The sequence below is a fragment of the Aequorivita marina genome, from assembly GCF_031631895.2.
Classification (GTDB): domain Bacteria; phylum Bacteroidota; class Bacteroidia; order Flavobacteriales; family Flavobacteriaceae; genus Aequorivita; species Aequorivita marina.
In genome coordinates, this window is record NZ_JAVMBW020000003.1 from 1 (window position 1) to 115,343 (window position 115,343).

The 115,343-nt window shown below is 37.5% G+C and carries 98 protein-coding genes and 2 tRNA genes (1 of these 100 running past the window's edge); 40 read left to right on the forward strand and 60 right to left on the reverse strand.

What is annotated here, in order from left to right; all coding sequences use genetic code 11:
- The first annotated feature begins 276 nt into the window (after window positions 1-276).
- The 5 genes from QPK98_RS05790 to QPK98_RS05810 all read left to right on the forward strand — a co-directional run bounded on the left by QPK98_RS05790 (window position 277) and on the right by QPK98_RS05810 (window position 10,177).
- On the forward strand, window positions 277-2,295 hold the full coding sequence (locus tag QPK98_RS05790; protein ID WP_310992435.1) for a collagen-like domain-containing protein: 2,019 nt from the start codon (window positions 277-279) through the stop codon (window positions 2,293-2,295).
- A gap of 279 nt (window positions 2,296-2,574) precedes the next feature.
- Window positions 2,575-6,000 carry a hypothetical protein gene (locus tag QPK98_RS05795; protein ID WP_310992124.1) on the forward strand — a complete coding sequence of 1,142 codons (3,426 nt, stop codon included), beginning with the start codon at window positions 2,575-2,577 and terminating at the stop codon, window positions 5,998-6,000.
- 10 nt (window positions 6,001-6,010) lie between these two features.
- A complete protein-coding gene (locus QPK98_RS05800) occupies window positions 6,011-7,252 on the forward strand; it encodes a T9SS type B sorting domain-containing protein (protein WP_310992125.1) in 1,242 nt (413 codons plus the stop codon).
- Between the two features lie 14 nt (window positions 7,253-7,266).
- Window positions 7,267-8,196, forward strand: a complete 930-nt coding sequence (locus QPK98_RS05805) for a PorP/SprF family type IX secretion system membrane protein (RefSeq protein WP_310992127.1) — start codon at window positions 7,267-7,269, stop codon at window positions 8,194-8,196.
- A gap of 46 nt (window positions 8,197-8,242) precedes the next feature.
- Window positions 8,243-10,177: an OmpA family protein gene (locus QPK98_RS05810; protein ID WP_310992128.1), complete on the forward strand. Its 1,935-nt coding sequence runs from the start codon at window positions 8,243-8,245 to the stop codon at window positions 10,175-10,177.
- Window positions 10,178-10,781: 604 nt separating this feature from the next.
- Here QPK98_RS05810 and lepB read toward each other — a convergent pair.
- The 6 genes from lepB to QPK98_RS05840 all read right to left on the reverse strand — a co-directional run bounded on the left by lepB (window position 10,782) and on the right by QPK98_RS05840 (window position 16,613).
- Window positions 10,782-12,341, reverse strand: a complete 1,560-nt coding sequence (gene lepB / locus QPK98_RS05815; protein WP_310992129.1) for a signal peptidase I — start codon at window positions 12,339-12,341, stop codon at window positions 10,782-10,784.
- Window positions 12,342-12,412: 71 nt separating this feature from the next.
- A complete protein-coding gene (dapB, locus tag QPK98_RS05820; protein WP_310992131.1) occupies window positions 12,413-13,135 on the reverse strand; it encodes a 4-hydroxy-tetrahydrodipicolinate reductase in 723 nt (240 codons plus the stop codon).
- A 149-nt stretch (window positions 13,136-13,284) separates the two neighbouring features.
- On the reverse strand, window positions 13,285-13,866 hold the full coding sequence (locus QPK98_RS05825; protein WP_310992132.1) for a DUF5683 domain-containing protein: 582 nt from the start codon (window positions 13,864-13,866) through the stop codon (window positions 13,285-13,287).
- Window positions 13,856-14,755, reverse strand: coding sequence for a ParB/RepB/Spo0J family partition protein (locus tag QPK98_RS05830; RefSeq protein WP_310992133.1), 900 nt, complete (start codon window positions 14,753-14,755; stop codon window positions 13,856-13,858). The genes QPK98_RS05825 and QPK98_RS05830 overlap by 11 nt, the downstream gene beginning before the upstream one ends.
- Window positions 14,756-15,526: a ParA family protein gene (locus QPK98_RS05835; protein ID WP_310992135.1), complete on the reverse strand. Its 771-nt coding sequence runs from the start codon at window positions 15,524-15,526 to the stop codon at window positions 14,756-14,758.
- 205 nt (window positions 15,527-15,731) lie between these two features.
- Window positions 15,732-16,613, reverse strand: a complete 882-nt coding sequence (locus QPK98_RS05840; protein WP_310992136.1) for an SDR family oxidoreductase — start codon at window positions 16,611-16,613, stop codon at window positions 15,732-15,734.
- Between the two features lie 206 nt (window positions 16,614-16,819).
- Here QPK98_RS05840 and QPK98_RS05845 point away from each other — a divergent pair, with 206 nt between their 5' ends.
- From QPK98_RS05845 to QPK98_RS05860, 4 genes are all read left to right on the forward strand, one after another.
- The gene (locus QPK98_RS05845; protein WP_310992138.1) at window positions 16,820-18,658 is read left to right on the forward strand and encodes a peptidase MATCAP family protein; all 1,839 of its coding nucleotides are present in this window, start codon (window positions 16,820-16,822) and stop codon (window positions 18,656-18,658) included.
- Window positions 18,659-18,738: 80 nt separating this feature from the next.
- Window positions 18,739-19,791: a glutathione synthetase gene (locus tag QPK98_RS05850; RefSeq protein WP_310992140.1), complete on the forward strand. Its 1,053-nt coding sequence runs from the start codon at window positions 18,739-18,741 to the stop codon at window positions 19,789-19,791.
- Window positions 19,792-19,851: 60 nt separating this feature from the next.
- Window positions 19,852-20,757, forward strand: coding sequence for a succinylglutamate desuccinylase/aspartoacylase domain-containing protein (locus QPK98_RS05855; RefSeq protein ID WP_310992141.1), 906 nt, complete (start codon window positions 19,852-19,854; stop codon window positions 20,755-20,757).
- Window positions 20,758-20,855: 98 nt separating this feature from the next.
- Window positions 20,856-21,485, forward strand: a complete 630-nt coding sequence (locus QPK98_RS05860; RefSeq protein WP_310992143.1) for an SDR family oxidoreductase — start codon at window positions 20,856-20,858, stop codon at window positions 21,483-21,485.
- 72 nt (window positions 21,486-21,557) lie between these two features.
- Here the strand turns inward: QPK98_RS05860 and QPK98_RS05865 are convergent, their stop codons facing one another.
- The 8 genes from QPK98_RS05865 to QPK98_RS05900 form a co-directional block, all read right to left on the reverse strand.
- Window positions 21,558-22,241: a hypothetical protein gene (locus tag QPK98_RS05865; protein WP_310992144.1), complete on the reverse strand. Its 684-nt coding sequence runs from the start codon at window positions 22,239-22,241 to the stop codon at window positions 21,558-21,560.
- A 96-nt stretch (window positions 22,242-22,337) separates the two neighbouring features.
- Complete coding sequence (locus QPK98_RS05870) at window positions 22,338-23,699, reverse strand: aldehyde dehydrogenase (RefSeq protein WP_310992145.1); 1,362 nt, start codon at window positions 23,697-23,699, stop codon at window positions 22,338-22,340.
- A gap of 103 nt (window positions 23,700-23,802) precedes the next feature.
- Window positions 23,803-24,567 carry a carboxypeptidase-like regulatory domain-containing protein gene (locus QPK98_RS05875; RefSeq protein WP_310992146.1) on the reverse strand — a complete coding sequence of 255 codons (765 nt, stop codon included), beginning with the start codon at window positions 24,565-24,567 and terminating at the stop codon, window positions 23,803-23,805.
- Window positions 24,568-24,984: 417 nt separating this feature from the next.
- Window positions 24,985-25,590: a GNAT family N-acetyltransferase gene (locus QPK98_RS05880; RefSeq protein ID WP_310992147.1), complete on the reverse strand. Its 606-nt coding sequence runs from the start codon at window positions 25,588-25,590 to the stop codon at window positions 24,985-24,987.
- Between the two features lie 189 nt (window positions 25,591-25,779).
- Window positions 25,780-27,558 carry a DEAD/DEAH box helicase gene (locus QPK98_RS05885; RefSeq protein ID WP_310992148.1) on the reverse strand — a complete coding sequence of 593 codons (1,779 nt, stop codon included), beginning with the start codon at window positions 27,556-27,558 and terminating at the stop codon, window positions 25,780-25,782.
- 281 nt (window positions 27,559-27,839) lie between these two features.
- Window positions 27,840-29,141, reverse strand: coding sequence for a T9SS type A sorting domain-containing protein (locus QPK98_RS05890; protein WP_310992436.1), 1,302 nt, complete (start codon window positions 29,139-29,141; stop codon window positions 27,840-27,842).
- A gap of 151 nt (window positions 29,142-29,292) precedes the next feature.
- Window positions 29,293-29,865 (reverse strand): non-canonical purine NTP diphosphatase, encoded by a 573-nt coding sequence (locus QPK98_RS05895; protein ID WP_310992149.1) that lies wholly within the window; start codon window positions 29,863-29,865, stop codon window positions 29,293-29,295.
- Between the two features lie 55 nt (window positions 29,866-29,920).
- Entirely contained in the window at window positions 29,921-30,580 is a 660-nt protein-coding gene (locus QPK98_RS05900) for a TrmH family RNA methyltransferase (protein WP_310992150.1), read from the reverse strand.
- A 143-nt stretch (window positions 30,581-30,723) separates the two neighbouring features.
- Here QPK98_RS05900 and QPK98_RS05905 point away from each other — a divergent pair, with 143 nt between their 5' ends.
- Both QPK98_RS05905 and QPK98_RS05910 read left to right on the forward strand, forming a co-directional pair.
- Window positions 30,724-31,398: an SIR2 family NAD-dependent protein deacylase gene (locus tag QPK98_RS05905; protein WP_310992437.1), complete on the forward strand. Its 675-nt coding sequence runs from the start codon at window positions 30,724-30,726 to the stop codon at window positions 31,396-31,398.
- A gap of 178 nt (window positions 31,399-31,576) precedes the next feature.
- On the forward strand, window positions 31,577-33,646 hold the full coding sequence (locus QPK98_RS05910) for a tetratricopeptide repeat-containing sensor histidine kinase (RefSeq protein ID WP_310992151.1): 2,070 nt from the start codon (window positions 31,577-31,579) through the stop codon (window positions 33,644-33,646).
- A gap of 252 nt (window positions 33,647-33,898) precedes the next feature.
- On the opposite strand, the gene QPK98_RS05915 is transcribed toward QPK98_RS05910, so the two are convergent.
- Window positions 33,899-35,281 carry an MBL fold metallo-hydrolase gene (locus QPK98_RS05915; protein WP_310992152.1) on the reverse strand — a complete coding sequence of 461 codons (1,383 nt, stop codon included), beginning with the start codon at window positions 35,279-35,281 and terminating at the stop codon, window positions 33,899-33,901.
- 139 nt (window positions 35,282-35,420) lie between these two features.
- On the opposite strand from QPK98_RS05915, the gene QPK98_RS05920 reads away from it, so the two are divergent.
- Window positions 35,421-35,753: a hypothetical protein gene (locus tag QPK98_RS05920; protein WP_310992153.1), complete on the forward strand. Its 333-nt coding sequence runs from the start codon at window positions 35,421-35,423 to the stop codon at window positions 35,751-35,753.
- Between the two features lie 28 nt (window positions 35,754-35,781).
- Window positions 35,782-36,792: a M28 family metallopeptidase gene (locus QPK98_RS05925; RefSeq protein ID WP_310992155.1), complete on the forward strand. Its 1,011-nt coding sequence runs from the start codon at window positions 35,782-35,784 to the stop codon at window positions 36,790-36,792.
- A 1,030-nt stretch (window positions 36,793-37,822) separates the two neighbouring features.
- Here the strand turns inward: QPK98_RS05925 and QPK98_RS05930 are convergent.
- From QPK98_RS05930 to QPK98_RS05940, 3 genes are all read right to left on the reverse strand, one after another.
- Window positions 37,823-37,898 (reverse strand) — tRNA-His (locus QPK98_RS05930).
- A gap of 125 nt (window positions 37,899-38,023) precedes the next feature.
- A complete protein-coding gene (gene bshB1 / locus QPK98_RS05935; protein ID WP_310992157.1) occupies window positions 38,024-38,740 on the reverse strand; it encodes a bacillithiol biosynthesis deacetylase BshB1 in 717 nt (238 codons plus the stop codon).
- Between the two features lie 62 nt (window positions 38,741-38,802).
- Entirely contained in the window at window positions 38,803-39,978 is a 1,176-nt protein-coding gene (locus tag QPK98_RS05940; protein WP_310992158.1) for a trans-sulfuration enzyme family protein, read from the reverse strand.
- Between the two features lie 267 nt (window positions 39,979-40,245).
- On the opposite strand from QPK98_RS05940, the gene QPK98_RS05945 reads away from it, so the two are divergent.
- From QPK98_RS05945 to QPK98_RS05955, 3 genes are all read left to right on the forward strand, one after another.
- Window positions 40,246-40,848 carry a hypothetical protein gene (locus QPK98_RS05945; protein WP_310992159.1) on the forward strand — a complete coding sequence of 201 codons (603 nt, stop codon included), beginning with the start codon at window positions 40,246-40,248 and terminating at the stop codon, window positions 40,846-40,848.
- Window positions 40,848-42,089, forward strand: coding sequence for an imidazolonepropionase (gene hutI / locus QPK98_RS05950; protein WP_310992160.1), 1,242 nt, complete (start codon window positions 40,848-40,850; stop codon window positions 42,087-42,089). The genes QPK98_RS05945 and hutI overlap by 1 nt, the downstream gene beginning before the upstream one ends.
- 86 nt (window positions 42,090-42,175) lie before the next feature.
- On the forward strand, window positions 42,176-43,186 hold the full coding sequence (locus QPK98_RS05955; protein WP_310992161.1) for a formimidoylglutamase: 1,011 nt from the start codon (window positions 42,176-42,178) through the stop codon (window positions 43,184-43,186).
- Window positions 43,187-43,323: 137 nt separating this feature from the next.
- On the opposite strand, the gene QPK98_RS05960 is transcribed toward QPK98_RS05955, so the two are convergent.
- From QPK98_RS05960 to QPK98_RS05995, 8 genes are all read right to left on the reverse strand, one after another.
- Window positions 43,324-43,791, reverse strand: coding sequence for a hypothetical protein (locus tag QPK98_RS05960; protein ID WP_310992162.1), 468 nt, complete (start codon window positions 43,789-43,791; stop codon window positions 43,324-43,326).
- A 3-nt stretch (window positions 43,792-43,794) separates the two neighbouring features.
- Window positions 43,795-45,486: an energy-dependent translational throttle protein EttA gene (ettA, locus tag QPK98_RS05965; protein ID WP_310992164.1), complete on the reverse strand. Its 1,692-nt coding sequence runs from the start codon at window positions 45,484-45,486 to the stop codon at window positions 43,795-43,797.
- Between the two features lie 512 nt (window positions 45,487-45,998).
- Entirely contained in the window at window positions 45,999-46,475 is a 477-nt protein-coding gene (locus QPK98_RS05970) for a DinB family protein (protein ID WP_310992165.1), read from the reverse strand.
- A 47-nt stretch (window positions 46,476-46,522) separates the two neighbouring features.
- A complete protein-coding gene (locus tag QPK98_RS05975; protein WP_310992166.1) occupies window positions 46,523-46,705 on the reverse strand; it encodes a CAL67264 family membrane protein in 183 nt (60 codons plus the stop codon).
- A gap of 248 nt (window positions 46,706-46,953) precedes the next feature.
- Window positions 46,954-47,805: a universal stress protein gene (locus tag QPK98_RS05980; protein ID WP_310992168.1), complete on the reverse strand. Its 852-nt coding sequence runs from the start codon at window positions 47,803-47,805 to the stop codon at window positions 46,954-46,956.
- A 53-nt stretch (window positions 47,806-47,858) separates the two neighbouring features.
- Entirely contained in the window at window positions 47,859-48,710 is an 852-nt protein-coding gene (locus tag QPK98_RS05985; RefSeq protein ID WP_310992169.1) for a universal stress protein, read from the reverse strand.
- A gap of 44 nt (window positions 48,711-48,754) precedes the next feature.
- Complete coding sequence (locus QPK98_RS05990) at window positions 48,755-49,603, reverse strand: universal stress protein (protein ID WP_310992170.1); 849 nt, start codon at window positions 49,601-49,603, stop codon at window positions 48,755-48,757.
- A gap of 140 nt (window positions 49,604-49,743) precedes the next feature.
- A complete protein-coding gene (locus QPK98_RS05995; RefSeq protein WP_310992171.1) occupies window positions 49,744-50,589 on the reverse strand; it encodes a universal stress protein in 846 nt (281 codons plus the stop codon).
- 142 nt (window positions 50,590-50,731) lie between these two features.
- Here QPK98_RS05995 and QPK98_RS06000 point away from each other — a divergent pair, with 142 nt between their 5' ends.
- Window positions 50,732-50,956, forward strand: a complete 225-nt coding sequence (locus QPK98_RS06000; protein WP_310992172.1) for a hypothetical protein — start codon at window positions 50,732-50,734, stop codon at window positions 50,954-50,956.
- 62 nt (window positions 50,957-51,018) lie between these two features.
- Here the strand turns inward: QPK98_RS06000 and QPK98_RS06005 are convergent, their stop codons facing one another.
- The 3 genes from QPK98_RS06005 to QPK98_RS06015 form a co-directional block, all read right to left on the reverse strand.
- Window positions 51,019-51,852, reverse strand: coding sequence for a universal stress protein (locus tag QPK98_RS06005; protein ID WP_310992173.1), 834 nt, complete (start codon window positions 51,850-51,852; stop codon window positions 51,019-51,021).
- Window positions 51,853-51,996: 144 nt separating this feature from the next.
- Window positions 51,997-53,049, reverse strand: a complete 1,053-nt coding sequence (locus QPK98_RS06010; protein ID WP_310992174.1) for a response regulator — start codon at window positions 53,047-53,049, stop codon at window positions 51,997-51,999.
- Window position 53,050: 1 nt separating this feature from the next.
- Window positions 53,051-54,286, reverse strand: a complete 1,236-nt coding sequence (locus QPK98_RS06015; RefSeq protein ID WP_310992175.1) for a sensor histidine kinase — start codon at window positions 54,284-54,286, stop codon at window positions 53,051-53,053.
- 118 nt (window positions 54,287-54,404) lie between these two features.
- Between QPK98_RS06015 and QPK98_RS06020 the strand changes: the two genes are divergently transcribed.
- From QPK98_RS06020 to deoD, 5 genes are all read left to right on the forward strand, one after another.
- Entirely contained in the window at window positions 54,405-54,809 is a 405-nt protein-coding gene (locus QPK98_RS06020; protein ID WP_310992176.1) for a hypothetical protein, read from the forward strand.
- Between the two features lie 73 nt (window positions 54,810-54,882).
- The gene (locus QPK98_RS06025) at window positions 54,883-55,746 is read left to right on the forward strand and encodes a DUF3298 and DUF4163 domain-containing protein (protein ID WP_310992178.1); all 864 of its coding nucleotides are present in this window, start codon (window positions 54,883-54,885) and stop codon (window positions 55,744-55,746) included.
- Window positions 55,747-55,755: 9 nt separating this feature from the next.
- Window positions 55,756-56,061, forward strand: coding sequence for a thioredoxin (gene trxA / locus QPK98_RS06030; protein ID WP_310992179.1), 306 nt, complete (start codon window positions 55,756-55,758; stop codon window positions 56,059-56,061).
- Window positions 56,058-56,714, forward strand: a complete 657-nt coding sequence (gene deoC / locus QPK98_RS06035; RefSeq protein WP_310992180.1) for a deoxyribose-phosphate aldolase — start codon at window positions 56,058-56,060, stop codon at window positions 56,712-56,714. The genes trxA and deoC overlap by 4 nt, the downstream gene beginning before the upstream one ends.
- Entirely contained in the window at window positions 56,714-57,415 is a 702-nt protein-coding gene (gene deoD / locus QPK98_RS06040; RefSeq protein WP_310992181.1) for a purine-nucleoside phosphorylase, read from the forward strand. The genes deoC and deoD overlap by 1 nt, the downstream gene beginning before the upstream one ends.
- A 432-nt stretch (window positions 57,416-57,847) precedes the next feature.
- On the opposite strand, the gene QPK98_RS06045 is transcribed toward deoD, so the two are convergent.
- The 7 genes from QPK98_RS06045 to QPK98_RS06075 form a co-directional block, all read right to left on the reverse strand.
- On the reverse strand, window positions 57,848-58,684 hold the full coding sequence (locus tag QPK98_RS06045; RefSeq protein WP_310992182.1) for a universal stress protein: 837 nt from the start codon (window positions 58,682-58,684) through the stop codon (window positions 57,848-57,850).
- A gap of 10 nt (window positions 58,685-58,694) precedes the next feature.
- Window positions 58,695-58,994: a ribosome hibernation-promoting factor, HPF/YfiA family gene (gene hpf, locus QPK98_RS06050; protein WP_310992183.1), complete on the reverse strand. Its 300-nt coding sequence runs from the start codon at window positions 58,992-58,994 to the stop codon at window positions 58,695-58,697.
- A gap of 275 nt (window positions 58,995-59,269) precedes the next feature.
- Window positions 59,270-59,476, reverse strand: coding sequence for a YgaP family membrane protein (locus QPK98_RS06055; protein ID WP_310992184.1), 207 nt, complete (start codon window positions 59,474-59,476; stop codon window positions 59,270-59,272).
- Between the two features lie 59 nt (window positions 59,477-59,535).
- Window positions 59,536-59,844, reverse strand: a complete 309-nt coding sequence (locus QPK98_RS06060; RefSeq protein WP_310992185.1) for a hypothetical protein — start codon at window positions 59,842-59,844, stop codon at window positions 59,536-59,538.
- Window positions 59,845-59,928: 84 nt separating this feature from the next.
- Window positions 59,929-63,123, reverse strand: coding sequence for an efflux RND transporter permease subunit (locus QPK98_RS06065; RefSeq protein ID WP_310992186.1), 3,195 nt, complete (start codon window positions 63,121-63,123; stop codon window positions 59,929-59,931).
- A 2-nt stretch (window positions 63,124-63,125) separates the two neighbouring features.
- Entirely contained in the window at window positions 63,126-64,205 is a 1,080-nt protein-coding gene (locus QPK98_RS06070; protein WP_310992187.1) for an efflux RND transporter periplasmic adaptor subunit, read from the reverse strand.
- A 111-nt stretch (window positions 64,206-64,316) separates the two neighbouring features.
- Window positions 64,317-65,621: a TolC family protein gene (locus QPK98_RS06075; RefSeq protein WP_310992189.1), complete on the reverse strand. Its 1,305-nt coding sequence runs from the start codon at window positions 65,619-65,621 to the stop codon at window positions 64,317-64,319.
- Between the two features lie 830 nt (window positions 65,622-66,451).
- Here QPK98_RS06075 and QPK98_RS06080 point away from each other — a divergent pair.
- Window positions 66,452-66,673: a hypothetical protein gene (locus tag QPK98_RS06080; RefSeq protein WP_310992190.1), complete on the forward strand. Its 222-nt coding sequence runs from the start codon at window positions 66,452-66,454 to the stop codon at window positions 66,671-66,673.
- On the opposite strand, the gene QPK98_RS06085 is transcribed toward QPK98_RS06080, so the two are convergent.
- Together QPK98_RS06085 and QPK98_RS06090 are read right to left on the reverse strand one after the other, a co-directional pair.
- A complete protein-coding gene (locus QPK98_RS06085) occupies window positions 66,619-67,773 on the reverse strand; it encodes a porin (RefSeq protein ID WP_310992191.1) in 1,155 nt (384 codons plus the stop codon). The two genes, QPK98_RS06080 and QPK98_RS06085, sit on opposite strands and share 55 nt — an antisense overlap.
- Window positions 67,774-68,237: 464 nt before the next feature.
- A complete protein-coding gene (locus QPK98_RS06090; RefSeq protein ID WP_310992192.1) occupies window positions 68,238-70,118 on the reverse strand; it encodes a TonB-dependent receptor plug domain-containing protein in 1,881 nt (626 codons plus the stop codon).
- Window positions 70,119-70,199: 81 nt separating this feature from the next.
- On the opposite strand from QPK98_RS06090, the gene QPK98_RS06095 reads away from it, so the two are divergent.
- On the forward strand, window positions 70,200-71,675 hold the full coding sequence (locus tag QPK98_RS06095) for an aminotransferase-like domain-containing protein (RefSeq protein ID WP_310992193.1): 1,476 nt from the start codon (window positions 70,200-70,202) through the stop codon (window positions 71,673-71,675).
- Between the two features lie 473 nt (window positions 71,676-72,148).
- Here QPK98_RS06095 and QPK98_RS06100 read toward each other — a convergent pair whose 3' ends face one another.
- From QPK98_RS06100 to QPK98_RS06125, 6 genes are all read right to left on the reverse strand, one after another.
- A complete protein-coding gene (locus tag QPK98_RS06100; protein ID WP_310992194.1) occupies window positions 72,149-73,663 on the reverse strand; it encodes a T9SS type A sorting domain-containing protein in 1,515 nt (504 codons plus the stop codon).
- A 48-nt stretch (window positions 73,664-73,711) separates the two neighbouring features.
- Complete coding sequence (locus QPK98_RS06105; RefSeq protein ID WP_310992195.1) at window positions 73,712-76,039, reverse strand: VPS10 domain-containing protein; 2,328 nt, start codon at window positions 76,037-76,039, stop codon at window positions 73,712-73,714.
- Between the two features lie 108 nt (window positions 76,040-76,147).
- Window positions 76,148-77,782 (reverse strand): tetratricopeptide repeat protein, encoded by a 1,635-nt coding sequence (locus QPK98_RS06110; RefSeq protein WP_310992196.1) that lies wholly within the window; start codon window positions 77,780-77,782, stop codon window positions 76,148-76,150.
- A 186-nt stretch (window positions 77,783-77,968) separates the two neighbouring features.
- Window positions 77,969-80,275 (reverse strand): T9SS type A sorting domain-containing protein, encoded by a 2,307-nt coding sequence (locus QPK98_RS06115; protein ID WP_310992198.1) that lies wholly within the window; start codon window positions 80,273-80,275, stop codon window positions 77,969-77,971.
- A gap of 107 nt (window positions 80,276-80,382) precedes the next feature.
- Complete coding sequence (locus QPK98_RS06120) at window positions 80,383-82,041, reverse strand: tetratricopeptide repeat protein (protein WP_310992199.1); 1,659 nt, start codon at window positions 82,039-82,041, stop codon at window positions 80,383-80,385.
- Window positions 82,042-82,559: 518 nt separating this feature from the next.
- The gene (locus QPK98_RS06125) at window positions 82,560-82,949 is read right to left on the reverse strand and encodes a DUF302 domain-containing protein (protein WP_310992201.1); all 390 of its coding nucleotides are present in this window, start codon (window positions 82,947-82,949) and stop codon (window positions 82,560-82,562) included.
- Window positions 82,950-83,191: 242 nt separating this feature from the next.
- Here QPK98_RS06125 and QPK98_RS06130 point away from each other — a divergent pair, with 242 nt between their 5' ends.
- The 6 genes from QPK98_RS06130 (at window position 83,192) to QPK98_RS06155 (ending at window position 87,370) form a co-directional block, all read left to right on the forward strand.
- Entirely contained in the window at window positions 83,192-83,494 is a 303-nt protein-coding gene (locus QPK98_RS06130; RefSeq protein ID WP_310992203.1) for a hypothetical protein, read from the forward strand.
- 110 nt (window positions 83,495-83,604) lie between these two features.
- Window positions 83,605-84,003: a DoxX family protein gene (locus tag QPK98_RS06135; RefSeq protein ID WP_310992205.1), complete on the forward strand. Its 399-nt coding sequence runs from the start codon at window positions 83,605-83,607 to the stop codon at window positions 84,001-84,003.
- Between the two features lie 5 nt (window positions 84,004-84,008).
- Window positions 84,009-84,428, forward strand: coding sequence for a DsrE family protein (locus QPK98_RS06140; protein WP_310992206.1), 420 nt, complete (start codon window positions 84,009-84,011; stop codon window positions 84,426-84,428).
- Window positions 84,429-84,440: 12 nt separating this feature from the next.
- Window positions 84,441-84,827, forward strand: coding sequence for a hypothetical protein (locus QPK98_RS06145; protein ID WP_310992207.1), 387 nt, complete (start codon window positions 84,441-84,443; stop codon window positions 84,825-84,827).
- Window positions 84,828-84,838: 11 nt separating this feature from the next.
- Window positions 84,839-86,488, forward strand: a complete 1,650-nt coding sequence (locus tag QPK98_RS06150) for a bifunctional metallophosphatase/5'-nucleotidase (protein WP_310992208.1) — start codon at window positions 84,839-84,841, stop codon at window positions 86,486-86,488.
- Window positions 86,489-86,773: 285 nt separating this feature from the next.
- The gene (locus QPK98_RS06155) at window positions 86,774-87,370 is read left to right on the forward strand and encodes a TlpA family protein disulfide reductase (protein ID WP_310992209.1); all 597 of its coding nucleotides are present in this window, start codon (window positions 86,774-86,776) and stop codon (window positions 87,368-87,370) included.
- A gap of 128 nt (window positions 87,371-87,498) precedes the next feature.
- On the opposite strand, the gene QPK98_RS06160 is transcribed toward QPK98_RS06155, so the two are convergent.
- The 6 genes from QPK98_RS06160 to QPK98_RS06185 all read right to left on the reverse strand — a co-directional run bounded on the left by QPK98_RS06160 (window position 87,499) and on the right by QPK98_RS06185 (window position 92,860).
- Complete coding sequence (locus tag QPK98_RS06160) at window positions 87,499-88,083, reverse strand: hypothetical protein (RefSeq protein ID WP_310992211.1); 585 nt, start codon at window positions 88,081-88,083, stop codon at window positions 87,499-87,501.
- A 133-nt stretch (window positions 88,084-88,216) separates the two neighbouring features.
- Window positions 88,217-88,852 carry an SDR family oxidoreductase gene (locus QPK98_RS06165; RefSeq protein ID WP_310992212.1) on the reverse strand — a complete coding sequence of 212 codons (636 nt, stop codon included), beginning with the start codon at window positions 88,850-88,852 and terminating at the stop codon, window positions 88,217-88,219.
- Window positions 88,853-89,077: 225 nt separating this feature from the next.
- Window positions 89,078-89,782 (reverse strand): type 1 glutamine amidotransferase domain-containing protein, encoded by a 705-nt coding sequence (locus QPK98_RS06170; protein ID WP_310992213.1) that lies wholly within the window; start codon window positions 89,780-89,782, stop codon window positions 89,078-89,080.
- An 18-nt stretch (window positions 89,783-89,800) separates the two neighbouring features.
- Window positions 89,801-90,961 (reverse strand): iron-containing alcohol dehydrogenase, encoded by a 1,161-nt coding sequence (locus QPK98_RS06175; protein ID WP_310992214.1) that lies wholly within the window; start codon window positions 90,959-90,961, stop codon window positions 89,801-89,803.
- 18 nt (window positions 90,962-90,979) lie between these two features.
- The gene (locus QPK98_RS06180) at window positions 90,980-91,975 is read right to left on the reverse strand and encodes an NADP-dependent oxidoreductase (protein WP_310992216.1); all 996 of its coding nucleotides are present in this window, start codon (window positions 91,973-91,975) and stop codon (window positions 90,980-90,982) included.
- A gap of 306 nt (window positions 91,976-92,281) precedes the next feature.
- Window positions 92,282-92,860: a TetR/AcrR family transcriptional regulator gene (locus tag QPK98_RS06185; RefSeq protein ID WP_310992217.1), complete on the reverse strand. Its 579-nt coding sequence runs from the start codon at window positions 92,858-92,860 to the stop codon at window positions 92,282-92,284.
- Window positions 92,861-93,153: 293 nt separating this feature from the next.
- On the opposite strand from QPK98_RS06185, the gene QPK98_RS06190 reads away from it, so the two are divergent.
- The 8 genes from QPK98_RS06190 (at window position 93,154) to QPK98_RS06225 (ending at window position 100,823) form a co-directional block, all read left to right on the forward strand.
- On the forward strand, window positions 93,154-94,128 hold the full coding sequence (locus tag QPK98_RS06190) for an RHS repeat domain-containing protein (RefSeq protein WP_310992218.1): 975 nt from the start codon (window positions 93,154-93,156) through the stop codon (window positions 94,126-94,128).
- 425 nt (window positions 94,129-94,553) lie between these two features.
- Window positions 94,554-95,093, forward strand: coding sequence for a YcxB family protein (locus QPK98_RS06195; RefSeq protein WP_310992219.1), 540 nt, complete (start codon window positions 94,554-94,556; stop codon window positions 95,091-95,093).
- Between the two features lie 914 nt (window positions 95,094-96,007).
- Window positions 96,008-96,325 (forward strand): potassium channel family protein, encoded by a 318-nt coding sequence (locus tag QPK98_RS06200; protein WP_310992221.1) that lies wholly within the window; start codon window positions 96,008-96,010, stop codon window positions 96,323-96,325.
- A gap of 275 nt (window positions 96,326-96,600) precedes the next feature.
- Window positions 96,601-96,683 (forward strand) — tRNA-Leu (locus QPK98_RS06205).
- A gap of 140 nt (window positions 96,684-96,823) precedes the next feature.
- Window positions 96,824-97,726, forward strand: coding sequence for a MerR family transcriptional regulator (locus QPK98_RS06210; RefSeq protein WP_310992223.1), 903 nt, complete (start codon window positions 96,824-96,826; stop codon window positions 97,724-97,726).
- A 139-nt stretch (window positions 97,727-97,865) separates the two neighbouring features.
- Complete coding sequence (gene crtID / locus QPK98_RS06215; protein ID WP_310992224.1) at window positions 97,866-99,332, forward strand: bifunctional phytoene desaturase/3,4-desaturase; 1,467 nt, start codon at window positions 97,866-97,868, stop codon at window positions 99,330-99,332.
- A complete protein-coding gene (locus QPK98_RS06220; protein ID WP_310992225.1) occupies window positions 99,329-100,171 on the forward strand; it encodes a phytoene/squalene synthase family protein in 843 nt (280 codons plus the stop codon). The genes crtID and QPK98_RS06220 overlap by 4 nt, the downstream gene beginning before the upstream one ends.
- 202 nt (window positions 100,172-100,373) lie before the next feature.
- Window positions 100,374-100,823 carry a sterol desaturase family protein gene (locus tag QPK98_RS06225; protein ID WP_310992226.1) on the forward strand — a complete coding sequence of 150 codons (450 nt, stop codon included), beginning with the start codon at window positions 100,374-100,376 and terminating at the stop codon, window positions 100,821-100,823.
- Between the two features lie 463 nt (window positions 100,824-101,286).
- Here QPK98_RS06225 and QPK98_RS06230 read toward each other — a convergent pair whose 3' ends face one another.
- From QPK98_RS06230 to QPK98_RS06255, 6 genes are all read right to left on the reverse strand, one after another.
- Window positions 101,287-101,850, reverse strand: a complete 564-nt coding sequence (locus tag QPK98_RS06230; RefSeq protein ID WP_310992227.1) for a TlpA family protein disulfide reductase — start codon at window positions 101,848-101,850, stop codon at window positions 101,287-101,289.
- Window positions 101,851-101,917: 67 nt separating this feature from the next.
- Complete coding sequence (locus tag QPK98_RS06235; protein ID WP_310992228.1) at window positions 101,918-104,182, reverse strand: aconitate hydratase; 2,265 nt, start codon at window positions 104,180-104,182, stop codon at window positions 101,918-101,920.
- 228 nt (window positions 104,183-104,410) lie between these two features.
- Complete coding sequence (locus QPK98_RS06240) at window positions 104,411-105,364, reverse strand: AAA family ATPase (RefSeq protein WP_310992229.1); 954 nt, start codon at window positions 105,362-105,364, stop codon at window positions 104,411-104,413.
- Window positions 105,365-105,381: 17 nt separating this feature from the next.
- Window positions 105,382-106,851, reverse strand: a complete 1,470-nt coding sequence (locus tag QPK98_RS06245) for a peptidylprolyl isomerase (RefSeq protein ID WP_435373090.1) — start codon at window positions 106,849-106,851, stop codon at window positions 105,382-105,384.
- Window positions 106,808-107,665, reverse strand: a complete 858-nt coding sequence (locus QPK98_RS06250) for a peptidylprolyl isomerase (RefSeq protein WP_310992231.1) — start codon at window positions 107,663-107,665, stop codon at window positions 106,808-106,810. The genes QPK98_RS06245 and QPK98_RS06250 overlap by 44 nt, the downstream gene beginning before the upstream one ends.
- Window positions 107,662-109,617: a peptidylprolyl isomerase gene (locus QPK98_RS06255; RefSeq protein WP_310992232.1), complete on the reverse strand. Its 1,956-nt coding sequence runs from the start codon at window positions 109,615-109,617 to the stop codon at window positions 107,662-107,664. Before QPK98_RS06255 ends, QPK98_RS06250 begins: the two co-directional genes overlap by 4 nt.
- Window positions 109,618-110,021: 404 nt before the next feature.
- Here QPK98_RS06255 and QPK98_RS06260 point away from each other — a divergent pair, with 404 nt between their 5' ends.
- Both QPK98_RS06260 and QPK98_RS06265 read left to right on the forward strand, forming a co-directional pair.
- Window positions 110,022-110,528, forward strand: a complete 507-nt coding sequence (locus tag QPK98_RS06260; RefSeq protein ID WP_310992233.1) for an OmpH/Skp family outer membrane protein — start codon at window positions 110,022-110,024, stop codon at window positions 110,526-110,528.
- Between the two features lie 207 nt (window positions 110,529-110,735).
- A complete protein-coding gene (locus QPK98_RS06265; RefSeq protein ID WP_310992234.1) occupies window positions 110,736-111,269 on the forward strand; it encodes a hypothetical protein in 534 nt (177 codons plus the stop codon).
- 118 nt (window positions 111,270-111,387) lie between these two features.
- Here the strand turns inward: QPK98_RS06265 and guaB are convergent, their stop codons facing one another.
- The 4 genes from guaB to QPK98_RS06285 form a co-directional block, all read right to left on the reverse strand.
- A complete protein-coding gene (gene guaB, locus QPK98_RS06270) occupies window positions 111,388-112,860 on the reverse strand; it encodes an IMP dehydrogenase (RefSeq protein ID WP_310992235.1) in 1,473 nt (490 codons plus the stop codon).
- Window positions 112,861-113,143: 283 nt separating this feature from the next.
- Window positions 113,144-113,608: a VOC family protein gene (locus tag QPK98_RS06275; RefSeq protein WP_310992236.1), complete on the reverse strand. Its 465-nt coding sequence runs from the start codon at window positions 113,606-113,608 to the stop codon at window positions 113,144-113,146.
- 854 nt (window positions 113,609-114,462) lie between these two features.
- Window positions 114,463-115,017 carry a type 1 periplasmic binding fold superfamily protein gene (locus QPK98_RS06280; RefSeq protein ID WP_310992237.1) on the reverse strand — a complete coding sequence of 185 codons (555 nt, stop codon included), beginning with the start codon at window positions 115,015-115,017 and terminating at the stop codon, window positions 114,463-114,465.
- A gap of 12 nt (window positions 115,018-115,029) precedes the next feature.
- On the reverse strand, window positions 115,030-115,343 hold the final stretch of the coding sequence (locus QPK98_RS06285) for a TonB-dependent receptor (RefSeq protein WP_310992238.1). Its footprint extends 2,086 nt past the window's final position; 314 of the gene's 2,400 nt are visible here — the last part of the coding sequence; its start codon lies beyond the right edge, outside the window; the stop codon is at window positions 115,030-115,032.

A 115,343-nucleotide genomic window follows, 5' to 3' on the forward strand; every position in this document is an offset into this window, starting at 1 on the left:
GATGGTGTTGACACTGGCGTAAAAGCGCAAGGTGAAGACGGAAAATCTGCATTCGATATTGCTGTAGATAATGGATTTGTAGGAACAGAAACAGAATGGCTAGCCTCTTTACAAGGTGCTGATGGAGCTGCCGGACAAGATGGTGCTGATGGCTCTGTTATAACAATCGAAAACGGAAACTGGTATATTGATGGCATTGACACAGGCGTACAAGCAGGAGGACAAAACGGTGAAGACGGAGCAACCCCTGAAATTGGAACCAACGGAAACTGGTGGATAGATGGTGTTGACACTGGCGTAAAAGCGCAAGGTCAAGACGGAAAATCTGCATTCGATGTTGCTGTAGATAATGGATTTGTAGGAACAGAAACAGAATGGCTAGCCTCTTTACAAGGTGCTGATGGTGCTGCCGGACAAGATGGTGCTGATGGTACTGATGGGAAGTCTGCTTACCAGGAATGGTTAGATGCTGGAAACACAGGAACGGAACAAGATTTCTTAAATTCATTAATTGGAGCTGATGGTGCTGATGGGAAGTCTGCTTACCAGGAATGGTTAGATGCTGGAAACACAGGATCAGAACAAGACTTCCTAGATTCATTAATCGGTGCTGACGGAGCGTCTGCTTATGAAGAGTGGATTGCTGCTGGAAACACAGGAACGGAACAAGATTTCTTAAATTCATTAATTGGAGCTGATGGTGCTGCCGGACAAGATGGTTCTGATGGCGCTGATGGAAAATCTGCTTACCAGGAATGGTTAGATGCAGGAAACACAGGATCAGAACAAGACTTCCTAGATTCATTAATCGGTGCTGATGGTCAAGATGGAGCAACAGGTCCTCAAGGTGAGCAAGGAGTAGCTGGACCAGTAGGGCCACAAGGAGAAACAGGGCCACAAGGTGAAACTGGGGTAGCTGGACCAACAGGACCAGAAGGACCAGCAGGACCAATAGGACCACAAGGAATACAAGGTGAGCAAGGGCCAGCAGGACAAGATGGCGTTGTAGATCCTAAAGATTTAACAGCTGGAGACACTTCTATTACCGTAAATAATGGTGTGGGAACAACTTTACTAGATACTAATATTGAAGTAACTGATGGTGGCATCACTACTGTTAAAATTGAAGATGGCGCAGTAACCGCTCCAAAACTAGATGCAGGTACTGGCGATGACGGACGTATTGGCGTAGCAGATGACCAAGGAAACATAACTTACCAAAACATTGATGACCTAGTTAAAGAACCTTGGAAAATTCAAAATACAACAGACGACGCAACAGACAATACCCAAGACATTTACCAAGAAGGTAAAGTAGCTATTGGGTTTGATGATACGGATGCAATTTCTGATAAGCAACTGGAAGTGAAAGGAGATGTTTTTGCGGAAAATGTGAATAGTCAAGGTGTTTACAATGGATTTAGAACCAATGTCGATTTTGGATCAGATGGACAAGGAGGAAATATTTATGGTAATATCCTGTTTTCTTCCGATGCAACGTTTAAAGATGGTTATGTAGATGGTGTTACTAATATGACAACGGGCTCCTACTTCTTAAACCACCAATATGGTTTAGGAGGCCAAGTAAAATCTCCATCAGCAGGCGCTGCAATGGAGGTTACTGCTCCACAAGATAGTAACGGTTCACCTTATCTGGCACTTGCATCTATATATGGAGGTGGTCTTGCTAAAAACGAATTATCTATTCAGGGACTTGGTAAAACCATAGATATATTAGCTAAAACTGCAGGAAAACAATCAGTTTTTACTAGAATTGATGCTGATCGTGGAATGTCTTTTCATCACCCAAATAATGAGTCTTATCGTTTCCCAGATGTACGAGGAAGTGAGGACCAGGTGTTAACAACAAATGGCGCAACTGGTAGTAACGTAGCCCAACTTTCTTGGAAAAACGTAAGTGATCTCGTAAATCCAAATACACCAAAATTCTTTTATATGCCTGCGGTGATCTTTGAAACCATCCAGACTGGAACAGGATTACAGAGAAACTTACACGACGATTACCAAAAGCAATTTACTGGCCAAGAGTTTGATGTTGCTCATGGTGCTGCTGGGTCGTCACGAACTTACACTGGTGGATTGGTAGGAAGCACAGGTGCCCCAGCAGCAATTCAAGTATTTGATGCTGCAGACTTACACTATTATGTAACCTACTATGATCAAGATGTGTTTGCGAATCTATCTATAGATGCTAATGGCGTGCTAACGTATGATATCATTAGCAATGCGTCTCCAACATCATATATGAATATAGTGTTTGTAATTAAAGATTAATAATATTTTCCGGACACTTGAGCAATTAAGTGTCCGGATTAATCACACCTTGATCTTTTAATACATTATACCAGTATAATTAGTATTTAAACAGAATAAAACAAACCGATGCCCAAAAAATACATCTTAAAAATAGTCGGCACATTTCTTCCCTCCTATTTTAAAATCCTTTTTGAAAGCTTCGGAAACTCGATGCTTAACAAGCAATTGTCAGGTTTAAATTTTATTCCTATAACAAAACACCAAGTTTCATACCCCATTAACTTATAACAAAACAGCATGAAATTTAACCATACTATATTTAAAAATTCAGGATTCTTAACCAAGCTCATGCTATTCCTTGGGGTATTCGTCCTATCCTCTCAATCAGAAACTTGGGCGCAAACGAAAGAGTACGCAAGCAGTCAAGAAAATGGGAGGAATAGAGCGACTATTGTTTTAGGTGGCATAAGTGGAGGTTACAATCCTACAAATGGAACCTCAGTTGCAAATGTTGAAAATCCGGATAATGCTGTGGATGGCAATGAATCTACGCATGCTACAATGATTGCAAAAAATATCAGCATTCTTCTTGTTGATTTTTCTGGTGAAGCTTGGCTACAAATGAATTATGCCAATCAGCTAAACGCAAACACAACAACTTATATAAAGATAGATGAGCCAACTGCTACAGGATTTAATCTTGACCTATTAGAAACAGTTGGAGGGTTATTAGGCTTATTGGATGAAAATATAATAATTTCTGAAGTGTATGATGGAAATACTATGGTGTCTCCTTCAAATGTACATAGTACGATGGCAAGAGATGAAGATGGTCAACTATATTTAGCTGTAACTTCAAGTGAAGCTTACACAGGCGTGCGTCTAAAGCTTCGTTCACAAAGTAATCTTTTAGGAATTTCACTTGGTGGTGGATTAGAGCTCAATGTTTATGATGCTTTTCATATCAATAACGCTCCTTCTTGCGGAGCACCACTTTATACGTATTATGAAGATTCAGGACTTAATGTTGAATTGCTTGACTTTAACAATCAAAATTTAGAAAATGCTATCGATAATGACACAGACACTTATTCTCTAGTAAAGTCAGGTGCTTTATTAGGTATCGAAGTAACAGGCTCTATGGCTCAAAACTTCAATTTTGAGTCAGAATCTACAGAAACAAGCACTTTAAATATTAAACTCGCCTTAGGCTCTGGTGGGGTTATCAATACAGATTTATTAGGGTCTATACAAGTTATACTTTATGATGCTAACGGTCAAGAAGTTTACAATCAAGCCTTACAAAGTAGTTTACTAAATAACACCGATGTTTTAAATTTACTAGGAACAGGTGCTCCCGCAACATTAACTTTTGCTCCTGGAAAAGCATTTTCTCGTGCAGAAGTGAAACTGAATTCAGTAATAGGCGTAAATCTTTTAGGTAATGGTGTTAGAATCTACGACGTCCAACGCTTTGATGGAATTGGAACCTGTATTAATCCTGAAATCGCAGAAGCTCCTACCCCCACACAAGACCCCTTTGAAGCTTCGTCTTGTGCTACTGATTTGGTCGATTTTGAAAATGTAGATTTTCCACACAATGCAGTCGATGGCAATAATGAAACTTATACAACCTTACACGCCGATTCAGGAAACTTATTAGTTAGCGGCCCCTCTGCCGGATTTGTAAAAATGGATCTAGGCGCTATAAGTGCTGATGAAACTACTTATGTACGCATTGATTATGATGAAGACGTTTTAGACCGTTTACTAGGCGGTAGTTTAGGAAAGTTAGTCTCTGATTTAGGGGATGGTTTGCTTCTTGGAAACCAGTATATACAAGTTCAAGCTTTTGATGCCAACGACAATGAAGTGCTTGATGAATCGAGTCAAAACTTCTTTGGGGGATCTAATGGCGGTCCTAATGGTAGAGTTATTATAGTAGAAGATAATATAGGCAGGTATTACTTGGCTATTAAACCAAATTCTGATTATAACAGTATTCAAATTACTAATCATGTTTCAGCTGTTCTACCTACAGGGAAACAAAGTACATTACACGTTTATAATGCGTGTGTAGAAACCGGAACCGACCCTTGTTTTGAAGCTAACTTCACTTCCTATACAGGAACTGGAATCGGACTTTCTCTAGGAGACCTTTCCGAAGCTGGTGTAACCTACCCTTATAAAGCTATTAGTGAAAACTCTTCAGATTATTCAAAAATTAATTTAGGAATAGCCGGTGTAGCCGCAAGTGTTTATCAGTCTGTTTACTTTGCCCAACCTTCTCAAACAGAAGATCACGTACAAATTAGATTGGCTATAGAACCGTCTTCTGCCCTATCTCTAGATTTATTAGGAACGTATAAAATTAAGTTTTTTAATGGAACAACCCAAGTAGGACCAGATTATAACCTTCAGGATGGCTTGCTAAATAATATCGACTTATTAGCCTTATTTAATTCTGGGGGAAGTGTTACTCTTGACTTTGAACCTACGGGTACTTTTGACAGAGTGGACATCGGGATTGAATCACTTGTTGGTTTAAACGTAAATTCCGAACCCTTACGAGTTTATGATGTAAGCCGATACGGAGCAACCTGCCCTTTAACCAGTACGCCATTTCCTTTTGAAGAACCATCTTGTTCTGCAACATTAATAGCTTCTAAGAATGCAGACGATGTTCAAAATTTATTTGACGATGATTTTGACAGCTATGCTACTTTAAAATCAGGAGCTGGCCTCCTTTTTGGATTTGGAAATAAATTTGAAGGCTATGTAGAAATGGGTTATGACCAACCAGTATCTGCAGGAACTACTTCATATATCCGCATAGATTTTGAAGAAACTATTTTAGAAGGCTTAGTAGGTGGAAGTCTTGGAAACATCGTTTCTGGATTGTTGGATGGCTTAGTTTTAGGAGACCACTTCTTTATTGTAGAGGTTAAGGACGAAAATGGAGGTGTTATTAATTCAGCAAGTAGTAATCAAGCCTCTGCTGGTGGCGACGATGCTATTCGAGTAGTACAAGATGCCGCTGGTAGGTATTATATAGCTGTAACACCTACACAGGATTATAAATCTGTTAAAATTACTGATGCTACCAATAGCGCTTTAGGGCTACTCTCTCAACCCAATACCATGAATGTCTATGGCATGTGTACAGATTTAGTAACTGATCCTTGCTTTGGCGCTTTTGCAACTTCTTATGAACACGAAGGCCTAAGCCTAAGCGTTAACGATCTTGGCGGTGCAGGCGTAACAAATGGAACTTATGCTATCAATGAAAACTCTACGAACTATTCCGAAATTAGTAACGGTACATTAGGGATAGGAGCTTCAACAAAGCAGTGGATCTTTTTCAATTCCGTATCGAATGAATATGATGTTGCAGTAATCAAATTCAAAACTCAAGGTGGAGGTGTAAATTTAGACCTGTTAGGCGGATTGGAAATCAAAGCATATTTGGGTAATACTGAAGTTGCTGAATTCGACTTTCAAAACGGAATCATAAATGGAGTAAACATTCTAAACCTGCTAAATAATAATGAAACGGTAATGTTAAACTTTAGACCAGGTCTTAAATATGACAGAATAAGCATAGGAATTAAAACATTGGTTCAGGCTTCCGTATTCCCACCAATTCAACTCTTTGGGGTTGATCGTTTATGCTCTGATGGTGACTTGATTACAAACCCAATGATCTATCAAAAAGTTGATTAAAAATCGAATTATGAAAAACAAACTATTATATATAAGTGCTTTCCTCCTACTCTCTATTGGTATGACGGCCCAAACCAGCAATCAAGGTATGCTTTACGTTAGCGAAGGTACTCAGTTTTCCACCGTGGAGCGTTTTGATAACCTTGTTTCGGGCTCATTTTTTAACGATGGCGATGCATTTATTTACAGCCATTTTAATAATGATGGTATTGTAGATTTCTATCAAAATACTGGGCTAACACGATTTATAGGAAGGTCTAACCAATCCATTAGCGGTACAAAAGTAAGCTACCTTTACGATACTTACTTTAACAACACGAGTAATACAGTGCCTTTTGAAGTTTCAGGAAGTATAAATATTAGTGGAGAAGCAGATTTGTACAGCGGCATACTGGACAATGATAATTTTGGAGGTGAAATCACCTTTAACACAGAAGCTTACCATATAAACACTTCAGACTACAGCCACGTAGATGGGTATGTAAATAAAGTAGGAGAAAATGAATTTACATTTCCTATTGGGGATGGTGGTTATTATCGTTTTGCCGGTATTTCAGCCCCAGAAAATGAATCGGCTTTATTTGAAGCAAAATTCTATTTTGAAAACACCAACGCTATGTATCCTCACAAGTTAAGAGCTGGAATACTTGAAGAAATAGACAACCAAGAATATTGGACCATAACCAAGGAGTCTTCTGCTAATGAAGATATGCTAATCACCCTTTCTTGGCGCGATGTAACCACGCCACAATCTATGATTGATGCCGCTGAACAAGACGCCCTAACCATTGTACGTTGGAATGAAGATACCAATATGTGGGTTGATGAAGGAGGTGCCATCGATCTTGAAAATAAAACCGTTACCACAGCAGTAAACGGCTATGGTGTATTTACCTTCGGCCGTGTTAAATCAGACCTTGTACTTCCGTGTAACATTGTGGTTTATACAGCTGTTACTCCCAATGGCGATGGTAAAAACGATTACTTCCTTATCGATACTTCAAATAACGAATGTGCGCGGAACTTAAATGTAGAGGTATATAACCGTTGGGGTGTAAAAGTATTTGAAACCGACAATTACGGATTAGACGGCGATGTGTTTGATGGCTTTTCAACTGGAAGACTAACGGTTGATGAGGCTAAGCAACTGCCAACAGGAACCTATTATTACATTTTGGATTACCAATACGGAAACCCATCAGAAAACAATCGCCACAAACAAGCTGGGTTTTTATACCTAAGTGGAAACTAATAAGACAAAATTCTATGAACATTAAATTATCTAAAATATTTGTTTTTATACTCTTGGGAAGTATGTTTTCTGTAGTCCATCAAGTTCAGGCACAGCAAAACTCGCAGTTTACCCAGTATATGTATAATACCGTTAGCGTAAACCCTGCCTATGCCGGTAACCGCGGTTCTTTAAGTATGCTTGGCGTTTACAGAAACCAATGGGTGGGGCTTGATGGTGCTCCAGAAACACTAAATTTTACAGCGCACTCACCAGTAGGAGTTCAAGGTGTTGGCCTAGGGCTTGGGTTTACAAGCGATAAAATAGGACCTGCTACCGAAAGCATCATTACTGCAGATTTTTCATATACCATTAATGTAACGCACAGCACAAAGCTTTCCTTTGGAATTAAAGGAGGGATGTCATTATTAGATGTAGATCCAAATAAACTCCTAATCTACGATCCTAATGATTATGACCTAACTCAAAACAATTATAGCTCACCTGTTATTGGAGCTGGCTTATTTTTGCACACCAATAAATGGTATTTAGGCCTTTCATCTCCAAACTTATTAGAAACCGATCATTATGACGATGTACAAGTTTCTACAGCCACCGAGAAAACACACGTATACTTTACAGGAGGGTATGTGTTTACTATGAATCCAAACTTAAAACTAAAACCAGCGGTCATGGCAAAAGCCGTAGTTGGCGCACCCTTGGCACTTGATGTCTCGGCAAATGCCTTGCTTTATGAACGCGTAACTTTTGGATTGGCCTATAGGTTTGATGCCGCAGTAAGTGGCTTGGCAGGTTTTCAGGTAAACGAGAACATCATGATTGGCTATGCGTATGATTATGACACTACGCCACTGGGAAGATACAACGACGGCTCCCACGAAATATTTTTACGATTTGAATTGGGTACAAGACTAAAGGCAAAAGTGAATCCGCGTTTCTTCTAATATAAACGAAGAAAAAAAGTCTTATTAAAAATAAAATTATCGACAGATGAAAAACAACTTTACTATACCCTTATTTTCTATATTCTTATTAGGGTTCTTTTTTTCAGCGAACGCTCAAAAAAGAAAGTTAAATAAGGCGGGAGAGAAATACGAACATTTAGATTATGTAGATGCCCAAAAAATTTATCTAGCTGTAGCCGAAAAAGGATATGAATCTGAAGAACTCTTTGCCAAACTAGCAAACACCTACTATTTTAATGCAAAATATAACGAGGCAGCTAAATGGTATGGCAGCTTATTTGAACTAAACCCCAATCAAAAACAAAATCTTTTACTGCGTTATTCACAAGCTTTAAAAGCTACCGGTGAGCATTCAAAAGCAAAAGAACTTTACAATACATATGTAACAACAACCGGAACCGACCCAAATGCAAAAAAAGCAATGGATTACCTATCCTTAGTAGAGCAGAATTCAGGAAGGTACCAAATACGCCCCATAGACGCTATTTATGATGACGAAAAGATTTCCTTTGGCCATACAAAAGTGGGTGATAAGTTGATTTATGCCACTACTAACGATAAAAAATCTGTAATCAACTCCAAAAGTGCTTGGGACGGATTGAGCTTCCTCTCCTTATATGAAATTGAACTAAACCAAGAAAATATTGCCACTGGAAAACCTAGTAAGTTAAAAGGTAAACTTAGCAGTAGGTTTCACGAATCTACACCTGTATTTACTAAAGATGGCAACACCATTTACCTAACCCGCAACAACCTGACGTATAAAAACAAAAAGAACAACCAAAACTTAAAAATATATAGGGTTAAAAAAGAAGACGATCAATGGCAAAAACCAGAAGAGCTTCATTTTAATAGCGACCTATATTCTTCGGCGCACCCTGCGTTAAGTCCTGATGAAACCAAATTGTACTTTTCTTCAGATCGCCCGGGCGGTCTTGGAGCTTCAGATTTATATGTAGCAACAATTGAAACCGATGGCACTATTGGTTCTCCTGTAAATTTGGGTCCAGAAATTAATACCTCAGGGAAAGAAACCTTTCCTTTCGTTTCTGATAAAAATGAACTCTATTTTTCTTCAGATGGTCATTTTGGCTTGGGAGGTTTAGATGTATTTTATGTGAAAATTGAAGCCGAAAACTACGGACAGCTACTCAATATTGGCGCCCCAGTTAACACCTATGCAGACGATTTTGCTTTCGGAATAGATGATGCTACCAAAAGAGGATTTATAAGTTCTAATCGTGCTGAAACAGAAGGGTCATTTGTAAATGATAATATTTATTCGTTTATAGAAACCGAGCCTATTGTTGATGTATTTCAAGCCGTGATTAATGGCTATGTAACAGATAAGCAAACCAATGAGCCCTTGGCTGAGGCTAAAATTACCCTATCTGACGTTTCGGGAGAAACGTATGCCCAGCTTAAAACAGATGAGGACGGGTTTTACGAAGTAGAGACTAATAAATTTAATGCGTATTTTCTAAAAGCTGAAAAAGAAGGGTACGATACCGATGGAAAAGTTTCAAAAGCAAATCTAGAAAAACAGCAAATAGACTTCCAGCTTCAACAAAATAAAGTAGCAATTACATCAGGAATGGACCTCGCTAAAGTGTTAAACATCCCGATGATTTACTTCGACTTTGACAAGTCTAACGTCCGTTCAGACGCTCAAGTAGAATTAGAAAAGGTTTTTGCTGCGCTTAAGGAATACCCGGAATTAAAACTAAATATTCGTTCGCATACCGATAGCCGCGGTAATGACGCATATAACAAAGCACTTTCGCAAAGACGGGCAACCTCAACGCTAAACTACCTTGTTTCAAAAGGAATTGACCGCAACAGACTAAATGCTCAAGGTCTTGGCGAAACGGAACTGGTAAACAATTGTAGTAACGGCATTACTTGTTCAGAGGCCGATCATCAGAAAAATAGAAGATCTGAATTTATTGTTGTTGAATAAAATTTAATTTTTATCCCCAAAACCGGATATTCATAAGTTTGAATATTCGGTTTTTTTGTTCTTACTTGCACCGTAAATTCCATTGCGCTTTCTCATACCCCACCTTCTCAATGCGCTTCGCGCTATATTTTAACGCGTCTATTAAAGTCCTGAAATATAAGAGAACCAATCCCCTATAAACCTTTTCACCAGCAATGCCATATTCACTTTTTAAGACTTAAAAGTGTGTGATGTCATTTTTAAACAGCTACCTCAACGCTTATTCCTATTTAGAGATTTACTTTGAGCTAATCGATAAGTCTTTTTCCGAAGCAAACCCAATAAAACCTATTGAACATAATTTCAAGTTTTTCTCGGGCCGAAATTTAAAACCATTCCTCGCCCATATTAAAACTAAAAACAGTTTAGGTTTTCAATTAATTTTTAAGCCCTGACTATCGCCTTTAAAACTCAAAACCCCAGACATAAGTTTAAACTCATGTCTGGGGTTTCAATTTTTTGATTACGCACTGTTATGGTCAGAATATCAAATACTATTAAAGCATTGCTTAGTGTATCTGTATTGCACTAATTATAGCACCTATTATAGGGAGTCGCTTAAAGTTTACTTTTTAGCGCCTTTCTTTCGTTTTCTCCAGAAATCGAAAGCGAACCAACCAATTACCGCAATAATAAAATACATGAGGTATGACACTGGTTTTCCACTACCGCCAACGGTCGTAAACACGCGATCCCAACGTACTTTACCATTAACACCGTCCCAGCTCATCCATACAAATACGGGTTTTCCCACTACGTGATTAAAAGGAACAAAACCCCAAGTACGGGCATCTTCACTATTGTTTCGGTTGTCTCCCATCATCCAATAGTAATCCATTTTAAAGGTGTATTCGGTAATCGGTATTCTATTTAATAGCACTTCAGTGCCGGATTGTGTTATTTGGTTTGTACGGCCCATTTCACTTCCTTCATAAACCTCGATAATGCGTTTATAAAAAGGTATTGTTTCAGGGGTAATGGAAACTGTTTCGCCTTTCTTCGGAATATATATTGGCCCAAAAAAGTCGTTGTTCCAAGCATATTTCTGACTATTCGGAAATATATTTTGATCCCACTGCCCTTTCTCATTGCCAAGACGTGTAACCTCAACTACATTGGGGTTGTTTCTTAACATATTCATAGACTCTTCTGAAATAGCCGAAAATCGATACGTATTATTGCCAAAGCCATAACGATCGGTAATGTTATAGCGATTGTGAAGCATTTCTGGGTTTAGCTGTCCATTTACCTTTACTTCATACGAAAACTGAACTTTTGCACGATCCGGTAAATCGTTTTGCTTCCCGTTTATATACACATAGCCATCCCGAACCTCCAAAGAGTCACCGGGCATACCCACTGCACGCTTCACATAATTAGATTTTTTATCTATTGGCTTGTAATAGTATTTTCCATCGCCGTATTGTTGAAACGCATTTACCGTATCTACCGGCCAATTAAACACCACAATATCATTGCGCTTAATATCCTGAAACCCTGGTAATCTAAAATAAGGTATATGGGGCTTTGTTAGATATGATTTTTTGCGAATCACCGGAATAGTGTCGTGTACCATTGGGAACGCAATAGGCGTCATAGGCGTTCGCGCTCCGTAATGAAACTTGCTTACAAATAGAAAATCGCCCACCAATAAGGTTTTCTCTAAAGAAGAAGTTGGAATCGTAAACGGCTGCATTACATAAGTGTGGACAATTGTGGCGGCAACAACCGCAAACAAAATAGAACTCACCCACTCTCCCGTTGACGTGCGCGGTTTTAAACTCCTTTCTTCTACATATTCGAGTTTTTGCGTATAGTTAACGTAATAGATATACAGTCCAAGCGTTAGGATTACCAAAAGCGTATCTGTTGTAGAATTCCTACCAAAACTGCGCAGGGTTTCTACCCAGATTACGGGAAACATAATTAAGTTAACAATGGGTATAAACAATAAAATTGTCCACCACCAAGGCCTATTGATAATCTTCATTAAAACCACGGCGTTATAAACGGGTACAGCCGCTTCCCATCCTTTTCTTCCGGCAGCTTTATATAACTTCCAAGTACCGGCAAAATGGATTAACTGAACTATTAAAAAAACGATAAACCAACCTGTCCAACTCATTGTTTACTCTTTATTATTTGTTTGTTCTCTATACTATTTGTTTTCCTTCTTGGCACTGACTTAAATAGCTATCAAGTGTCAATTCCCAAAACATCTTTCATTGTAAAAACTCCTTTTTTCCCTATTAACCATTCTGCAGCTAAAATGGCGCCTTTTGCAAAACCAGCTCTAGAATGGGCTTGGTGCTTTAAAACAAGGCTATCTATTTGAGAATTGTACGATACAAGATGGGTACCCTTTACGTCTTCTTCTCTTTTTGCTGTAATGATTAAAGTATCTTCTTTATCCTCTGCGGAAAGGTCTGGAGCATCTAACTTCCATTCTTCTTTCGGGTTATGCCTTAAAATACTCTCAGCAATCGTAATTGCGGTGCCGCTGGGAGCATCCTTTTTTTCAAGATGATGTATTTCTTTAACCGAAACATCGTATTCCTTCCACGGTGCCATTAATTTAGCAGCGTATTCATTAATGCTAAAAAACAAATTGACACCCACACTAAAGTTTGACGCATAAATAAAACTTCCGTTACGGTTTTCACATAACTTTACCATTTCATCATATCCATCTAACCATCCTGTAGTACCAGAAACCACTGGTATTCCAGCTTCTATAGCTTCTGAAATATTGTTTACCGCAGCCTCGGGAGCCGAAAACTCAATGACGACATCGGCTGTTTCAAGGTTTCCTTCAGAAGATTCCTGACTGCTTTTATAAACCACTGAATGCCCTTTTTCTAAAGCCAATTTTTCAATGGTCTTTCCCATTTTTCCGTAACCGAGAAGTGCTATTTTCATAAATTCTATTTCAAAAACATAAAGGCGCAAAGTTGATTTTTTCTAAAATGAACCGAAAAAAGAAAAGAATCTTCTACGTGTCCGGTTTCCTGTATCATAATTCTTACTTCTTTCATCCTTATTCTTTTCTTTCTTCTACGAACTACCCACTACTTAAACTTATAAGTTAAAGACATTCCATATTGGGGTTGAGCGTTAAACTGGTTAACGTTAAAATTGGGTTGCAGCGAAAGGTCGTCACTTACTTCATATTGTTGTAAATGTGCATCTACATTAGCATCAATTATATTTAGCAGATAGAACGCAGCCGTTACAATAATGCTAATGCTCTTGTTTTTCTGTGCCGATTTTTGAGCGTTTATCAAACGGTCGTTTGAAATACCTTGAAACTCATCATCGGTATAACCAGCAAGTCTTCTTTTATAAGCATTTCGGAAGCGTTCGTAGTCGTCATCTTGTTGTTTATAAAAATAAATTCCTGCTGCCATTCCTGCATAAATAATAGGAATTTTCCAGTACCGTTTATTATAAGCCTGCCCGAGCCCTGGTAAAACAGCAGAGTAAAATGCCGCTTTTGCAGGTGCCAAGGGGTTATATAAATCTTTGGGCAAAATAGAATCGCTCACCACAATAGCCCTTTTTTCCTTTTTCACCTTTAGTGAATCAGGAGTCTGCGCGAACATTGATGTGGCGAAGATTAAAAAAAAAATATAGAGAAGATTATTTTTCACTTTTTATCAGCTTCAAAATACGTTCGAAGTCTTCTTGATTTTTAAAAGGAACGATAAGCTGACCTTTACCCGACTTTGAAACCTTTACGTTTACAGCAGTCTCGAAAACATCTGTAAGTTCTTTTTTGGCTTTTTTAGCAAAGGGAGGGGCACTCACTTTTTGCGGCGCTGCTTTTTGGTTTGGATTCTTAAAATTTCGAACCAAAGCTTCGGTATCGCGAACGGAAAGATTATCTCCTAACACTTTTTCGTAAATATCAAGTTGGTCACTAAGATCATCTACATTTATCAAGGCTCGGCCGTGACCCATACTTATAAATCCATCACGCATTCCCGTTTGGATAATTGGGTCTAATTTTAACAAGCGCAAATAGTTTGCAATGGTAGAGCGGTTCTTCCCTACCCTATCGCTAAGTTCTTCTTGCGTTACGCTAATTTCTTCAATTAGCCTTTGGTACGAAAGTGCAATTTCAATAGGATCTAAATCCTGTCTTTGGATGTTTTCAACCAAAGCCATTTCTAGAGACTCCTGATCGTTTGCAATACGAATATAGGCAGGAATGGTTTTTAGACCTACCAGTTTTGAAGCTCTAAAACGTCGTTCCCCACTAACTAGTTGATATTTATCAAAGTCTAGCTTTCTAACGGTAATGGGTTGAATTACGCCAAGTTCTTTAATAGATGAAGCCAATTCGCGAAGCGAGTCTTCATTAAAACTCGTTCGTGGCTGAAACGGATTTACTTCAATACTGCCTAAATCCAATTCCACAATGTTGCCAACCACCTGATCGGCATTTTTATCTGTAACCGAGGTAATATCATTGGAGGGATCTTTCAACAATGCTGAAAGTCCGCGGCCTAATGCTTGTTTTTTGGTCGCTTTCGCCATTTAATCGTTTTCGTTTTTCTTAATTAATTCATGAGCCAAGCTCAAATAGTTATCGGCTCCTTTACTGGAAGCATCATAACTAATTATGCTTTCCCCATAACTGGGTGCTTCACTTAAACGCACATTTCGCATAATGATTGTTTCAAAAACCATTTCGTCAAAATGCTTCTTTACTTCATCTACCACTTGGTTTGAAAGTCGCAACCGTTGATCAAACATCGTAAGCAGTAAGCCTTCAATATCTAGATTAACATTATGGATTTTCTGAACACTTTTAATGGTGTTCAATAGTTTTCCAAGACCTTCCAAGGCAAAATATTCGCATTGAATAGGGATTATTACCGAATCTGCAGCGGTTAGGGCATTTAAGGTGAGTAAACCTAAGGATGGCGCACAGTCAATAAGAATATAATCATAATCTGCTTTAAGGCCTTCAATAGCCTTTTTAAGCATATATTCTCTATTTTCCACATCAACCAATTCAATTTCTATCGCAACCAAATCTATATGCGATGGAATTAAATCTAAATTGGGTGAATTAGTAGCGACTACAGCCTTCTTTGCCGTGGCGCTATGCTCCAATAATTGATAGGTACCCAATTCAACACTTTCTACATCAATACCCAGACCAGAGGTTGCATTGGCCTGCGGATCTGCATCTATAAGCAGAACCTTTTTTTCAAGAACACCCAATGATGCCGCTAAGTTTACTGAGGTCGTGGTTTTGCCCACACCGCCTTTTTGATTTGCAATTGCAATTATTTTACCCATTAATTTGCTTGGTATTTTAGCAGTTAAAAGTACGATTAATTATGTAGATAGAAAATCATTTTTGTTAACAGAGCCCCATAACAGAAGATCTGAAACTTGAAACGCTAACTAAACCGCAACGCTATAGAACCCTAAACTCTAAGAACAGAACTCTGAAAACATTTTAGAATATTTCAAGAAGCAGCTTTTGTCCAAAGAAGATTTTCTATTTCGACTTTTTCTGACGAATCATTGCTTCCAACATATCCCACATTTGCTGTGGCACTTCCTCTAACTGATTCATCTGCCCAGCACCTTTTAACCATTCGCCTCCATCCATAACTACTACTTCTCCGTTTATGTATGCTGAAAAGTCTGAAACCAAATAAGCTGCAAGGTTGGCAAGCTCTTGGTGTTCGCCCACACGTTTTACGGGAACTTTTTTCGCAGGATCAAATTTTTCTTTTAAATCGCCCGGCAGCAATCGGTCCCAAGCTCCTTTTGTTGGGAAAGGCCCCGGTGCAATAGCGTTAAAGCGGATGCCATATTTTGCCCATTCTACCGCCAACGAACGTGTTAATGCCAATACGCCAGCTTTTGCCGTAGCACTTGGCACAACATAGGCAGAACCTGTAAAGGCATAGGTTGTAACAATGTTTAAAACAGTTTTATCGGCTTCCTTTTTATCAATCCAATGCTTACCAAAAGCAAGTGTACAGTTTTTAGTTCCTTTTAAAACAATATCTATTATCGTGTCGAACGCATTTGCAGAAAGCCTTTCTGTAGGTGAAATAAAGTTTCCTGCTGCGTTGTTTAAAAGAACATCAATAGTGCCAAATTCCTTTACAGAAGCTTCAACAAGTGCTTCAACTTCGTCATAATTTCGCACGTCACATTGTACTGGCAATACGTTGCCACCCGTTGCGTCTTCGAGTTCTTTTTTTACTGTTTGTAACTTATCTATATTTCGAGATGTTATAACCACATTGGCACCTAATTCCAAGAAATAAGTGGTCATGGCTTTTCCCAAACCGCTTCCGCCACCTGTTATAACTATTGATTTTCCTTTAAGCGCATCATCACGCAGCATTTTTGAGTTGTAGTCCATAAGTTTTCAATTGAATTGCAAAAATACATATTATTGAACAACATCGCCATTTAAAAGAATTCATAAATAGTCCACAAACAGCTATCCAAGGTTTAATGAACCCATAATTTGCTGTTAAATAAACTTTAAACCATTAATGGTCATACGCTATTTTCCTTAACTTCAAATGTATCAACCTTAAAGTCAAGAAATTAAAAGAACAAATCATGAAGGCTGCCGCCACTTCAAAACAAGAAATACGCTTAGACGACCTAAAACCTGGTGAAAGGACCGTAAAAGAGCTTCCCCACGATGGGTATTTATTTTTGGAACACGATGTGCCGTTTTTAATAATTTACCGCAACATTCCCAATGACGAGGCAACAATCAGATTGGCGCGAACGGGTGCTTCCTATTTAATAATCGGTAAGGATAATTTTGAATACTTTAAAAAATTTGTAAAACAACTTACCGAAAAAATGAGTGCGCGATTTGGCTCATTCATATTAATGGAAATATACAGCGGCGATTCTGGCAGTACCGAATTTGTAATTAGAGGACCCGCCCACAAGCTTCCCGTTTCACTAGAGGTGCTAAAGGAAGAGCTTGACAAAGTAGAGAGTAAAAGATACGGTGGCCAAATGCTTACGGCAAAAATAGAGCAAACCAAGCAGCGCCAGGGCGATGACAATCAAGCTTTTTGCAGTATTGCGGAAATAAAGGAATGTGGCGGAACGCTAATTGGCTTGGAGGTGCCACCGGTTTATAGAAACAAAAAGGGAAACTTATACCCGCTTTATTTTAAACGATTTAGAGATGGTTTTGCAAGCGCAATCCACAAAGCAGTTTTTGAATTTATTAGAGTGCAAACTTCTTCAGACATACAAAGCTTTGCCGCATTGGGAAAACGAGAAATTCATGAAGAAGTATATAATATTGATCGTGCCCTAACCGAAATAGAAAGCAGTTACCAGTTTTTGCTACTCGTTGCGCCAGTGAATATTCAATCCATGCGCGAATGTTTTTTTAAAACGAATTATGAAAAGCTAAACCCCTTCCACTACCGTCTTTTGCCCATAGACCCTGACATTCTGAAACGAAAACTTTATGATTTACGCATTGATGAAATTGACGATCCCGCTATTTCATTTCTTTTCGATGAAAAACGCGAAGAGATCGACCAGCAGTTAACCATGCTCAAGGAGCGCGGCAGTAGTAACTTTTTCTACCGAAGTGTAAGGCTGTATCAAGGTCTGGAAAAAAAAATTGTATCGGAAGCAGAGTTGATTCTTCAGAATATTTCCGAAGACGCCAAACAGGAAAAAGTAAAGCCGCTGGACGCCAAGACATTTGGAAAAATGGCCGAAAATGAATTTGACTATTTCAGAACCCAATCTTCAGACTACACGTGCAGGGTTCATATTCGGGAAGACGTAAACGTAATGATGGTCTCAAAGGGCGAACTTTATCTGCCGGCAGATTACACCCTTACCAAAAGCGAAGCTAATGCGCTTATACAACATGAGGTTGGCACCCACGCACTTACCTATTACAACGGAAGTCAGCAACCGCTAAGTCAGTTGTCACAAGGCTTGGCAGACTATGACTCGCTGCAGGAAGGTATTGCAGTACTTTCAGAATATTTAATTGGCGGTCTTACCAAAAACAGACTACGCACCTTAGCTGGTCGTGTTATTGCTGGGGAAGCGCTTTTAAATGGCGCCGGATTTAAGGAGGTTTTTAACCTACTGCATACCACGCATGGTTTTTCAAGAGAGCCAGCTTTCAATATTACATCGCGCATATTTCAGGGCGGCGGATTTTTAAAAGATATTATTTACTTAAAAGGCCTTATTGAGCTGCGTGAGTATTTAATGGACGGCGGCAATTTAGAATTCTTACTAGCAGGTAAGTTCGCTTTAAAACACGCCCCAATGATTAAGGATTTAACCCAGCGCGGCTTGCTGAAGTCGCCAGTAATAAAACCCAGATACTTAAATGATGCTGGTTTTAAAGAACGAATAACCAAAGTAAGACAAGGAATAGCCCTTTCTAAAATGGTATAAATAATTGCCCAATAAAAATACATAACAAAGGAAAAACGGAGCATTGGGCTTTCTGGTTTCCTTAAAAATAGACCACGATAATGAAAATATGTTTTGTAATAAGTGATATTAAAACGGAAACCTGTGGAACAACTGTCGTTATGCTATGGAAAGCACACCAACGCGGCCATGATGTTTATGTAATGAGCGTTGGCGATTTTATCTTTCATCGGGATGAGGACATCAGTTTGCGCTGCAAAAAAATTCCAGCTTCCGTAAAAGGCGAAACCGTAGCTGAATTCTGGGAACAAGTTCAAGACGATAAAATAAAAGCCAAGCCTATAGAAAGTTCAAAAATGGATATTCTCTTTCTTCGGAATAACCCAACCGAAGAAACATCAGACCGGCATTGGGCTGAACACAGCGGTATTGCTTTTGCCCGTATGATTCAACAGACTGGGGTATTGGTGCTGAACGATGCTTTTGCCATGAGCCACGCATTTATTGATAAGTTATATTTTGAAGAATTGCCAGCAGAAATAAAACCCAACAGCCTAATTACCAGAAACAAGAAAGACTTGATGAAATTCTGGAAAGAGAATGGAAAAAAAATGGTTCTAAAGCCATTGGAAGGTAGCGGCGGACAAGATGTTTATCTTATTGATAAAGATGAGAAAAATCTCAACCAAATTATAGAAACCATCATTGCCAAAGGCTACATTATTGCCCAGGAATTTCTGCCCGAGGTTAGTAAAGGCGATGTACGCGTTATTTTAATGAATGGTAAAGTTTTAGAAGAAAACGGCCAACAAGCAGTGATACGACGGGTGAATACTGAAAAAGATGAGTTTCGCAGTAATCTGGCCTTGGGCGCAAAGGCAAAAAAGGCAAAACTCACGCCAGAAATGGAACATATCGTTTCGTTAACCGCGCCCAAACTTATCCGCGACGGACTCTTTTTTGTAGGCTTGGATATTGTGAATGATAAGCTTATAGAAATAAATGTATTGAGTCCAGGGGGGCTTGATTATTGTCAAGACATTGGCCTACCCACCTTTACCAATACTGTAATTAAAGCCTTAGAACGTAAGGTGGAATACCGAAAGTATTACAAAAATAGTCTAAGCAATAGAGCCTTAGCCACCATGGAGTAGCATTTAAAATATTCTAAATGCACGAGTCAAACTGGTAACTATATTAAAATCACATGAGTTTTGAAGAACATATCAAGAATAATAGGAGAATACGACAGCGGAAAAAATGGTCCTTTGCTTTTTATTTCTGCAGGAGTTCACGGTAATGAACCAAGCGGAGTTATTGCCTTGCAAAAAGTTTTTAAAGTGCTTCAGGCTGAAAAACCGATAATAAACGGGAAAATGATTGGCGTTTCAGGTAACAAAGAAGCTTTAAAAAGAGATGTTCGTTTTATTGATGAAGATTTAAACCGAACCTGGACAAAGGATAATATTGCTTCTGGTAAAAAAGATTCGCACGAAAAAAAAGAAATGTTTGAAATCATTGCTATTTTGGAGCAATATCCCGAAACCGATTTCACCAAACGTTATTTTTTAGACTGCCATACCACATCCTCGGCAAGTGAGCCGTATATATCGGTTCAAAAAGTACATGATAATGATTTATGGGCGCATAATTTCCCAACCCATATTATACGCGGTTTTTCAGATATTGTTTTGGGCTGTATAGATCATTACGAAAGTAGAATAGGAATTACAGGTTTTGTTTTTGAAGGCGGGCAACACGATAGCAAAATTTCAGAACAAAACCACGAAGGAATGATTTGGTTGGCTTTGCATTATGCTTGCAATCTAGACTTGAATGCACTGAAAAGCTACCCTAAAACGGCCAAAATGCTAGAAGAAAAACGAAAACATCGAAAAACTTTTGAAATAGAATATCGGCATGGCATAAAGGATGACGATGATTTTAAAATGGAGCCTGGCTACAGTAATTTTCAACCCATAGAAAAAGGAGAACTCTTAGCCCACCAAAATGGCAAACCAGTCTATAGCGAATGGAACGCATATATTTTTATGCCACTTTACCAAAGTCAAGGAAATGACGGGTTTTTCGTTGTTAAAAAAGTAGATAAAAACACCTAGTTACCACAGAAGTTAATTCTTTTAAAAAACATTGAAATTGAGGGTTAAAGATTGCCAAATACTTGTTTTAAACCTATACTCCGTTGTATCTTAAAACCATGGAAAAAGTATTAGTAGCAGGTGCGCACGGCACCACAGGAAAAAAGATAATTTCAATTTTAAAAGAATCGAACACCTATGAACCTATTGCAATGGTTCGGAAAAAAGAGCAAGTACAGGAGTTTGAAAATAATAACGTAAAAACACTACTTGCAGATCTGGAGCAAGATGTAAACGAAGCCCCAAAAGGAATGGACAAGGTGATTTTTGCAGCCGGTTCTGGTGGAAAAAACGTCTATGACGTAGATCAAGAAGGTGCTAAAAAACTTATAGACGCTTCAAAAAAGGAAAATGTAAAAAAATTCGTGATGCTGAGCTCTATGGGCGCTGATAGTCCGGAGGTAGCTATAGACTTAAAGGACTATTTAAAAGCTAAACACAATGCCGATGAGCATCTGAAAAAAGCCGAGATGCCATTATTTTCCATTATTCGGCCAGGAGCTTTAACTAATAATGATGGAAACGGAAAAATCCAGTTGGAAAACAAATTAAATAAACGCGGTGAAATACCACGCCAAGATGTTGCCGAAACATTAGTAGCGTCATTAGATGACTCAGTTGCAAAAAATAAGACGTTCGAGATTTTAGAAGGTGATACCCAAATTAAAACCGCTCTTGAAAAGCTTTAAAATCGTTACAAAAATTATACAAAAAAAGCACGTGAACTTTTTACGTGCTTTTTTATTGGATCCATTTTCAGCCTACTCAGACCTCCAAAGTGGTTTCTGTGCGGTTCCGTGATCGCCTAATTTATACAGGCTTATACTTGGCGCTTTAAAAGACATTGGCTTAAATACATTTTTAGTTAAACTGTCTAGCACTACTGTATCCGCGACGCCCAAACTAATATGTGGATCAAAATTTTCATAGCTGTGTTTTTCCACAAATTCGGAAACATAACTTACCGTAGATTCGCTAATTGCACTTCCGTCTGGGTTTTGCACAAATGAATTTTCAGTGCCCTGATCAACCATAAAGGGTTTTACCAAGTCTATTGTTTTTTTGTGAAGATTCAAAAGCTGCTCACTCTTTTCAATTGTAATCATAGCAAAACTTTCTTTCTCCTCTTTATTGTACGAAATACTTTTAGCCTTCAAATTTTCATCTTTAATGTCATCATACAGGCCGTGCAATAACCTTCGCACTTTTTGCAAATCGCTTTTCTTTATATAAGCTTGCAACAGGGTTATATGCGGAATGTGGTTTTTATCTAGTGAAATAGTTTCAGGATTGTTTTGCTTTATCAATTCATTAAGTTGAATAGCGTGCGCGTTCATTTCTTCCGAAGGCGTTAGCAGTACGTCAATTGCAATAATATTATCTTTTTTAGAGGCGCAAGATAAACTCAGTAAGCCCAAACCGATGGCCATTGCTATTTTTTTCATATCAAATAAACTGTATTGATGCTATTTATTTTTTGGGCAAGATAGTGAAAATCTGTTTTTGGCCGAAGTCTAATTATGTAATTAAAAGTTCTTGTTTTACAACCTTAAAAACCACCGCATCAATTTTAACCGGAATGGGGTATGCGGATAATAACGAATAGACGGGTCTAGCCATGTGGGTTTATCCATCACGCTTTTATAATGCGTAAAAGCCTTAAAACCTGCCTCGCCGTGATAATTACCTATGCCGCTTTTTCCAACACCTCCAAAAGGAAGGTTAGCGTTGGTAATGTGCATCACGGTTTCGTTAATGGCCCCACCGCCAAAGGAAATTTCTTTTATAACTTTCTTTTTTACCGATTTGCTTTTTGTAAACAGATAGCAGGATAAAGGCTTCGGAAGACTGTTTACTTTCGCGATCGCCTCATCCAAGGTTTCGTAGGTAATTACAGGAAGTATTGGACCAAAAATCTCCTCCTGCATAACAGGATCTTCAAAACCTACATTATGCATAATTGTTGGCTCAATATATCGAGTTTCTTTATTGGTTCCACCTCCGTAAAATATTTTTTCCGGTTGAAGCATTTTCGTGAGACGTTGAAAGTTGGCATCGTTGATAATTTGTAAATAGTTATCATTTTCAAAGGCAAAATGCTGATCTGTTACTTCCTGTTTAGCCTGTTTCAGAAATTTCTGTTCCATACTTTTATGAACCAGAATATAGTCTGGCGCAATGCAAGTTTGTCCCGCATTCAGGAACTTTCCCCAAACTATTCGCTTTACCGAAATCTTTAGATCGCAACTTTCCGTAAATATGGCAGGACTTTTCCCACCCAGCTCTAAGGTTACTGGGGTAAGGTTTTCAGCGGCTGCTTTATATACAATTTTTCCGACCTTGGTACTTCCGGTAAAAAATATTTTATCGAACTTTTGCTTTAAAAGTGCTTGGGTTTCTTCTACCCCACCTTCTATAACCGTAAAAAAAGCAGGATCGAAATTTTCTTTGACTATTTTGGCTATTGCGGCTGCGGTATGGGTGGGTAATTCGCTAGGTTTTAATACAACAGTGTTTCCTGCGGCTATTGCTGCAATGGCAGGTGCAAAAGAAAGCTGGTAAGGATAATTCCATGCTCCAATAACCAAACAGACACCAAGCGGTTCTGGAACAATGTAGCTGGAAGCAGGGAAGTTTAGGACGCCAGTGGAAACCTTTTCATTACGCGCCCACTTAAAAATCATTTTTCGGGCTTCCTTTATGTCTTTGTAAAGCAAGGAAAGCTCCGTGCTGTAATTATCAAACTCCGATTTTTTAAAATCCTTGTAAATTGCTTCGTGAAGTAATGCCTCGTTTTGCTTTAAGGCCTTTTCCAGGACTTTGAGTTGGCTTCGTCTAAAATGAATATCTTTTGTAGCCTGAGTGTTGAAAAAATTGCGTTGCTTATCGATAATTTCTTTCATAATTCATGCTGTTTCTACTGTTGCGAATACATCTAGATTACCACTTTAAAGTTGTGATATCAAGGTATAAAAATACAAACCGAGAGATTGAATTGCTTCAGAATTATTTACCGCGGTTTAAAACCTTATATTCTTCATAACAACCACTGATGGCGTCAAGAATTTGCAAGTCGTTTGCCGTGCGAATGAAGTCTTTGGAATAACTGCATTTGTTCAATATTTCATCAATATCTACACGTTCAAGCTGAAGCACTGCCATTAGGGTTTCCCGATCAAATTTACTTTGAAGCAGGTTTCTTATTTCGTCGCTCTCCTTCATTTGGCGAAGTTTTTTCATCTGTTTGGGCCGCTTCCCGAAGACATTATACAGGAAGTCTGCCGGATTGAAAATAGAGTTCAAGACCTTACTAACGGCTCCTGGCTGATTGCTTCCGCCTTCATAACCAGTACTCAACCCCGAAATTCGATATCGGTAATTATCATAAATTGGTATAAGTTTGGCATCTATTTCAACATAACCTGTAAGCTCAACGGGTCTGATTACCACTTCTTCTAAAGCGATACCAAGTTCGGTCATTTTTACTTTAATATCGCCAAACCGAAGCCAGTCGTTCGTTACCCTAACCCGAAGCGATTTAAACCCTAAATATGAAAAATAAAGCGTATCGTTTACCGCCGCCTTTATGGCAAACTCACCTTTTTCATTAGTAGTAGTACCTTTTACCTGATTTAGGTTAACGATATTTACGTTTTCCAGTAGATCGTCATTTGCATCGTTCATAACCACTCCTTTGATTGATGCTTCGTCTTGAGCGAAAGAATTTGCTGCGATAAAAAGAAGTGCAATTAGTAGTATGTATTTCTTCATAACAATTTAGGGGGATTGTCTGCCAGTATTACAGAAGGCAATCTTAATCAATTTTTTTGTCGCTCCCTCTTAAAGAACGCATAATATTTTAATTTACCACAATTTCCAGTTCGAATTTCTTCTTAGAGAAAAAATACTAACCCACATGGAACACTATTTAAAATTAGTCGTATCCGACTAAGATATAAGACCGCTGCGCTGAAAGACGTAAGACTTGCTTTTTAATAGATTGAAAACTAGATAAAATTGATTAAACATACTTTTTAATTAATAAATTTTGATGCTAAGTATAATAGCATGCTGTCATTAAATAAAAAATATTCTAATTGCCTATTATCTGTGACTCAACAAATTTTCTCACTCTTTTAATCGGACACTAATGATTTAAAATACTGAAAAATTATATCGCTATAAAATTCACCTTTCGTTTTCAATTTTAGCTTTTAATTCTTTTTTAACCTGGTCAAACCATTCATCTTTTAAAATGCTCAGCACAATACTATCTCTTCTGCCGTAGGGTGCAGCACAATTACTTCGCAAAACACCTTCAACCGTGCAGCCAATACTCTTCATAGCAGCGATGCTCCGTGCATTGTTGGCATCTGCTCGTAACTCTACACGAGCCATCTCAAGTTTTTCGAAAGCAAACTCAAGCAAAGCCAATTTACATTGTTTATTGAGCCCTGAACCCTGAAACTCCTTTCCGTACCAGGTATAACCCAACTGCAGTGTATTATGTCTTTTATGAAAGTCGTAAAAGCGGGTGCTGCCAGCAACTTTTTGTTTCTTTTTATCAAATATCACAAACGGATAGGCAGCTTTGGCCTTTCTTTCAGCCAAGGCAAAATCTATATAAGCTCTTAAATTCTCAAGGTTGTTTGCGGGTTGTTGGGCGTATTTCCAAATTTCAGGCTCATATAGGGCGAAATGCTGCAGTAGTTCAAAATCTTCCTGCACCATTGGGCGTAACCGAACCCGGTCATTTTCCAAGATATGTTCCGCTAGAAAATCGAAATTTATCATAAGCATTAAACAAATACGAGCCTCAAATACTTGAGACTCGTAAAGATACTTATATAGACTTAAAACTTAAACGAAAGTTTTAAGAACTTCTGGCGCGTCAGCTATAGTCCAGTAAATTTTTAGATATACTTTCTAAACTTCTACCATGGTTATAACCAGCAAACCATAAATTTTAGACTGCTCAGTTGGCTATCCCTTTCTTCTGCGTCTGCCTCCTGTGCCTTTGGCGTCTGGACGCGGTTTTCTTCTACGGCTTTTTCCTTTAAAACCGGAATTATCATCGCCACTTCGTCTTTTTCCACGGCCTTCAGTTCGTGAGCCTCGTTTTTTGCCACGATCGCGTCCGCCGCCGCCTCTTCTTTTATTTCCGCCGCGACCTCCGCTTTCTTTAGATATTTCAACATTAATCTGTCGGCCATCAAGCTTAAAGTCTTTAAAAACACTCATTACCAACTCCTGGTGCTTGGTATCGGTATTAAAAAAGGAGAAACTGTCCTTTACATCAACCTTATAAACGTCGTCTTTTTCAAGCTGTAATAAATCGCGAAGAAAATCTTTTAAGCTCATCCAATCAAAGTCGTCTTTGCCCCCAACGTTAAGGAAGTATCTTACGCTATCCGAATCGTCAGAATAGGCACGATCTGCAGAAAGGTTCAAATCTTTACTGCCTTTGTAATAGTTTAAAAAGCGTGTAAACTCTACGGAAAACACTTTTTTGACAAGTTCTTCCTTTGTAAAACCTTCCAAAACCTCATTGATATTAGGGAGGTACGGATTAATTTCAGGGTTGATTTCAGTGTTTTTTATACTGTTTGCCAAGTGGAACATCTGCACTTCGCAAATCTCCATTCCGGAAGGAATTTCCTTTGCTAGAAATTTTTTCTGGATTATTTTTTCAATTCTCTTTATTTTTCGAACCTCACTTTTTGAAACAATAACGATGGAAATTCCAGTATTTCCAGCACGTCCGGTACGACCACTACGGTGGGTATATATTTCTGGCTCGTCTGGTAGTTGATAGTTTATAACGTGGGTAATATTGTCCACATCAATACCGCGGGCAGCAACATCTGTGGCTACCAACATTTGAATTTGACGATTTCGGAAAGATTTCATTACCAAATCTCGTTGGTTCTGGCTTAAATCTCCATGGATTGCCGCAGCATTGTAGCCATCTTCAATAAGCCGCTCAGCCACTTTCTGTGTATCGCGTTTTGTTCTACAGAAGATAACAGAGAAAATATCTGGGTTTGCATCAGCCAAGCGTTTAAGGGCGTTGTACCGATCTCTCGCATTCACCAAATAATACTCGTGCGAAACCTGATCTGAGCCCACATTTTTTGTTCCCACAGTAACTTCTACGGGCGTATGCATAAATTTCTTGGCAATTGCAGAAACCTCCTTAGGCATGGTTGCGCTAAAAAGCCAAGTGCTTTTATCTTTTGGGGAATGCGAAAGAATCTCAGTGATGTCTTCATAAAAGCCCATGTTGAGCATTTCATCGGCCTCATCAAGTACACAGTACTCAATTTTCGAAATATCAATCAGCCCACGACCAATCATATCTTTCATTCGGCCCGGAGTGGCAACTATAATCTGTGCTCCTCTTTTAATCTGCCGCGCCTGATCGGTTATACTGGCGCCACCGTAAACTGCGGTTACGTTCAGCCCTGGCATATATTTACCATAGGCCACCATTTCATTAGTAATTTGAAGGCAAAGCTCGCGCGTTGGCGAAAGGATAAGACCTTGTGTTGTACGACTATTTACATCAATTTTCTGTAACATCGGGAAACCAAATGCTGCAGTTTTCCCCGTTCCTGTTTGCGCTAAGGAAACCATGTCGGTTTCGCGATCTAAAAGGATTGGAATTGCTTTTTCTTGTACTTCCGAAGGAGTTTCAAAACCCATGTCGGTAATGGCTTTTAGAAGATGATCTTCTAAGCCGAGTGCTTTAAATGCTGTCATTTTTTTAAAAAATAATTTTTTATATGCGTGCTAGAAGGAAGCGACTGGACATATAAAAAAAACGGACAGCTTCACCATAACACCCCTCACCCTGAGGATTTTTCCCTAAAACAGGATTTTTTTAAACCTATATTTTTTAGAGGGTGCAAAAGTAGTGTTTTAAATGTGATTTACGGCATACAATTACAGATTATTTCGCTTGCTGAGCGCAAAGAAAATAGCATGTAGAAATTTCAAAAAAAGTGGGAGTTATCGTTTAATTCACCCAAGGAATAGTGTTACTATTTCTTCACAATTTTAACTATCTGTGAATTTTCTTCGGAAACAACTTTCATTATATATATTCCGGAAGCATACTGGCTATAATCAAAAGTTACCGACTGTTGATTATAAGAATTACGTTCAATAAGTTGACCTATAATAGTATAAATTTCAACGCTATAAATAACAAGAGGTGAAGTAATATTTAAAATATCAGTTACCGGATTAGGGTAAACGGCTATATCTATGGAGGGGTATTCTGATATATTTAATAAGGTGAAGTTCTCGTACCATGCAATTTTATAATCTGCAATAGATGCCGAGAGCACGTCGTTGTCCCCATCATTATCAATATCGGCAGCATAAACAGAACGTGGGTTGTCTGTAAGCGTTGTAATAACTTTTTCCGTACTAAAAGTTCCCAAACCATCGGTGTTTTCATACCAAATTACTTTGTCATCGGTTCCAGAGGCAGAAAGCACATCTAGATCTCCATCATTATCTAAATCTATCGAAAATATCATATAAGGTGTAATAAGAGTAGAAGTAATGATTTGCTGTGGGCCAAAAGCACCTAACCCGTTCGTGTTTTCAAACCAAGATAGGGTATTTCCTCCAAACTCCGCTGCAAGCACATCATTATCACTATCGCCATCAATATCTATGGCAAAAACCGAAACAAACCCTCCATAATCCAATGTTTCTACAATAAGTTGGTCCGGGCCAAAAGTTCCAAGGCCATCCAAATTCTCATACCAATACAAACGTTTGTTTCCTGAAGAGGTTGCCAAAAGATCGATATCCAGATCTCCATCCAGATCTGCCGCATAAACTGAACGTCCAGATAAAGCAGAATTGGTAATAGTCTGTTTTGGACCAAAATCCCCTAGACCGTTGGTATTTTCGAACCATATAATTGCATTTTCCCCAATAGAGCAAACTACAACATCCTCATCACCGTCACCATCCAAATCGGCCGTAATGATTTCACTCGGCAAAATAGTGGAGGCATCAATAATCCGCTGAGAACTAAAGCTACCTAATCGGTCTAAATTTTCGAACCAAACTATTAAATCTCCAAAACCCGATATTCCCAAAATATCCATATCTCCATCCCCGTCAAGATCTGCAGTAGCAACATAAACGGTTTGATCTAATGAAGTTGTAATCATTTGCTGAGGCCCAAAAGTACCATTCCCATCCAAGTTTTCCTGCCAAGCTAAGGTATCGCTTCCCCGAGAGGCCGAGGCAATGTCCATATCACCGTCGCCATCAATATCTACCGCAATAACCAGCTCAACTCCAATAGCCTCCGTAGTAATAACTTGCTGCGGTCCAAACTAGGCTGAGGCTACTACGCATAAAAAACATAAAAAAATAGAAAAATAAGTCCGCATTGCTATAGCTTTAAGAACGTAAGCTTCTAAGGTAGCGTATTTTATTCTATTATACTAAACTTTTACTTACCGTAAATCACTTAGATAGGTATTCAATTAACTGTCGCATTGCCTTCCCACGGTGGCCGATTTTACTTTTCTGCTGCAGCGTCATCTCCGCAAAGGTTTTATCGAAGCCTTTGGGTTGAAAAATAGGGTCGTAACCAAAACCTGAATCCCCTCGAGGCTTTTCGGTTATTTCGCCTTCACAAATTCCTAAAAACATAACTTCAGCATGGTTCATTGACAATGCAATGGCAGTTTTAAATCTTGCCGAACGGTCTTTCTTACCTTCAAGATTTTTTAAGAGTTTTTCCATATTGGCCTGCGAATTATTCGACTCTCCCGCATATCTCGCGCTGTAAACTCCAGGCTCATTATTTAGCGATTTCACTTCCAAGCCAGTATCGTCTGCAAAGCAATCGAGCTTGTAATTGTCACGAACATAGTTTGCTTTTAAAATAGCATTTCCTTCAATGGTATCTGCTGTTTCAGCAATATCTTCATTACAGCCAATATCGGTAAGGCTGAGCAGTTCAATATGTGACGGCAGCATGGCTTTTACTTCGGTAAATTTATTGTTGTTGTGGGTGGCGAAGACGAGTTTCATTTTTTTAGATGTGAGATGTGAGATGTGAGATGTGAGATGCTGAACTTTTAAATTTTTATTTTGATTTTTCAGAATAATATCTTTCAATAATTTCATCGGAAGCTTTAACCGTGCTTTTAATCCACTCCATTTCAATTGCAGGGATTTCCTCTTCGGAAAGCTGCCACGCTATATCACTTTGCTTTAGCCTTGTAACTACACTTTGCAAAATAATCGCTGCAGAAACTGAAATATTTAAACTTTCAGTAAACCCATACATAGGGATTTTTAGAAATCCGTCTGCAGCATCTATAACCGTATCGCTTAATCCTTCGCTTTCCTTTCCGAAGAAAAAGGCACTTTTCTTTGTAATATCAAATTCGTGAAGCATTGTAGCGTCATTGTGCGGCGTGGTTGCTATAATTTGATACCCATCGTTTTTTAAGGTGTTAATACAGTCTTTTATAGTGTTATACCTATTAAAATTCACCCATTTCTGGGCGCCCATAGCAATTTCCTTATCAATCCGTTTGCTTACTTTCTCTTCTACTACATGCAGGTCTTGAATTCCAAAAACATCACAAGTTCGCATTACGGCACTGGTATTGTGAAGCTGGTAAACATCTTCGGTTACCACTGTAAAATGTCGCGTTCGTTCAGAAAGCACTTTTTGAAAGCGTTCTTTTCTATTCTGGGTTATATAAGTTTCCAAATATTTTAATAGTTCAGTGTCCAAGGTTGAATATGTTATTGGGTTGATAGGCTATTTAACCGATTTCGATTTTAATTCTGCTAATATAAAAGTAATTGTTTTATCGGGGATTTATAAATCCATATTTTTGAATAACTTAGTTAAACAACAACATTTTAAATAGCAAGATTTTGAAGATAACGGTTTTAACCGGTGCCGGAGTAAGTGCAGAGAGCGGAATAAAAACATTTAGGGACAGTGATGGTCTTTGGGAAGGGCACGACGTAATGGAAGTTGCCTCGCCCGAAGGATTTCAAAAAAATCCCGTCGCCGTGCTCGAATTTTATAACCAACGCAGAAGACAGCTGTTAACGGTTTTTCCCAATGAAGCACATAAAGCCTTGGCCGCCCTTGAAAAAAATCATGAGGTTAGCATTATTACCCAAAATGTAGATGACCTCCATGAGCGCGCAGGCAGTACGAACGTAATCCATCTTCATGGCGAACTTTTAAAAGTGCGGAGTACGTTTGATGAAAGCTTGGTGCTAGACTGGAAAAAGGATCTAAATCTAGGCGATTTTTGCGAGCATAACCATCAACTACGACCACATATTGTTTGGTTTGGCGAGATGGTGCCCATGATTGAAGTGGCCGCCAAGGTGGTTGAAGAGGCAGATGCTATTATAGTGGTAGGAACTTCCATGCAGGTATATCCAGCCGCGGGATTAATTCAATATGCAAAAGAAGATGCCCATATTTACTTTGTTGACCCCAAGCCGTCTATTTCTGAAACTAAAAAGGTTTCGGTTTTTTCTGAAAAAGCTTCAACAGGTGTCCCCAAGGTTGTTAAAATTTTAAATTAATAGGCTTATTATTTAAGAATTAAAGAAAATTGTAGTCTGGTTAGTTAAAACGCAATCAGTTCAAAAATCTCTTTGGTAGTTTCTAAGCATATCTATAACTTTAAAACTTCCCCAAAGGACCTAACATACCTCAAGATTGAAAGCAAACCTACATTTCTGTATTTTTTCCACAAAGAAAATGCAAAACTTTGCCAAGGCAACTCTTTTGTTACTACTTCTGATTCTTTTTAACCCTGTTTTATCAGCCCAATCTGTATCTAAAATCGATAGCCTAAAAACTTCCTTTGAGGAAGCTCCAAATGATTCGTTAAAGGTTATTCGTGAAATAAGCTTGGCGAAAGAGATTCATAGAAGAGAGCACAACGCTGAAATCGAGTATAGGCATGCCCAAGAGGCAGTAAACAGAGCGCTTCAATTAAACGACACGGTACTTTATGCACTGGCATTAGATAACCTAGGCTTGCTTTATAGGTATCATCAACAATACAATCAAGCACTAGCCTTGCACACAAAGGCATTTGAGGGTATAAAACATAAAGACACAAAACCGCTTTACAAAATGATTTTTGCAAATAATGCTGGTGTTGCGGCCCGGTATAATCATAATTATGACACTTCGGTTTTATATTATATGCAAGCCTTAAAAATCGCAGAGGAAGAAAATGATTTAAAAAACATTGCGATTTCCACCAATGGTATCGGTAATGCCTTGAGCAATATGCCAGACCGCCAAAATGAGGCCTTACCTTATTTTAAACGTTCTCTTGCGGTACAAGAAAAAACAGGAAATCAATTGGGTGTTGCTATGAATTATCTTTCCATTGGCGATTATTACACTAGTAAAGGGGCGTACAGAACCGCACATACCTATTTTGAAAAACTGCTTGGTCTAAACAAAAAAAGAAACGATCTATTTGGGCTGGCTATTACTTACGAGTATATAGGGATTTCGCATTTAAAAGAAGGAAAATACTTGGATAAGGCCGTTTCCTATTTTCAAAAATCGATTGCGGAATTCAAATTGCTCGACAACAAACACAGACAAGCCGAAGTACTCATTTACTTAGGAGATACATACCTTAAAAAAGATAATTTTGTCGAGGCAAAAGAATATTACCAGCGATCATTGAGTCTTTCCAAGCAACTGAACGATTTAGAATTAATTCGTACAAATGCCTATAAACTCTCAGAACTATCAGAGCAAAACAACGATTATAAAGCGGCTTTATCCTACGCCAAATTATCCCAAGCTTATAAGGACAGTATCAAGTTAAATGAGCAAAACGTAAAAATAGAAGCACTTACCCAGGAATATAATTTGGTAAAAAAGGAGAATCAAATTCAATTTCTGGAAAAAGACAAGGCTTTGCAACAAGCAGTTTTAAACACACAACAAGAACAATTGGAGCGCAGACAGATTATTGCAATATTTTTAGCAATTGGCTTAGGGGCAATCCTCATCATATTTTTCTTACAATACAGGAACTACCGCACTAAAAAGCTTACCAATCAACGTATAAGTCAAGCTGAAAAGGAAAAAATGAATACCATTTATGAGCGCAACCTCGCTCAGGCCGAAATTCTTGTGTCGCGCCTTCGGTTAAACCCACATTTTTTATTTAACTGCCTCAATGCTATTAACTATCTTATACAAAGCAAGCAGAATTCAAAAGCCATCCAATATCTTGAAATTTTTAGCCATTACACCAGAATGGTACTAGAAACATCAAAACAGCAGGTTATTCCTTTGCAAGAGGAAATTGAACTAGCGGAACACTACCTTATGCTAGAAGAAAACCGATTTGCAAAAGATTTTAAGTTTCACATTGAAATGGATGATACGCCAGAAATAGAAGACGTCCTTATCCCGCCTTTGCTACTGCAACCCTTTCTTGAGAATGCTATCTGGCACGGGTTAATGGGAAGTCCGCGTGAAGAAAAAATTTTAAAAATCAACATTCATCATAAAGAAGATTTAACCCAAGTTATTATTGATGATAATGGCGCAGGAAGAAAAAATAAGACGAAAAACAATAGCACCAAAGCCTATAAAAGTATGGGTATGACGCTAATTAAAGAACGTATTGCACTTTACAATAAAACTTTTAATGGGGAGATTAGCTATGAGGTTGTGGATAAAAAAGACTCTAATGGCAAACCGCTAGGAACGCAAATAATTCTTAAGCTACAAAATACGGCTAACCATTTTCCTTACTATAATAAGCACTCCTTAGCTGCGACAAATTAAATGGTGTACGTTTTTAATAACAAAAAAACCTCATAAAATTTAAAATCTTATGAGGTTCATCTTGTCTAATTATTGCTTTATGCGGTATCTCTGGGTTGGTGTTATTCCTGTCTATCTTTTACTTGATGGTTTATGTCCTTACCCCTGAGTAGCACTTTTATTAATGGCTTACTCTTTTTTACTTTGCTTTTCCTTCTTTAAATCTTTTTCTTTCTTGTCCATAAATTTTCAATAGTAATAAACTTTATAGACCTATGAAACTGGAATAGCAGTTTTTTTAATTGCATTAAAACCACCTGCAACATCAGCGACATTGTGAATACCGCGACTCTTTAATATTGAGGCTGCAATAACAGATCGGTACCCGCCAGCACAGTGTATATAAAACTTCTCATTTTTTGGAAATTCGTTTATATGGTCGTTTAAATTGCTAAGTGGCGCATGAACCGCACTTGGGATATGGCTGTTGGAATATTCACCATCATTACGAACGTCAACTACGGGAGCGTTCTCCTCCATTCTTTCTTTTAAGGTCTCAGCATCTACAGATTCCAAAACATCAATCTCTTTCCCTGCTTCCTTCCAGGCCTCAATACCGCCCTGCAGATACCCTAAAGTTCTGTCAAAGCCAACTCGGGAGAGTCGCGTTACCGCTTCTTCTTCCCTACCTGGAGAAACCACCAATAGAATTTTCTGATTTACATCTACCAGCAATGCACCTACCCACGGTGCAAATCCACCATCCAAGCCTATAAAAATAGAGCGTGGAATGTGGCCGTCTATAAATTCAATTTGATTGCGAACATCCAAAACTATAGCTCCGGTTTCATTTGCAATTCCTTCAAAAGCTTCAGGATCTAATGCACGGGTTCCATGGGCAATCACCTCGTCAATAGGTGCGTAGCCTTCTCGGTTCATTTTCACATTCATAGGAAAATACAGCGGGGGTGGCGCAAGACCTTCGGTAACTTCTTTTATAAATTCTTCTCGTGTCATGTCGGCACGAAGGGCATAATTCATTTTCTTTTGGTTTCCTAAGGTATCAACGGTCTCCTTCATCATATTTTTTCCGCAGGCAGAACCAGCACCGTGTGCAGGATAAACAATTACATCATCAGCCAATGGCATAATTTTATTGCGAAGACTATCAAATAAAATTCCAGCAAGATCTTCCTGTGTAATTTCATTTCCTTTTTGGGCCAGATCAGGGCGGCCTACATCGCCTAAAAAGAGCGTATCGCCACTGAAAATAGCATAATCCTTTCCGTTTTCATCCTTTAATAAATAGGTAGTACTCTCCATGGTATGGCCAGGCGTGTGAATGGCGGTAATCGTAACATCGCCCAATTGGTACACCTCTTGATCTTTGGCAAGCAAGACTTCAAAACTAGGGTTGGCATTTGGTCCATACACAATAGAGGCTCCCGTTTGTTCAGCCAAACTAATGTGCCCACTCACAAAATCGGCATGAAAATGAGTTTCAAAAATATATTTAATTCTTGCGTTGTCTCTTTTGGCACGTTCCAAATAAGGTTTGGTTTCACGTAGCGGGTCAATAATAGCAGCTTCTCCATTACTTTCAATATAATAAGCTCCCTGGGACAGACATCCCGTATAAATTTGTTCTACCTTCATTGTTTCAGTTTTTAGCAAATATAAGGATTGTATCTTCTATAAATTTCCAAGACTCTGTACAAAATCTATTTTTCACAAAATTTTTACATTTAAGCACTTTAACTTCTTATATCTTTACCCGTTAACCAAAAATAGTACTATGAAACGGATTGCATTTATTTTAATAACCTTGTTAATTGTATCCTGTGCTTCAGAAAATAAAAATGATGCATTAGTAAGGGAACTAGCAAAAAAAGATATTATTGAAAAGCTCGACCTTCCAGAAGGCACCAGCTTTAACAATGAAAATATTGAAGTAACGGAAACTGAAGCAAAAGAAGGCTCATTAGGGTTAATTTATATTGTAAAGATTACCATTAAATCACAAGATCGCGCGGGTAATGCCGTTACAAAAACCCATGTTATGAATTATAAGAAGACCGATGACAGCGGCTCAACTTCAAAAGACTACGAACTTATTTCTTTCGAATAAATCTCAACCAATTTTAACCATCAATTTTATGAAATTTATACTTTATTTATTACTATCTCCAATTATTCTTTCTTGTAATTCAACCCAAAAATTAAAGACTGCAAAAAAAACAAATCTTGACTATTCCAATACTATTACGGCACAAGAGCTGAAGGACCTCCTTTATGTTTATGCCGGTGATGAGATGGAAGGCCGAATGACCGGTTCAAAAGGGCAGCAAATGGCCGCCAATTATATTCGCGATTTCTATATAGAAGAAGGCATTGCGCCAGCACCTGGAACCGATAATTATTTTCAATATATTCCCGCCAGTTTTTTTGAAGGCCGAAAAGATCCAAAGGCAACTGAGAATGTAATCGCATTTATAAAAGGTTCTGAAAAACCAGATGAAATTATTGTTGTTTCGGCACATTTAGATCATGTGGGGATAGACAAGGATGGGAATGTTTTTAACGGCGCCGATGATGACGGTAGTGGCACTGTTGCAATACTGGAAATGGCCCAAGCGTTTCAACAAGCTGTAAAAGATGGAAACGGCCCAAAACGATCTATTTTATTTCTGCACGTAACTGGTGAAGAAATTGGACTTTACGGATCGCGCTATTATACCGAAAACCCATTGTTACCGCTGGAAAACACGGTCTGTAATCTAAATATTGACATGATTGGCCGCATTGATCCAGACAAAAAAGACAATCCAGAATACCTATATTTAATAGGAAGCAATATGCTAAGCCAAGACTTACAAGATGTTTCGGAGGAAGTAAACAAAAAATATATCAACTTAGCGTTAGATTATAAATTTGACGACCCCGACGATCCAAATCGGTTTTACTACCGAAGTGATCATTATAATTTCGCCAAAAACAACATTCCAGTTATTTTTTACTTCAACGGAGTTCATGAAGATTATCACAAAATAACAGATACGCCAGATAAAATTGAATATGATTTATTGGAGAAGCGAACCAAGCTCATCTTTTTAACGGCATGGGAGCTGGCGAATAGAGAAGACAGAATAAAGATGAATAAAAATTAGCAGCCAGTACACCGAAGCAAGTTAGTTTTTAAAAAAACATACTTAATTGAAACAAAACCTTTCCGCAACGAAAGGTTTTTGTTTTTGATGGAAGACGGACTTTCTTATTCCTACTCTCAGAATCTATTTTTTAAGGCTGTAGCCTATGATAAACCTAAAGCAAAATACGTATTGAGGAGTTTTTAAGTTATGAAAAAGAAGATGTAAATTTTTCTAACTTCTATAGTTCTCAATTCTGGGCTGTGTACATTATAAAGCCACAAAGGTTTATACTAGTATCAACTACTCATAAACACTAAGGTAATAAGGTTTAAGAAGGCTGTTATTTACTTTTCGTTACTAAGCTAATAAGGTTTTTACTCACACCTCCAAACTTATTAGCTTATTCCTCATTTTGAGTACTATCACTAAAGCTGTAAAGTTTTCTCAGGTTAAATGTCTAGACAGCCTACCTTTTGAAAATGATAAAAACAGAGAAACTCCTATAGTCCCCACTTTTGAGTTGTGGAGATTTAAAAGCCTCAAAGTTTACACAATCATCAACTCTTAAACACTAAGCTAATAAGGTTTGCACTCAATCAACCTGTAACCTTATTAGCTTAATAAAACATATGTTACAACCGGTACATCAACCTTATTAGCTTATTTCACATTTTGAGTACTATCACTAAAGCTATAAAGTTTTCTCAGGTTAAATGTCTAGACAGCCTGCCTTTTGAAAATGATAAAAACAGAAAAACTCCTATAGTTCCCACTTTTGAGTTGTGGAGATTTAAAAGCCTCAAAGTTTATACAATCATCAACTCTTAAACACTAAACTAATAAGGTTTGCAATCAATCAACCTGTAACCTTATTAGCTTAATAAAACACATGTAACAACCGATACATCAACCTTAGTAGCTTATTTTGAAGCCTACTGTCACTAGAGGAATTAAATTTTATCAAGGTGAACTTCTCAACCAGTATCCGCATTGCATATGAACCTACACCAACAAAAAAAGCCTCCCTATTAAGGAAGGCTTTATTTTTGGGTGGAAGACCGGTTTCGAACCGGCGACCTCTTGAACCACAATCAAGCGCTCTAACCAGCTGAGCTACAACCACCATTTTTGCACTCTTAAAAGTACAACCCGCGTTAGCGGATGCAAATATAAACCAATTCTTGTTGTTGCACAATACCTATCAACAAGATTTTAAAAATTTCTGATTTTGCCCTTTTTCTTCAGTGGACTAAATCAAGTTGGAAATAGAATCAACGGCCACATGTCTTTCCGCGGTAAAGCCTTCGGCATGCTCTTTACTAATCAATCTACCCAGGTCTTGCGCTCTGTAGGTTATACTATCGCGAAAATTGGTTGAAGTAATTGGAGTTTCGGGCTCGTTTGCTTTTTCTTGATGAAACTGGCTCTTATATGCAAATACAGCCTCTAGTTTTTTATCTAGGAAACCTGTTACATCTACCACAAAATCTGGTTCAATATTCTTCCATTGAATATAATGGTACACATGTTTTGGGCGCCAAGCCTTTTGATGATTGCCCTCCAGAATGGTTTCTATTTTCTGCAAACCGCTTAAAAAGCAGGCATCACTAGTCAAAGCACTTGCATTGCCATGATCTATGTGCCTATCGTCAATAGCGTTGCATAGTACAATATCGGGCCGGTATTTTCTTATAATTTTAATGATTTCTAACTTAGACGAAGGGTTGTTCACTATAAATCCGTCTGAAAACTCAAGGTTATGCCGAAATTCAACGCCCAAAATTTTGGCAGCATTTGAGGCCTCTGCTTCCCGTATCTCTGGAGTGCCCCGCGTACCTAGCTCTCCACGGGTAAGATCTAGAATCCCCACTTTTTTTCCGTTATTAATCTCTTTGGCAATGGTTGCTGCACATCCTAATTCTACATCATCTGGATGGGCACCGATGGCAAGTATATCAATTTTCATGGTGCGTATTGTGTTTCTAATTAAGTTATTACTTCACTTAAAAGTTTCAGGGTTGACTTTACTCAATCGTTCAAACTCTTCTCCATTTTGGTAAGTTTTTTAAAGGCAGCTTGCAAGTCGGCTATTAAGTCTTCTGGCTCTTCAATTCCTACGGAAAAACGAAGCAAACCATCGCTTATTCCCTGCTCTTTTCGGACCTCAGGAGATAAAAGTCCATGTGAGGTTTGGGCAGGTGAGAGAATCGTTGACTCCACTCCCGCCAAACTCATGGATGGTTTTATCAATTTTAAGGACTTGAGAAAAAGAGAGACATCTAAAGATTCATTTATTTCAAAAGATAACATTCCAGTAAAACCTTTCATTTGTTCTTTAGCGAGTTCGTGCTCCGGATGGTCTGTAAGCCCGGGATAATATACTTTATCTATCAACGGATGATTTTCTAACCAATCAGCCATCTTCATTGCGTTTTCATTTTGGGCCCTTACCCGTAAGCCCATTGTTTTCATGCTGCGTTCCAAAAGCCACACTGCATAATCACTTAAACTTCCACCAAGGTTTTTACCAAGATTCCAAATGGTATTAATATGCGCTTCACTTGCAGCCACGGCACCAGCACAAATATCACTATGCCCGCCCATATATTTTGTAGCACTGTGTATCATAATGTCAATTCCAAAATCAGCCGGAGTCTGGTTTACGGGAGAAGCAAAAGTGTTGTCAATCATTGATACCAGTCCGTGTTGCTTTGCGAGCTTTCCAATCATTTTTAAATCGGTGATTCGCATCAACGGGTTGGAAGGAGTTTCAACAAAAATCACTTTGGTGTTGCTTTTGATCTTTTCAGAAAAATCAGTTTCCGAGAAGCCTTCAGCAAAAGAAAATTCTATCCCAAATTTATCAAACTCCTCCACAACAAAGTTATACGTTCCGCCGTAGAGGGTCTGGGGCAAAACAACATGGTCTCCTTTGTGTAAAAAGGCAAGCATGGTAGTACTTACCGCTGCCATACCGCTACCAAAAATTAATCCGGCCTCACATTTTTCTAGCATTGCAATTTTCTTACATAGCGCCTCTTGGTTTGGCGTGTTAAAATAACGCGGATACCGCTTTACAGCAACATCTTCAAACGCATAACTGCTAGACATAAACAAAGGCGAAACGGCACCTTTAAATTGCTCGTCAGTTACCTCGCCAACATGGGTGCAAATAGTATTGAGGCCTTTAGATTTTGGTTTCATGGAGATTCTGTTTTTCAAAAGTTTAAAGGTATGGATTTTTCGAGAATCGCGATAAGAAAGTCGGCGGCAAAATACTTCAAGATATTTTGAATGCTTCACAACAAATTGTATTCTACAACGTATGGACTTTTATAATAGACGGTGTAACGCCATGCTTTTGAGCGATCTAGTTATATTCCTCTAAAAAATTCGTTTTCAGTACGGATGCATATCAATTCAAAATACAGTCCAAACTGTAACTGCTAACATTTTAAGTATCTTTATGGCATGAGAAAAACGGTTCTGATCGTACTGCTTTTTATCGTAGGTTATTCTAGCTATGGTCAAGTTGTTATTGAATCAGAGAACCTGAGCTTAAAAATGGTAAAAGCCCGAAGAATTGGCGCCTTTTCAGTCCAATTTGGAGGAACATACAACATTCTTTCCGGCAAAGATGATAAAAGGGTTCAGGTTAGGCTTAAGCTGCGTTCCTTAGATGGGAAGGAGACCATGTTTGACCCCAACAAGCTTTCATTAGTGTCTGATGGGTTTAAGGCACGATTTAGCGTTTCAGAAGCACTTTTTGCCACTTTTTTCAGGAGCAAAGGCTTTCAGCTTTTAACCACAAACAATACTGAAAAACCTATTTTCGCAACGTATGATCCTTCAATAAAAAACACTTTTAACGAATATAGTATCAACGGTTTTAAGGATTGCGCCGTTAATCTTAACTTTGGCACAAAACGAAAACCAATTATTCATACCATTTATTTAAAACCCAATTTTATAGATAAAAACGTTCTCGATATATATTTTATAGTTCCGAATGAATTGAAGAATGCTAAATTATATTTTGGGAACACATTAATTTCAGAAATAAAAATACACTAATGAAACTATTACTCACTAACATAAAAGAGCTGTTACAAGTTCGCGAAAACTGTCCATCAAAACTGAGGGGCGAAGAGATGAAGGAATTGCCAACCCTTAAAAACGCCTGGGTTTTTATCAATCATGGCCTAATTGAAGATTACGGTAGCATGGACAAAATGCCTGATCAAGAAGGTTTTAAAACCGTGGATTGTACAGGGAAAACCGTACTTCCTGCTTGGTGCGATAGCCATACGCATATTGTGTATGCCGGCAATCGGGAGCAGGAATTTGTAGATAGAATCAAAGGCCTTAGCTATCAAGAAATTGCCGAAAAAGGTGGTGGAATTGTCAATAGTGCGAAAAAACTTCAAGAAACTTCTGAAGAGGATTTGTATGCGCAGTCTGCCACAAGATTAGAAGAAGTGATGCAGCTTGGCACCGGTGCCATTGAAATAAAAAGTGGCTATGGCCTTACTACAGAAGCCGAAATGAAAATGCTTCGGGTTGCCAAAAAACTTGCTACGGAATATCCCGTAAGTATTAAAACCAGTTTTTTGGGTGCCCATGCTATTCCCACCGAATACAAGGATAACAAAGAGGCTTATATGGAGCTGTTATACAACAAAATGTTACCAAAAGTAGCTGAGGAAAAACTTGCCGATTACGTTGATATTTTCTGTGAAAAAGGATATTTCTCGGTAGCAGATATGGAACGGATGCTCACTGAAGGAAAAAAATACAACCTCATTCCAAAGGTCCATGTCAACCAGTTTAACAGCATTGGCGGTATTGAGGCAGCAGTACGGCACAACGCATTAAGTGTAGATCACTTAGAGGTAATGACCGATAAAGATATAGCCGATCTTCAGCATAGCGACACCATGCCCGTGGCCCTTCCCTCCTGCTCTTACTTTTTGAGTATTCCCTACGCACCCGGCAGAAAAATGATTGATGCTGGATTGCCCTTAGCCTTGGCTACAGATTACAATCCGGGTTCTACTCCAAGTGGAAACATGAATTTTGTAGTTGCAACAGCCTGTATTAAAATGAAGCTTACGCCTGAAGAGGCTATCAATGCCGCTACTATAAACGGAGCTTATGCAATGGGTCTTAGCGCCTCTCACGGAAGTGTTACGAAAGGGAAAAAAGCCAATTTAATTATTACAAAGCCAATACCATCATACGGTTATTTGCCCTATGCCTTTGGTAGTAATATGATTGATTCTGTAATAATAAATGGCGAAGAAGTAAAAAAATAATCCTACTTTATAGATTAAATATACCTTCTCTTTTTTCAAGGGAAGGTGTATTTAAATAGTGAGATAAATCTACTAAAATTAACGTTATGAGCTTTGTAAAACTATATTCTGAAAAACATGTTGCGCCCTATATTAAAAAACGCGGCGGCGAAATCAAGTTCGGCGAAAAGATTAGTTTTGTTGAAAGTCTTGACGATTTAAAAAACCATTCAGCCAAATACGTGCTTTTAGGAATTCCCGAAGATATTGGCGTTCGGGCAAACTCCGGTAAGCCAGGCACATCAAAAGCCTGGGAAGCTGCATTGGGAAGTTTTCTAAATATTCAATACAACCATTTAACCAATGCTGAAGGTGTAATTCTGTTGGGCGAAATAGACTGCGATACTCAAATGCGGCAGGCCGGATACCTCTCCAAAGAAAAAGACCATTATTTAGAAGAATTAGGCGAGCTGGTTACCCAAATAGACCATAAAGTTACAGCAACCATCAAGAAAATTGTAGAAGCCGGTAAGTTTCCAATAATTATTGGTGGAGGCCACAACAACAGTTACGGAAACCTAAGAGGCACTTCAGAAGCTTTAGAAAGTTCTATAAACTGCATTAATTTTGATGCACATACCGATTTTCGTTCCCTGGAGCATCGTCATAGTGGCAATGGATTTTCATATGCTTTTGACAAAGGCTTTTTAGATAAATACTTTATTTTCGGACTTCACAGTAACTATACTTCAGAAGCTGTTTTTAGTTCGATTGAAAAAAATTCTGAACGTGTAAAATTCAATCTTTTTGAAGCTATTTCAGTAAAGCAAGACACCTCTTTTTCCGAAGCTTTAAAGGAAGCTGAAGGCTTTTGCTGCAATCAAAACTTTGGCATTGAGCTAGACCTAGATGCTGTTGAAATGATGGGCAGTAGCGCCATGACCCCAAGTGGATTCACACTTACCGAAGCCCGGATATTTGTTTCGCAACTTTCAAAACACAAAAACGCCCGCTACCTTCATATTTGTGAAGGCTCTCCTGCAGCAGAAATTTTTCCAAATCAAGTGGGTAAAGCAATTGCATATTTAGTGAGCGATTCGGTTTCGTTATTATCATAGTGTTAGCAATCACATCTTAAAATTGCGGTAAAAAAGCCATAGGCCAAATACTTGAAAATATAAAAAAGCACCGCAAAAATGTATTGCAGTGCTTTTTTATTATCAACATTAGCTTTGGTTATCTGTAAAAAAGCGTCTTATTGCTTTTCACAAACCACACCCCAAATGGGCAAAACACCTTTGGTGGTATTTATTTTAACGGTATCGTCATCAAGCACTTTAAATTGCGTTGCATCTCCATAATTTTTATCAAAAATAGCAGATAATGAGAAGTTAGGTTTCTTAAAGTTTAAAACGCTCCAATTTCCGTCAATTTTATACGTTCCCTTTTCTGAAATAACAGTTGGTTTTTCATTGGTATCTGGCTGGGGAATACTTTTAAAATTAAATTTAAACGTATTGTTCTCAAAAAGATGCAATGAAATTGAAGCAACGCCATTTCCTAAGCTTTTATAGGAAACCACTTTATTTTTCCCCAACTTAATATTATCAGAATTGGAGCGAACAACTTTTGTGTTTTCATTTGATGAATCCATGGCAGCTTTTTTACCTCCACAAGAAGTTAAGCCAACAACCAAAGCAACAAAGACAATGTTTTTCCACATAACCTATCGTATCAATTTTTTGTATTTAATTCGCTTTGGCATCAAGTCGCCACCCAAACGTTTTTTCTTATTCTCTTCATAATCGGTGAATCCACCTTCAAAATAATAGACCTCACTATTTCCTTCAAAAGCAAGAATATGGGTACAAATTCTGTCTAAGAACCAACGGTCGTGACTAATAACAACGGCACATCCTGCAAAGTTTTCCAGACCTTCTTCTAAGGCGCGTAACGTGTTTACGTCCAGATCGTTTGTAGGCTCATCTAATAAAAGTACGTTTCCTTCTTCTTTTAGGGTCATTGCCAAATGAAGTCTATTTCGTTCACCACCCGAAAGCATAGAAACTTTTTTATTCTGCTCGCTTCCGCTAAAGTTAAAACGACTTAAATAGGCGCGTGAATTCACTTGTCTGCCACCCATCATAATGAGTTCTTGGCTATCGCTAAAGTTTTGCCAGATTGTTTTTTCCGGGTCAATATTTGCGTGCGATTGATCTACATAGGCAATTTTTGCAGTTTCTCCCACGTCAAAGGTACCTTTATCTGGTGTTTCCTCGCCCATAATCATTTTGAAAATGGTTGTTTTACCCGCACCGTTTGGGCCAATAATACCAACAATTCCCGCTTGCGGTAATTTAAAGTTTAAATCGTCATAAAGCAGTTTATCTCCAAATGCCTTTGAAACCCCACTGGCTTCAATAACATTGGTTCCTAAACGCGGTCCATTGGGGATGTAGATTTCCAGTTTTTCGTCCAATTTCTTTTGATCTTGGCTCAATAATTTGTCGTAGTTCTGTAAACGTGCCTTCTGCTTTGTTTGTCGGCCTTTAGCACCCTGACGAACCCATTCTAGCTCTCGCTCTAATGTTTTTTGACGCTTGCCAGCTTGTTTCTGCTCTTGTGCCAAACGTTTTGACTTTTGGTCTAGCCAAGAAGAGTAATTCCCTTTCCATGGAATGCCTTCCCCTCTATCCAGTTCCAGAATCCAACCGGCTACATTATCCAAGAAATAACGGTCGTGCGTAACGGCTATAACAGTTCCTTTATAAGATGCCAAATGGTGTTCTAACCAATGCACACTTTCAGCATCTAAGTGGTTGGTTGGCTCATCTAGCAGCAACACATCTGGTTCTTTTAACAAAAGCCTACAAAGCGCTACTCTTCTTTTTTCACCTCCAGAAAGAACGCTAATTAGCTTATCCTGATCTGGTGTTCTTAAGGCATCCATTGCAATTTCTAGTTTTGTATCGAGCTCCCAAGCATTGGTGGCGTCAATTTTATCCTGAAGTTTTGCCTGTTTTGCCATCAGTTCCTCCATCTTCTCCGGGTTTTCATAAACCTCGGGCAGGCCGAACATATCATTTATTTTGTTGTATTCGTCAAGAACATCAACCACCTCTTGAACTCCTTCTTTTACTACCTCCAGAACCGTTTTGGTTTCATCTAGCTTCGGTTCTTGTTCCAGGTAGCCTACTGAGTATCCGGGTGCAAAAACCACATCGCCCTGATAGTTTTTTTCTTCTCCGGCAATGATTCGCAATAAGGTAGATTTACCACTTCCGTTTAGACCTAGAATACCAATTTTAGCTCCGTAGAAAAAACTTAAATAGATGTTTTTAAGCACCGGAGTCTGAGCATTTTGATAGGTTTTTGTCAACCCAGACATTGAGAAAATTACTTTTTTATCGTCAGACATGAATGTTTATGATTTATATTTATTGTTAGTTGAAAACTACTCTTTCTTTAACTTTTGTCCCTTTATTCCAGAGTATTTTAAATAATTTATAAAGGCTCCTATTTTATTTTTTTTCTAATTCGTACACTTCTTCCTTACGTTTACTAAATTCTTCTTCGGAAAGCAAGCTTTTAGCGAATGCGCTGTAGGTTTGAGTTTTTATTTAGCCGACTAATTTTTTTGAATAACTGTGAAAGTTAGCAAATTCCGTATTGCCATCTCTATCAAAGTCTTCTACCAGTTATCCATAATCAATCTTAAATTACCTTCCATTTGATTCCGAAGTCTGAAAGTATAATCAATACCTGTATGTTAAAATATTTCTTCAACATACCTGCAGCTTGCTCTTCCATTTTGCTATCCCGACGTTTCGGGACTAAATCTTTAAATTTTTATATTCTTGCCATACGTGTAATTTACAGGAAACAATAAGTTGCTTAAGCTCCAAACTATAAACCATAAATTAAATACAGTTAGCGCAAGTTCATCAGCCTCATTAAAATTAGCATTTGCCCTGTATGATAGGCCGTATGTTCAATTAAAAGCGTAAGCTCGCGTAGTAAGCTTTGCCCTTCCTTTCCGTTTTTTACAGGCTCAGTTAGTTTATTTTCCACATTTAACAAGAAGTTTTTTAAACGGTCTCGATCTGTAATGTATTCTGCCTTCAGTGTTTCCCATTCTTCCTTATGACGACATAGTTTTTCCTTTGGCCAATAAAAATCGGGCCATTTTGGTTCGGTATAATCCTCAGAGCAGGTGAATTTAACTATGTCTTTCTGAGTAAAAACAACGTGAAAAAACAATTCATATAAAGAATAAGGCAATGAATTTGGTCTGGTATTGATATCTTCAAAGGAAATCTTTTTCAATATTTCGGTAATCGGCATAAAGGCCGCTCCACCTTCCAGATGTTTCACCAACTGTTCCCGTATTATTTTATCTTCAGACATAATTTATAGTGTATTTTGAAAGATACCGCTCTTTTCTGATTAGGCAATCAAACTCTTCCTTTAAGCGCATTAAAAACCCAAGCAATGGCAAAGAAGCCAATACCCACAGAAGCAAAGCCCCAACCTGCAACATCGTCATAACGAAAAGCCCCGAGCGCAATCAAAGTACAGCCCATTACAATCATAATAAAAGTAGCCCAAGCCAATACCGTATTTTTGTTCATTCCCATAGTTTATTTTTTGATTGGTTCATGCCACAAATGTAAGGGCAAAAACAAATATCGGCAATATATAGTAGAATTTCGTTATCAAAATGTCATAGTTTGAAAAGAAAGCCACGCACTATTCTACCCAGGTATATGTTGCTGCAGTTAGATTTGAATCTATTTTACGGGAACTCCACTGTTTTTAATCAGAAAACCCAGTCTTTTCTTTACAATGCGCTATACCTTCAATACCATCTAACGATGCCAATCATTTAATCTCTGGAGTCGTGAAGCGCGAGAACCGGCACGCTAGAATGTACACCAAGGCTTTTAACCAAAGGATTTGAAAAAACACTTCCAAAAAACCAATGCTTTCTATTTACAAAAGCTATCAAGCCGCTATTGCGCTGGTCTGCAAATGAAAGAACGCCTTCCTTAACGCCAACTTTTTCAAGCCAGTGATATGAAAATTCCAATTGGTTTAAATGGTTTTCCAGTTGTTTGCGGTTCGTTTTTTGTTTTTCGGAAAGATCGGCCTCTTTTCCAATATGGACAATGCGAATTGGAGTTTTTTCCTGCCCGGCAATGCTGGCAAGAGTTTTCATTTCGTTCTGGTTATAGTGAACTTTAAAATTCGTTGGAAAAACAATTTCGTTAATGCGTTTATACGAAATATTCCTTGGAACAGCCAAAACACCGCATTCGCGGATGGATTCCATAACATTTACAGCGTTTCTACCGTAGGCTATTTTTCTGTCATCCGTTATCCCACGGGTTCCCATAACAATGAGATCTATGCCTTCATTCCTTACTTTTTTCTCCAATAAATCTATAAGGGTACCAAACTGATGACTAAAATGCACCGTATGTTTCGGATTATCTGCTCTGAGGCTAAGCTTACGCTTTAATCGGTCTAGACTCTCTTCTGAAAATCGTGCTTCGGCATCATACTCATGCTGCTGTGGCTCTGGAAACATTAAGTTTTCTTGAGCTGAACGGCCTAAAAAATAAGTGTGGTAAATGTGGAATACACACTCCTCCTCTTCAAAAAGCTCAAAGGCATATACAATGGCATTGAAGGCATTTTTTGAATAATCGGTGGGTATTAAAATTTGTTTTTGCATAATAACATCCTTTAAATCAACAAACTGATAGGCCAACAATCCCCTATGGCTATTTAGTTCCTTAAATCGTGCATGGCTAAAATAGGTACATTGGTATGTTTACCAAGCTCCCTAACCATTGGGTTAGAAAAAATACTTCCGAAAAAATTATGTTTTTTATTAACAATAGCAATCATTTCGCTCTGGCGACTCTGTATAAACGAAGTTACCCCATCTTTTAAGTCTAAATTATATAAGGTATGATGGGTAAAGGATGCCGGTTGCATGATTGTTTCCAACAGCTCTTTATTCTGTAATTGGGCATCGGTTAAAGTCTTCCCTTTTTGGATGTGTAAAATACGTATTGGGGAATTGGTAAGGCGTGAAATTTCAACTAAGGTACCCAGTTCTCTTTGTTTATAGTGGGTTCTATAACTAGTGGGAAACACAATCTCGTTAGGCTCTTTAAAAAGCACCGTTGAAGGAATTGCTAGGATTGGGCAGTTTCGTATTTTCTCCATAACATTTAAGGCATTACTCCCCAAGATTACTGTTTTACTGTCTGTTTCGCCTTGGGTTCCCATAACCACAAGCTGAATATCTTCCCGTTCCACTACTTTTTTCACAACATCGTAAAAAGATCCAAACTCACTTAAATAGTTGAAAGTGTGTTTTTCATTTTGATCATAAAAACCCATCCGTACTTTTAAGCGTTCCATATTTTTTTCAGAACGATCCTTTACTTTTGCCAAAGCTTCATCTGTAGGCTCAGGGACCAAAAGGTTATCTTTTGAAAACCCCGATAAATAATAGGTGTTAAGCATAAAAAACTCACAGGATTCCCGCCTGTAGAGTTCCATTGCATATTTAACTGCATTGTGGGCGTTTTGAGAAAAGTCGGTTGGTATTAATATTCGTTTTTTCATATACTGTTTTTAAATAATTTGGTTTTTGCTTTAAAACAAGCGGTTTAATATTGCTGCGGAATTACAAGGGTTGGCACATACATATGCTCCCCTAGCCTACTAACAACAGGCTCGCGAAAAAGCTGCTTTATAAAATTGTGCTTATGGTATATTAAGGCAAATAAGGCTATGTTTTTTTCATCTATAAAGTTAAATAGCGTTTTTGAAACACTGCCCCTTTTTGGCACAAAATAAAAATTTGAATTATATTCCGTAAGATCAGTATTGAACTTCTCGAAATTAAGCTTTTGCTTTTTATCAAGATCAGCCTCTGAACCTACGTTAACTATATTCAGGTTAGAACCGTATTGTCTTACCAGGCGCGTAATGGGTTTTAATTCTGAAAGTGAATAAAACTCGTTATAATCTGAAGCAAAAGCAATTTCAGTAGGCATAGAAAATTCAACTTGCTCTGGCACTATAAGCAATGGGCAAGCCTCCAGGGTATTAACTATTCTATCGGTTGTGCTTCCCATAAGTATATCTTCGGCACCGGTTTGGCCCTTGCTCCCCATAACCACAAGGTCATATCCTTCATTAACTACAAGCGAGTCAATACTATCTGACAACATTGCAGGGGTTGCCAAAACTTTAAAATCATGTTTTAACTTGGGCGCATCTACTTTTAAACGTTTAATCATCTGATCACCCTCCAAAACAGATTCCTTAAGTAAGGTTTTTGTAAGCGCTTCAGACTTTTTTATATCCATACGCGGCCCCATACTTTCTACCTCACTGTTAAAGGAATGGAGCACCGTAATTTGTAAAGATTCAGCACTGTACAGTTTTGACACATAGCACAAGGCCGAATATGCATTGTCTGAAAAATCGGTTGGCACTAATATTTTTTTCATTTGTTATTTTTTATTTGGTACAGCAGAATATATGAAACGCGTGCTAAAAAGGTTCTTTATAAAATTTAGAAGCTTAAAATATCTAATATTCTGCAGATATAAAATTTTTATTGAACATTTTACATTTTTGAAGTTGTCCGTTAGCGCGGTAAATTCTGAAGCACTAAAAATGGAATCTTTATTTGAAGTCCAATTTTCTCGATTGTTGATTGGTACAAAATATTTTCCAAATAGGAATGTCTGGTATTTACCATAACTAACATATCAACCTCGTGCTGGTCTATATATTTGTTTATCGCTGCGGTTATATCGGTTCCGGAGTCTTGGGTATAACTTATCCGATTTTCGGTCAAAGAACTTTCTAAAAAAGCTTTGTTATCCTCTTGCCTAAGTGAAAGAGTAGGGAATTTAGAAACATACAAGAAGTTGATTTTAGTGGCAAAACATTTCGCCGTTGTTCCCAAAAGCTTTAATTCACGACGTTTAAAAGGAACCTGATAGTCGGTGGGGAATAGCATGTTTTTAGGATGCACGTCACCAAATACTTCGGGTACTGCCAAGACAGGGCATTTTACATATTTAATTACCTGCAGTGTATTGCTACCAAAAGTTAACTGCTTGTCATCTGTTTCGCCTTGGGTTCCCATTACAACTACATCTATATTTTCACGTTCTACCAATTCATTTACAGAATCTACCAACATGCCAAATTCAGCAATTGTAAAAACTTTATGTTTCGGGTTGGGCGAAATATTAAAAAGATCTTGTCGCATTTTCTCCAAATTCGCTTCCGCTTTATGGAGTACTTCTTGCTGTAATTCACCAAAAACGGCATCTGCCAAGCGGGTTTTAGCGTCATAAACTTCATCTGCAAAAGTATGTAGCAAGTAAATTTCTGACGGCCCATGTTTAAAAAGCTCGGCCGCATATTTTGCAGCGTTCATAGCATTTTTAGAGAAATCAGTTGGGATCAATATTTTTCGCATCGTGCTCTTCTTAAAGATTAGTATGTAAATATAAGGGTTTGAAACCAGTAAAAACATGACGAATGTCAGCCAAGATATTGACATTTAAGGATTCATTAAGAGGCAAACCCTATCACATTTTGTATCTTATTGTAAAAAAGTTATGAAAATCAATCCACTTGCTTACTTAGCTATATCAACTTTAATTTTGGTAACGGTTGCAATATTTGCTGCAATGGATTTACCATTTAACTGGGTATTCTATCTCAGCATTTTAGGCGAAGTATTTTTAGTTATTTCTGTATATAAAATCCTTCACGATAAATATGCCACCGACAAAACGTTTAAAGATTTTTACGAAGACCACCCAATTGAGCAGGAAGAGTAAGAGGGCTTCGGTACAATTTTAAAAAGAACACTTGTTTTTCTGAAGCTATTTTTGAATTGGCATCACTCGTGGATTACCAAAAATGGAACATGCGTATGATAACTAACAGCTTCTATTGCCGGTTTTAAAAGTAATCGTTCTATAAAATTTAGATTTTTGGCAGCAATGGATATTAGGCTTATATCCCAGGTTTCAACAAAATCCTGAATACCCATTTCCATTTTCTTACTTTCTACAAAATGAAAACTGTGTTTCTTATCTCTGAAAAAGTAATGTAAAAACCCCTTGTTGTCTGTTTGTCCGGCTGTAAGACCGCTAGTGGCTTGAGACTTTACATGCAGAACCCGAAGCGGTGTGTTATGCAGCTCTAAGGTTTCAGAGAGTGTACTGATTATCTTATTGCGATAAATACAGTTGTAATCGGTTACAAAAGCTAGGTTTTCAACCCCTCTATATCTTGCGTTTTCAGGAATTGCCAATATTGGGCATTTCACCTTTTTAATCACTTCGCAGGTATTACTTCCTATTTCGTTTTTACTATTTTTAGAGGCTCCCCTCGTGCCCATAACAATATAGTCAATTTGTTTTTCAACTATTTGCTTGCGAATACTTTCAACTAAACTGGATTCGTCTTGGAGTGGAAAAAAATTGTGTTCCGAATTTTTAGCTGAAATACGACAGGTATTTATTTCTTCCTTTAAAAGAGCAGATGGATTCCTTAGGGTAGGCACAGCCAAATCTGATTCAAAATAAAGCTCATCCTCTATTTCGGGTGAAGCTTTTTGTGACACATGAAGAATATAAAAATTAACGGGAATATGCGCAAAATAATCTAACGCATACCGAATAGCATTATGCGCATTTTCAGAAAAATCCGTAGGAATTAATATATTCATTATTACAAAATCTTACGGACAAATGTATCTGTATGTTTCGATATGCAAAATGACAAAAATCAGTTTTTTAAAAAATAAACACCTTTAAGTCTTGTATATACCTTCCAGATTAGAGGTGAGTACCTTACTAAACGCCCAAAAAGATCATTTAATCTCTTGAAGGCTTTCCAAGTCTATAATGCGAATATCCCTGCCTTCAATTTCAATAATACCTTTCTTCTTAAACTCAGAAAGTGTTCGTATTAAACTTTCTGTGGCAATACCAGCGGTTGTAGCAAGGTCGTTTCGAGAAATACGCAAAGGTGCTGCGTGGTCATTGTTCATAATTTCAACAAATTGAATTATTGTAGCTGCAGTTTTCTTACGAACGGAGCTATAGGCCATTTTTATCAATTGTTCTTTAATTTCAGAAAGGTTATCGGTAAGTAAGTTCATGAGCTCTAGAGATACCTCTTGGCTCTTTTTAAGAATATCTAGCAAATACGTTTTTGACAAGCCCACCAATTCAACATCTTCTACTGCCGTAGCCGTTTCACTATAGGGTATGTTTTCATCAAAAGAGGTAAAGCCCAAGAAGTCGTCTGCTTTGTACAGGCCGGTTATAAGCTCCTTTACGTTCTCGTCCATTGTATGTGTTTTCACAACACCTTTTAAAATTAAAAACAGACTGTTGGAGTGGTCTCCCTTTCGGTAAATGTCTTCTCCTTTTTTATAATGAGCAATTTCGCCTTCGTCACAAAAAAAGTTTTTAAGCTGATTTAGGTTTTTGGGGCTATCTTCTTCATCTACAGCTTCTGTTTCCGGACTCGTTTTACGCATTTCTAGAATTTGTGCTTTTGCCAATCGGCTTTCAACAGCACTCAATAATTCGGTTTCTTCAAAAGGCTTGGTTAAATAATCGTCTGCTCCCATATCCATACCTTTTCGCACCTCTTTGTGTTCGGTTTTTGCCGAAAGAAAGATAAATGGAATATGGGTGGTCTTTTCATTTGCAGCCAATGCCTCTAAGACACCATAGCCATCAATTTCAGGCATCATAATATCGCAGACAATAATATCTGGAATTTCTCGGGTGGCTTTTTCTATTCCAAATTTACCGTTTGGCGCAGTTATTACCTTGTAGCCTGAAAGCTCTAAAAGTTCGGCAGTGTTTTCACGCAGTGCCGCATCGTCTTCAATTAGAAGTAGTGTCTTCATTTTATTCTTTAGTATTTTTTGTTGGAAAAGAAATGGTAAAAGTACTTCCTTTATTTTCTTGGCTTTCAAAAGTAATAGTACCGCCAAGGCTTTCCAAATGACTTTTAACAATATTAAGACCAATTCCGGTGCCTTGATCTAATAGCGCATTTTCTGCCCGGAAATATCTATTGAAAATAAATTTTTGCTCTTTTTCAGGTATTCCTCGGCCCTCATCTATAATTTTAATGCGAAGCGATTCTTTTTCAGGAATAACAACTACGTCAATGGTGGTAGATTCTGGCGAGTATTTTATAGCATTGTTAATAAGGTTGGAAAGCGATAACTCCAGAATTTTTTCATCAAAGAAAACTGAAATATCATCTATATTTTCTGGATAATTGATTGTCTGGTCTTCCTTTAACAACATATTTGCGTTGTAAATTACTTCGTTCACAACCTTACTCAACGGGAAGGTATCAAACTTATAAGTGGTTTTTCCAGACTCTATTCGTTCAATGGATAGAAAGTCGTTTAAAATATTGTTTAGGTATTTTACTTTACTCTTAATGGTGCGTAAATGTTTTTCACGCTTGTCTTGTTGCTCGGCCTCGGTATATTTTCCGGCGAGTGTGGCCGAAGTAAGAATACCGCTTAGAGGCGTTTTAAACTCGTGCGAAACCAAAGAGAGAAACTTTGTTTTTAGATCGTTTAACTCCCGTTCCTTCCGGAGCGATTCCTTCATTTTATCTTCAGCGTCCTTACGTTTTGCGACTTCTTGTTTTAAATCAATAACGCTCTCTTTTAAAGCCGCTGTACGTTTTTCAATTTTCTGCTCTAGTTGATTGTTGAGCTCTACAATTTGCAGCTCTTGGTTTTTCCGTATCGTAATATCGGTTACCAATGCCATTACATATCTATTGCCATAAATTTCGAATGGATTTAAACCTGCTTCAACAGGAAAAGTACTTCCATCCTTTCGCCTTCCGTACAAATCGCGCCCATGGCCCATTTTACGCGGATCATTGCTTCCCAAATAATTATTAACTTGGTCTGGGTGCGATTTTTTATAATCTCGCGGAATCAAAACGTTTAAGTTCTTACCCAACAGTTCGCCAGGTTCATATCCAAACATTCGGTCTCCGGCTTCATTAGAGGTAACAATTTCTTGTTTTTCATTAACAATGACAATTCCTTCTGAAATAGCTTCAGAAAGTATCCTAAAAACGTTGCCTTTTTTTTCTTCAAATACGCGCATCGTCCAAAAGTAATGAAATTAAACAGTTTTTGTGAACTGATTTATATCATAAGTATTCCAATTAAATCAATTTAGATTTACCACCTTAAAGTCATAAATTCAAAAAAACAATAGCGTCATGGAAAATTTAGATAAGCCAAAGCTGCTGTTCTATCAAAAAACAGGGGAACTTTTTTACGCCATTGCGGCGGCAGACAAGGTGGTGCGTAAAGAGGAATACAACGCATTAAAGACGGTGATACTTGAAGAGTGGAAAAACCTTGATGATTATAAAGACCCGTTCCATACCGATGCGGCCCATCAAATGGAAGTTGTTTTTGAATGGTTTGACTATGAGCAGCTAGACGCAAATGAGTGCTTTGACAGTTTTGCAGATTACAAAAAAGAAAACCCCGAGCTTTTTACAGATGAACGCAAACAATTAATTTGGAAAACAGCCAATGCAATTGCCAGTTCTTTCGCTAAAAAAAATAAAAGTGAAGTAATACTTTTAACCAAATTAAAAATTTTACTAAAAGAATAACTGCCTTCAAAATAAACATTATTTTACTAGCTTAATTTCTTTCCCTACTTTTATGTTTTAAACCATACAATACATGAAATACCTCATTACCGGTCTACTTATACTCACACTCCTTGCTTGTAAAAACGAGCCAAAAAAGGATACAGTTCTGCCTGAAACAAAGACTACTACAGAAAAAATTGATACTACAATTATCTCCGACAAGGATTTACAAAAAATGGAGCAAACCTTCAACTTAAAAAGAAAGGAGCTCATTGAAAAACAAGACCAGCGCGCAGAACTTAAGAGCCTCCTTATTTCAAAGTCCTTTTTTAAAGAAGACGAAGGCTATACCATGGATTTTAAATACCCATATCTAAATGAAGAAATAAATCCGCGCTTTGAAAACTTTAATGAGTACATCAGTAAATATTATTTGGATACCAAAGGAGTGGAAAAACAAATTCTAGAAGAAAAACGGCTTTGTGACTCTTTAGGAATTCCGCAAGAGCACGAAAAGCGTATCGTTGAATATAAAGTCTTCAACCTTAACGATCAACTACTAAGTGTATTGTTTTATAAAGAAAACCATTACACAGGTGCGGCTCACGCTTCTTATACATTTGAGACCTTAAATTTTGATCTGGAACGCTTTGTATTTATGAATTTTGAAGATTTCTTTATTGATGGTTCCGAAGAAGAACTTCGAGGCATTTTAAACGAGCTGCTTACAGATAAAATAAACTCTGGCGATATGTACTATGATTGCTGGGCTATCTCAGCCGATGACTTTTTTGCCTCAAAAAACAACTTTGTAATAGACGAGGATGTTGTGGAGTACTATTTTGACGATTGCGTTATTTGCCCATCCTATACGGGAACGTACTCCATTCGCATTCCATTAAAAATGTTAATGCCAGTTTTAAGAAGTCAGAAAAAGAATCGTTTCTTTCAATAAATTTATAAAATGAAAAGTAATTTTAAAAATATTATAGACGGTGAAACCCCTGTTTTGGTAGATTTTTTTGCCGATTGGTGCGGGCCGTGTAAAATGCTAGCTCCAATTCTTAAAAATGTAAAAGACGAGTTGGGCGATTCAATTAAGATCGTAAAAATAGACGTTGATAAAAACCAACCCTTGGCACAGCAATATCAAGTTAGAGGTGTACCAACAATGCTACTATTTCAAAATGGAAAACAGCTGTGGCGTCAAAGTGGCGTATTGCAGAAAGAGGAGCTGATAGCAATCATCAACCAACACAAAAACGAATGAAGCTAAACGATTATATAGACCACACCTTGCTAAAGCCAACTGCTACGCCGGACGACATTGAGAAGCTCTGCAAAGAAGCAAAAGCAAATAGTTTTTATGCCGTTTGCGTAAACCCTTGTAATGTAGCAAAAGCAAAACATGAGTTAAAAGGCACTGAGGTGCAAATAGCCTCGGTTGTAGGTTTTCCTTTAGGGGCATCTACTAGCCAAGTAAAAGTTTTTGAAGCGAAACAAGCCGTAAAAGACGGTGCCGACGAAATTGATATGGTGCTCAATGTAGGTTTTATTAAGGCGAAACTTTATGATGAAGTACAAGCGGAAATTGCAGCCGTAAAAAATGCAATTGGCAACCGAATCTTAAAAGTGATTCTAGAAACCTGTTATTTAACCAATGAAGAAATAAGAAAAGCCTGCCAAATTTGTAAAAATGCCATGGCAGATTATGTAAAAACTTCAACTGGATTTGGCACTGGCGGTGCTACGGAAGAAGCCGTAAAAATTATGCATGACGAAGTTGGAGATACTCTAAAGGTTAAAGCCTCTGGCGGAATAAGAGATTCTGCCACTGCAAAAAAATACATTGCCATGGGTATTAGCAGGATTGGCACCTCTTCGGGAATTAAAATAGTCAGCAACACAAAAAAACAAGATTGATGAGCACACATATTGAGGCCAAACCTGGGGAAATTGCAGAATCCGTATTGCTTCCCGGAGACCCATTGCGGGCAAAATGGATTGCAGAAACTTTTTTGGAAGATGCAAAATGCTACAATCAGGTTCGGGGTATGCTGGGCTACACTGGCACTTTTCAAGGAAAGAAAGTCTCCGTACAAGGCACAGGTATGGGTATTCCTTCGGCCTTAATTTATTGCCATGAACTTATAAACGAATACGGAGTAAAAAACCTGATACGCGTTGGCTCAGCCGGCTCCTATAAAGCAGAGGTCAAACTGCGCGATATTGTAATTGCCATGACTGCATCGTCTAACTCTGGGATTAACAACGCCCGTTTTGTAAATTGCGACTTCTCCCCTACCGCAAATTTTGATTTGTTAATGAAAGCCGCGCATTATGCCAAGGAAAACAATATAGCCATAAAAGCGGGAAACGTACTTTCCAGCGATCAGTTTTATGAAGATAACTTTGAAAATTATAAGAAATGGGCAAATTTTGGAGTGCTTTGTGTAGAAATGGAAGCCGCAGGACTTTATACCATTGCCGCCCAGTTTAATGTAAACGCCTTGGCTATTTTAACGATCTCCGATTCCTTGGTAACGGGAGAAACTACAACCTCTGAGGAGCGGGAAGGCAGTTTTTCTCAGATGATTGAAATTGCACTAAACACTTTAAAATAATTATGAATATCCGCGATCAGTAATATGATTGGTTAGTTCAAATTATGTGTTAATTATTGCGTCTGCAAGCGAACCTTTTTAGATATCGAAAATACTTATGTTCTGATAGGGCAGCGTATCATAAGACAAGGCAACGCCCTATCAAAAGCCCTATCAAAAACCCTAACAGCTTATCTGCACTTAACCGGTCTAAGGACAGCCCTGAAAGGCGACACGTATTACGCCCTTTCAGGGCTTTGTGTGTCACAGGTTTGCCCCACCGGGCCTTGCCCGATGTTACGATGTTTTCGCCCCTTCAGGGCTGGTTTAATAATATCCTTTTGATGTAGGTTAAATATTATGATGCATTACGGACATTCGATAAAATAATAAAAGCAGGAATCCAAAATTAGAAGTCCTGCTTTTTTGTTAATTGATGTCGATAGCAATTAACTATATTCTAAACGTCATTACTGGCAAGTCGGAATGGTTAACCACATCTTCCCCAATACTTCCGGAGAAAAAGTGCGCCAGACCTTGGCGACCTTGCGTTGGCAAAGCGATAATATCTGCGCCTGTTATTTGGCTATAAGCAAATATTCCAGCTTCAACCGAATAATCGTTGTAATGCACTACTTCGTTTAAACGCTCAAAGGGTTCAGGCTCCTCTGCCGTATTAAAAAAGTTGAGTATTCGTTTTTCTATTTCTCGCGTACTCCTAAAATCTCCGGAAAGGTTAACATACAGGAGTTGCATTTTAATCCCGAAAAGCTCAAATACTGCTTTTGCTCTTTTATAAGATTGAATTGAATTTTCTAGAAAATCACAGGCAAAAATCCCCAACTGCGGATTAAAATTGGTTGCTTGGTGTTTAATTACCAAAACTGGCACTTCTGAAGTTCGCACCACTTTTTCGGTATTGGAACCAACAAAAACCTCTTTTAGGCCACCAGTTCCATGAGACCCCATCACAATTAGGTCTATATCCATTTCTTTCGCAATATCGTTAATTTCACTAAAAACGGTGTAGTTATGAACCGTATCGGTAACCTTAACATCTTTTAGATACTCTTTATCCAAAATTTCGGCAAAGCGGGTTTCTGCCAAGCGCATATAATACATTGCTTCAAACGCTTCTTTAGATTCGTTTCTGGTAACAACTGCATCAGAAAGCCCCATCATGTGAAGGGCAACTATTTCGGCATTTTGTTTTTTGGCGATTGAGGCTGCTACTTCTAAAGCATTTTCAGAATGTTCAGAGAAATCTACAGGAACTAATATTTTTTTCATCGAGATAAGTTTAGTGGGTTATAAATTTTGCTTTGCGCTTTTTGAGTTGTTTTTCAAGGTCACTAATGGTTTCTTTTGCAGCTGCTTCAAAAGTTGCTTCCTTAGAAGTTGCAAAAACCTTAGGACCGGGTAAACTGAGCTCTATTTCACAAATATTGCCCTTGCCATATTCATTATTCTCCAATTTAAAACTAACCTCGGCTCTAATAAGCCAGTCATATTTTTCGGCAAGTTTGTGGAGTTTCTGCTCTACATATTCGCTCATAGCAGCGCTAGTAGGCATTTTTATGTACTGAATGTTTATTGTCATAATACTAATAGATTGGTTAACATCTTCAAATATATCTTATATATATGGTTTTTAAAATGATGAATATCATATTTTAATATATGCTACCAATTTCAACGCTCCTGTTTTATAAAAACCACTCATTCACAAAAACTTTCAACTTTACTAAACCTACGGCTCACAAACGAGCATTTATAAATTCTAAGAATAAAAAGGATGTTACAACCCAATAAAAAACCCCACGTTCATATTTTTGAACGTGGGATTTTTGGTGCAATTAAGCCGAAGCTAAATATTTAAGCACAGCAGCTATCGCCTTCTTCCCTTACACCTAATTTTACAAGAATTTTTTCCATCAAACACCATCTTGTCATGGATGATTGTAGCAAGTTAGCACCGACAAAAGCGGTAAACCACAGCCAATTTATATTTACGTAAACAGCCAAAGCTAAGCTGATGAGAATAAAAATTCCGGCAATTGCCCTAATATATCTGTTAATCATACTATTTTAATTTTAATGTTAAACAACTTATTTCCTTTTCACTTCTATTGGATGTTGTTCTAAATACTTCTTTCTACGGGAACAACAACCGCATGGATGGGATTATTAGTTTCTAGGTTATTGTTGAATTCTTTTACCAGTGCAAAAAACTTATCAATTTTATTTTCGTCTGTAAACGAGAAGAACATTCCACTCTCCGCTCCACTTTTTTGTGAAGGAAACCAACTGGTATTCATCAAAAAAGAAGAGGTTCCGTTTTTATAGCCTTCAATATCTGAGCCGCTAAAACTTTCAATCCCTGCCTTTTTAAAAAGTTGAAGCACCTCTTTTTCATATTCATCCACAAGGGTTACAATTAGTAGTTTCATAGTGAAAATGTTAATAGTTAATTGTTATTGAGCTTCCCTGATTAGCGTTGACCGGTTTTCTCGCCATTCAACTCTCACCACTCATCATTTATAATTCTTTCTTTCAATCATATAATAAACTAAGGGCACCACGAGCAAGGTGAGCACTGTAGAAACAATGCTTCCACCCATTAAGGATATGGCCAGACCTTGAAAAATAGGGTCAAACAATATCACAAATGCGCCAATTACAACGGTTCCGGCGGTTAACAAAATTGGGGTAGTTCGTACGGCGCCGGCTTCAATAACCGCTTGTTTTAACGGAACGCCATCTGCCACTCTAAGGTTGACGAAATCGATTAACAAGACGGAGTTTCGCACCATAATTCCAGCTAGGGCAATCATTCCAATAAAGGAGGTTGCTGTAAAGAAAGCGCCCATAATCCAGTGGCCAAGCACAATCCCAATTAAGGACAAGGGTATGGCAACCATCATTACAACCGGAGCCTTAAAGTTTTGAAACCAGCCCACTATCAAGATGTAAATGATAATAATCACGCCTAAAAATGCAATTCCTAAATCTCGGAACACCTCCAAGGTAATTTGCCATTCGCCATCCCACTTCACCGTAAAATCATCTTCATATTGTGGTTGCTGTAAGTAGAGCTCGTTCATTTTATACCCTGGTGGTAATTCTATTTCATTAAGCTTTTCGGTCATTCCTAAAATTGCATAAACGGGGCTTTCCAGTTCTCCAGCCATATCGGCCAAAACATAGACTACGCGTTTTTGGTTTTTTCTATGGATACTTTTGGCGCGTACACCTTCTTCAATAGTTACTAGATCGCCCACAGAAACCATATTCCCCTGTTTCGAGGCAATTTTTAGCTGTGAAATATCCTGAATAGTAGATTTCTCCTTTTCATCTAAGGCCAGGATTATTCCCACCTGGTTGCTTGCATTTTCCTGGTAAAGATTACTTACCGGTCGGTCTGAAAGCGCGGTATTCATAGTGTAAACAACCTGTTGTGGCGCCACACCATAGCGCATTGCTTTTTCCTTATCAACTACAAAGTGATATTCTTTTTGATCGGCTTCTACCATCCAATCTACATCCACTACATCTTGAGTTTCGTTCAAGATGTTTTCTATACTTTTTGCAACAGCTATTTGTTGGTCATAATCAGGGCCGTAAACTTCTGCCACAATGGTGGAAAGCACTGGTGGTCCTGGCGGAACCTCTACTATTTTTACATTTGCGCCAAATTTATTCCCAATTTCTTGAATTTTCGGACGGAGCTGTTTTGCTATATCATGGCTTTGAAGCTTTCTGTCATCTTTACTAACTAAATTTACTTGGATATCGGCCATATTGCTACCACCACGTAAATCGTAATGACGCACCAATCCGTTAAAAGTTATAGGCGCAGATGTACCTATATAATTTTGATAGTTAACCACCAAAGGTTGTTGTGACAAGTATTGACCAATTTCCTTGGCTACCACTGCAGTGCGTTCCAAAGTTGAGCCTTCAGGCATATCAATGACTACTTGCATTTCGTTTTTATTGTCAAACGGAAGCATTTTCACCGCTACCGAATTGGTAAAAAACATAGATATAGAGCCTAGAAGAAGCACGATTGTAATCCCCAGAAATATCCAGCGTGTACTTTTATTTTCAATTAATGGCGTTTCAAGCTTTGCGTAAATTCTGTAAATAAAAGTATCTTCTAATGGCTTTTCTTTTTTTGGAGTTTTTCCTTGCTTCTCCTTTTCACGAAGGAAAATATAACCTAAATACGGCGTAACGGTTAATGCTACAAATAAAGATAATATCATTGCAATAGAAGCACCTATAGGCATTGGCGACATATACGGCCCCATTAATCCAGAAACAAAGGCCATAGGCAATACCGAAGCAATTACCGTAAACGTGGCAAGGATTGTAGGGTTGCCCACTTCGTTTATGGCGTAGATAGCAGCTTGCTTAAACGGCAGGCGTTTCATTTTAAAATGCCTGTGCATATTTTCGGCAATAATAATGGAGTCATCCACCACAATTCCGGTTACAAATACCAATGCAAAAAGCGTAATTCTGTTTAGCGTATAATCGAGTAAATAATAACTCAATAAAGTAAGTGCAAACGTAATAGGAACTGAAAGAAACACTACCAGACCGCCACGCCAGCCCATGGCAAGCATTACAATCACGGTAACGGCAAGGATTGCTCCTAAAAGATGCATCAACAACTCTGAAACTTTTTGAGAAGCAGTTTCGCCATAATTACGGGTAATTTCTACGTGAACCTCATCAGGAATTAAATTGGTTTTTAAATGCTCTACTTTATCAATAATTACATCGGCAATTTGCATGGCATCGGCACCTTTTCGCTTTGCTACCGAAATAGTTACCGCAGGATATTCAGAAGGATACTGAGAAGCCTTATCATTGGCCTTTCCATAACCAAATGAAACGTATTGGTTTGGAGTTTCAGGGCCGTCAACAATAGCTGCAACTTGCTTTAAGTAAATGGGTTGATTCTGTTGTACGCCAATCACCAAGTTTTCAACATCTGCTACCGATTTAAGAAAATTTCCCGTTGAAACCAGAAATTCGGTATCGTTTTTATCAAAACTACCAGAGCTCATTTGCTGATTGTTTGCCTTGATCATTTCGGCAACTCCAAGAATATCCAATCCACTTGCAGCCAGCTTATCCTTATCCAGCACTACGCGTAGCGCTCTATTGCGTCCGCCCAGCTTTTGGGTGGCTGATACTTCACTTACCTTTTCAACCTCTTGAGTAAGTTCATCTGCAATTTGTTTTAACTGAAAATCGTCATACGTTTCACTCCACAAGGTTAGCCCCAACATAGGAACATCGTCAATAGCTCGCGGTTTTACAAGCGGCATGGTTACACCGGGAGGCATAAGATCCATGTGCTTGTTCATTTCATTGTACAGTTTTACAAAAGAACGCTCTATATCTTCACCTACATAAAACTGAACGCTTACCATTGCGCCCTCTTTTGAGGAGGTTGAGTACACATATTCTACCCCGGGAATATTCGATGCCAATTTTTCAAGAGGTTTTACAACCCTAGATTCTACTTCGGTTGGCGATGCACCTGGGTAACCCACAAAAATGTCGGCCATGGCCACATCAATTTGAGGTTCTTCCTCGCGCGGTATCAAAAACGAGCTCCACACCCCAACGACCATAAACACGATCATCAACAGTACTGTAAGCTTTGAGCTTATAAATAACTTGGCAATTTTGCCTGCTAATCCGTCCTTCATGATTATTGTTTAATGGTTAATTTTGCGCCATTGTAAAGTTTGCTATCGGCAGAAACAATATAGTCTTCATCGGCAGCCAAGCCCGAAAGCACTTCAACTTTATCGCCATAGGAGCGGCCTAAGCGCAGCCAACGTAAAATGGCGGTATTGCTTTGGCTTAGCGTATAGACTCCTGTTAATTGTCCACGTTTTACCAAAGCTTTCTTCGGAATTAAAACAGCTGTAACATCAGATTTCTTTTCTATAGGAAACTGAACCGTAGCGTACATTCCGGAAAGAATATTTACATCGGTCTGGGCCAATGCCGCTTTTACCAAATACTGTCCCCCCGTGTTTCTTGCCGAACTACTGACCTCAGTTACCGTTCCCGAAAGAGTTTCGCCTAGAGATTTTACTCGTATTTCAACATCAGCACCCGCTTTTATTTTTGAAATTTCACTTTCTGGAACCGAAGCCGTAACTTCAAAACTACCTGGACCTTCTACCGAAATTAACGGTACGCCAGGATTGGCCATATCTCCGGCTTCAATAAATTTATTGGTAATAACGCCATTAAACGGTGCGCGAAGATTTACATAAGCAAATTGCGATTCTACTTCGTTTTTCATCTGTTTAGCGCCTTCTAATCTAGCTTTTGCCATTTGGTAACGGGCTAGTTGATCATCCAGTTCTTTTTGGCTCGCGCTGTTTTCTGCGAATAGATTTTGAAATCGCTCATAATCTTTTTTGGCATTGTTAAAAGCTGCTTGCGCTTCCGTGATGCCAGCAGTTGACTGTGCCTGTTTTGCAGAAAGATCGGCGTTATTAATACTGACCAAGAGTTGGCCTTTTGTTACTTTCTGACCAACGTTTACATGAACTTTATCAACAAAGCCCATCATTCTAGTACTTAGCGTAGCGCTGTTTGCCGCTTCTATTGTACCACTTGCGGTTAAAAATGGCGTGTTGTTTTCTGAAGCTACCGAGCTAAGGGTTACCGCAATTGCAGGTGAGTTATCCGCGACTTTCTCTTCAGAAGAATTACCACAGCTGGTAAGGCTCAGAACTACTGCAAAAAGTAAGCTTGTATATAATAATTTCATATTTATGGTTTTAAATCTTGTTGATTATAGGTTTTGCCCCGATAGCTATCGGGAACGTCTTCATTATCTTATACCTACAAGGTCTCTGAGACCTTGCAGGAAAACCTGGTATTAGTTTTTAGTTAAAAATTCTAAGTAAGCCAAGGCATAATTATGCTGGAAAACGGTATTGTAATATTCCAGTTGTTTCTGCGAAAACTGTGTCTCGGCCATTAATAGGTCGGTGGTTTTTTCCAAACCTTCCTTAAATCTGTTTGTGCGTATTCTAAGGGCTTCCTTGGACTGCTCCAATGCCAATTCAGTCAGTTTTAAATTGTTTTGCGCATCTAAAAACATGCGTTTGGCTTTATTCAATTGCAATTGACTTTCCGATTTGTATTGATCCAGCTCTAAGCTCGCCTTATTGAATTCTGCTTTGCTTTTTTGGGTTTTCCCGAAACGTTTTGAACCTTGAAAAATATCCCATGTCAAAGCCGCACCAAATAAGTAACCACGAGCATCTGCTTGAAAAATTTGATCGTCATACATTTCATAACTTCCAAAGGCATTCAGCCTAGGAAGAAACGTCATTTTATCTGCTTTGTAGTTTTGTTTATAGGCTTCAGTAGCAAACTCCATTGCTTGAATATCTGCACGTGCTTCGGGAAGGTTTGTACTGGTATTCAATTCTGAAGAAATTTTTAGGGAATCAACAGGTTTAAACACTCCAGACACCGCTTCGTTCATTAGTACGGCAAGGTACTCCGAAGCATTAATAATATTACTTTTTGCGTATTGCAGTTGATTTTCCACTTCGGTAACACGTACTTTTACGGCCAAAACATCGCTCTGTTGTAAATAGCCCTGCTTAAAGCTGTTATTTGCCAAACGTAGATTTTCGTTGGCTGCTTCTAAGGCGGTTTCCAATACCGTTTCGCTTTTGTAAGCCAGTTGTAATTGCATATAAGCCTTTTCGGTTTCCAAAGCAATATAATCGCCCTTACGCGTAAGTTGAAACTGGGTTGCATTCAGCTTTGCTTTGGCAGCTTTTCTCTGAAAAATACCGTCTAAGTTTATAATAGGCTGCTGCACCTCAACCTTTGTAGCAAACATTTCAATCTGCGACGGATCGTTTAACTTATTGGGATTGAAATCTGCTTGGGTCACTATCTCCTGATTGAGCTTAAACCCAAAAGCCATTAGCGGATTGGTAGTTGCCATTCCACTATGCGATGCTGTGATGTTTGGAAGAAAAACGGCATTGGTTTGGTTATAATCTCCTCTTGCCGATAGCACCTCCTGCTCCCCTATTTTTAATTGGTTGTTCTGAGTGCTAACCTTTTCCAAAACTTCTGCTTTAGTAATAGGCACTGTTTGTTGGGCAAAAACCATTGCCGGCAGTAAACAGAAAACTAAATAAAACGTATTGATTTTCATTTTTTACATTAATTTGATGCAAATATACATTACATCTTCACTTAGGTCAGTAACTAATGTTACCGAAACATAGTTTAAAATGGAGTTCAGTAGCTTTCTGTTTTATTAGCATAGTGAAAGCCCCAAATTGGACGCCTTAAAAACCAAATGAAAAAGCACTCTATTTAATAACTATATGGGGTAGGCTAGGTAAGGTTCACTAATGTCCCATTTTCTATTACAATGCTCTGAGTCCCATACCTTTTGTATTGCTTTCATTTTAAAATCTTTGGGCGTTATCTTCAAAAATTACATTTATACTGCCTGGATATGTGCTAATATTAATATTTACAACTCTCACTTTAGCATGTTTAATTGCGGTATTAATAACCTTCTGAATTACTTTGTACAATGTAGTTCACATCTCAACCTCAGATTGATTAATCTAGGTTTCATTGATTGGAAAAAGTTCCTTTCAAGGCATAATTTAATACAAACAAGATTATTCACGAGTTCAAGTAAAATTCAAGGAGAACTTTGGAGTGTGTAACCTGAGAATTGTGTGTAAATACAAGAGGCTACAGGTAGTTCAAGGTATGAGCACGCTTTAGAGTTTTTATATCCAACCGCTACCTAACTTGTGCGTTCAATTCAATTTAGTATGCAGTATCTGTTCAAAATGCATTACTTGAGAACAAACGAGTTTTGAATAAAAAAGGAAAATTAATTTCTATAATCTGAGGAAACAAAGAAGATTGCGAAACGGCTACCTTTTTAAAATTATAAGTAGCTTACCCCCACCTCCTCCATCTAGGTTTAGAGGTCCAATATCGCTTTCAAACCATCAATTATTGGCAACAATTTTAGAAGCTAATGGACTTAAAATTATTGATATTACAGATGTTAATTTCCTATGGGAGTATCCAAATCTTGATATTGCTTTGAAAGGTTTATTATCCGTTGGGCCAACAGTCAAAGCAATTAAAACAATCGGATTTGAAAAAGTTTATAATGCAGCTTATAATAAGCGCAGTGGCGCAATAAAACCAACTCTAACTTCATTTTTGTTATAATTTGACTCATGGAGATGTTTTAAAGCGTAATTTGAATAATCATAATACCTGCCAATATAAGCTAAATAAAACCGTAGATCTAGACCTTTAAACGGGCTGTAATACACCGTAGGAATCGCGCCATAACTCGTTCTTAGGTGATCATTACCATTTGGAATATCACCATAAGCGCTACTAGTCATCAGCGTTAATAATCCTTTAAATTTTGAATTAAAGCGGTATTCGGCTCTAAACCAGTTTTCAATATACGTCACATTCTCAGCAACGCTTTCTTCTCCAAAAATACTAGTTACCACACCTTTGGTGTCAACTTGTTCATAGCTGTAATCAAAGTCGTACATCAGCGTCAGCTTTTCGTTTTGATATTTGTGACCTAAAGTAAAAAAGTAAGTTCCCCTCTCTTTTACTTGATTAGAATAACTCACACTATAATTCGTTTCTAATTGTCCATTAAAAAAATGTCCTCTCCAGTTTCCAACAACCGCTACCGGCCAGTCGGGTTCTTGAATGTTTTCAGCAATCTCATCGCCGTAAAGATCATCATAATGCATGGTGCGTGAATTTAAGACCTGTAATCCAAATTTTTGACTTTCAAAAGCCTTAAACATCATTCCCACCCCAGTAACGTAAGCCAATGCATTACTGTGAATATCATTGTATTCTAAAACATCCATCGCACTAAATTCATATTCATACCCCCCATAGAAGGCATTCATTTTCCCTAGTAAAACATTTAGCCCTGGGCTGGCTTCCACATTAATATAGGCCAATTCGATATTGCTACCCAATTGATCCAGTGTTTGCACATTACTGCCTTTATTAAACCTATTTCTAAATTTGAAATCTACTTTTTCATGTAGTTTTCCAGCAATTCCAAGTGCGGTATGCCCATTTTGAAACTGTACGCCGTTGTAATAATGATCTCCACCTCTAAAAGTATACGCCCGAAGCCCCATACGCATATCAAAGGTCATATTTATGTTTTTTAAGAGTTTTGACTTTTCTAAGGAAATGATAGGTTTAGCTAGACTGTCGTTAATTTGTGAGAATCCCGATAAAACGCTTAATAAAAACACACTTACAACACATAGCTTTAGCATAACATAATAAAGATTTATAGTTTTAAATACAGTGAGATTAATGGTAGAAATTTCAGAAATCGATGTATTGACATCAATAGTCGAAAAGTATCTCTACTGTTTCTATATAAACATACTAAAATTTTATTACTAATTACAAAAGGCTCAACAATAGTGAGTGCATTTCTATAGCTGACAAAAATTAATCTGTAGTATCATCATTCGAGATTAAAGTACTTATTTTACAAAAATATCCAGCACTTCAAAACGTTAATTATCACTTTTTTTCTTACGGGGTCTCAAAATATTACTGGATTTTACAATAAGTTAGAATCGTGGTGCTCCCCATGATTAATAGCGATTTCGTAAAATTATTCTAGCATTAATTTGTGGTAAAAAGCAACGACTTCTTCTCGTGTACATCTTTTTAGGCTGCTGTTAAATTTGATTTGTTAGGTTTAAAACCGATTCTAAAACCAACTTTTCTACTGCTTCCATTGGTATTTCACACCCAATCCAAACCAACGTGTAGGCATAGGCACGGCGCCGGCTTCTGTATAATTTGCATCAAACAAGTTGGTAACTTCTGTATATAACAGAAAATTTTGCAATTGGTAATTGATGCGAATATCTGCTACGTTATAGGCACTGCCTAGTTCGCGTTTTAGCCATCTATTTTTTAGTTGAAACGAAAAATCATTAATACGGTAGTGAATTCCTGCAATAAACTGATGTTTTAAAGATTCCAAGGTGTATTTAGATTGATCGCCATCTGAAGTTTCCAAAGTGGGATGCAAGTAATTATAACTTAGTTCGTAACCAATAGATTGTTGATTTCTGAAGTAGAACTCTTGTTTTACTCTTCCATAAACGCCTTGCATTTTGTTTTTTCCGAAATTTATTGGCGTATATGGTTCTGAAGCATCATCACGCACCCAATCAATAAAATCGGAAATATTACGATAAAAATACCCTGCTTTCACTTGAAAACTTCCTTTGTGATACTGAATATTTCCTTCATAGGTCCAAGCATTTTCAGGTTGTAATAATTCATTTCCTACATTCCCTGGGCGTTGGTCTAGGTATAAATCTGTAAAAGAAGGAATGCGCTGCCCCGAACCAATACTCGTAGAGATGGTCCAATAGTCATTAATCAGGTAAGCTAAATCAATCCCGGGATAAAGTTGCCAGCCAAAATCTGTATTGTAGTTGGCATAAAGCCCAGCCGTTCCTCTTATTTTTTCTCCCAGACTACTTTTTAACTCCGCGTAAGCGCCGTGATTATTGCGTTGGTGTTCACCAATATTAGAGCTATTAATTTCCTCTAAGCGTGATTCCCAACCAAAACCAAAGGTTCCGATTTTTGTTTTAAGACTACTATTTAATTCCAACATCAAGGCATTGGTATAATGTAGTGATCGGCCTTTACTTAAATCGTCTTTAAAATAGCGGTAGTCATCCTCTCCATAACGATCACTAATTCTAGGCGAAATTGTAAAGTTGCCCCATGTGTGTTTTGAAGAAAGGCTAAACACAGAAGATTCTACAATTTCTTCAGAATTAACATCTCCAGGAGCAGCATAAAATCCGTTGGCACCAAAACGACTGTATGCGTAACCTGCCATAGCTTGAATACTGTTGTTGGCGTTGAAATTATAATTTCCGTTATAAAAAAGTCGGGTAGTTTTAGAAGCCGAATTGTAGCGTTGACCGTTGTAATTGCTATGGGCGATGGATAAAAGCTGACTTTGTTTTTTAGACCCAAAAACGCCAGTTACCTCAGCTGATCCGCCACCGTATATTCCCGAACCGTCGCCCTCTTCCTTGCTTTTAAAGGAGCTTCCGCTTTGAAAACTTGCAGTAACAGAAGATTGTTTTTCTTTTTTTGTCACAATATTAACCGCCCCCGTTAAGGCGTTGATACCATAAACTCTAGCTGCGGCACCTCTTAACACTTCAATATGGTCAATGGCGCTCAGCGGAACTGGAATATTCATCATATTATGAGCCGTTTGTGAATCAATCAACTTTACACCGTTGATTAAAACAATTGTTTGTTCAGAAGTTCCGCCGTCAATAGAAATATCCGTCTGCGTGCCAAACGGACCGCGCTGTTGAACATCAACGCCACTAATGTAAGACAAAACTTCATTGAGCGACTTTACCGGAAGCGCCTCAATTTGTTTTTGTGTTACCACCTGTATATCGCGATTAATTTTATTAAAAGGAGTTTCTAAACGATTTCCTTGTATGATTACTTCCTCCAGTTTATTGGCTTGAATGCTTGGAGCTTGAAGTGAATCTTTTTGTTGTGAAAAGCCCGTTATGGATGCTAATACACCAACAATAGCAAATACTTTTTTCATAATACTTAAAACCTAATATTTAAATTTGAAGCGCAAATATTTGAATAAAAACACTAGCTTTGGTAGTCCGAAATGTAAATAATGAGTAGTCCGGTTAAAATTAGTTTTGAATCCTTTGTAAAAATAGATCGTCGAAAAAAAGAGGCTATTTATATGCAGATTGTTTATCAGTTTATAAATGCCGTTAAAAGCAAGCTGTTAGAAGACGACGACCAACTTCCCGGCAGCAGGAAAATTGCAGAAGAATTACAGGTGCACCGGAAAACAATTATAGCCGCCTTGGAGGAACTGCAGGAACAAGGCTGGGTAAAAACCCTACCTAATGTTGGAACATTTGTGAAAAACCCAGAAATCTCTCCAGATCAAGCAAGTAAAATGAAGGTTTTTCAACACCCCCCAGAAGAGGCGCCATTTTATTTTAGGAAGGAATTTATTTTGGATTCGCCTTTAGAAGAAAGTCTTACAACTCTATATTTTACTGAGGGAACACCTGACTACCGGGTAATTAACACAGAAGAATTAGTTCGTTTTTACAGCGCGGTATTGCGAAGAAAAAAGCAAGCTAGCACATTGTTGCATACAAGCGATGGTCAGTTATTTTTTAGAGACCAATTGAGTTATTACCTGAATTTGACCAGAGGATTTCACCTCTCCAGAAACTTTTTATTGCCTGTCACAGGCTTGGAGCAGGTTCATTCAATTTTATCACGCTTACTAATTAATTCTGGCAATGTGGTTTTAGTAGAAGAATTTAGTTACTTTCTACCCAATATGATTTTCAATCAGGCGGGAGCTCAAATGAAAACTGTACCAGTAGATGCTCACGGAATGGACATTGACTATATTAAAACCCATTTTAAGCCCAGTGAAATACGCTTTGTTTACCTCAACACCAAATGTCAATATCCCACAACGGTAAGTCTTTCCGAAAAGCGAAAAACTCAATTATTAGAATTAGCCGAAGCCTATAATTTTATTGTAATTGAAAATGACACCGATTTTGAATTCTCATTGGTGAAAAACAAAAAAGAATCTTTGTTTAGCAAAAACGGAGGAAATCGCGTTATTTATATTGGCACTTTCGGGAGGTTTTTAAACCCTGGCTTTCAAATGAATTTTCTAATCGCTCCAAAAAACCTCTTACAAGAAGCCACGAAATACCTAAATATCTTTGGGAAGCCAGATGTAATGATGGAAAAGGCTTTGGGCGAACTCATTCATCAAGGCGATATTCACCGCTATCAAAGAAAATCTAAGAAAGTAATTACCGAACGGAAAGAACTGTTTGCCCACTTGCTTCAAACTTACTTCAAAGACCAAATTGAATTTACAATTCCCGATTCAGGCTTAGCTTTTTGGATTCGGTTTCAAGGCTTCGTTTCGTTAAATCGTCTCCAAGATAAGACCAAAGAAAAAGGAGTGTTGATTCCTAGTGTTTGTCTTTACCAAAACCGAAAAATAATTGCCTTAAGGCTTGGTTTTGCTCACCTTAATCCGCAGGAAATGGAGGCTGCCGTGAAATTACTTGCTGAAAGCTACACAGAAGTAATTGATTGACAAATAGTTGTATTTAAAAAGTTTTTTAGGGTTACTTCGGCTATACATCACAACGTAGACCGGAACCTCCTACCCATCAGTAAAAGTGAAACAACATATAATTATCCTCTTTACCTAGGAGTTTGATCTGTTTGTGTGATAGGTTTGAAGTTTAAGTAGTAATGTCCAACTAAGTTTTAAGGCACTTCGGAAAGCTATTAGTTTTACAATTTATATTTACAGGCTTTTAACATTAACAATGGTCAACCTACAGCCTGAAAAAATCATTCCTTTTCAATATTAATCCATTCTGCTTTTACATTATGCCAATGTATTTTTATTCGAATTTTTTATAAGAAGTTGTTTTAATTTGCTGTTCAGGGAATTGATTGTATTTTTTTATAGCATACTATAAAATGTAAGATTTATTAATTCTTCTTGTATACAAAAGGGCTGCCTTTATAAAGGCAGCCCTTTTGTAAAAGTAATAATACTTAATCTTTCATAGTTTTAATAATCTTTTTTGTTGTTATTCTTCCAGCTGTATCTATGATATTTAGAAAATAAATTCCTTCAGAAAGGTTTGAAATAGAAAGCCTACTTTCATTTTTATTTAAACCATTTTGGCTTTTCACTATCATCCCTAATTGATTTATCAGTGTTATTTCATCAATAGAACTATTTTTACTTTGAATAATTACTTCATCTACTGCCGGAACGGGATATACTTTAAATTTATTTTCTAATTGATTCTCATCAGATTCATAACCTAGCAATAATTCATTTTTAAAAATATAAGCTGATCCAGCACGATCTAACTCGTTACCTCCTGTAGCATCGTGATCCTCCCATGGCGCACCAGAAATTATTTGGTTATCATGCAAGGCTACACTCCACCCAAAAAAGTCTTCGCCTGCCGTATCTTCCCCTTGGATTGTCTCCTCTTCTATCCATTCTCCATTTGCGTCTTTTTTATAGAAATACAATTCGCCTGGATCAAAACCATAGGCGTGCGGTGCGCTAACCACTAAATGCTCTTCTTTTATCTCAGTGCTCCAACCAAATTGTGCGCTTTCAGATGCCGGTGCACCCGTTAACTTTTGCACTTCCTGCCACTCACCAGCGCTATCTTTTTCATATATATATGCTGCTCCTGCTTCTGCATTGGTTCCGTAAGCACCTACAACTAATTGGTCTTCAAACAAACTGACTGAACTTCCAAAAAAAGAATCGTTAGTAGCGTCTGAAGCCCTTAATTGTTGCTGATACTCCCAGATGCCTTCCGAATTTTTTTGGTACATATAAACAGATCCCTTGCGGTTATCTGTCTCGTTTGCTCCTACAGCTATTACATTACCAGATATAGAAACTCCTATACCAAAGGTTTCGCTAGCGGGTGTATTGGGGCTCACCAATTTTTGTTTTTCAGTCCAAGTTCCCGCCTCATTTTCAAAAACATAGGCAGCACCTACCCAACCATTGTCTCCGGGAGCACCTCCAACAATAGTATTTCCTTCCAGATCTAATGAAGTAGGGTTCATACCAAGTTTAGCATCTCCACTATAATCTGAGGCATGCAATTTTACATCAAAATCCCAGGTGCCATTGCCGTTATTAAAATTGTATACATACAATGCTCCGGCTCTTATTATACCATCTATATCGCCTCTACCAGATGCTACCACTAAATAATCATCACCAAATTTTGAGGCTCCACCAAATTCAGCCATTTCTTTCGAATCAAAGGCAGTAAGTTTTTGCAAGTGTTGCCATTCACCATCTCTATTTTGCTCATAAATATAAGCTGCTCCAGCCGCAATAGTTTCGCGAGAAGCGCCAACAATAGCGTAGCTTTCTTTAATATCTACAGAAGTACCATATTCTGCACGACTTTCTCTGTCTTGACTTACCACTTTTCCTGTTTGTGTAAATTGCGCCAATGAGGTAGTTACAGAACCCATTAAACAAGCAGCTGTTAAAAACACCTTGGTTATAATCGTTGTTTTCATAATTCTATATTTTATTTAATTAGTAATTATTTTTTCTTAAACACCCAATTAATGGGTCTTAATTATGCGTTTAGTTAGCGTTCCTTTAGAGGTCTTTACTTTCACTACATACATGCCACTTACCAGGTCGCTTATGTTTATTGCTTCATTAACATTGTTTACTTTCTTTAGCTTTTGTCCTGCCATATTGTAAATAGTTACTGCTTCAATACTATCATAACTATTTATCGCGAAGCTATTTTTTACTGGGTTAGGGTATATTGAAACTGTGTTGTTCTCTACAAGTTCAGAAGTTATTGACAGGGTGGCAAGATTTATATTATACCGTACCAACCCTAAATCTTGTACTCCTAAATACACATCTACTTCGTCTTCTGCAAAAGTGAAGGTCGAAGTTTCAGTAATGGAATAACTTAGCATTTCAGGAGATATCTCTTCCCAAGTTTCTCCCATGTCTTTACTGAAGATAATTTTTGCCTTCGCCTCTGGTAATGGAATATTAAATCCATCAGAATAATGCGTAACAGCTACAATAGCATTTTCAGTTATTGTTGAAAAGGCAACATTATTTGTAAATTCCGAAGATATACGGCTCCAAGAATCACCTTTATCTTCAGATAGATAAATACCTTTTGTTGTAGCTAACATTAGTTGATTCGCATTTAATGGGTTTTGTTCAATATCTAATATTAAATCGTCTCTAGATACTAAGTCTTCTAAACCACTAACAGCAAGTTCCCATATAGCACCATCATTAGATGATTTGTAAAAACTAACGTCTTGTGCTATGTAAATAGTCGATTCGCTTTCACGATCTACTTGAACAGCTGTAACCACTTCGCCCGCTTGAGGCACTGGCACGTTGGTGTCTATAATGTTATCCATATCGGTAAGATCTATTTTATGGGCTTCAATACCTGTTGACAACCAACTGATGTTTGGGTTGGTAACCGAAGTAGAAACATCTTCAAGAATTAAAAAGAACATAGAACTAGCAATTACTCTAGAATCGGCTCCGTGTTCGACACTTACATTTAAGTAGGAAGTATTTACTACTCTATTATTGGTGAACACACGGCCGGCAACTACTGGATCGGCATAAACTTTTAATGGAGAACCAAAACCTTGTTCTAGGGATTGTAATCCGTACCCTACCTCTACTTCTGTTTGAAGATCTTTATGGATGTAACCTGAACGCAAACCATAATATACGTGATTTTCGTTTTCTGAAGTGAAGGAGGCTACTGTTCCAGAGGAGTTAATAAATGGGTTTTCCAACTTCGATAATGTAGCTCCTCCATCTTCAGATAAAAAGGGGTAATAATTTGTACTAATTAATACTTCACGAGATACAAATGGGTTATATGAAGCTGTTAGACCAAAGTAATATGATTCTGGATCTATATCGTTGTAAACATAGTTTTGCCATGTAGCCCCATTGTCTGCAGAAACTACAATTTCGTTTTCCTCCAATACCATAATTTCATTTGTGTTGGAAGGATTAAAAACTATTTCATTTATATTATCTTGAGACATTGTTGTCCAGGTTATAGGAACTATATTCCAAGAATCACCTCCGTCTGTAGATCGGTATAAGTTTTCTTGATGTGTATCATAACCATAACCTGTTCCTAATAAAATATCATCAGTGTTATCGGGATTAAAGGCAATAGCTTCATACATATTACCCGGGATTTTATGTTCCCATGTTTGGCCAGCATCCGCAGATACAAATAGTCCACCAATTACTCGAGATGTTGATCCGCCTCGCATTAAAAATAATTTTTCGCCATCTGCCGGTGATATAGCAACATTATTAACAGCTACATTGTCATTTACAGGGCTAAAATACACCGGAAACCAATTAGCACCTCCATCGCTAGTATAGAAAACCTCATGGGTATAAGCTCCACCTAAAGCGTACGTGGTGTGCATTAAGGCAATATCATTATTTGATTCAAGGATATCGTAAGATTCTATTAAAATATCTGTTTCAAAAGCATTTGGAGGGGAGTAAGTACGTGTAATTGTGTCTGTAGCAAGATCAAATAAAACAATAGAATTATATTCGGTCCCTTCAGCTGAAACTATGAAGCTTAAGGTAGTTCCGTCGTTTATAAGCCTTAAGTCTTTTAATGTAGCATAGTTATCTAAAGGCTCTGCATACAAAACTTTCCAACTATCACCATTATCTGTTGAAGTAACAATATGATTTGTAACTGTTCGGGCATAAATTACATTTTCTTCTGTTTCACTATAGGTTACATTATATAATTGTCCGTAGTCTTTTGCTCCTACCAATTCAATTTGAGCATTGCTGTAGTTTACAATTAGAATGTAAAATAAGAGTAATAATAGGGAAGTTCGTTTTTGCATTGTATCTATTTTAAATTATGGAATAAATATAGATACCAGAGGCGGTTTGCAGTCTAATTAGGGCGTGACATTTCGTGACATGTTTACTATAATAGCGTGACACATTACTTAAACACCTGATAAATAAGCATGTAGCGTTGTATTCTTTGGAATATTCATTTTCTTTGAAATTCGTTCTTTTCGTTTTCTACATGATTGCGGAGTGATATTTAAGAGCGATGCAATTTCTTTATTACTCAAATTCATATACAAATAAGTAATAAACCGAATATCACTTGGGGTAAGTTTTGGGTATTTACTTCGCAATCTATCAAGAAAGCCTTGATTGATTTCTTCAAAGTGGGTGAAAAAACTGTCCCATTGTGAATCTTTTTTAAGGTGTTTTTTTAATTCGGTTATCTGTTTTTTCAACTGTGGATTTTCAGCTATTTCGGTTTGAAGAGATAACGATTGGACTACTTCTTCTATAAGGTCATTTTTGCTGGATAGGTATAATGCTTTGGCAGTAAGTTTTCGGTTTTTAACTTCTAATTCATTTTTAAGCCGTTCTTGTTCTAAAGACGCCAAGGCTTCTTTTTCTCGTAATTGTTTTTCAATAAGCAGGTAATCGCTTTTTTCTTTGGCTAATTCTAACTCTACAATTTTTTTACGCTGTTTGTGTTTTACCAAATTACTTCTGTACACCCAAATAATAAAGGCCATGCATAGAACAGCTATTCCAATTATACTATAAAAAAAACGGCGCTCTTGCTTAATTACTTCTTTGCTTTCAGAAAGTTCATGCTGGTAGTTTTGAAGTTGAAATTTTACTTTTTCGTTTTCAAATAGCTTTCTGTTTCTTATTATATTTAATGAATCTGCAGCAATAATTACAGAATCTTTATAAGCTATTGCTTTTTCAAAATCGCCAGTTTTGCCGTAGAGTTCAGAGAGATAATCATAAACCTCTGTTCGGTTTTCAAATCCTTTTTGAGCCTTACGTGCTTCAATGGTGTAATTTAAGGCAGTATTTATTTTATTTCGGGCCGCATTAATTTGAGCCATCACCAATAAAATAAAAACCTTATTTTCTATTTGTGATACACCTTCAAGTTCAGGTAATAGGTTTAAGGCAATTTTTTCAGACTTGTTATATTGTTCTTTTAAAAGAAACATTTCAGCCTGTGCCATTTTTCCTTGCAACAGCACGTTAGGAGCATCTTTTAATAAGGGCAAGGCCTCCTGTATATAGAATTGCGCCGAATCTACTTCATTCATTTTATTTGAGACCAAGGCCAGGTTCACGGCATAATACCCTACTTTAACCTCATCTTTAACTTGTTTTGCTTTTTGATAGGCTTTAAAAAAGTATTTTTTTGCCTGAGACCGTTCTTCTTCTTGAAAATAAAGAATACCAATATTGTTGAGTACCGTCATTTCTTGTCGCGAATCTAAATGCTCTAAAGCTATTTCATATGCTTGTAGGTAATACTGAAGGGCTTCGCCATAATCAGAAAGCAAATAATAGTTTGAGCCAATGTTAAGAGTCGCTCTAAAGGCTTGTTCATACCATTTATTTTTTTGCGCAAGCACCTCTGCTTCTACTAGTAAAGCCAAAGATTTTGAATGTTTTTTTTGAAACATCAACTCGATACCTTCTTCTATACGATTGTCTGCTTCTGTAGATGTTTCTACTTGTGAAAAACAATTTATAGAAAACAATAGTAGAGTTAACACTAAAAAGAAACGTGCAGATATAAGCATATATTTTTTTACCATTTATTAGGTGGCTAAAAATAGTTAAAAGTCATGAGTTTTACATTTTTAAATAATCGCACTACCCTAAACCCTTTCAAAGCATTTAAGTTTTTTTATCCAACAAAATATTCACAGCAAAAAAAGCCCTTACTAAAAAAGTGAGGGCCAAACTTAATTATTAACTTAACTTATTTACTCTTTTATAATTCGTTTTATAAAATAACTTCCGTTAACGTCTTTAATTTTTACAAAGTAAACTCCGGTTTTCAACTGCGAAATATTAATCTGTTTCTCTGTAGAAGCACTTATCACTTGTTGTCCTAAGCTATTGTATATAACTACAGAAACAAATGCTCCTTCATTTTCTTTAATATTTATAATTGAATTTGTTGGGTTGGGGTACACCATAAAAGGCTTAGCACTTGAGTTTAAATCTGAAGTCCCCATTACCATTAAGTCAATGGTGTATTTTATCAGTCCCAGATCGTAGGTCGCCAAATATACATCTACGCTATTTTCATGAAATATGTAAGCCATACTCGATGATCCTGCATGAGCAATAGCTTCAAATGGTACGGCTTCCCATACTTCTCCACCATCTTTAGTGTATAACAATTGAGCGTCACCAAACTCATACGAATGAATTGATGCCACCGCATGGTTTTGATTTAGTGTTGAATACTTTATCTTACGAACGTTATCAGCTTGATGGGTTCGGGTCCAAGTTTCTGCATTATCAGTTGTTTTATAAATACCATTGCTAGTTGTAACGGTAAATTCTTCTGCATTAAACGGACTTTTTTCGATATCGAAAATAACATCAGTTGTCGGATCTATATTAAGGCCATTACTTTTATCTTCCCAAGTAGCACCACCATCGTCTGAACGATAAACGTGAGCGCCTATTGTTATGTAAACGATGCTTGAATTGCCTTCATCTATAAACACATCTGTTAAAACATCAGCTTCTGGTAAGGGTACCGAAGTTACTAACGGATTAGAAATATCACTAAAGTCGATAATTTTACCACCTTCATTTAAAAAAGAAGCCCAAATTACATCTGTATTGTTTGGGTCTGTAGCCAAGTTTATTAGTTTATCATTAAAATTATTATACAAAAAGGAGTAATTTTCTCCATGATCATCACTTACGTTTAAAGATGATCCTGTAAAACCACTTTCATACTTATACACACGTCCTGTTGTTAGTCTGTCTGCATAATAAACAGGGGCGTCACCACTAAAAACATAATCTAAAGGTTGTAATCCCAGAGGTTGCTCATCACCTGTTGTCATATTTAGATGAATTAAACCGCGTTGCACCCCATAATAAAAATGGGGATCTATGCCTTCGTGTAAAGCAACAGTTGCTACGGGATAAAAGGGATTGAAAAACTGTGTAAACGTTTCACCTCCATCTTCAGAAAGCAACGGATGGTAATTTGCATTTATAAACACCTCACCTCTTTGAAAAGGATTATATGAAGCGTGCAAGCCGTAATAATAGCTATTAGGATTATCTACGGGATATACATAGTTCTCCCAAGTTTCCCAATCATCGTATGTAATTACAATTTCATTTTCTTCCAAAACAATACTTGTATCTGGGTTTTGCTGGTTATAAGTAATACTTACAATATTATCAAGAGTTTCATTGCTCCAAGAAATAGGTATTGTATTCCAGGTATCACCTCCATCATTAGATCGATATAGATTTTCAACGTGGTCTCTACTATAGCTAATATCTGTTCCCAATAGCATCGTTTCAGGGTTTTGTGGATGAAATGTAATAGGCCCATATGCATTTCCAGGAATTTTTTCTTCCCAAGTAGTACCAGCATCAGTTGAAATAAACAATCCACCCTCAGCCTCACTGGGGCCAATACCTCTTGCTATGAATAGTTTTTCTGAATTATTCGGACTTATTGCAACATTATTTGGGAAGACTCCATCATGATCCTCATTAAAATAAACAAGTTCCCAGTTTGCTCCTCCATCGCTTGTGTAATACACCTTTGCAAAACTATTAAAACCTATTTGATACCCTTGATGAACTAAAGCTATATCTGAATTTTCTGAATAAACCGAATAAGAGTCTATCCAAACTTTTTCAGATCCAGAAGTAATGGGAGGTGTATACTGTTTAGTTATCTCACCTGTGTCTGTATTAAAAAAATACAAGGCATTATTTGTTATTACGCCCGAGAATCGAGCTGTAAATGTCAAGCTATTATTAGAAAGTACTTTTAAACGTTCAAGCTGCACTCCATTTTCAGGGAAACTATATATAATTTCCCAGTTCTCCCCTTTATCAATTGATTCAATAAGGTGGCTTCCTTGTGTGAGCGCATATAACTTGTTTTCTATTGTAGGGTGGAAAGTAATGTCGTAAATTCTTCCATACGCATCAGAACCTTCAAATGTTATTTGAGATTGTGCTGATTTACTGTTCATAACCAAAGCAAATACCACGGTTACGTAAAATAATAATTTTTTCATATCTGTTGTTTAATTTTGTCGATTCAAATGTTTTAATAACACCTGAAAAGAACAAAAATACAGACCTAAAAAGTGTGACATATTTCGATAAAAACGTGATTGCCAAACTAAAAGCCTGACAAATAACCATATAACATAGAGCTATCTTTTAGGTTCATTTTTCTAGATATACGTTCTTTTCGTTTCCTACAAGCTTCGGGAGTGATACTTAATATAGCAGCAATTTCCTTATTTGTTAAATTCATGTAGACATATGAGATAAACCGAATATCATTAGCGTTCAATTCAGAATGATTATCTTTTATAGCGCTTAAAAAACCCTGGTTTACTTCTTCAAAATGTTTAATAAAGTGTTTCCATTCTTCGTCTGACTTTACCAAACTTTTTAATTTTCGGATGTATGCTTTTAAATTCGTTTCTTGTTGAGATCCTCGAGAATTCTCCAAATCGCTCACAATAGAAGTAAGCAGTTCATTTCGTTCCAACAAGTGAAGAGCTTTTGCAGATAATTTTCTGTTTCTAGACTCCAATTCATTTTTAAGACGTTCTTCTTCTAATAATGCCCTCGCTTCTTCTTCTTTTAATTTTTTTTCTAATAAGAGCTTATCACTTTTTTCTTTTTCTAGTTCTAACGTTATTACCTCTTGACTACGAGCATATATTATTTTTCGCTGTTTCCCCTTTATATAGCTATTGCGCAGCGCCCAAGCAATTAAAAGTATAATTATAATGGCTGCCGCCAATATTGTATTAAAAGTATTTCGTTCAGATTGAAGTATTTGTTCGTTTTCTTGTAGTTTGTGACGGTAGTTTTGAATTTCAAATTTTACTCGATTGGTTTCAAAAAGCCGACCATTTTTAATTTTATTCCAATCAGCTGTTGCTTGCAAAACCGAATCTTTTGCATCAAGTGCTTCTAGTAGTTGTCCATTTTTAGCATAAATTGTTGATAATAACTGAAATGCCTCCAAGCGGTCTTCTATACCTTTACTTTCACCTAGTATTGTATTAACATAATCAATAGCCTGTTTACTATTATTTTGATTTAAAGCAATTTCAGACAATAACATTAAAACATCTGTTTTTACTTTTTGACCGTTCTCTTCATCTAATTTTGACAACAAGGGCAACAAAATATCTTTCGCTTGATTATACTGTTTAAACAACACCAAATTTTCTGCTCGCCCTACATAAGCTTGGTTTTTTGTTTTGGGCATATCTTTCAGCAGTGGTATTGCTTCATCAAAATAAGCTTTGGCTTGTTCTAGATCTCCTGTTTTATTTGCTACCAACCCTAAATTAACGGCATAAAACCCTTTTTTTACTGTATTATCATTTCGAACTGCAATTGAATATGCTTTTGTAAAATACGATTTTGCTTTTTCAAAATCTCTTTCTTTTGAGTATAGGATGGCAATATTATTTAGCACAATCATTTCGTACTTGTCATCAAGCTCTTTTATGGCAATGGTATAAGCCTTTAAATAATTATCTAAAGCTTCTCCATAATCTAACATAGAGTAATAATTAGCTCCTATATTATTTACTGCTAAAAAGCTTTGTTTATGCCACTTATTATCACGAGCCATAGCCTGAGCTTTTACTAAAAGCTCTAACGATTGAGTATGCTCTTTTTCAAACATTAAGTTAACCCCTTCTTCAATGATACTATCACAAGTAGCCTTGCTTACATCTTGTGCCCACATAGATATAGTTACAAGCTGCGCAACAATTGCAATTAGAAATAGCTTTTGATTATTTATCAATATGATATTGTTTTAAGATTAAAAGTGTATAAAAATAACTAAAAGTAAATGCTTTTACGAATATAAAAACTATTCTATGGAGATAGAATAAGCAAATCATTCTAAAGGGAAACACAGTAAAAATTCATCCCCTAAAACCCACAGTGATACCTTCACCACCTAAAAAGCAAATTATTCAAATTCTATAATTTATCAGTTATAGCCCCAAGTCTTTTTAAAAAACTGAGTGATTTAGTTTTTTTGAATTGTCTAAAACTTAAATACATTGTAGACAACACTACAGTTCTGACGTCTTAAAACAGATGATATAAGCTAAGAGTTTATGCTTAAATAAATCTAAGGCCATAATAATTTGATGTTATCTGAAGGCTCTAAATTGAGTTTGTTGAGCGTTTGTGTGATAGGTTTGTAGCATATCAAGAATTGATGTAGCTAAAGAAAAAAGCACCTCTTTCGAGATGCTTTTTCAAACCAAATAAATCCACTCACTTTAGAAACGAACCAACCAAGAAACGTTTCTAAATATTTTCAATTACCGCAGTTAATTTCTGCTGTACTTCCTTGGCAATTTCTACCAAAGAATTATTTTCTACTGCCATCATCGAAGCGGCTGGATCTACAGCCGAGACCTCAACTACACCATTTTGGCGTTCTTGTATAATTAGGTTACATGGCAGCATAGTGCCTATTTTATCTTCTGCCTGAAGAGCTTGATATGCCAATTTAGGATTACACGCCCCTAAAATTGTATAATTGTAAAAGTCTGCATCCAACTTTTTCTTTAATGTAGTCTTCATGTCTATAGTTGTCAATACACCAAAACCTGCCTTTTTTAAAGCTTCTGTTGTCTTTTCAATGGCATCTGTAAAAGTTGTATTTTTTAAAGTAGTGCTGATATAATAACGCATAATATTTTTAGTATTTTTCCTTTCATAAATCAATCTAACACAAAGATACGCCTACAGAACGGAATCCACTGTAACAAAGATTACATAAGAAATACGGTTTTAGCCAATCCAAGAAATTAGTGTTTGAAAACATATTCTTGGCTTTGTAACTAATGTTACACTCCAACAGTAGAAAATCTGTACATTTGCCTATAATGAATGCAAAAAACCTAACAGCCTTTTTTTTAACAGGTCTTTTTCTAATGAACCTTTTAGCATTTCAGTCTAATGGCTTGCTACAGGTTTTCAGCGGAAATAAGGTTAGTATCGTTAATCCTTTTTGCGAAAAATCGAATACAGCATCAAATACAGGAGATGAGATTTCCATAGACCTCTCTTCATTTCATTCTCTTGAAATACCTGTAATATGCACTACGGTTTTCGACTTTAAAACCACCGCCTTTTCAATGGTGTTTGCAGAAGACAACTTTAAGGAATACGTATTTTCCAATGCGCTTCATTTGAATCTCTTTTCAGAGCCCTTATTACTTCCTCCCAGAGTTTAACTGCGTTTCTTAGTTACACTTTTTTCGTCAATTAGTATGTTATAGCATGTAAGTTTTTACCCTGCCTTGATCACTATTGACAATTTACACCTCTTTTAAATTATTTTAATATGACTCCAAGTATAACTGTGGGCAGGCGTTCCGTACAACTGCTTCGCATTATGGTAAGCGGAATTTTCTTGATAGCCGGATTCAATCATCTGATAGCTGTAGAAAAAACCGTAAAACGTATAGAATCGGCTCAATTTAAAGGCTTTGCATATTTTTTCGGAAACCTAGAAACTCTAGTCATTCTCTCCGGAATAGTCATGCTAATTGCGGGAATAAGCTTTTTGATAGGCTTTAAAACCCGATGGGCTGCCATTGTACTGCTTCTGATTCTTATACCTATTACTATTACCATCCAGGTAGGACAAATTACCAGCCTAGGCCCGCTATTTAAAAATATAGCCATTGCAGGCGGCCTTTTGTTCTTCATTCTAAACGATATAAAACCCTTTAAAAAATAAACTTTATGAAAACAATTGTTTCAACATTAATACTATCAATCGTCCTGTTCATCGGGAATACACAAGATTCCTATTCACAGGAAAGTGCAAAGCAAAATTATGTAGTACTTACCAAAAAAATACCGCAGCTAAAACCTATTCTTCTGGCTGCTGAAGAACTAGCAAAAGAAGACGCTGCCAATTTTGGCAACTTTGAAGTTATTGTCTGTGGCAAAAACATAGGCGATCTAACTAATATGGAACGCATAAACCCACATCTTACCAAAGCAAAAAAGTTGGGCGTTAACATTATTGCCTGTGGCTTTTCTTTAAAGAAGTTTAATGTAGATGCTAAAAAACTTCCTAAAAATATGCGGATTGTTCCCAACGGAATTCTTCACAATTTAAAACTTCAGAAGCAGGGTTATTTAAGCCTATCACTTTAAATCTAGAAAAAGATGCAAAAAACAATTCAAATAGTACTGCTGCTCTTGAGCTTCAACGCTATTGCACAACAAGATGTAGCACCCATGGATTTTCTGATTATAACTGCTAAGGTGGTAAATCTAGAGCCTACGCTAATGAGCATTGAGAATCTATCGCCTGACAATAACTTCGAAATAGTTTTTTACGGTAAAAACGTTACTGAACTATTGCATCCAGAAACAGAGCAGTTAATACATTCTGCCACAAAATTGAACCTGAAAATGTCAGTTTGTAAAATGTCTCTAGACATGCTAAAAATTAACCCCAAAACCCTTCCAAAGGAAATTCAAGTGGTTGACAATGCGTTTTTATATGCCTTGCAGCTTCAAAAAATGGGATTTAAAACCTTAAACATCTAAATAAAATTGAAATGAAAAAATCTTATAAATATATACTCCCATTAGCAGGCCTTGTTCTTCTATTAGCTTGGAAAACCCCTGCAATTACAAAAACAATTGAAAGTAATAACCAGACTATAGACACTTTAAAAATCACTATTCTGCAAACGGCTGATATTCACGGGCAAATGGAACCACACCCCGAACTGTTTTGGGAGAATGACGAAATTGTATTTAAAGAACGTGGCGGATTAGCTCAAATAAAAACATTGTTTGATACAGAACGCGCAAAAAACCCCGGAAAGACTATTGTTGTAGATGGAGGCGATTTAATACAAGGCAGTGGTTACGTAGCCTTTTCTGAGGGTGAAGTAATGACAGATGTTATAAAGAACATGAATTATGACCTCTTGGTGCCCGGTAACTGGGAAGTTATTTACGGAAAAAAGCGAATGCTAGAAGTATATAAGAAGTTTGAAACGCCAACAATTGTGCAAAATATGCTTCATGAAGACACAAGCGAAAACCTATACCCGTCATATATGGTAAAGGAAATAGATGGTGTTCGCCTTGGATTTATAGGTATAAATGATCCTGATGTTCCCGTAAGACAAAACCCTATTTTTAGTAAAGGAATAGACTTTACCCCTTTAGACAAGGGTGTAAAAAAGCTTATAGACAATATTAAGGTTCAGCAAAAGATAGATGTTATGTTTTTAGTAACACATATTGGAATTTATAAACAAGTTACCTTGGCGAACAGTCCAATTTCTGAAAATGTAGATTATATTCTCGGCAATGACACACATGAACGCGTTCGGGAGCCTATTGAAGGCAAATATGCAAAAGTAACTGAACCAGGAGCTTTCGGATCTTTTGTGGGGAAACTCAACCTTTATTTTGTAGATAACAAACTGGTAAAAGACGACTATGAATTAATGGATGTAGATCCTGAGGTTTATGCCGCCAATCCTAAAATACAGGCTATAATTGATAAGAATAAAGCGCCTTACAAAGAAAATCTTGAAACCGTTGTGGGTTACACCAATACCCCAATGTACAGGTATTTAACGGTAGAAAACCCTACGGACAATCTTGTTACTGACGCCGCACGCTGGAAGACTGGTGCCGATATTTCAATATCTAATGGGTTTCGGTTTGGGAACCCCATTGTGCCAGAAAATGGAAAACCTGCGCCTATAACCCGAGCAAACCTATGGAACTTACTACCCGTTAACGAGCCCGTAAAAACGGGTAAAGCTACCGGAAAGCAAATAAAGATGTGGTTGGAAAACGAAATGCACAATGCTTTTTCCCAAAATGCTACGGAACGCTTTGGTGGCTGGTTGGTTCGTTTCTCGGGAATGAAAGTGGAATTCAACAGCCAAAATGATAAAAATCAGCGCATCAAATCTATTGAAATAAATGGCGAACCCATTGACGAGAATAGGTACTATACAGTTTCTGCCTGTGAGCGCCCCGGAGACCCTGAAGATGTGCTTTGTAGAATGCCAAATGTTGAAGATGTAGAAACAAAAGACTACACAATTCATGAAGTAGTAGAGGAATACCTAAAACTTCACTCCCCCATAAGCCCTGGAATGGATAAGCGGGCCTATTGCGAATATTTAGGCGAAAAATCATTTTCTACAGTGCCCGGAACAGATTATATATTCAAATAGCCGTGACCAACTAAGACTTAAGGTCGCTGCGCTAAAAGATGTAAGACCGGCCTGACGTGCATTGGCAGGCAGGCGTAGGACTTGATTCCGAATAGATTGACAATTAGGCTAGGTTGATTAAACATAACTCTTTTTCATTAAACCCTAGTTGTTACTTCAATAGTATGGTGTAAAATAACAAAAAAGCTTCAAAAGCCTAATAACACACAGGTAATTGATTTTTTAAATATTTTAATCGGACACTAATAATATCAAATAAAAAATAATAGTATAAACACAATAGTTATGAATAAAAAACTTAGAAAAAACAGCATTGAATACGGGCTTTTTGGCCTCGTTATACTGGCGATTTACCTATCGGGAATTCATACCGAAGTTATCGGTTTTGCCCAACGCGGTCTTTTAGCCACAGGAGCAATGAACCCCGATGTAACACACGTAGCAGAAACTAAATCGACTAATGAAGCATCCGCTACCAAGGCCAATTTCAATCTGAAATTAATAAATTCAAAAGGCGAAAAAGTTTCGATGGAAGCCTTTCGGGGGAAAACAATATTTATCAATTTTTGGGCTACGTGGTGCCCGCCGTGCGTTGCCGAAATGCCTGGAATAAACGATATGTACAACGATATTGACACCGATAAAATTGAAGTTTTAATGGTTTCGTTTGACCGAAAATTTGACAAAGCCATTCAGTACAAGAATAGCAACAATTTTGACTTTGAGGTTTACGCCCCTGCTGCCGCAATTCCGCAAATGTATAATTCGCCCAGTATTCCCACTACGTTTATAATAGATTCCAAAGGAAACTTAGTTTTTACGCATAAAGGCATGGCCGATTATAACCGATCCGATTTCAAAAAATTCTTAAAAAGCCTTTAAAGCAGCTTAAGCTTTTAACTAGAAAATCCATCTGCCGCGGCAGATGGATTTTTTTGTGTTGTAATTACATATTAAGATTCAGGACTTTCTCTCAAATCAAAAGTCTCACATTTCAAATTTAACAGCTATCAATTTGCTGGCGAAATCATAATGTGAGACCGGTGTGTATCAGCATCCATTAACCATGGCATTCCCGGAGCCTGAGGCTTTGTTGGCAAGCCAGTACTAGCACCAGTCATATAAGGTTTGTAAAGCACATAGCGTATTCTACTATTTTGTAATTCGCCAGTTTCAGGATTAAGGTCTTTCTCTTCTGCCCCCAATACATAGACCATTGAAGGTTCTTTAGGCATTGTTAAAGTGCCTGCGTCTATTTCAACCTTTCTCACCTCTTGCTTTTCCTTATTGGATTTCCCTTCAGCTACCAACTCTCGGCCTCTTGCCATAAACGGTTCTAATTCGGCGGCATAACATGCAACGCTTATCCCCTCTTTTTCAGGATCGTCTGCCAAACATATTACTCCATTATTGCCTTCGCGCAAGCTTACGAGTTCTCCATCCGGATTGTAACCCAGTACCGTGGCATCATCCTGATACATTTCTGGTGCAGCCATAACCGCCATTTTAATCTGAACATCTTTTGGTAAGATCTTATTCTGTGAAAATGCGGTAAATGCAAAAGCAAAAACAGCAACAAACATAAAATTTTTCATAACTAAACTTTTTAAATTGAAAGCTTAAGATACAAAAATATTCAACATCTAAAATCAATATTGTTTAGTTAATGGCGCCCAACTAGAAAAAACGAAATATGGCTCAGGACTAAGGTATAATTAGTGGAACTGTTTATTTTACAGCTTCTTTTATAGGTGTGTCACCACTCATAATTTCAAAGGTTTCCTGAGGTTTTATCGCATCAGGTAAAACTTCTACCAAAGTTTGGGCAACATCGGCTCTTGAGATATTACCGCTTTTATCCAGCTCTGCTATTCCGCCAGATTGAATTTTTCCGGTTGCTTCTGCATTGGTCAGTGCACCAGGACGTACGATAGAATAATCTATTCCGCTGGATTGCAAATAGGTGTCGGCATTTTGCTTTGCTTTCAGATAGTCTGTAAGATCACCGCCTTGCGAAGGATCGTCGGTTCCGATAGACCCGAGCATCACAAACTTTTTAAGTCCTGCTTCTTTTGCCGCATCTACCATTTTTTTGGCACCATCTTGATCGACTCCATAGACATTCTTACCGCCAGAACCGGCTGCAAAAATCACTTTATCAGCGCCTTGAACGGTTTGGCTTACATCACCTTCTAAATCTGCCATTACCGTTTGTACTTGTTGCTTGTCAAAATTGTCTTTTTGTTCTTGTTTTCTAACCATCGCAATCGGATTATATGTTTCTGATTGCTTCAATATGTCGATAATTAGCTTTCCTGTGGTACCGTTTGCGCCGGCAACCAATATATTTTCTTTTGTATTCATAGTATTTAATTTTAAAAGTTTGAGTCTGCTCCGAAAAGTGAAAGGCCCCTAAATCCCCTAAAAGGGACTTTATAACTCCTTTCGTTTTCAGCGAATTCCCTTTAGGGTTCAGGGTAAAAGAGCTGAAAAATTTATAAAAAAGCTTTTTCGGAGTGGACTTAAGTTCAACTATCTAAAACACTGCTCCAAAGCGGTATTTCACTTTGGAACAGTATTTTAATCAATTTAATTCTTAGTATTTAATTTATTCAGTAATAACTCGGCTACTTTTTCTGAAGACGCCGGGTTTTGTCCAGTTATTAGCAAGCCATCTTCCAATGCGTAGGCTTCAAAATCATTTCCTTTACTGAAGATACCTCCATTTTCTTTAAGCATATCTTCTACTAAGAAGGGAACCGCCTCAGTGAGTCCCGCCATCTCTTCTTCAGAATTGCTAAAACCAGTCACTTTCTTGCCTTTTACTAAAGGTTCGCCAGATTCATCTTTTACCTTTTTCAAGGCAGCTGGAGCGTGGCACACAAAGGAAACTGGTTTGTTAGCTTTGTAAAAATCTTCAATTAACTGTGCCGATTCTTCACTTTCAGCTAAATCCCATAAGGGACCGTGACCTCCAGGATAAAATACTGCATCATAATCTTTTGCAGATACCTCAGAGAGTTTGTGTGTAGCTTTCAATTGTTCTTTTAAAGCTTCATCTTTGTCATAACGCTTCGTCGATTCTGTTTGATTTTCTTCTTGCGCACTCGTAGGATCGATGGGCGGCTGACCTCCATCTGGCGAGGCAAGCGTCACTTTTGCACCATTGTCAATTAAATGATAATAGGGTGTGGTAAACTCTTCAATCCAAAATCCGGTTTTATGACCAGTGTTACCTAAATCTTCGTGAGACGTTAATACGATTAATATTTCTTGTTGCTTTGTATTTGTCATCTTCTTTCGTTTTAAAAATTAATAATTCATTGCTACGATTTTCTCCACATCGGCTGGAGTAATATCCTTGCGTTCTCCTAATTCGTTCCATCCGCGGTCTGTAAATCGTTTGGAAATGGTGCTTGCGGTATCGGCATATTCATCTGTATAATCTGAAAGCTTGGTGTCGATACCTAAGGAATGGAAAAACTCTTCGGTTTTTTCGATTCCTGCTTTGGCTTTTTCTTCTAAACTGCCTTCTGTAACCGCCCAAACACGTTCTGCATACTGTGCCAATTTCTCCTTTTTGTTTTCAAAATTGTGGGTGTAATGCCCCGGAAGAATAATAGCTAAGGTGCGGGCGTGATCAATTCCATAAAGCGCAGTCAACTCGTGACCAATCGCGTGAATAGACCAATCGCTTGGTACGCCTTGTTGAATTAGACCATTTAAAGCCATTGTACAACTCCACATAAAATTAGCTGCAGCTTCGTAATCTGAAGGGTCTTTCTGAATAGTAGGTGCCACTTCAATCAAAGTTTGCAATATGCTTTCGGCATAGCGGTCTTGTAACATAGCCCCAATTGGATAGGTCATATATTGTTCCAAAACGTGGGTGTATGCATCGGCAATTCCGTTGGCCAATTGGCGCTGCGGAATGGACGAAACCACTTGCGGATCGAGAACGGAAAACTGTGGAAAAAGCGCGGGTCCTCCCATCGATAGTTTTTCTTTTGTTTCTGCTCGGGTAATAACCGCTCCAGAATTCATTTCAGAACCTGTGGCTGGTAAAGTCAGCACTGTACCGTATGGCATTGCTTTGGTTACCGGTTTGTTTTGCGTGACCAAATCCCAGGGTGTGTGGCCTTCATAATAGGCAGCTCCAGATAGGAATTTGGTTGCATCAATAACAGATCCGCCACCTACAGCGAGCAAATAATCAATGTTTTCAGTTTTGATTACTTCTAAGGCCTTCAACAAGATGCTGTATTCTGGATTTGGCGGAATGCCACCAAACTCCAATACCTGGTTATCTGAAAGTGCTTCTTTTACTTGATCATAAATACCATTTTTCTTGATGCTCCCGCCGCCGTATAGCATTAGGATTTTAGCATCATTTGGAATTTCTTGTGACAGGTTAGCCATTTGCCCCTTGCCAAAAAGAATTTTTGTTGGATTTTTATATTGAAAATTATTCATTACTTCGTTTTATTTAAATTATATTTTTACAATCATTTTACCTTTGTTTTTACCTTCAAAAAGATCTATAAAGGCGTTCGGTATGTTATCAAAACCTTCTACAATTGTTTCTGAAAAATCGAGCTTCCCAGCTTTTAACCATAGTGAAAGTTTGTCCATACCTTCAGGGAATTTGTCGGCAAAATTGCTCACAATAAAGCCCTGCATTAATACGCTTTTCTTAATCAGAAATGGCTCCACACGCGGACCGGTTGGCATTGATGTGCTGTTGTAAAGCGAAATTGCACCACAAACCACAATGCGCCCAAAGCGGTTGATGTTGGCGTGTACACCATCTGAAATTGTTCCGCCCACATTGTCGAAATAAACATCTACACCGTTTAGTGCAGCCTCGGCAATGGCTTTGGTCATATCTTCAGTGGTCTTATAGTTAATCGTAGCATCAAAACCGAATTTTGATTTAAGCATTTCTCCTTTTTCATCAGTTCCGGCAATACCGATTACGCGACAACCTAAATTTTTTCCTATTTGTCCAACTATGCTACCTACCGCGCCGGCTGCACCCGATACGACAATGGTCTCCCCTTCTTTTGGTTTCCCGATTTCGGTTAATCCGTGATAAGCCGTTAAACCTGTCATCCCCAGAACCCCCAAATAAGCTGATAAAGGGGCTTTGTCACCATCTACTTTTAGTAAGTTTTTGCCATCGTTGGTCTGGTATTCTTTCCAATCCAACATTCCGGAGACAAAATCGCCTTTTGAAAAAGAATCATTTTTTGACTCTATTACTTCAGCAATTATTCCAGATTCAACTGGTTTATTCAATTGAAAGGGTGGAACGTAAGATTCCGCATCACTCATTCTGCCTCGCATATACGGATCTACCGAAACGTATTTGGTCTTTAAAAGAACCTCACCGCTATTTACTTCAGGTTTAGCTTCAGTTGTAAATTTAAAATCAGATTCTTGTGGTTTTCCGTTCGGACGTTTATTTAAAAGAATGGTCTTATTCATAACTATTATTTTTTTAGGGTTTACTTAATTCTAATTTAATTAGGCTCTAGTTTATTCTAGCGTTGACTTCAATGTTTCATTTAAAAACACAAGAGTTTCAAGTTGGTCTGAATGGGGAAAATCCGGTTATTCCCTTTAGGGATAGGGTGAAAATAATCGGATTTTCGGTATTTTGTTTTTACCCCTTCCCTAAAGGGTGAAAAAATACCGAAAATTTCAAATATCCAACATGATAGCTATTTTAAACTAGAGTCTTTAATTACTATTTATTAATGAACGTTCATTCATTTTGTTGGATAAATTTTTTTATATTTTGATAGCATCCCAGGCACTTCGAAAGGCTTTTTGACGCATTTCATCATCAAGTGTGTAATAATTCTTCTCCTGAATAGCCAGTAAAAAGGATAATGGATAAACCGTATAGGCATAAAGGATGTAGCTGGAAAGCGGTTTGATGATTCCTTCGTTTTTTCCTCGCTCCCATAAATCGAGTAAGGGTTGCAAATGCTTTAGGCCTTCTTCTGCAACCGCATCATCTATAATTGGTGTGATATCACATTGTGACAAAAAAGTGGCTTCGTCGATTTTATTTAATTTGTAATCGGCGATATTATACCAGATAATCTCAAAGCCTTTTTTTACCGGAAGCTCATCCTCATAACCTTTAAAAGCGTGCTCACTAAAAGAGGCTTTTACCGTTAGATAGAGCGAATTGATTAAATCTTGCTTGTTTTCAAAATATAGATAAATTGTTGCCGGGGCTACCCTGGCAAGCTTGGCAATTTTAGACATCGACGCCTTGTGAAACCCGTGATCATTCACTAAGTTTAAGGTAGCGTCTAAAAGAGCCGTTTTTTTATCTATTACTTTTTCCTTTTTACTCATTTTACATTTTCTTCGGTTAATTAGACAATGCAAATATAAAAAGAATGAACGTTCATTCATTAAAGAATTTAGAGTTTAACAATAATTTATTACAAGCTGCGGAAACGTTCTTGAGAGTATGAGTAAGCCATAGTTTGCGGCACTGTTAGATTAGGGCAATCAATTATGTATCCGCTTTTAAAAACTCAAATTGTCATGTCTGCCGTAAACTCCTTACCTTTATGGAATTAATACAACAAAGGCCTCACAAATTCATTCCAAATTCCTTCAGGATAAATCAAAATTCAGTTCTTATGATGCAGCGTACTAGTAATAAATTTAATTCCGCAGTACTATTAATCCTCAGCCTATCTCTATTAACCGCTTGCCAAAGCACAAAACCCTTGATTAAAAGCGTTAAAAAGGTTAACGATCTTGAAAAAATGGACTTAAAAGGTCCGGTGAAAACCATGAAAGTTAAATCGTATAAAATCTCGGTAAATTCGCGAACAGGGAAAGTAAACAACTATGGTTTGTCAAAAATAAAGCCTAAAAATTTGGTGTATCTATTTAATAAAGATGGCAATATAGTTGAAAAAAGAACCTACGATGGAAAGGGTCAATTACGTGCAAAATCTACCTACACCTATGATATTGAAAAAAGAGAAATCATAGAAAAAACCTATAAAGACGCTAATGAAGTGTCCGATTTTAGGCAGGTTACTTACTACGATAAAAACGGAAACAAAACCAAACTTTTGAGTTATAGCAAAGGCGAAGACGAACCATATAAAGAAACCTTCACCTATGACCAAAGCGGAAATATTCTTGAGGAAATTAAACACAGGAGTTCTGGCCTTTTTAAAACACAGTACAACTATGACAACGAAGGACGTTTAATAGAAAAAACTATCTATAATGCAGAAAACTTATTGATGACGGAAACGTATGCGTACGACGAAAAAGGAAACCTACAAACCGCCGTTCAAGATGAAAATCGTACGGTCCACGCCAAATATATTTTTAAAAAGAAGTATAAAGACGGGAAAGAGATAGAACGCAAATCGCTTAAAAATGGAGCGGTAAATGGTCGGTTTGTTTATTCCTATAACGACCAAGGCCAGCGGATTGAATATAAAAAATATGACGAAAGCAACAATTTGGTTTCTGGAGAAAAAACAGATTTTGAATATGACGACAAAAATAACTGGATACAAAAAATACCTTTTGACCCCAACGGCTTCCCAAAGCGAATGATTGAACGGGAAATAGAATATTTTGGCGAATAGGAAGGCAAAGACCTACGCCATGGCTCAAGTTAATATCCGTCAGAAACACTGTGAATCAAAATCTTACAACAAACCATCAACCGTTCAGTTTTCTGTCATCAACAGCAATATATTTCATGTGTAATTTTCTGTTAACCTCTATCATTATGCTAGAGACACTATCAGTTTTTTAATAACACATCAATTCAACGATACTAAGTACATTCGGGTAATTGACTTTGACTTAACAAGCTTAAAAATTAATACGTTTTAAAAAAGCAATATGACTAATAGAATACACCCGCTCCTACTCCATCATATTCTTTTCCGATTATAGTGCGCTATCTTCCTTTTTAAAAGGAAAAGACAAAACTGTTCTTAACTAAACCAATTATTATATTAATTTCCCTCCCAAACTAGTTTTTTATCAATCTAAGCGTCATACTATGAATTTCACCTATAAATTAAATCAAAAAGACTACCTACAACACACCTTATATTACTATTCAACCAACAAGGACGCCAAAAAGATGCGAACAAAAGCTTGGATTGTGGCCGGTGTTATGCTGGCGTGTTTTTGTGGTATTCTTGCCCTATATGCCGATACCTTTGCCATTTATTTCGGTATTGGGTTCTCGTTGTTTTGCTTCGCCCTGTTTCCCTTTTTCCACAAATTCCGATTAAAAAAAATTTATCGCAAATCGATCAAAAACCTTCATAAAAACAATTTTGATAAGGAGATCCAGTTATTTTTTAATCAAGATCATATCAAGCTTATCAGCGCCACGGGAGAATCAAAGATAAATTACAGCGCCCTCGAAAAAGTTATCGAGGTGTCAGACTACTACTACATGGTCTTTCAAACCGGAACCCAATTGATAATCCCCAAGGAAAAAATAGATTCCGCCGCTATTGAATCAAAGCTTAAAAATCTTACTACTGAACATAAAATTCGGTTTTCCAAGGAACTGGATTGGAAATGGTGATAACAACCAACTATCACTAAAATAAAATTCGAAGTAAACTTTAGATAATTTGCTTAAAGATTGGGTAAACCCCTAATTCCACAACAGAGACTAAGTGATGGTCTGTTTCTAAGCTTACAAAGGCAAATATATTGGTAACTGTGGCATATAATAAAAGAATGACGGTAACCAATCCTGTCCTACATATTTAACCTGTTCATTTCTTTACTCACTCTTTTAAATAATAAAATTGGAGTTCGTGAATCTTTGATTTCATTGATGATTCCGATAGCTATCGGAACGAGCCAAAAACCCGGTACAGCTGTCGCGGCTAGGCTTACAAAATTTTATCTAAATTTTTTGTTCATCCCCTGAATTATAGGAACTCGCCTTTAAAACCAGTGCTTTGACGACTGCCTTTGTTGGTTCAAACCCGCCCGTACCGAGCCGGGCGGGCAGCCTACCCCAAAGCTTCCGGATTACGGAGCCTTAACTTTAAATTTTACGATAAATTTTCGATAGGCCAAAAAACAGGTGTTTTTAATTATAACCACTAAGGTTCATATAATTTCTAAAACCCAATTAAATACAGGCTTTCAAGGGTTGTCTTATGAGGGTTTAGGACGCTATTGATTACAAACTATTAAAACAAGCCTTGACAACGTGAGTAAATTGGAAGATCTATGTTAAGTTAGGGCTCAGTGTAAGTGATTTTATAGCTTGTTTTAGATTTTAAGTACACGTTCTATGCTCCTACTAATTATTGTTGCCTTGTGACGCAAAAACCAGACTTTAGGAAAAAACAAAATCTTTCAAAAACTATTTTTTTTATATTTACGTTCTTAAGAAAGTAAACTGTGTTTGTCCATTTTACATTGAACCTGCCAAAAAAAAAGAAAAGACAATAACGCCAGAATACCTAACTCCAGCGAGTAATGATTTTTTTTAAAACTATTTACAGCTTTTTAAAAAACAAAGAATACAGAAGCTTGATTATAACCACTTCTCTGGTCATAGGCTTTGGGACGGTAGCGTATCATTACCTTGAAAGTTGGAGTTGGCTAGACTCCTTGTATTTTTCTCTAATAACACTTACTACCATTGGCTACGGTGACTTTTCTCCACAGACTGAAGCTGGAAAATGGTTTACTATTTTTTATATTATCATTGGTGTTGGCATCATTCTTACCTTTGTAAACACGGTATATCAGCATTTTTCACCCAATAAAAATGATGACGAAGAAGTCAAATAAAGTTAAACAAAGCACACGTGCGAATAAAAGTAAGTTCAATAGCGTTTAAAATTTATAATTATAATATTATATTTGCCGCTCAAGTTTTGGTTTTTGAAAATTAACATCAAAATTAATTGCTCTTCAAAAAAGCACTAATAAAACCAAGATTTAGCTTGGTATTAGATTAAGTAATTGTTGTTAAAACTTAAACGAGCTCATATAAAATAAGCCGAGGGCTTATTACTTTTGCATTCAACATTTTCTAAAATGTTTAAGCATTTTTATAAGTATCTACCCGGATGCTGGAATTGGTAGACAGGCATGGTTGAGGGCCATGTGTCCTTAGGGCGTGTGGGTTCAAGTCCCATTCCGGGTACAATTTTTAAGTAAATCAGCATCGTCAAATTCAGGGCCGGGCTGCATAAAAAATATGCTTTGTTTACTATTTCATCCTTTCTTATAAACAATCTCACATCTTTTTAGTACTTTAACCTTCTCATTAAAAATAATTCTACAGTGGTTAGCACGCAATTCGGCATTAAGGATCTTGAAAACCTATCTAATGTAAAGGCCCATACCATAAGAATATGGGAAAAACGCTATAAACTTCTCGAACCAGACCGTACGGATACTAACATTAGGCAATACAATCTCGAAAACCTAAAAAAGTTACTCAACATAGCATATTTATGCAATGCTGGGCATAAAATATCAAAACTGGCAGCCTTAAACCCTACGCAGATTCAAGCCCTTATAAAAGACAATGTCACCGGCATAGATTCGGAGTATATACACACTGTTTTTAAGTCGATTATGTTTGAGTTTGATGGCGATTTATTTGATCAAACCCTTGAAAAGCTTCTGGAAAAAAAATCTTTCCGTGAAGTATTTTCTGAAATTTTCGTACCGATGCTCAATGAAATGGGCGTTTTGTGGCATTCCGGAACCATAGACCCCTCGCATGAACACTTTATTTCAGAAAAAATAAAGCATGCTATAATCAAACACACCGAGCAACATAAAAAAGTTCCATCCAAAGAAAACACGCAACTATTTTCACTTTACCTTCCCTATAAGGAAATACATGAAATTGGGCTGTTATATGCAAATTATGAACTTACAGCAGCAGGTTTTAAAACTATTTTTTTAGGACCAAACATTCCAATGGAAAGCTTGACCCACGTACTAAAAACTAAAACCAACGTCATCTTTGTCACTTATTTTACCGTGAAACCAGAAGCCCATCAGCTTCAAAAATATCTTGAAGACTTTAAAAATGAAGTTTGCCCAAAAGAAGATTGTGAGCTTTGGATTTTAGGACGCAAAGCAGGCGATAACTTTAAGAACACAAAAAACCTTAAGTTTTTTAAAGATCTACCCCAATTCTTAAAGAAAGTTGACAAGCTAAATATTGCATAAAACACTATTCAACAAGGGCTTGAAGCAATTTTAAAAATCTCAAAATAACATAACATTGCAAAAAGATGAAGCAACCAACTAAAATATATCTATATAAATTTCTCTTTTGTTTAAATAAAATGTAATTTTGTTAAACAACATGAAGAAGAATATCGCAGTTATTGGAAGTGGTTTTTCGGCATTAGCGGCTTCCTGTTATTTGGCCCAGGCTGGTCACAATATTACCATATACGAGAAAAACCCAAGTATTGGCGGTAGAGCAAGGCAATTAAAAAAGGATGGCTTTACTTTTGACATTGGTCCTACTTGGTACTGGATGCCAGATGTTTTTGAACGTTTTTTTGGCGATTTCAGCAAGTTTCCTTCCCATTACTACGAACTGATAAAGCTCAATCCAGCCTACCGAGTCTATTTTGGAGAAAACGATTATATATGCATCGAAGACAGCCTAGAAAAAATATATGCGGCCTTTGAAAGGGAAGAGCCAGGAAGTGCTAAGCTATTAAAGAAGTTTATTGACAAAGCACAGGACAATTATAATATTGCAATCAAAGATTTGGTTTATCGTCCAGGCGTGTCCCCATTGGAATTAGTTTCTACTAAAACAATGAAAAAAATTGGCCAGTTTTTTAGTACAATCAGCAAAGAGGTTCGTCGTGAATTTGAAAACCCTCGGCTCATCTCTATTTTAGAGTTTCCGGTTTTATTCCTAGGGGCAAAACCATCCAGCACACCAGCATTTTACAGTTTTATGAATTATGCAGATTTTGGGCTGGGTACATTTCACCCAAAAAATGGAATGTACTCGGTGGTATCTAGCATAAAGGCTCTAGCCGAAGAATTGGGGGTTACCATAAAAACGAATCAAAACGTTTCACAAATACAAACTAAAAATGGAGCCGTTTCTGCCATAGTTGTAAATGGTGAACAGCACAATACCGACCTTGTTTTAAGTGGAGCCGACTACCATCATACCGAAACGCTGTTAGCTAAGGAAAATCGTCAGTATTCTGAAGGCTACTGGCAAAAAAAGACATTTGCACCCTCAGCTCTACTGTTTTATATTGGCTTTGACAAAAAAATTAAGAACGTAGATCACCATACGCTTTTCTTTGATGTTGATTTTAAAAAGCATTCCGAAGAAATTTACGATACTCCACAATGGCCAGATGAACCGCTTTTTTATGCCAGTTTCCCTTCAAAAACAGACCAAAGTGTTGCTCCCCAAGGAATGGAAGCAGGGATTTTCCTAATTCCAATAGCTCCCGGATTGAGTGACACACCAGAAGTTAGGGAGGAATACTATCAAAAAATAATAAAGCGATTTGAACAAGTTACCAATCAAGAAATAGAAAATAAGGTTATATTTAAAGAATCGTTTTGTATCAACGATTTTGTATCCGATTATAACAGTTATAAAGGAAATGCATACGGACTTGCAAACACCTTACTGCAAACAGCATTTTTAAGGCCTAAATTAAAAAGTAGTAAAGTAAAGAACCTATTTTTTACCGGACAACTTACCGTACCTGGCCCTGGAGTTCCGCCAGCCCTTATTTCAGGAAAATTGGTGGCAGGATTAATTGAAAAAGAAAACAAAATTTGAAAGAGCTATTTGACATAGTATCCAATAAATGTAGCAAAAACGTTACACAAACTTATAGCACTTCCTTTTCGTTGGCAACACGAATGTTGGGTCCAGCTATCAGGCAAGATATTTATAACATCTATGGTTTTGTACGTTTTGCCGATGAAATTGTAGATTCATTTCACGAATACGACAAAGAATTGCTTTTCAATCGTTTTGAAACAGCTCTGGAAGAAGCTTTGGCAGACCGAATAAGCTTAAACCCAATTTTAAATTCGTTTCAAGCTACCGTTTATAAATACAATATTGACAGAGCACTAATAACAAGTTTTTTAACCAGTATGCGCCAAGACCTCACAAAACAGATTTACACAACAGCAAAAGAGTATGACGAATATATTTATGGCTCGGCAGATGTAGTGGGTTTAATGTGCTTAAAAGTATTTGTAAAAGGCGATCAAAAAAAGTATGACCAACTTAAAGACGGCGCCATGCATTTAGGGTCTGCCTTTCAAAAGGTGAATTTCTTGCGAGACTTAAAAGAAGATTTTGAAAATTTAAATAGGTGCTATTTCCCAAATACAAACTTGAAATCACTAAACGAAGTATCAAAAGAAGAAATAATACGTGAAATAGAAGAGAATTTTAGCAAAGGCTATCAGGGAATTCTCCAGCTGCCGCAAGATTCAAAACTAGGTGTTTTTGTAGCCTATAGATATTATAAAAGATTGCTTAGGAAGTTACAGCAAACACCAGCCGCAGATATAAAAAACGCCAGAATACGCGTTCCAAATCTAGAAAAAGTCGGACTTTTAACGCGTAGCTATGTAAAATATCAACTGAACTTAGTGAAGTAAGCATCCGAAGCATTTTTGCAAAACTGGAACAAATTTATTAATATATTCAAGCGCTTTTGATAAGTTTACAAAACATGCAGGCATTTTTGAAAACGGCTAAAAATCAAAAACTTCCGATACGCAATGAATGTACTAAGATGGCAATTGAATGATTTTACGTCAAGGCTTTTCGCATAGCATTGTATTAAATTAAGAGTTAAGAATGAATACAGTTTATTGGATATTAATTTTTGTTACTACTTTCTGTATCATGGAGTTTATGGCGTGGTTTACCCATAAGTATGTCATGCACGGTTTTCTTTGGAAGCTCCATAAGGACCATCACCGCAAAGATCACGACAGTTGGTGGGAGCGCAATGATTACTTCTTTTTGTTTTATGCTATGATTAGTATAGGCTGTTTTATTAGCTGGAGCTACTATGATTTTTGGGCAGGACTGCCCATTGGCTTAGGCATATTCGCTTATGGTTTAGCCTATTTTTTTGTTCATGACATCTTTATACACCAACGATTTAAATTATTTCGAAATGCGAACAATTGGTACGCACGCGGTATTAGAAGAGCCCATAAAATGCACCACAAACATTTGGGCAAAGAAAAAGGGGAATGCTTTGGAATGCTCCTTCCTCCATTAAAATATTTTAAGAAATAAGATTTCGCATATGTAAGTTGGAAAAATTCTATCTGGAATCAAGGAGGTATTACAGCGTTTGAGCACGTATTTTTTCAATATTGAAACCACTTCCGGGCTCTTGCTTGTTTGAGACATTGGAACCCAACACTGCACTATGTTTGTGTAAGATTATTAAAGTCAAACTCCTTCAGAGTATTATCAGTAAATCAATTATGGTTGCCAACGACAACCTGGAGAGATTTGGCCTTGACAAACTCAGGTACAACCAAAGTGAATTGATGGTTTTACTGAGGTAAAACATGTATCAATCCATATTTAGAACTTCAAAGTGTTCAACTTTTACAAATTCAAGAAAACAAAGAGAACAAGGACATCTTAAAAATTTCTCTAAAATCGTGGTATAAGGCTATGTTTAGACCCTAGTATTCAAAAGTAAGAGTCGCTTATTTTAGAAAAATAGCATTTGGAGATTCTTATCGTTTTAATCAGCTAAATGCTCATCTAATAAAGCTCTCATCTTTTTGCTGTTCCAGTCTGCCGCACCAGTTTCATTAATGATAATTTCACCCGATTTCGAAATGAGGTATGTAGTGGGTAAGGCCCTAGATTGAAGGGTTTCGGGAGCCTCATACTGCTGTAAATAGGTTGGCAGCGAGTAGTTGTTTTTCGCCATGAAAGTGTTTACCTTTTCCGGCTTCTCTGATGTAACAAAATAGAAATCAACCCTGTCACCATATTCATTATATAGGTTTTGGAGCGATGGCATTTCGGCTACACATGGTGGACACCAAGTAGCCCAGAAATTCACTAAAGTAAGCTTCCCTTTAGACTGCGAGAAATTCACCTCACCAGCGTTTAATTGAGTAAGGCTCCAATTGTAGTCTTCTAATAGCTCCCTATCCTCTTGTTTTGTTTCAGATGGTGAAAAAGAAATCAGTCGCTGCACAAAAACCTGAATAGGCATCCGTGTTTGCGGAATAATCATAAGGGCTACAAAAACAAAAAACAGGATGTTACTCCAGTTTTTCTTAAAAAATTTCTTCAAGCTAATGAAAATTATCACCTAATACACCTCCCCTTTTCTTAAGGAGAGGTGCTAATAGGTGTAAGGATTAAGCGTTCTGCTTTTTAATCAAATTTAATGCAGAACCTTCACGATACCATTTTATCTGCGCCTTGTTATAAGTGTGGTTGGCTTTAATAGTATCTTTACTGCCGTCTTTATGTACAATTTCGATTGTTAAAGGTGTACCTTCTGCAAAATCTGCAATATCAACAAAGTTGAATGTATCGTCTTCTTGAATTAAATCGTAATCTGCTTCATTGGCGAATGTAAGCCCCAACATTCCCTGTTTTTTCAGGTTTGTTTCGTGGATACGTGCAAAAGATTTAACAAGAACTGCGGCAACACCCAAGAATCTTGGTTGCATAGCAGCGTGTTCACGAGAAGAACCCTCTCCATAGTTATGATCTCCCACAACGATAGTCTTAACGCCTTTGGCTTTATATTCGCGCTGTACGTCTGGTACTCCGCCATACTCATCAGTAAACTGATTTTTAACAAAGTTTGTTTTCTTGTTAAAAGCGTTTACGGCTCCAATCAATGTATTGTTTGAAATATTGTCCAAGTGTCCACGGTAACGCAACCAAGGTCCGGCCATAGAAATATGGTCTGTGGTACATTTTCCGAAAGCTTTAATCAACAATTTTACGCCTTGTAATTCTGAGTCTTTAATAGGCACAAAAGGCTCTAACAACTCCAGACGTTCACTGTCTGTAGCAACTTTAACTTCAACGCTACTTCCATCTGCACGCGGGGCCAAGTAACCATTGTCGTCAACCGCAAATCCTTTTGGCGGAAGCTCAAGACCAACAGGCTCATCCAGTTTAATTTCTTCTCCATCTTCGTTGAGCAAGGTGTCTGTCATAGGATCGAAGTCTAATCGTCCTGAGATTGCAATGGCCGCAACCATTTCGGGAGAACCTACAAAAGCATGCGTATTTGGGTTTCCATCGGCACGTTTTGAGAAGTTCCTGTTAAACGAATGTACAATTGTATTCTTTTCGTCTCCTTTTCTATCACTTCTATCCCACTGCCCAATACACGGACCGCAAGCGTTGGTAAATATCGTGGCGCCTAAGTTTGAGAAAACATCTAATAGACCATCACGTTGGGCGGTAAATCGAATTTGTTCAGACCCAGGGTTTATACCGAAATCACTTTTAGGCATAATCTTTTTATCAATCGCTTGCTGCGCTATCGAGGCGGCACGCGATAAATCTTCATACGAAGAGTTGGTACAAGACCCTATCAAGCCCCAGTCTACTTTAATTGGCCAGTCGTTTTTCTTTGCACTTTCGTGAAGCTGACCAACTGGAGTTGCCAAATCTGGCGTAAAAGGCCCGTTTAAATGTGGACGTAACTCATCAAGGTTTATTTCAATTACTTCGTCGAAGTATTTTTCTGGGTCTGCATAAACTTCGTCATCGCCCGTTAAATATTCGCGAACTTTATTTGCTTCGTCTGCAATATCTTCTCGATCTGTGGCACGTAGAAAGCGCTCCATGGAATCGTCATAACCAAAAGTTGAAGTCGTAGCGCCAATTTCGGCACCCATATTACAAATAGTTCCTTTTCCAGTACAGGAAAGGTTTTTAGCTCCTGGCCCAAAATATTCAACAATAGCACCTGTACCACCTTTTACGGTTAGAATTCCTGCTACTTTTAGAATAACATCTTTTGAAGCGGTCCATCCGTTAAGTGAACCCGTAAGTTTTACACCAATCAATTTCGGGAATTTAAGTTCCCAAGGCATTCCTGCCATTACATCTACGGCATCTGCCCCTCCTACACCAACGGCTACCATTCCTAGCCCACCAGCATTTACGGTATGGCTATCGGTACCAATCATCATTCCACCTGGAAATGCATAGTTTTCAAGAACAACTTGGTGAATAATTCCAGCTCCGGGCTTCCAAAAACCAATTCCGTATTTATTAGAAACAGATTCTAAAAAGTCAAAAACTTCGTTACTGGTTTCATTTGCGCGCATCAAATCGGCTGCGGCGCCTTGTTTAGCTTGGATAAGGTGATCGCAATGAACCGTAGTTGGCACTGCCACATTCTTCTTTCCTGCTTGCATGAACTGCAAAAGCGCCATCTGTGCGGTTGCATCTTGACACGCAATTCGGTCTGGTGCAAACTCTACATAATCCTTACCTCGCTGAAACGCTTTGTTCGGATTGCCATCCCATAAGTGGGAATACAGTATTTTTTCGGAAAGTGTCAATGGTTTTCCTGTGATTTCACGTGCCTTGTCAACACGTTCCGCCATTTGGGAGTAAACCTTTTTAATCATGTCAATATCAAATGCCATTCTTGTATGTTTTTAGTTGTTTTTGAAGTAATATGCTACCGAAAATACGGGCAACACAAGTTCAACAAAATTACAAAATTTTGAAATATTTAAAAAATATATAACGGACTTGGTTTATTAATATACATTATTCAAATTACAGCAATTTTTATTGCGTATTATTACAAAATAATGAATTATAACCGATAAGATATAAGAAATCCTAAACTGAAGCGCCTCCTTAGTGTATTAATATAACCCTTTAATAATTTCTTCAATACTCAAACCTTCTGCTTCTGCCTTATAGTTTTTAATCATACGGTGTCTTAAAATTCCAATTGCGGCTTTTTGAACATCTTCCACATCTGGAGAAAATTTACCGTGTAACGCGGCATTCGCTTTTGCCGCAAGAATCAAATTTTGCGAAGCTCTTGGTCCCGCACCCCAGTCTATGTACTTCTTTACAGTTTCAGGCGCTGCATTACTGTTTGGGCGGGTTTTGCCCACAAGGCCTACTGCATATTCCACTACATTGTCTGCTACAGGAATCCTTCGTATTAATTGTTGAAAACCTATAATTTCTTCCGCAGTAAACAGCGGGGTCACGCTTTGCAACTGGCCTGTAGTTGTTTGCTTCACCACTTCTACTTCTTCATCAAAAGAAGGATACTCAAGGTTTATGGCAAACATAAAGCGGTCTAATTGGGCTTCTGGCAAGGGATAAGTACCCTCTTGTTCAATAGGGTTTTGCGTGGCTAAAACGAAATAAGGCAGGTCTAATTTATAATGCTGTCCGGCGACTGTAACGGCTCGTTCCTGCATAGCTTCCAAAAGAGCAGCTTGAGTTTTTGGCGGTGTACGGTTAATCTCGTCTGCAAGAATAATGTTTCCGAAAATAGGGCCTTTAATAAATTTAAATTCCCTGTTATTATCAAGAATTTCAGAGCCCAAAATATCGCTCGGCATCAAGTCTGGGGTAAACTGAATACGTTTAAACTTTAAGCCCAATGCTTCTGCTACAGTGTTCACCAACAAAGTTTTTGCAAGTCCCGGCACGCCAATAAGCAATGCATGGCCGCCAGAAAATACGGCAAGCAACACCTGCTCTACCACTTCATCTTGACCTACAATTACTTTTCTTATTTCTTGCCTAAGGGCTTTGTACTTTGAAACTAGTTGTGAAACTGCTGCAACGTCTGACATATTTAAACTCTAATTTTTTATTTCATCCAATTCCCGGCAAAATCACAATCTTGGTAATCTTGGTTGATGTTAATATACGTATCTTTTATTTTTTCGTTCTGCCACTTATCAATACTACGAATTTGTTTTTCACGAAGCGCCAGCTCCTTAATTCGCTCGTAATCTTCCGCGTAATCTGCCTGATGTTCTGGATACTTTTTGGTAATCGTAAATATTTTAAGGCTGCTTTTACCTGTTCGATCGCGATCTGTATACACCTTTGAAACCTCATCTTCATCCAGGTTATAAACTTGAGCACTTAAAGCTGGATCCATTTTTGTTAAATCGAATTTTGTATCGAAGGTAACCGGGTTTACCAATTGACCGCCATTGTTTCGCGTTTCCTTATCGTCTGAAAATTTGCGAGCAGCTTCTGCAAAACTCATTTCTCCAGATTCTATTTTGGCTTTTACATCTTCAATTTCGCTTTGCGCAGCATCGATGGATGCCTGCGAAACCTCAGGAAACATCAAGATGTGCCTAACATCTACTTCTTGTCCTCTAATTTTTTCAACATAGAGGATATGGTATCCAAATTCAGTTTCAAAAGGCTCACTTATCTCCCCTTCCAAAAGCGAGAATGCCTGATCTTTAAACTCTTTTGCCCATGGAGAATCTCTTTTTACACCGGTATAAAGACCTCCTTTTGAATTGGATCCTGGATCTTTAGAATACAAAACCGCTTTTGTAGAAAAGCTAGCGCCATTGTCTAAGATATCTGCCCGCATAGCGTTTAATCGAGCAATAACCTCATCTTTGGCTTTTTGGGTTATTTCAGGCTCTACAACAATTTGGGCTATTTCTATTTCGGCACTGAAAACTGGACGTTCATCTTCGGGAATTGAAAAGAAAAATGTTCGTACCTCTTCAGGCGTAATTTCAACTTTTTCAATTACCTTATCCTGCATCAGTCTGGCAAGCTTCATCGTTTTGTTGGCTTCAAAAAGCTCTTTTCTTAAGTCGGCCAAATTATCTTTTTTATAATAGGCGGCAACTTTTTCCTCGCTTCCCAATTCGCTCACCATATATTGAATTTGCTGGTCTATCATACCGTTTATCTCGGCATCTGGAACAAACAAGCTATCTTGTTTTGCTTGGTGCACATAAAGTTTATCCTCCATCAGTTTGCCCATTAATTGGCAACGGCTAACATCTTCAACTGACATGCCCTGAGACTGCATCTCAACATATGCTTTGTCTATATCACTATCTAGAATTACGAATTCTCCAACAACCGCGCTAACGCCTTCTGCTTTATATCTTTTAAAAGGCTTTACGGTATCACGTTTTACGGTTTGCTGAACCACAAGGGTGTCTTTTTCCTTAACTACACCCGTGCTGTCTGGCACCAATACATTTTGTGCCTGCACCATTGCAGATGAAAAAAGTAATAGTACTAAAAACTTATTCAGTTTTATAAACTTCAAAATTGTTTGTTTCAATTGCATCTTTTGTAATATCTTTTTCTAGTTTCTTAATAAGTTCAAGCTTTCTTTTGTTCAAGATTATTTGTTTCAAAGTAGGCTTTGCATAGGAAAATGGCGCTGTATCGTTCGGATTTAGAACATCTTCAATTTTCACCAAATATACCCCTAATGAATCTTGCAGTTGTGAGAAATTAGATTTTTTTAACACTTCATCACTATTGGCCTTTATTATAGGTACCACATTAAGTAAAACATCTTTTTTAATCCAAACTGAATCGTTAAAATTTGAGTTTACAAACTGATATTCTTGCCCATACAAAGCCTCCCTATCCTCCTCATCAAAACGATCTAACTTTTCCTTTACAGCATCTAACCCATCGTATTTTAAAGGCAGTTGAACATACCGCATCTTAACGAGCATATCCTTTTGCTTAAAATTCTCTTTATTGTTGTCGTAATACTCCTTGTACTCCCGGTCAGTAATTACACTGTCTAATTGCTTATCTACAATTACATTTTTATAAGCTTCGGTCAACAAATCGGTTTTATACTCATGTACCAACTTATCATAGCGCTCAAGAGCTTCTGGCGTTAGGTTAATATTGGCCTGCCCAATTAACAGCTGTTGCGTGGCCCAACGATTAATATAATTGCTAACGATTAAGGTACTGTCTTCTGGGGTAGTATTTTCGTCAACCAATTGCCTTATATCTTCCTCATACAAGTATGTGTCATTAACACGTGCAATTGCGTTCCCCTTAGTTTCCTTTTTAAAATAATCGCAGGAAACCAATAGGGCACTCAATAATATGGTATAAACAAAACTCCGAATCACTTCAGTTTTCTCTTAATACGTTTAAAGGTTTTTTTGTTTAGAGTTACATTATATTTTGAATGTAATTTTTGCATCCAAGTTTCTTCAAGATGGTTCTGGTAGTTGCTAAGCACCCTTCCTCTTACATCATCCAAGGTCTTAATTCCCGATGGAATAACTGCTTTAACATTAACTACTACAAAAGAATCGTTATCAGGATATATATTAGAAACCCCTTCTTTTATTTCAAGGTTGTTTGGCAATTCATCTTCATCAACCTCAAACACCCCTGAGGTTACTAAAGCTTGCACTTTTGCATCTGTGTTTAAGGCTGATTTAATAGCTTCGGAATCTTTTCCTGCAGCCAGCATTTTTTGAATTTTCTGGGCAATCATTTGTGAAGTAGCCGCGTAAACATCAGCATCTATACGTTGTTTCCATTGGTAGTTTTCCTTAGTTTTATTATAGTACTCCTGAAGCCCAATGGAGTCATTTTTACCTTTTTGCCAGATGTTCTTGTTCATCACATCAAAAATTAAAAGTCCATCGCGGTACTCGTTAAGAAGCGCGGCATACTCTGCATTATCTTCTGCGAGTCTATCTTTAAAATAGTTTTTTAATTCTAAGGTCTCAAATTCATCATAGAAATGAACCAATAATGTTTCTTTAGACCTATACGGTCTTGTGGTTCTTTGACGGTTTTCAATGTATTTAGCAAAATCAGAATATTTCAGTTCCTTATCACCAATAGTAAATAAAGTTTTGTCCTGAGCAGCAGCAATAGGGTCCATCACCCACTTTCGCTTTAAAACATCATCGCTTAAATAAGTGTTAAAAAACGGCGAATAGCTGTTACCTTGCTTAAACCCGTACTTTTCCTTTATGGTGTTATTGATGGCGTGAACAACAATTTTAGATCGATCGCCTTCTCCAACTTTCTTTTCTAGCATTGGTCTTTGCTGCTCAAAAGTTTTTGGTTTTAGTCTTTCTTCTAAACGAATAATATGCCATCCAAAATCTGTTTTTATCGGCTTGCTAATTTCACCAGGGCTAGTAAGTGCGTAGGCGGCGTCTTCAAATTTAGTGGAGCGTAAATCGCCTTTAGAAAAAGGTTTTAACTTACCATTGTTTGCACCAGAATTCTTGTCGTCTGAAAATTGTTTTGCAAGGCTTTCAAAAGACTCACCTTGTTTAAGCATGGTTGCTATTTCATTTATGCGTTCCTCCGGGTTAAAACCTCTAGCACCTTTTTTATCTGAAATCATGATATGCGAAACCAAAATATCGGGTTCAGTATTCCTTCTGTCATTCACTTTTATAATGTGGTAACCAAAACTGGTTCTTATAATTTCTGAAACATCGCCTACTTTGGTATTGTACGCTGCAGTTTCAAAAGGGTAAACCATATTAAATACCGAGAAGTACCCAAGCTCACCGCCTCTTTGTTTTGCCCCTGGCTCTTCGGAATATTTTTTGGCCAAAGCTTTAAAGTCTTCCCCATTGATAGCCTTATCACGAATAGATTTAATTTTATTATACGCCTTTAAGGTATCTTGCGGCACGGCTTCATAATCTACGGTAATCAATATATGCGTTGCATTAATTTCTTCTTTACCTCGCTCATAGGCCTCCTTAGCAAGCTCTTCGGTTATCTTGTTTTCATAGAGGTAACTTCTAGAAAGCTGATCGCGGTATTTTAAAAATTCAGACTCAAATTCAGGTTCTTTGTCTAAATCTTGGGTTTCGGCCTCGGCGATTTTCAACTTATAATCAATAAAAAGATCAAGATACCCGTCAACATCTTTTTGCGATTCATCCTGCACCAGATCTAAGTTCTTTTTATAAACCCGCATAAATTCGTTTGCATAGACGGGTTTTTCATCTATGGTCAATAAAACTTCTTTTTTGTTTTGTGAAAAAACCGTTGTGGCGCTTAAAATGGCCAACATAAATACAGAAATAAAATTTTTCATCTTATTGGATAATTGAATTTTTATTTATTATGAAGCGTCGCAAAAGTAGCAAAAAGCTTCGTGAACTTATAACAGAAAGACAAACGAATTTAATATAATTATAGTGTTCACTGCTTTATGTATAGTTTAAAAAAGATATGGAGATGCATGAAAAAGTACAATACGAAAAAGATTGACTGCTTTAAGAAAAATAAAAAAGGGGAAAATTACAAAAAGAGGGGTTGCTCATTCGAAAAGTAACTATAGAGCTCCACAATTCGTGGCATTGATGGTTAAAACCGAGGGCTACACTATCCTCGCCATTAAAAACAGCTCCATATTTCTAGTACAAAGAGTGAGCCTCAGCTTTTTATTTGTAAAATTTATAGTAATATTGCGCTCATAATTCAATAAACATACATATTATGAAATTTTTAAAAATAGCGATCTTCTTTATTGGCTTAACCACTTTTGCCCAAGGAAAAGTAGGCGCAGTAGATGTTGATTATATTTTATCAAGAATGCCAGAAATGGCTAGTGTTCAGAGCAATTTGGAAGACTACGGGAAACAAATGGACGTAGATTTAAACAAGAAAATTGAGGAGTACAAAAAACTTGTTGAGGCGTACAAAGCAGGAGAAGCAACATTTAGTGAAGAAGAGACGAAAGAGAAGCAGGATGCCATAATGGACTTGGAGGCAGATATCCAAAAGTTTAGACAAAATGGAGCAAAGCTTATGGAAATTAGAAAAACAGAAGCCCTTAAACCGTTGTATAAAAAAATTGGCGAAGCCTTACAGAAGGTTGCCAAAGCACAAAACTACACCCAAGTTACCCAAACCTCGCAGGATTTAGTGTACTTAGACCCAGACTATGATCTTACCGATCCAATTCTTTTAGAGCTTGGCATAGCCTTAGATGAAGGCGAGTAAGCCATCAATCTTTATTAAAAAACAAAACGCGGAGCATCACAGCTTCGCGTTTTTTATTGATGCCTACCTTATACCAAATTAAATTGGCATTACTTAAACTCTTATCTTTGAGTAGTGCCAATTATACATTGAAACGCCATCTAAAAGTAAGTTATTTTCAAGAAAGCGTATAAAAATTAAATGGGTAAAGCTTCGGAAAACACCACAATGAATCTGATAAAAAAATTTTCAAGAAAAAAGAAAGGCTCTTACACTGAAGAAGATCTAAAAGAAGTCTATTCAAGCCTTGGAAAAATGTTCCACCAGCCAAAAAGAGCCGCGTTTACAATTGACGGTTCTAAAATTTCAATCAACTTAAATGAAGTGGGCGGAGCTATTCCTACCGCAGATCCATTTAGGATAAGCTTACATTTGCAAAAGCCCTGCGGACGCAGCTTATCGGTATATCCCGCAAGCATCTGGGATATAACCTTTCAATCTATATTTTCTACTGACAAGAAGATAATAAAGAGCAAGTATATTTTTAAAGGAGACAAGAAACTAATTATAAAGCTAACGGAACAAAGCGCAGTATTAAAAAAACTACAAGGACAACAGCTCTACATACGAATTCCGAAGGAAAATACTTCAAAAATTATCCTCACTCCAGCAAGGGGAATCGAAAGTGAAGCACAGTTTGAGCTTTTTATCTCCATTTTAAAAGCATTGGAGGCTGAAATAGATAACGAAAACAGGTCTTGATTAAACCCTCAACAAACACTTCTGAAACCACATATAATAAAAAAAAGCGTCAGGAAACCCCCAACGCTTTTCTATTATCTACTGATTCTTTTTAAAACTAAACCGTACTTACCACAGCCTATCTACTGTAGTTGGGTGCTTCCTTGGTAATGGTTACATCATGCGGGTGACTTTCGGCAATACCTGAGAAGGTGATTTTTACAAACTTACCACTTTCTTTAAGGGTTGGAATATCCTTGGCACCACAATACCCCATACCTGCACGAAGACCGCCTATAAACTGGGTCATGCTTTCAAGCAATTCGCCTTTATAAGGAACGCGCCCTACAATGCCTTCGGGAACAAGTTTTTTAATATCGTCTTCCACATCTTGGAAATAACGGTCCTTACTACCTTTTTTCATAGCTTCTACCGAGCCCATTCCACGATATGCCTTATATTTTCTACCCTCGTAAATAATGGTTTCTCCTGGAGATTCTTTAGTTCCGGCCAATAAAGACCCGAGCATTACACAGTCGGCCCCAGCTGCAATAGCCTTAGGGATATCGCCTGTATATCTAATTCCGCCATCGGCAATTACTGGAACTCCGGTGTCTTTTAATGCAGCAGCAACTTCTAGCACTGCAGAAAACTGCGGAAATCCAACGCCAGCAACTACTCGTGTAGTACAGATTGAACCTGGGCCAATACCAACCTTTACGGCATCGGCACCAGCATCTACTAAATATTTTGCAGCTTCCGGGGTGGCGATATTACCAACAATCACGTCCAATTCTGGGAATTTTTCCTTTACTTGTTTTAAAACCTCAACCACGCCTCTGGTATGACCGTGAGCTGTATCAATAATTACGGCATCAATCTGAGCATTTCCCAATGCCTCTGCCCTTTCAACTGCATCAGCCGTAACACCAAGTGCTGCAGCAACGCGTAGCCTTCCGTATTTATCTTTATTTGCATTGGGCTTTTGGGTTAACTTGGTTATATCTCTAAACGTAATTAAGCCTAAAAGTTTTCCATGGTCGTCAACCACAGGTAGTTTTTCAATTTTGTTCTTCTGAAGAATAATTTCAGCCTGCTTTAGCGAGGTTCCTTCTGCAACTGTCACTAAGTTTTCAGATGTCATCACCTCAACCAACGGCCGTTTTAAATCTTTTTCAAAACGCAAATCACGATTGGTTACAATTCCAATCAATATTCCTTCTTCATTGATAATTGGAATTCCACCAATGCTGTATTCCCGCATTGTTTGTTGAGCATCGCCTACGGTATTTTCTTTACGAAGGGTAACGGGGTCAATTATCATCCCGCTTTCGGCGCGTTTCACCTTTCGCACTTCGGCTGCTTGCTGCTCAATACTCATGTTTTTATGAAGCACACCAATACCACCTTCGCGAGCAATGGCAATGGCCATAGCGCTTTCGGTAACGGTATCCATCGCCGCAGAAACAATAGGTACGTTTAGGGTGATGTTACGTGAAAATTTTGTTGCAATTGAAACTTCGCGGGGTAAAACTTCTGAATAGGCAGGCACTAAAAGTACGTCGTCGTAAGTAAGGCCTTCACCAATAATTTTGTTGTCGTGTGCAGTCATAGCAATTAATTTAATATCCGAGGCTTAACGCTAGCTAGAAGTGACAGGATCGGACTGTGGTTATGGATTAATTGCGTGCAAATGTACTATAAATTCTTTATTTATAGTATTAAAAATAATCATTTCTGCAATCTATTTTAGCGTATTTGCAACCATCATCATACTAAAAATTTGAACTAATCGCTCCGTAAACCACAGATGAGCCACAAGCTCCAATTTACCTTTAACTATTTATATACCAGCAAGATATAAACACTATTACGCATTCAGCCTTTGCTTGCTATTATTTCGTTGTTTCGCCTCCCATCGCAGTAAACACGCTATCAACCGGTTCCCACAATTCAATTTTATTTCCGTCGTCATCCATTATATGAACAAATTTACCGTAGTCATAGGTTTCAACGCTATCCAATATGGTTACTCCATTGGACCTAAGTTTCTTTAAAAGCCCTTCTAGATTCTGAACGCGATAGTTTACCATAAATTCTTTCTTTGAAGGCGAAAAATATTCGCTTCCCTCTTTAAAAGGACTCCATTGTAAGTAGTTGATTTCTTCTGGTCGGTGAGCATTTCTAAACTCAAAACTTGAACCATAATCATTTGTCGCAAGTCCTAAATTTTCTGAATACCATTTTTTTGTTTTCTCAGTATCCTCGCTAAAAAAGAAAATCCCTCCAATACCAGTCACTCTAGGAGTGGCGTCAATTGGTTGTGTTGATTTTTCGGTTTCCTCATTTTTATCAGCCATATTTTTTATTTTTTTAAGTTTTTGAGTTGCAACGAACGCGAAGCGCTTCACTCAAAATTGTTAGTATTAGGTTCTTTATTTTGGCGCTATGTATAATATAATGGGTAAAACTTCGGCCCTTTAAAAGAAGTGTTTTCCGCCTCCTTGAACGTGAAGCAATTTACCTCTAGTAAATCTCACCACAAGCCTTCGCATGAGTAGAGTACCAACTAGGAAGTAAATTAGAATCAGCTTTAACATCAAAAATAGACCGTATCAAATCAATTTTCACAAAAGTCAAAACAGCGTTAAGCTAAACCTATTGTTAATCAACGAAATTCTACGTCAATTTACTTACTCAAAACAACATAAGGCCTATATTTTTCGCCAAAAGTCATATTGCTACGCTAATCTTCTGAAAAAGTAAATAAGCTACTCTATACTACCTACATCAAGTTACTATCTTGAGCGAGATTACAACAACAAACATTTTATAATGCGCCGGCAAGGTTATAAAAGTAAATAATATGAAGAATTCAGGCAATCTCGCAAATACACAAAAACCTCTAGCGCAGGCTGTAATAGGTATGCTTTACACACCCATTTACCCTGCTTCGTTTTTTAGCATGATTGTTATATTCTTATAAAACCTTTGACTTGACAGGCATAATTTTTTTCAGGTTCTGGTAGCATAGCGGTTTCTATTGAATCACTTGGCTACAAACACAAAATTACTATTTATAAATCATTAGTAATTTATAATAACTTAGGATCTTTGAATCGCTACGAAGAATTCTAAATTAAAATGCCCCTTATGAAAAAAACTTATAAAGGGCATTCACAGTGCAACAAAGAATAGTGTTTCTAATTCAAACTTATTCTACCGTTACATCATAGCTTGCAGCAAAATCGGTTTCTCCACCTGCATCACCAAGACCTGTATTTGGTTTTATAGGCTCGTGGCGCAATGTAAATGTTAGAACTCCTGAACTTGCTTCTCCTGCTGTAAGTGTAAATTCTGTACCCAATGGATCTCCATTACTATCAAAATTAGAGTATTCAGTTGTTACATCAAGCCCGCTATTAGCTGTGTAAAAAAACTGGTGTTCAACAGCTTCTTCTTCTACCTCCTCGGTTATATCTTCCGCAGGGCTTTCCGTTTCATTGAGCAAAATAATGCTACCAGTATAAGAGGCGCCAGTTGCTAAGTTTCCTGAAACTGTAACCACGGGAGGATTTGGGCCGTCGCCATCCAAATCGCGTGTTTGCAAGATAACTGGGGTTCCACCTTCCATTGGTGTAAGGGTTACCGTCATTGTGGTTATCAGTTCTTCTTCATTTACTGGTTTTGGGGTATCGTCATCACTTGAACAAGCGGCGAACAATACGGTTGCGAAAAGGGCTGTTGCTAAAAATTTTACTTTTTTCATTTGTTTTTGATTTTAATAATTAAGTTTAAGGTTTAATAAAAAATTTCTGCCTAAATCGTCTGCATAATAGCGCAGGCGATTTAGGTAATTTCTATAGGATGTATTTAATAGGTTGGTAACTCCAAAACCTACTGTAAGTGTCGATTTTGCTGTTGCCTTAAAATCGATACTCGAGTTAAAGTTTAATAAATGATACGCATCTGGCGGTGTGCTCACATCTACAATTTCGGTGGTTTCTGTCTCCGGAATAAACACTTCAAAATTGCTATTTGGAAATTCGTTTTGGCGAAACACATACTCACTTTGTAAAGCAAGGCGAATATTGT

Excerpts from the sequence above, each read along its gene's own strand:
- QPK98_RS05795 (WP_310992124.1), top strand. The coding sequence starts at position 2,575 with ATGAAATTTAACCATACTATATTTAAAAATTCAGGATTCTTAACCAAG.
- QPK98_RS05800 (WP_310992125.1), top strand. The coding sequence starts at position 6,011 with ATGAAAAACAAACTATTATATATAAGTGCTTTCCTCCTACTCTCTATT.
- QPK98_RS05805 (WP_310992127.1), top strand. The coding sequence starts at position 7,267 with ATGAACATTAAATTATCTAAAATATTTGTTTTTATACTCTTGGGAAGT.
- QPK98_RS05810 (WP_310992128.1), top strand. The coding sequence starts at position 8,243 with ATGAAAAACAACTTTACTATACCCTTATTTTCTATATTCTTATTAGGG.
- lepB (WP_310992129.1), bottom strand. The coding sequence starts at position 12,341 with ATGAGTTGGACAGGTTGGTTTATCGTTTTTTTAATAGTTCAGTTAATC.
- dapB (WP_310992131.1), bottom strand. The coding sequence starts at position 13,135 with ATGAAAATAGCACTTCTCGGTTACGGAAAAATGGGAAAGACCATTGAA.
- QPK98_RS05830 (WP_310992133.1), bottom strand. The coding sequence starts at position 14,755 with ATGGCGAAAGCGACCAAAAAACAAGCATTAGGCCGCGGACTTTCAGCA.
- QPK98_RS05835 (WP_310992135.1), bottom strand. The coding sequence starts at position 15,526 with ATGGGTAAAATAATTGCAATTGCAAATCAAAAAGGCGGTGTGGGCAAA.
- QPK98_RS05840 (WP_310992136.1), bottom strand. The coding sequence starts at position 16,613 with ATGGACTACAACTCAAAAATGCTGCGTGATGATGCGCTTAAAGGAAAA.
- QPK98_RS05845 (WP_310992138.1), top strand. The coding sequence starts at position 16,820 with ATGAAGGCTGCCGCCACTTCAAAACAAGAAATACGCTTAGACGACCTA.
- QPK98_RS05850 (WP_310992140.1), top strand. The coding sequence starts at position 18,739 with ATGAAAATATGTTTTGTAATAAGTGATATTAAAACGGAAACCTGTGGA.
- QPK98_RS05860 (WP_310992143.1), top strand. The coding sequence starts at position 20,856 with ATGGAAAAAGTATTAGTAGCAGGTGCGCACGGCACCACAGGAAAAAAG.
- QPK98_RS05865 (WP_310992144.1), bottom strand. The coding sequence starts at position 22,241 with ATGAAAAAAATAGCAATGGCCATCGGTTTGGGCTTACTGAGTTTATCT.
- QPK98_RS05870 (WP_310992145.1), bottom strand. The coding sequence starts at position 23,699 with ATGAAAGAAATTATCGATAAGCAACGCAATTTTTTCAACACTCAGGCT.
- QPK98_RS05875 (WP_310992146.1), bottom strand. The coding sequence starts at position 24,567 with ATGAAGAAATACATACTACTAATTGCACTTCTTTTTATCGCAGCAAAT.
- QPK98_RS05880 (WP_310992147.1), bottom strand. The coding sequence starts at position 25,590 with ATGATAAATTTCGATTTTCTAGCGGAACATATCTTGGAAAATGACCGG.
- QPK98_RS05885 (WP_310992148.1), bottom strand. The coding sequence starts at position 27,558 with ATGACAGCATTTAAAGCACTCGGCTTAGAAGATCATCTTCTAAAAGCC.
- QPK98_RS05895 (WP_310992149.1), bottom strand. The coding sequence starts at position 29,865 with ATGAAACTCGTCTTCGCCACCCACAACAACAATAAATTTACCGAAGTA.
- QPK98_RS05910 (WP_310992151.1), top strand. The coding sequence starts at position 31,577 with ATGCAAAACTTTGCCAAGGCAACTCTTTTGTTACTACTTCTGATTCTT.
- QPK98_RS05915 (WP_310992152.1), bottom strand. The coding sequence starts at position 35,281 with ATGAAGGTAGAACAAATTTATACGGGATGTCTGTCCCAGGGAGCTTAT.
- QPK98_RS05920 (WP_310992153.1), top strand. The coding sequence starts at position 35,421 with ATGAAACGGATTGCATTTATTTTAATAACCTTGTTAATTGTATCCTGT.
- QPK98_RS05925 (WP_310992155.1), top strand. The coding sequence starts at position 35,782 with ATGAAATTTATACTTTATTTATTACTATCTCCAATTATTCTTTCTTGT.
- bshB1 (WP_310992157.1), bottom strand. The coding sequence starts at position 38,740 with ATGAAAATTGATATACTTGCCATCGGTGCCCATCCAGATGATGTAGAA.
- QPK98_RS05940 (WP_310992158.1), bottom strand. The coding sequence starts at position 39,978 with ATGAAACCAAAATCTAAAGGCCTCAATACTATTTGCACCCATGTTGGC.
- QPK98_RS05945 (WP_310992159.1), top strand. The coding sequence starts at position 40,246 with ATGAGAAAAACGGTTCTGATCGTACTGCTTTTTATCGTAGGTTATTCT.
- hutI (WP_310992160.1), top strand. The coding sequence starts at position 40,848 with ATGAAACTATTACTCACTAACATAAAAGAGCTGTTACAAGTTCGCGAA.
- QPK98_RS05955 (WP_310992161.1), top strand. The coding sequence starts at position 42,176 with ATGAGCTTTGTAAAACTATATTCTGAAAAACATGTTGCGCCCTATATT.
- QPK98_RS05960 (WP_310992162.1), bottom strand. The coding sequence starts at position 43,791 with ATGTGGAAAAACATTGTCTTTGTTGCTTTGGTTGTTGGCTTAACTTCT.
- ettA (WP_310992164.1), bottom strand. The coding sequence starts at position 45,486 with ATGTCTGACGATAAAAAAGTAATTTTCTCAATGTCTGGGTTGACAAAA.
- QPK98_RS05970 (WP_310992165.1), bottom strand. The coding sequence starts at position 46,475 with ATGTCTGAAGATAAAATAATACGGGAACAGTTGGTGAAACATCTGGAA.
- QPK98_RS05975 (WP_310992166.1), bottom strand. The coding sequence starts at position 46,705 with ATGGGAATGAACAAAAATACGGTATTGGCTTGGGCTACTTTTATTATG.
- QPK98_RS05980 (WP_310992168.1), bottom strand. The coding sequence starts at position 47,805 with ATGCAAAAACAAATTTTAATACCCACCGATTATTCAAAAAATGCCTTC.
- QPK98_RS05985 (WP_310992169.1), bottom strand. The coding sequence starts at position 48,710 with ATGAAAAAACGAATATTAATACCAACCGACTTTTCTCAAAACGCCCAC.
- QPK98_RS05990 (WP_310992170.1), bottom strand. The coding sequence starts at position 49,603 with ATGAAAAAAATATTAGTGCCAACCGATTTTTCAGACAATGCATATTCG.
- QPK98_RS05995 (WP_310992171.1), bottom strand. The coding sequence starts at position 50,589 with ATGCGAAAAATATTGATCCCAACTGATTTCTCTAAAAATGCTATGAAC.
- QPK98_RS06000 (WP_310992172.1), top strand. The coding sequence starts at position 50,732 with ATGAAAATCAATCCACTTGCTTACTTAGCTATATCAACTTTAATTTTG.
- QPK98_RS06005 (WP_310992173.1), bottom strand. The coding sequence starts at position 51,852 with ATGAATATATTAATTCCTACGGATTTTTCTGAAAATGCGCATAATGCT.
- QPK98_RS06010 (WP_310992174.1), bottom strand. The coding sequence starts at position 53,049 with ATGAAGACACTACTTCTAATTGAAGACGATGCGGCACTGCGTGAAAAC.
- QPK98_RS06015 (WP_310992175.1), bottom strand. The coding sequence starts at position 54,286 with ATGCGCGTATTTGAAGAAAAAAAAGGCAACGTTTTTAGGATACTTTCT.
- QPK98_RS06020 (WP_310992176.1), top strand. The coding sequence starts at position 54,405 with ATGGAAAATTTAGATAAGCCAAAGCTGCTGTTCTATCAAAAAACAGGG.
- QPK98_RS06025 (WP_310992178.1), top strand. The coding sequence starts at position 54,883 with ATGAAATACCTCATTACCGGTCTACTTATACTCACACTCCTTGCTTGT.
- trxA (WP_310992179.1), top strand. The coding sequence starts at position 55,756 with ATGAAAAGTAATTTTAAAAATATTATAGACGGTGAAACCCCTGTTTTG.
- deoC (WP_310992180.1), top strand. The coding sequence starts at position 56,058 with ATGAAGCTAAACGATTATATAGACCACACCTTGCTAAAGCCAACTGCT.
- deoD (WP_310992181.1), top strand. The coding sequence starts at position 56,714 with ATGAGCACACATATTGAGGCCAAACCTGGGGAAATTGCAGAATCCGTA.
- QPK98_RS06045 (WP_310992182.1), bottom strand. The coding sequence starts at position 58,684 with ATGAAAAAAATATTAGTTCCTGTAGATTTCTCTGAACATTCTGAAAAT.
- hpf (WP_310992183.1), bottom strand. The coding sequence starts at position 58,994 with ATGACAATAAACATTCAGTACATAAAAATGCCTACTAGCGCTGCTATG.
- QPK98_RS06055 (WP_310992184.1), bottom strand. The coding sequence starts at position 59,476 with ATGATTAACAGATATATTAGGGCAATTGCCGGAATTTTTATTCTCATC.
- QPK98_RS06060 (WP_310992185.1), bottom strand. The coding sequence starts at position 59,844 with ATGAAACTACTAATTGTAACCCTTGTGGATGAATATGAAAAAGAGGTG.
- QPK98_RS06065 (WP_310992186.1), bottom strand. The coding sequence starts at position 63,123 with ATGAAGGACGGATTAGCAGGCAAAATTGCCAAGTTATTTATAAGCTCA.
- QPK98_RS06070 (WP_310992187.1), bottom strand. The coding sequence starts at position 64,205 with ATGAAATTATTATATACAAGCTTACTTTTTGCAGTAGTTCTGAGCCTT.
- QPK98_RS06075 (WP_310992189.1), bottom strand. The coding sequence starts at position 65,621 with ATGAAAATCAATACGTTTTATTTAGTTTTCTGTTTACTGCCGGCAATG.
- QPK98_RS06085 (WP_310992191.1), bottom strand. The coding sequence starts at position 67,773 with ATGCTAAAGCTATGTGTTGTAAGTGTGTTTTTATTAAGCGTTTTATCG.
- QPK98_RS06090 (WP_310992192.1), bottom strand. The coding sequence starts at position 70,118 with ATGAAAAAAGTATTTGCTATTGTTGGTGTATTAGCATCCATAACGGGC.
- QPK98_RS06095 (WP_310992193.1), top strand. The coding sequence starts at position 70,200 with ATGAGTAGTCCGGTTAAAATTAGTTTTGAATCCTTTGTAAAAATAGAT.
- QPK98_RS06100 (WP_310992194.1), bottom strand. The coding sequence starts at position 73,663 with ATGAAAACAACGATTATAACCAAGGTGTTTTTAACAGCTGCTTGTTTA.
- QPK98_RS06105 (WP_310992195.1), bottom strand. The coding sequence starts at position 76,039 with ATGCAAAAACGAACTTCCCTATTATTACTCTTATTTTACATTCTAATT.
- QPK98_RS06110 (WP_310992196.1), bottom strand. The coding sequence starts at position 77,782 with ATGCTTATATCTGCACGTTTCTTTTTAGTGTTAACTCTACTATTGTTT.
- QPK98_RS06115 (WP_310992198.1), bottom strand. The coding sequence starts at position 80,275 with ATGAAAAAATTATTATTTTACGTAACCGTGGTATTTGCTTTGGTTATG.
- QPK98_RS06125 (WP_310992201.1), bottom strand. The coding sequence starts at position 82,949 with ATGCGTTATTATATCAGCACTACTTTAAAAAATACAACTTTTACAGAT.
- QPK98_RS06130 (WP_310992203.1), top strand. The coding sequence starts at position 83,192 with ATGAACCTTTTAGCATTTCAGTCTAATGGCTTGCTACAGGTTTTCAGC.
- QPK98_RS06135 (WP_310992205.1), top strand. The coding sequence starts at position 83,605 with ATGACTCCAAGTATAACTGTGGGCAGGCGTTCCGTACAACTGCTTCGC.
- QPK98_RS06140 (WP_310992206.1), top strand. The coding sequence starts at position 84,009 with ATGAAAACAATTGTTTCAACATTAATACTATCAATCGTCCTGTTCATC.
- QPK98_RS06145 (WP_310992207.1), top strand. The coding sequence starts at position 84,441 with ATGCAAAAAACAATTCAAATAGTACTGCTGCTCTTGAGCTTCAACGCT.
- QPK98_RS06150 (WP_310992208.1), top strand. The coding sequence starts at position 84,839 with ATGAAAAAATCTTATAAATATATACTCCCATTAGCAGGCCTTGTTCTT.
- QPK98_RS06155 (WP_310992209.1), top strand. The coding sequence starts at position 86,774 with ATGAATAAAAAACTTAGAAAAAACAGCATTGAATACGGGCTTTTTGGC.
- QPK98_RS06160 (WP_310992211.1), bottom strand. The coding sequence starts at position 88,083 with ATGAAAAATTTTATGTTTGTTGCTGTTTTTGCTTTTGCATTTACCGCA.
- QPK98_RS06165 (WP_310992212.1), bottom strand. The coding sequence starts at position 88,852 with ATGAATACAAAAGAAAATATATTGGTTGCCGGCGCAAACGGTACCACA.
- QPK98_RS06170 (WP_310992213.1), bottom strand. The coding sequence starts at position 89,782 with ATGACAAATACAAAGCAACAAGAAATATTAATCGTATTAACGTCTCAC.
- QPK98_RS06175 (WP_310992214.1), bottom strand. The coding sequence starts at position 90,961 with ATGAATAATTTTCAATATAAAAATCCAACAAAAATTCTTTTTGGCAAG.
- QPK98_RS06180 (WP_310992216.1), bottom strand. The coding sequence starts at position 91,975 with ATGAATAAGACCATTCTTTTAAATAAACGTCCGAACGGAAAACCACAA.
- QPK98_RS06185 (WP_310992217.1), bottom strand. The coding sequence starts at position 92,860 with ATGAGTAAAAAGGAAAAAGTAATAGATAAAAAAACGGCTCTTTTAGAC.
- QPK98_RS06190 (WP_310992218.1), top strand. The coding sequence starts at position 93,154 with ATGATGCAGCGTACTAGTAATAAATTTAATTCCGCAGTACTATTAATC.
- QPK98_RS06195 (WP_310992219.1), top strand. The coding sequence starts at position 94,554 with ATGAATTTCACCTATAAATTAAATCAAAAAGACTACCTACAACACACC.
- QPK98_RS06200 (WP_310992221.1), top strand. The coding sequence starts at position 96,008 with ATGATTTTTTTTAAAACTATTTACAGCTTTTTAAAAAACAAAGAATAC.
- crtID (WP_310992224.1), top strand. The coding sequence starts at position 97,866 with ATGAAGAAGAATATCGCAGTTATTGGAAGTGGTTTTTCGGCATTAGCG.
- QPK98_RS06225 (WP_310992226.1), top strand. The coding sequence starts at position 100,374 with ATGAATACAGTTTATTGGATATTAATTTTTGTTACTACTTTCTGTATC.
- QPK98_RS06235 (WP_310992228.1), bottom strand. The coding sequence starts at position 104,182 with ATGGCATTTGATATTGACATGATTAAAAAGGTTTACTCCCAAATGGCG.
- QPK98_RS06240 (WP_310992229.1), bottom strand. The coding sequence starts at position 105,364 with ATGTCAGACGTTGCAGCAGTTTCACAACTAGTTTCAAAGTACAAAGCC.
- QPK98_RS06245 (WP_435373090.1), bottom strand. The coding sequence starts at position 106,851 with ATGCAATTGAAACAAACAATTTTGAAGTTTATAAAACTGAATAAGTTT.
- QPK98_RS06255 (WP_310992232.1), bottom strand. The coding sequence starts at position 109,617 with ATGAAAAATTTTATTTCTGTATTTATGTTGGCCATTTTAAGCGCCACA.
- QPK98_RS06260 (WP_310992233.1), top strand. The coding sequence starts at position 110,022 with ATGAAATTTTTAAAAATAGCGATCTTCTTTATTGGCTTAACCACTTTT.
- QPK98_RS06265 (WP_310992234.1), top strand. The coding sequence starts at position 110,736 with ATGAATCTGATAAAAAAATTTTCAAGAAAAAAGAAAGGCTCTTACACT.
- guaB (WP_310992235.1), bottom strand. The coding sequence starts at position 112,860 with ATGACTGCACACGACAACAAAATTATTGGTGAAGGCCTTACTTACGAC.
- QPK98_RS06275 (WP_310992236.1), bottom strand. The coding sequence starts at position 113,608 with ATGGCTGATAAAAATGAGGAAACCGAAAAATCAACACAACCAATTGAC.
- QPK98_RS06280 (WP_310992237.1), bottom strand. The coding sequence starts at position 115,017 with ATGAAAAAAGTAAAATTTTTAGCAACAGCCCTTTTCGCAACCGTATTG.